Source organism: Enorma massiliensis phI (assembly GCF_000311845.1).
GTDB classification, from domain to species: domain Bacteria; phylum Actinomycetota; class Coriobacteriia; order Coriobacteriales; family Coriobacteriaceae; genus Enorma; species Enorma massiliensis.
In genome coordinates this window covers 939,612-1,020,928 of sequence record NZ_HE978574.1, presented here as the reverse complement: position 1 = coordinate 1,020,928, position 81,317 = coordinate 939,612, and the positions used below count along the sequence as shown (strand labels likewise).

Genomic DNA, 81,317 nt, shown 5'->3' with positions numbered 1-81,317 from the left:
ACGCTCCTGCCTGCCTAGCGGTGCCCTGTGGTTTGACGGAGGCCTTTTGCTTGCCAGCTGTTCGGGTGCGCGGGGCCGCGGCCGACGAGCTCGCCTGGGCACGGGGGCGCGCAACGCCGCCCTTGCCTCCTGCTCCCATGCGGGGAGCGGAGGCCCCACGGGCAAAGCCGCCGCCGGCAGAGCCCGGCCGCTTTGAGACGGGCTGCTTTGACGCGCGGGGGGCGGGGCGCGAAGAAGGCGCGGGGGCCTTCGCGCGCGCCTTCGATGAGCCCGCTGTCGAGGCACGACGGAAGGTCGGCTTCGACGTATTAGAAGCCGAGGAACTTGACTTCCGTTTGGAGCTCAACGCCATACGTCTCTTGAACCTTTCCGCGCACCGTTCGAATCACGTTAAGGACGTCCGACGCCGTAGCCGCGCCCTTGTTCACAATAAAGTTAGCGTGAACGGGAGACACTTCCGCGCCGCCCACGCAAAAACCCTTCAATCCACAATCCTCGATCAGCTTGCCCGCGCTTCCATCGGGAGGGTTGCGGAACACCGAGCCGCATGACGCCGCGGCCATGGGCTGCGTGCGGCGCCGCCGCGAGAGATAGCAATCCATCTTGGTACTGATGTCCTGCTTCAATGCGGGCGTGAGGCCGAGCGTCGCCTCGAGCACGATCTCTCCCGCAGGCAGGCTGCACGAGCGGTACCCCCAGGCAATCTGGTCGTGGTCGTAGCGGCAGATGCCCGTACCAGGTCGGTACGTCATCACGCTCTTCACCACCGAGCCGATCCACTCGTCGCGCGTCCCCGCATCCATGTTGATGGCGCCGCCGAGCGTGCCGGGGATGCCCACCGCGAACTCGAGCCCCGAAAGGCCCCTCGCGTAGGCATCGTTCACCACGCGCATGAGCACGGTCGCGGCACCTACCGTGAGCGTGCAGCCGTCCTCGGCGATGACCGTGCGGCCGAACTCGCGCCCCAGCATGATGACCACCCCGCGATAGCCATCGTCGGAGACGAGAATGTTGGACCCACGCCCCATGACCACCCAGGGCACGCCTTCCGCGTTCACGGTTTCGATGGCGCGCCTCAGCGCATGGTAGCTATGGCACGTCACGAGAAGCGACGCGGGCCCGCCGATGCGGTAGCTCGTATGGCGCGCGAGCTTCTCGTTCTCGAGCACGTCGGTATCGAGCGCCCCGATGAGCGCCATAGAGACGTTGAAGAGCCCCATAGGGCACTCACTACTCCTTGTTGGTGAGGTAGTCGATGAACTCGGGGCCCACCGTCGTCACGTCGCCTGCGCCCATGGTGATGAGCAGGTCGCCCGGTTCCACGATGTCGCTGAGCGCCTCGAGAAGCTGCATGCGACCGGGAACGTAGGACACGCTCTTTCCAGGATGGTGCGCACGCACCGTATCGGCAAGCATCTTGCTCGTCACGCCGGGAATGGGCATCTCCCCCGCGGAGAAGACGTCGATGAGCACGAGCTTGTCGGCATCGGCGAACGCGTCGGCGAAATCGTCGACGAGCGCCTGCAGGCGGGAGTAACGATGCGGCTGGAAGACCACGTCCACGTTCTTGAACCCAAGGCCGCGCGCCGCAGCGAGCGTCGCCTTGATCTCGGTGGGATGATGGCCATAATCATCGACCACGGTGATGCCATCGATGTCGCCCACGCGGGTAAACCGGCGACGCACGCCGGCAAACCCGGAAAGCGCCTCGGCGGCAGCGTGCGCATCGAGCCCGAGTACCCATGCCACCACGAGCGCCGCGGTAGCGTTGAGCAGATTGTGCGTCCCGGGGTTGCTCTTGATAACCACCTCGTGGGTCGTGCCGTCGGGAAGCGCCACCGTGCAAGCACCCTCGAGAGCATGCTCGTGCGCATGCGGGGTGCAGACGACATCATTCGCCGCATCGGTGCCATACGTGACCACACGACGGCCCGTCGAGCGGGCGAGCTCGGCAACATGGGGGTTGTCTCCGCAGACGACGACGGTACCCTCCTCGCCCACGAGCGACATGAACTTCGCAAACGTCTCCTCGATCTCCTCGAGCGACGAATAGTGGTCGAGATGGTCGGCCTCGATGTTCGTCACGACCACGACATCGGGATCAAGATAGAGGAAGGAGCTATCAGACTCGTCGGCCTCGGCAACGAAATACTCGCCCTGGCCGTTCCGCCCGTTTGTATCGTAGCCCTCGACGATGCCTCCGATGAGGAAGCTCGGGTCGAGCTTCATGCGGTCGAGCATCGTGGCGACCATGGACGACGTCGTCGTCTTGCCGTGGGTCCCGGCAACGGCGATCGTCGTGTACCCCTGCCCGAGCTCAGAGAGCATCTTGGCGCGGGGCCACACGGGAATATCGAGCTCTCGCGCACGCATGAGCTCGGGGTTGGTCTCGGGGATGGCGGTGGAGACGACCACGACATCGGGTTTCACGGCATCGATGGTGGCGGCGTCGTGACCGATATGGATATCAACGCCCGCGCGCGTGAGCTGACGAATATAGCGCGAGGTCTTGAGGTCGGAACCGCTCACCGCATAACCGCGCTCGTGAAGCACGAGGGCGATGCCGCTCATGCCCGCCCCGCCTACGCCGATAAAATGGACGCGGAACGAACCGGGGGCTTTCGGGGTGTCTACCATGTGGGGTTACTCCCTCTCTCTGGTCTGTAGTTCGACCCATTGATTGTAGGTGACAATCGCCGCCATGACAAAGGCGACACGCGACGCCCACGCCCAGCGGCGCGATATGCGCCGGCCACGCGCCGCACCGGGGTATCGCTGCGCGAGCTGAATCGATGCAGAGCCGCCAACGCCCGCGTGGAGCGAGAACCTGGCGAGGCCCTATGCGAGCGCCTCGAGGGCGTCGGCGAGGTTCTGGGCGGCACGGTCCTGCCCAAGCCCCTGCGCGGCAGCGCGCATACGGTCGCGGCGGGCAACGTCGGCCAAGAGGCCCAGCAGCGTGTCGGCGAAATCCTGGGAGTCGATCTGGGCATCCGGGCAGAGAAGCGCAGCCCCCGCGTCCACGAGGTAGCGAGCGTTCGTCGTCTGGTGGTCGGCGGTTGCATGCGGATAGGGAACGAGCACCGCGGGCACCGCAAGGGCAGCGATCTCGGCAATCGAGGACGCACCGGCGCGAGAGAGCACGAGGTCGGCCGCGGAGAGCACGTCGCCCATATCGTCGATGTAGGGGCGCACGCGGTAACGGGCGGCCTCCTCGGGCGTGAGCGCAAGCGCGCGCACGGTATCGTCGTAATCGTCTGCACCGGTGGAATGGAGCACGTAAACGTCGTCCCGTGCCAGCAGGTCCCGCTTAAGCGATATCAAGCGCTCGTTGAGGTGGTGCGCGCCGAGCGACCCGCCGAAGGCAACGAGGAGCGTCGCGCCGTCTGGGACATCGAGTGCGGCGCGACCGTGCGCACGATCGCCCGCGAGCACCGATGCACGCACGGGATTGCCTGTGAACTTGATGGCCGAAGCCGGTGCACCATGCTTCTCGAAAACCTCGGACACACTCGGCTGGGCGATGGCGATGAGCGCAGCACCTTTCGCCGACTGCTTGTTGGCAAGTCCGGGAACAGAGTTCTGCTCATGGAGCGCGTAGGGTATGCCGAGCTTGGCGGCGGCACGAACGAGTGGCAGTTCGATATAGGCGCCGAACCCGATGACCACATCGGGGCGAAGCGATGGGTCGCGCTTGAAATCGCGTACGATGCGCCCCTCCGCACGCGCGAGGTGCATAAGCGCGGTGATGAGCGTCCAGGGCCGTTCCCGGTCGAAGCCCGTCACGTGCACGGGCGTGAAGTCGAACCCGGCCTCGGGCACGAGCGTGCCCTCGAGCCTGCGGGACTCGCCATAGAATCGCACCGTGTGCCCGCGGCGCCGGAGCTCCTCTGCAAGAGCGAGGGCGGGGTTCACATGCCCGGCGGTGCCGCCTGCGGCAATCGCTATGTTCAGGTTAGCGGCCATGGGGCCCCCTTCTCTTCGATGGGTCATCGCCACCATCATAGCGCCTCTGGGGGCCGCGCGAGCGCAGGCGGTCGGCGGGATCTGCCCCAAGGTTCACACGTTCATAGGATCCACCGCGCTCAAAGGATTGCGTCCTGCCCGAAGAGGGCCGGGCGTTCCGAGTGGCGCGGTCTGCCGCACCGCCGCCGCGGCTCGCGGAACCCGTGCGGCCAGCGCGCCCCTCCGAGCGCCCCATCGGCCGGGCCCCTTCACCGGGCGCAACGAAGCCGGTACCGTCGACCACGCTGAAGCCATCATGCCGGCGCGCCGAGCGCGGGCGGGCTGCGCCAGCGGTGCTCCCCTCGATGGTTCCGGGATCGCCGCCATCTGACACGGGCGCTCCCTCCCCCATCACGCGGAAGCCTGCGCGGCGGGCGTCGTAGACCGTCTTGGGATTGCTTTCCAAAGAGACGCGCATGATGAGTCCGGCAAGCGCGAGCATGCCGATCATCGCAGAACCGCCATACGAGATGAACGGCAGCGGCTTGCCCGTCATGGGCGTGACGCCCAAGATGCCGAGCATGTTGACGAGGAACTGGATCATGAGCATGACCGAGCAACCGGAGGCGATGAGCCTTCCCTGAACCGTGGGCGACTGGCTTGCGATCTTGAGACCCGCATAGATGAGCAGGGCGAAGACCGCGAAGAAGATGGCGACGCCCACGAACCCGAGCTCCTCGCCGATGATGGCGAGGATGTAGTCGTTGTGAGCCTCGGGGAGGTAGTTGTACTTCATGGTCGAGTTGCCGATGCCGCGGCCGAAGATGCCGCCGGAAGCGAAAGCCATGATGGCCAGGGTCGCCTGGTAGCCGTCTCCATATGGGTCGGCCCAGGGATCGCTCACCGTGAAGACGCGCGCGGCGCGGTAGCTCGACGAGAAGATGAATATGGCGCCGATGAGCGCGCCCACGAGCAGCACGAATCCGATGAGCTTGTAGGAGAACCCAGCGAAGTAGCACATGACGAATACGGTGCCCGCGATGATAAGGCAGGTGCCGAAATCTGGCTCGAGGATGATAGCGATGAGCGGGACGATGACGCATACCGCGAGCATCTTGAACATGACTGCGGCATCAATGGACTGTTCCTCATAGTACTCATGCAAGATCTTCGCCGCGGTGACGATGATCACGCTTTTGGCGAACTCCGAAGGCTGGAGTTGACCGATGAGCGGCAACTCGACCCAACGCGTGGCGCCGCCGACGTTCCGCCCGAACACGAGCACGGCGACGAGCAGAAGCACGATGCCGCCCCAAGCCCACCACGCAAGATGGGAGCGCATGGTGGCGAGCGGGATGCGCGAAAGCACCGCCGCGAGCGTGAGGCCCGCCGCGATGAAGAACGCCTGACGCTCGAGGAAGAAGGTCGAGCTCCCGTATTCGCTGAGCGCCTCGACAGACGAGGCCGAGTACACCATGAGGAGGCCGAAAGCAAGGAGGGCGGCCAGACACGCGATGAAGACGAGCCGGGGGCGCATGATGCGCGCCGGCACGCCGGCGATGAGGCGCTCTCCGATCGCGGAGTGCTCCCCCGCCTCCCGGCGCGCGCGGCCACCCATGCGCCCGTGGCGCCGGGAGCGCTTCTCAGCCGGCGCATCCGCCGATGCACCGGTTTGCTGCCTTGGTTCCTCTGCCATTACCGTCCCTATCGGTCTTGCCGTAAAAACACCTTATGCGGACTCGGCATCCCGCCCGAGTGCCGCCACGAGCTCCTTGAAGGCGCGCCCGCGCTCCTCGAAGCCCGAGAACTCGTCAAACGAGGCGCAGGCGGGAGAAAGCAGGACCACGTCGCCCCGTTCGGCAAGCGAGCGTGCCACGTCCACGGCGTCAGCGAGGTCCTCGGCCTCGGCCACGTCGATATCATGGCGGCCGGCTGCCTCCACGAAGGCGTCGAGGAAACGCTGGCGGGCGTCGCCGAAGCAGACCACGGCCCTCACCGTGGAATGCACGACATCCTCGACGAACTCTTCGAGCGGCGTGCCCTTGTCGCTGCCGCCGAGCAACAGCACCACGGGCTCGTCGGGAAAGGCGGTGAGCGCCTTTTCGACGGCATCGGTATTGGTAGCCTTGGAATCGTTGATGTAGCGCACACCGTCGATCTGCGCGACAGGCTCGATACGATGCTCGAGAGCCGTAAACGAGACGAGCGCCGCGCGGACATCCTCGTCCGAAGCGCCGACCCACAGTGCCGCCGCAGCCGCCGCGAGCGCGTTGAGCTCGTTGTGCGCGCCCCGGATGCGAAGCTCGGCGGTGGGAACCAAGCGGTGCTCCACGCCGTTCAAGCGCACCACAAGCACGCCTTCATCGCAAAACGCCGCGGAGGCGGCCCCGGAATCATCATGCGAAAGCTCGCAGACGGCAGCACCCGTCGAGCGCGCCGCAGAAAGCGCAGCTCGGGCGCCCGCATCTTCCACGCACACAACAGCAAGATCGCCGGGTTCCTGGTTGGCGAAGATCTTGCGCTTGGCGGCGGCATAGGCATCGAGCGTGCCATGCCATGCCAGATGGTCGGGCGTGATGTTCATGAGCACCGCGACGCGCGGATGCAACATGCTCGTCGTTGCCAGCTGGTAGCTCGAAAGCTCTGCAGCGAACCATGAGCCGGGAGCGCGGTCGTCCACGGCAGCGATCGGCGCCAGGCCGATGTTGCCCACCGCGACCGAGGCACGGCCGGACTCATTCAAGATATGGTTGACAAGCGAGGTCGTCGTGGTCTTGCCGTTGGTGCCGGTGACAGCGATCCAGTGCTCGGGCGAGAGGCGCCACGCAAATTCGGGCTCGCCCATGATGGCAAGCGCATGCTCGCGGCCGCGCGCGAAGAACGCGGAGAACTCCGAGATGCCCGGGCTCGCCACGCATACATCGTAGTCACCTTCGACCAACTCTGTGCCGAAGACGAAGCGCACCCCTGCGGCCCCGAGCGCATCCGTTTCGGCGGAGGGGGCAGAAGCCGCCCCGCCGTATACGGTAACCGAGCGCACGCGCTCACCAAGGTGCGCCGCGCCCCAGCGGGCAACGGCCAGGCCCGTAGACCCGAGCCCGAGTACAAGCAGGTCGAAGCTTTCTGGCAGCAGCATGAAGGACCACTATCCCAACTGGAAGAAGACCGCGAGGCCAAGCGCGCCGAAGGCGGCCGCGATGATCCAGAAGCGGATGACCACCTTCGTCTCGGCCCAACCCTTCTTCTCAAAATGATGATGAATGGGTGCCATGAGGAAGACACGCTTGCCCGTGAGCTTGAAGCTCACGACCTGGATCATGACAGAGAGCGTCTCGATGATGAAAAGCCCGCCCACGATGAGCGACACGACCTCGGTGTTGGTCATGACGGCGACGCAGGCGAGCGCCGCGCCGAGCGCGAGCGAGCCGGTGTCGCCCATGAAGATGCTCGCCGGATAGCAGTTGAACCACAAAAAGCCAAGGCAGGCACCCGCGCACGCGGCGCAGAAGATGGTGAGGTTCGAATCGTTGCAGATGAAGCACACTGCAGCCATCACGAGCATCGCGATCATGGACGTTCCGCCCGCAAGACCGTCGAGGCCGTCGGTGAGGTTGACCGCATTGGAGAGCCCCACGATCAACAGCCAGGTAAAGATCATGTAGAGCCACGGGATATGGAAGGGCTCGCCGGCGATATCGACCGTCGTGGTGAGCACGCCGAGGTCGACGGAAAGGCCGCCCGGGAACCGCACGACGGGCTCGACGCCGCACCAGTTGATCGAAAGAAGGCAGAAGAGCACGCAGATGAGGGTGAGGCCGATCATCTTGGCGTGCGGGGTGAGGCCAAGGGAGCGCCCGTGGGTAACGGAGGTGAGGTCGTCGATAAGGCCGAGGACTCCGGTAGCCAGCGTGGCGATGAGCACAAGTGCCAGCTCTGCGGTGAGCCTGCCCATGACGAGGCAGGTGATCGCCAGGGCGACGAGGATGACGACGCCACCCATCGTGGGGGTACCCTGCTTGATGAGGTGCTGCTCGGGGCCGTCGGCGCGCACCTGCTGTCCGAAGTGCTCGATCCTCATGACGCGAATCCACAGCGGCATGATCACCGCAGCGATTACCGCTGCGACGGCGAGCGAGATGAATGCCTGATAGGTTGGATAGGCAGCGTTTCCGAGCATTAGCAGACCTCCTCGACGAGGCGATCGAGCCCCAGGAAGCGGGAGCCCTTCACGAGCAGCGTATCATCGGAGCGGAGCGACTGCCGCACGAGTTCCGTAGCGCGTGCGGTATCGCCGGCAATCGCGACGGAGCGGGCAGGCATGCCCATGAGGCGCGCCGCAGCGGCCATCTCCTCTGCGCAGGCCGTGCCCACGCACACGAGCAGGTCGGGCTTCTTCGCTGCCGCATAGGAGCCTACGAGCGCATGCAGGCGGGGCCCTTCTTCGCCAAGCTCGCCGATCTCGCCGAGAACGGCGATGCGGCGGCCGGAGACGGGAAGCATCTCGAGGAGATCGAGCGCCGCAGCCGTGGACTCGGGGCTCGCGTTATAGGTGTCGTCGATTACGCGGGCACCGCACGCGGCACGACGGAGCTCCTGACGGCGGCCGGTAATCGCCAGGCGCTTGAACGCCGCCTCCATCGTCGCGGCATCGATGCCCAGGCGTTCCGCAAGGGCGGCGGCGAGCACGGCATTGGAGACCGATTGCGCCCCGGTAACCGCCAACGTGATGCGCGCGGACTCACCGGAGGCGAGCAGAAGGTCGAAGCTCGGATGGCCCTCGACGTCCAGCTCGATATTCGACGCGCGAACCTCGTCGTCTGCGCCCGTCCCGGCAAGGACCACCTCGACCGCCGCAGGAAGGGCGAACTCGTCGCGAATGAATGGCGTGAAGTCGTCCTCGCCCGAAAGCACGAGCACGGGAGCGGTACCGGGCACCCCGGCCTCGGAGCCGCTTGGCACGGGCCTCATGCCCGAGACGATCTCTGCTTTAGCGCGCGCGATGTTCTCACGGCTCCCCAGCATGCCGATATGCGAGGTGCCCACCTTGGTGATCACCGCCAGCGAGGGCTCGGCACATGCAGCAAGGCGCTCGATCTCGCCACGGGCGTTCATACCCATCTCGAGCACGAGCACCTGCGTATCGCGCGGAGCACTCAAAATCGAGAGCGGCAAACCGATCAGGTTGTTGTAGTTGCCCTTCGTGGCCCAGACGCGGAAGCGAGCGCCCAGAAGCGCCGCCAAGAAGTCCTTCGTCGTGGTCTTGCCGATCGACCCGGTGACGCCCACGACGGTGCAGGCGAGCTCGGCACGGTAGACATGGGCAAGGCGCAGGAGGAACTCCTGGGCATCGTCCGCTACCAATACGGCGCAACCGGCCGCTTCCGCCTGCTCGAGCAAGGTGTTCTCAGGCGTCCGGGTGAGCACCACGGCAGCCGCGCCCGCACTCACCGCCTGGGGCGCGAAGTCGTTACCGTCAACGCGCTCACCAGAAAATGCCACGAACAGGCCGTCGCGCTCGACAAGGCGCGAATCGATGAAGCAACCCCGGCAGATACGGGCGGGGTCGCCGGCAACAACGCTGGCACCCGTAGCTCCCGCGATAGTCTCTACGGTGAACTCAAACATGAAATCCCCTCAATCAAGTTCCATCAGCTGCGTATTGTACCGTAGCGACCTAGATGCCCGGGCGCGCCGGCGCGGAACGCACAAGGTGTGCAAGCTCGGGCGCGAACCACCTCGCCCCGAGCGCAGCCAAGCTCGTGGCGCCTGGCGGCACCGGCCGCGGCCGCACGCTTGTTATGAACGCGTTCGCTTGACGCCCAGCACCGAAAGCGCTTGCTCCATGATGGTCTTGAATGCCGGCGTGGCGGCCGAGGAGTGGTACGGCGTGCCGTCGAGGGTGATGTAGGCAAGGGCCGCCGGCTCGCTTGCCGGGGCGAACCCGATGAAGGACGACATGTAGTTACCCTTCTGGTAGCCACCGGACGCGTCTGCGCGCTGGGCGGTACCGGTCTTGCCCGCAACGTCATACCCCTCGATCGCAGCCCCTGAACCGGTTCCCTCGTCCACGACGGTGATCATCATCGATTTCACGAGCTCGGCCGTCTCTGCGCTGATGGCGCTCGCCTCCCCGTCGCTCCAATCGAGCTCCTCGCCGTGCTTCGACTTCAAGAAATGCGGGGTCGTCATGACGCCGCCGTTCGCTATGCCGCACACCGCCCGGGTGACCTCGATCGGCGAGACGGAAATGCCCTGCCCGAAAGACATCGATCCCAGGCTCGAGCCGTCATACTCGCTGCGCTCGCGCACGATGCCGGTGGACTCGCCCGGAAAATCGATGCCCGATTTGGTCCCGATGCCATAGGCGTCGAGGTACTCGGCGAAGTTATCCGCTCCGATCTTCTGGCCCACGAGCACCATTCCCGTATTCGAAGACCTCCGCATAATCTCGCGGAGCGTCATGGTCATGGCATAGTCGCGGTCGTCGATGTCGTTCACCCAGTCGTCGCCGACCTTGACCTCGGCCGGAACGTCGAAGGTGGTGTCGGGCGTCATGAGCCCCAGATCGATGCCCATGCCGCTCACCAGCGTCTTGAACACGGAACCCGGCTCATAGGCGTCCGTCACGACGCGCAGGTTCATGTCGGCGGCGTTCGTGTTCGCCAGATCGGTCTGGTCGTACGTGGGGCACGAGCAGCAGGCGAGGATCTCGCCCGTCGCGGGATCGCACACGATGACCGATCCGTAATCCGCGCCCGAGCTCTCGACCGCGTCGGCAAGCGCCTGCTCCGCGGCGCTCTGTATGTTCACATCGAGCGTGAGCACGAGGTCGGTGCCGTCTTTGGCAGACACCTTCTCGTACGCGCCGCCCGCGATATACGAGCCATCGCGGGCCCGCTCGCGGACGATGGAGCCGTTCGTGCCCGTAAGCACATCGTCGTAGTAGCTCTCCAAACCGGAGACGCCCTCGTTGTCGATGTTCACCACGCCAATCACCTGAGAGGCGAGCGTGCCGTACGGGTACACGCGCTTCATGGTCTGCTCAAATTCGATGCCCTTGATGCCGCGCTCCGAGAGCGCATCGGCGATATCCTGGTCGACCTGGCGCTTGATGTAGACGAAGGTTGTGTCGCGCGTGACCTTCTCGCGGCACGTCTCCTCGTCGACGCCCAATAGTTCGACGAGGGCGCTCACCGCCTCGTCGGCATCTTCCACGAGCTTGGGGTTGGCATAGACGTTCTGGCACTCGACGCTCGAGGTGAGCACGTTGCCGTTGCGGTCGTAGATGGTGCCGCGCTTGGCAAAGAGGGTCTGGCGCGAGAGGCGGCGCTCGTCGGCGCGCTTCCGGTACGTTTCGGCGTTCACGATCTGGTAATCCGCGAGATTCCAGAGGCCGAGCGCCATGCCTAAGCCGAGTGCCCCCATCACGACGGCACGTCGCGGGATGCCCTCGTGGTCAAGGTCGCTATGAAGCAGGTCGACCTGCGGGCGCGTGCCGCGGGGAGGCCTTCCGGAACCTCCGCCGCCCCGGGTGCCACCCCGTGCCGGGCCGAGGGTATCGGAACCCAAGCCGCCTCGCATCATCCCGCCTTCATGGCGCGCTGCGCCACGGGGGGAACCGCCACGGGGGGAACCGTAGGGCTGCCCTGAACGACCGACATGGGAACGGGACCCACGCTGCGACGCATCGCGCGGGGCCCCTCCCCGAGACATCGATTCGTATCTTTGATTGAATGCATCACGACGCGGACGCGACGAACCTCTACGGCTGGACCGCCCGTCGTCTCGTCCGCTCCCGGTATACCGGTCGCGCGCCATTGCTACCTCCCGGGACCTATTGGGCTGTGTCGGCGCTCGATGCCCCGGACGACCCTGCATCCGCAGCATCGGCGGCTGCCGCGCCGGCGCCCTGGTCATCGGTTGAACCCGCCTGCGCGGAGGCATCCTGGCTCAGATCGAGCACCGTCGTGTCCTCCGGCTCGACCATGCCGAGCGTTCCGGTTGCAAGATCGCGGATGCGTGTATCGGCTCCATAGACCGAGTTCATGACCTCGAGGTTCGAGCTCTCGTCCTGCGCCGTCTCGAGCGAGCTGTTAAGCGCGGCATTCGTGTTGAGCACCGATGCCGTAACGCCCGCGATAGCGACGCGCGCGATGCCGATAGCGAAGAAGAGCGCGACGAGCGCGCAGAAGACCTTCACCACATGGGTGAAGACAGGGCTCACGACCTGGTTAGCCTCGCGGCCCTCACCCGTATAGACGTCGAAGCGCGGGCGCTCAGCGGGCGCCGCGCCCGTTTCGGGGCGAGCTGCCGGAGCCGGCATCGCCTCGAAGTCGTAGGCATACGCCGCATTGGAATCGTAGTACGCCATGGTACGCATGCCTCCCATCCCGGTGCGTTAGTGGTGCGTTTACGGTACGTTTCTGGTGCGGTGCGGGATGGAACCTAAGATAAGCGGGCGTTGCGCTCACAAGCGCTCGGCCACGCGGATCTTGGCAGATCTCGCTCGCGGGTTGCGCTCGACCTCTTCGGTTGTGGCAACCAGCGGTTTTCTCGTCAATACCTTGAGTGTCGGCACGTTTCCGCACATGCAGACCGGAAGTTCCGGCGGGCAGGTGCAGCCCCGGCTTCGCTCCTGGAAGACGTGCTTCACGATGCGGTCCTCAAGCGAGTGGTACGAGATGACGCAGATGCGCCCTCCCGGATTGAGCCAGCGCACCGCTGCCTCGAGGCCGCGCTCGAGAACATCGAGCTCATGGTTGACCTCGATGCGTATCGCCTGGAAGCTCTTGCGCGCGGGATGATGCCCGTGCCGGCGCGCCGCCGCGGGAATCCCCGCTTTGATGGCCTCGACGAGCTCTCCCGTGGTCTCGATGGGGCTGAGCTGCCGACGCCGCACGATCTCTCGCGCGATCTTGTCGGCGAACTTCTCCTCACCGTATACGCGAAGGATCCGGGCGAGGTCGGCTTCGTTATAGGTGTTGATGACCTCAGCTGCGTTTAAAGGGTTGTTACCCGGGTCCATACGCATATCAAGCGGGGCATCCTCGTGGTATGAGAAGCCCCTTCCAGGGATATCAAGCTGCGGGCTCGAAACGCCCAAGTCGAAGAGGATGCCATCGATGCCGGGCACCTCGGCCCGGCACAGAAGCTCGTCAAGGTCACCGAAGTTCCCCTTCAAGAGCTTCAAGGGCACGCCCGGCGCCTCTGATGCAAGGCGCGTGCGGGCGGCGGCGAGTGCCATGTCATCCTGGTCGATGCCGATGAGGAGCCCCTCCTCGCCCACCTGCGCGGCCATCTTCACAGAATGGCCGGCGCCGCCGAGCGTGCAGTCGCAGACGGTGGAGCCCTCGCTCAGGCGAAGCGCTTCGAGCACTTCCTGGAGCATGACGGGTTCATGCCGATATTCAGGTGTCAACGTAGCCATGTCCGTTTGCTCCCGGTTACTCGTCGAAGAACAGGTCCTCGTCCCCTTCATCATCCGCATCGGCTTCAGCCCACTTCGCGCGATCCCAGATCTCGAGATGGTCCCAGTTTCCGACCACGGTGACCTCGCGATTGAGGCCAGCCTTCTCGCGCAGCGTCTCGCTCAGACCAATACGCGAAGCGGAGTCGATATCCATCGGCGTCGCCCGCGCCATGATCTTGCGCATGAGCGCCTGATCCTCGCGCTTGCGGGAATTGAAGCCTCCGCGCTTTTCGAAGAGGCCCAGTGCCCAATCCTCGAACTTCTCGTTCGAGAACACGTACAAGGCATCGACGTCCGGTGCAGGCAACACGTACACATGCTCGCCGAGCTCAGAGCGAATGGCAGCAGGCAGGGATAAACGGCCTTTGGCATCGAGATTGCGCTCGAACGTCCCGGCAAACATCTCTGCTGCGCCCTCCTCTCGGTTGCTCGGTTAGGGCTCGTACGGGGAACCACCCCGGCTGTCGACGCATTCAATAGTATGGTTTGAAGCGATTTTTAGCAACATTTTTTCCCACTTTCTCCCCCACCGGTTCCCACACCTCCACCAACGGACACCGGCTCCCCAAATGGGGAAACCAACCTGAGCACGACATATTGTGTTTGGATGGCAGTGGGCGCCCTACCGCTTGATGGACGAGCGACAACCCTAACCTTCAACCTCACCTTGAGGCGATTTTTCCGCACGATGGAGCGGGCGTGCGCAAGATATGGAGACCGCAGGTCGGCTGCAAAGCTTGCACTTCCGGCTCTTCTCGCACCGCCCGGGCACCCAGCACCATGAGACAGATTAATGAGACAGATTGACCCGGTACAACTGTCTCACATGAGACAGATTAACCCGGCACAACTGTCTCACGCCGGGCAGCACCCCCGCGCGTGACTGCCTCGCCATACACGAGACAGATTGACCCGGCACAACTGTCTCACATGCCTCGCTAGGCGCGGGGGTGGGCGGCGAGGTAGACCTCTTGCAGCTGGCTCCGGTCCAGGTGCGTGTAAATCTGCGTGGTTGAGATATCGGCATGCCCCAAGATCTCTTGCAGCACGCGCAGGTCGGCGCCGCCGGCGAGCAGGTGCGTCGCGAATGAATGCCGAAGGGTGTGCGGATGCAGCCCCTCGATACCAACGAGGCGCCCGTAGCGCTCGCACGTAGCATGCACCGACTGCCGGGAAATGCGCCCGCCATTCTTGTTGAGGAACACGGCGGCACTGCCGCGCCGCGCGCGGTCATGCGCCGCGAGCTCCGCCCGCGGGCCTGCGAGGTATGCCGCGAGCGCGGAGCGCGCGCTCCCCACGATGGGCACGACCCGCTCTTTAGACCCCTTGCCGAACACGCGCATGAACTCATCGTCGAGATAGAGGTCGCGCAAATCGAGGCCGCAAAGCTCGCTCACCCTCAGTCCGCAGCCGTAGAGGACCTCGAGCTCGGCCCGATCGCGGGCGCCCGCCGGCGTTGCGGGGAACGGTTGGTCGAGCAGGGCGCGGGCATCTTCAACGGAGATGAAGTCCGGCAAGCGCTCCTCTTTTTTGGGCAAACGCACCGACGCCGTGGGATGCGCGGTCGAGAGCCCCTCGCGCGCCATGAAGGCATGGAGCCCCTTGACGGCGGAAAGGGCGCGCACGATCGAGGCATCCGCGTAGCCAGCATCTCGCCGCGCCGCCACGAATGCGTCGATGTCGCGCTTGCTCACGGCGTCGGGCTCGTCTATGCCCCTCTCGCAAAGGAAGGCCAGATACGCCGCAAGGTCGCGCCGATAGGCAGAGAGCGTGTTCTTCGCCAGATTCCGCTCGACCGCCAGCGAGGTGAGGTACTCCCCCGCCGCCTGTTCGAGCGCAGACGGCGCCCGACCCGCCTCGCTGAAGGCGGAACCAGGCGCCGAACCGGCATTTCGCTCGCTATGTCGAAGCGCGACCAAAACCCTACGCCGCGGGCGCGTTCTTGAGCGTGACCTCGAGACGGTCGATGCCCTCGTGATAGCCCACCGCGGCGCGCGTGAACTCGCGGAAGAGCGGCTGTGGGCGGGTGGGACGGCTCTTGAACTCGGGGTGCGCCTGCGTGGCGACGAACCACGGGTGCACGTCGCGCGGCAGCTCGATCATCTCGACCAGGCGCTCATCGGGCGAGATGCCCGAGATGACGAGCCCCGCCTCCTCGAGCTCATCGCGGAAGGCGTTGTTGAACTCATAGCGATGGCGATGGCGCTCGTACACGAGCTCCTCGCCATAGGCCTCGCGCACGAGCGAGCCCTCGGCAAGCTTTGCAGGATAGGCACCCAGGCGCATGGTGCCGCCCTTCTCCGTGACGTCCTCCTGAGAGCTCATGAGGTCGATCACGGGATGCGCGCACTCAGGCTCGAACTCGGTGGAATTGGCGTCGGCGAGACCGGCTACATCGCGCGCGAACTCGCACACCGCCACCTGCATGCCAAGGCAGAGGCCAAGGTAGGGAATCTTGTTCTCGCGCGCGAAGCGGGCCGCGCAGATCTTGCCCTCAAGGCCGCGCACGCCGAAGCCGCCGGGAACCACGATGCCCGACGCATCGCCCAGCACCTCCCGGCACGAATCCCAGGTAAGCTCCTCGCCATCCACAAGCTCAACGTCCACATGGCGGTCGTAGAAGATGCCCGCATGCCGTATGGCCTCGATCACCGAGAGATACGCATCGGGGAGCTGGGTGTACTTGCCCACCACGGCCACCTTTACGGCATCCTCATGATGGTTGGCGTGGTTCTTCTTCTCGAGGAAGGCATCCCATTCGGTCATGTCGCGCTCGCGCGGATCGAGCCCCAGACGCTCGCAGACGCGCAGGTCGAAGTCCTGCTCGGCAAACATGCGCGGCACGTCGTAGATGGAGGCGCAGTCCTCGTTGGTGAACACGCAGTCCACGTCCACATCGCAGAAGCTTGCGATCTTAGCGCGAATGGCATCGTCGATCTCGTGGTCGCTGCGCAGCACGATGATATCGGGCTGAATGCCAAAGCTGCGAAGCTCCTTCACGCTATGCTGCGTGGGCTTGGTCTTGACCTCGTGGGCGGCGGCGATGTAGGGCACGAGGCTCACGTGGATGTAGCAGACGTTCTCCGCGCCGGCGTCTTTCTTGTACTGGCGAATGGCCTCCACGAAGGGCTGGCTCTCGATATCGCCGATCGTGCCGCCGAGCTCGGTGATCACCACATCGGAGCCGGTCTGCTCCTCGATGCGGCGGAACTTGTCCTTGATGGCGTTCGTGACGTGCGGAATCACCTGCACGGTGCCGCCCAGGAAGTCGCCGCGGCGTTCGCGATGGATGAGCGAGCGGTAGATGGCGCCTGTGGTGAAGTTGGAGTCGCGGGTAAGGTTCTCGTCGATGAAGCGCTCGTAGTGACCAAGGTCGAGGTCGCTCTCATAGCCATCTTCGGTCACGAAGACCTCGCCGTGCTGGAACGGGCTCATGGTACCCGGGTCCACGTTGAGGTACGGGTCGGCCTTCTGCATGGTGACCTTGTATCCCCGGCTCTTGAGCAGGCGTCCGAGCGAAGCGGCCGTGATGCCCTTGCCCAACGACGAAACGACGCCACCGGTTACAAAGATGTGCTTTGTCATTATGTTGTACCTGCGCTTCCCGTAGTAGGACCCTCGCCCGCACCTCGCGCGGACGCTCTGTACTTACGGGCTTTCATGGTACCACTCGCGCTTGCGCGGCGCGGCGGCGCCCGGGAATTTTCTCAGTCGTAACCATACCGGGCCGGACCGCCCGGGCGGCCCGGCCGCCCCGAACGCCCTCAAGAAAACGGTCCGGTATAATGGTCTCGTCCCACCACCGTGCGAATGGAGAGATATGCTATCCACCTCCGTCATCCGGCGCGGGCGGCGCCTCGCCGCCGCGGGCCTGCTCGCCGCGGCCATGGCCGCGGGCCCCGCGACCGTCTACGCGGACGACGCCTCGGCCCTCGCCGACAACGTCGAATCCGAACAGGCAACCGCCGACAAGGCCCAGGACGCCGTCGACGCGGCGGAGGCCGACCCCACGACCGCCAACGTCAACGCGGCCATCGCCGTGCTATCGGCCGACGGGCCCGCACCGAGCTATACCTTCGACGGCGTCAGCTCGCAGGCGTCTACCCAGTTTTTGTTCGCCCAGCTCCAGATGCAGCTCTCCCTTCAGGCAAAACAGGAAGCAGCCCAGAAGCTCGAGGAGATCAAAGCGCAGCAGGAACGGGAGCAGGAACTCGCGAGCGTCATCCAGGAGCTGCGGATCCTAAGCAGCAAGGCCTCAACCACGGACACCGTCGACCTCTCGTCCGACCTCGCGGCGCGCATCCAGGCCCTCGGGGTCAGCGCGACCGCCGGAAAGGTCACGAAGAATCAGATCGACACCGTCATCGCCTCGCTCGAAGAAGAGCAGGATCGCATCGAGTCAAGCATCCAGAACCAGATGGTCTACGTGCAGGACTTCTTGGGCCAGTACAACTCCTACCTGCAGGGCTCCCAATCCTCGATCCAATCGGCGAACGAGACGCTCAAGGCCGTCGCACGCGGAACCGTCGATGAGAGCGATGCCGCGTCCAGCACGATCAGTGACCTCACGGCACTCGCCTCCAGCATCAACGACCAGCTCGAGACGAAGCGCGCCGAACTCGAGGAAGCCCTTGCCAACCAGGCGGACGGGGACGGCTCGACGAGCGTGAAGGACCTGTTCGACCAGTACGACAGCCTCGTCGAGCAGCAGTCGCTCGTCAGCGAGCAGCTCGCAAGCGCGCTCGCCTCCACCTCGGCCAGCGGCACCACCGAGGGCGCGTCGGGTGACGCCTTCGGCATGGCGGCGCTCGGGGCGGGTGTCGGCGCCGTCGCGGGCGCGGGCGCGTGCTACGCCGTCATGCGCCGCCGCGCCGGCGCGCGTGACGAGGTCGCCTAGCCCATGCAGGCGTCGGTCATCATCGGGGCGGCGGCGCTGGTCGCCGCCCTCTACGGCGCATGGCACGACAGGACCGCCGGCACGCCGCTCTTCTTTCGCATCGTGACGTTCGGGGTCGCCTGCTATGCGCTGAGCACGTGCTACGACGCGCTCAAGGACCTCATCGTTGCCACGGACTCCCTTCCCGCGCTCGCGCTCCAGCAGGGATCGGTCCTTGCGGGGCCCGCCGAAAGCGCGATGCCCCTCGTGACCGGTGCCGCGGGCTTCTCCATCGGCCTCGTGGGCTACGCGGGCATGTTCTTCTTCATCTTCTCATCCTATTTCGGGGCGCTCGACAGCCTCGCCGACGGAGGCGAACGCAGGCTGCGCGCCTATCGCTGGAGAGCCCTGGCGGCGCCGCTCGCGCTCGCCGCCATCGCCGGCGCGCTGAGCTCGGTCGCGGGCATCGAGCCGTTCGCGCTCGCCGCGCTCATACCGGCCGCGGGCACGTCGTACTTCGCCGCCAAGCACCTGATCATGCCCGACATCGAGATGGGCATCATCCGCGTCATGCGGCCCTACAACGCCTGCATGCTCGCTCTCTGCATGCTCCAACCGGCCGTTCTCCTGCTCTCGGGAGGCATCGGCCACCTTGCCGCCTGCGTGCTCGCCGCCGCGGCGACGCTCGCCGTCCTTCCCCTCGCGGCGATGGGGGTGCGCAAATGGTTTCAATAGCCTTCATCTGCTTCGCCGTGCCGCTCGTGCTCATGCTCCCCGTGCTTCGCGGGCGGGCGCGATGGCTCATCTCGTATCTCCTCATCGGGTCGTACCTCACCGTGTGCGCCGGCATGGTCAACGGCCTCATACGCGCGGCGCTCGGCATCAGCTCGCTCGAGCTCTCGCTCTCCGTCGCCCCCATCACCGAAGAGGCCCTGAAGGCGCTCCCCGTCCTCGTCTACGCGCTGGCCGTCAGCGACCGCCGCGACGACGTGCTCCCCCTCGCCTTCTCGTGCGGCGTGGGCTTCGCCATCACCGAGAACGCCTACCTCATGATGAGCGCCGGTGCCGCGGCCTCGGTCTCGTGGGCGCTCGTGCGCGGGCTCGCCACGAGCCTCATGCACGGCGTCTGCACGCTCGCCGTCGGATTCGGCATCACGTATGTGCGCCGGCAGCGCAAGCTCTTCTATACGGGGATCTTCGGCCTGCTCGCTGCCGCGATCACCTACCACGCGACCTTCAACCTGCTCATCAGCGCATCCGGCGTATGGTGCGCAGCGGGGCTCGCCCTGCCCCTCGCCACCTACGCGCCCGCGGTCCTCTCCTATGCGCTCCGCAAGCGGGCGGGCGAATCGGGCGGGCGTCGGCCCTAGAGCTCCCTAGAGCTCCACGTCCATCCCTAAAGCTCCACGCTCATGAGGGCGTGCACCACGTTGAACCCGCCCTCGCGCCGGTACCAGAGCGCCTCCGTCTTCGACCGCACGAGCAGGATGCCCAGCCCGCCCGGCTCGAGGTCCGCGCCATCGCCCGACACGCGGGGCGCGGGCGGTTCCGTGGGATCGAAGGGAACCCCCGCATCCGCCAGGACGATGTGGAGCGCGCCGCGCGCCTCGTCGAAGGCGAAGCGCGCCCGGACCGGAACGGGGTGATACCGCTACCATAAAAATCGACAGTTAGGCTACCGCATCCCGTCAGTCGCGCTACCGCATTCTCGACATCGGCGCTACCACACTTTCGCCAACCGCGCTACCGGAAATATGCTTGCCCCAACAATGGAACCGTTGGGAGGAGCACGGTTGGAGAGGAATGTTATGGGAGAGCTGAACGTGTACAGGCAGCTCGGCATCAAGCCGAACTTCACGCAGATCGGCAAGAAGTACGGGCTGCACAGGCAGACGGTCGCCAAGTACTGGCGCCGGGGAGAGGAGATCGAGGACCGCAGGCGCGACAAGGAGAGCGCGTTCGACGAGTTCAGAGACGTGATAGAGAGCAAGGCGGCGATGCCGGGGGTCACGAAGAAGGCCATACACGAGTTCCTGCTCGATCGGCACCCCGACGCGGCGCTGCCCAAGTACGGGGCTTTCACGAAGTACTGCCGGGAACGGGGGATCGAGTGCCCGCCCGCCGCCGCGCCGGAGCCCCACCCGCGGTTCGAGACGCCGCCGGGGCGCCAGCTGCAGTTCGATTGGAAGGAGGGCCTGCGGATGGTCGACGCCAACGGCGAGGTCTTCGAGTTCAACGTGTTCAGCGCGGTCCTCGGCTTCTCGCGCTCGCACCGCTTCGTCTACTCCAGGACCCGCACCGAGGACGACCTGCTCGCCTGCCTGCTCTCCACGTTCGTGCGGTTCGGCGGGGTGCCCGACGAGGCCATCACCGACAACATGGCCGCGCTCGTCACGTTCTCGGGCGGCAGGCGCGTCAGGTCCGAGCGCGCGTGGCGCTTCGCCAAGGAGGCCGGCTTCGAGCTGAAGCTCTGCAGGGCGTCGACCCCGCAGACCAAGGGCAAGGACGAGAGCTCGAACCGCTTCGTGAACAGGCTCCTGGCCTACGACCACGACTTCGAGGGCGAGCAGGGCCTGATCGACGCGATCGCGCGCATCGAGGCGAGAAGCAACGCCGAGCCCAACGAGACGACGGGGCTGCCGCCGGCGGTGCTGTTCATGAAGGAGAAGGAGCACCTGCGCCCCATCGGGAACCTGCGCGTGCTGCAGGGCATGATCGGCAGCGTCAGCGTGCAGAAGGTGCCCGCGACCATGCTCGTGCGCGCGGCCGGGAGGCAGTGGTCGGTGCCCCGCTCCTGCATCGGCAAGAAGGTCAACGTCGTCGCGATGCCCTCCGGGCAGGTGCGCGTGACGCTCGACGGGGAGGAGGTCGCCGTGCACGACACGGCGGCGCCCGGTCCTATCGTATACGCGGAGGAGCACTACGTCGAGGCGCTGTCGGGCAAGTCCTGGTTCGGCGACTCCGACATACGCGAGGCGGCCCGCGCGAACCTCGAGCTCCTCGACCGGCTGGGAGGCGAGTAGCATGGGGGCGCTGAGCGAATCGAGCCCCTACATGAGGGCGCGGGCCAACCTCTCCGAGCTCAAGCTCGACCGGATGTGCGCAGCCATGCCCGACTACGTGCGCATGGTCGCCGACGGCGAGCGAGACTTCGCGCAGGCCGTGGCCGAGATGACGCAGGCGGAGGTCGCCGCCAGGCGCGAGCGCATCATGCGCCAGCGCATACGCTCGTCGGGCTTCCCGTACGTGAAGACGCTCGCCGACTTCGACTGGTCCTTCCAGCCGAGCGTGCCCAGAGCCAAGGTCGAGGAGCTGGCGACGCTGCGGTTCATGGACGGGGCGGAGAACGTCCTGCTGGTGGGGAGCCCGGGCGTGGGAAAGACCCACCTTGCGGTGGCGATCGGCATCGAGGCCGTCAAGGCGGGCCGCGAGGTGCGCTTCACCGACTGCGCCAGGCTGGTCGAGGACCTGAAGGACGCCTCGTCGCGCGGGATACTCAAGAACAGGCTGAAGTACTACGCGCACTCTAAGCTCCTCGTGGTCGACGAGCTGGGCTACCTCGACATCGACGAGCAGGGCGCCGACCTCATGTTCCAGCTGGTGTCGACGCGCTACGAGCAGCGCTCGACCATCATAACCACCAACGTCGGCATAGGCGGCTGGTCGAAGGTGTTCGGAGACGAGGTGACCGCGGGCGCCATCGCGGACAGGGTCTGCCACCACTGCACCCTGATAAAGATCACGGGCAGGTCCTACAGGCTCAAGGACCTGCCGGCCGACAAGAGGAGGGAGGGGTGATCGAATGCGGCGAAAGTGCGGTGCCGCCAATGACGGTTATGCAGTCGCGCCAGTGACGAAGGAACGGTGACGCGATCGTCGATTTTTATATTGACTTTATCACGGGGTTCCCGTCGGGGAAGGCATGTCGCACGATGTTGATGAACAGCTCCTCGACGACCAGGTCGATGGCCTGGGCGCTCGCCGCGCTGATCACGCCCGCGCTGCACGACCCCGCCGCGGCGCGCGCCGCCGCCTGAAGGCGGGGGCACTCCTCGTCGCAGGGCTCCGCGACCACGGTACGGGCGCCCGGCAGCCACACGAACGAGCAGGCCGTGATGTCGTCCGCCTGCTCGGCACCCGCGGCGAACCGCTCCACGCCGTCGCGTACCGCGCGGCACACCCGCGCCGCAGGGGCATCGGCCGAGGCCGGCGCACCCTCCGCGCCCGCAGCGGCCGCCGGCGCATCATCGGTTGCGGCGTCTATGAGCACCGCGCCCGCCGGCGCATTCGCCGCGGCGTCTGCGGGCGCCGCCATGTCCGCGGTCACCCCGCGCACGAGCGAGGCGAGGCGGTCGTCGCCGAAGAGCTCCCCCGACGCGTTGCGCGCCTCGGTGACTCCGTCCGTGTACAGCAGCATCCCCTCCCCGGGGACGAGCGCCGCGCGGCGGGATTCGAAGTCGAACCAGTCCATGGCACCCAGGGGCAGCCCCGCGGGCACCTCCTGCCATCCGTCCTCGAAGAGCCCGCAGAAGCGCCACGGGCGCATATGGCCCGCGTTCACATATTCGAGCTCGCCGGTCACCGCGTCGAGCACGCACGCGAACGCCGTGACGAAGAGCATCGAATCGTTCTGCTGGCAGAGGTGGGCGTTCGCGTACGTGAAGGCCTTGCCCAGCGAAACCGAGCCGCGGATGCACTCGCGGATCTCGGCCATGGCCCGCATCATGAAGAGCGCGGCGGGCATGCCCTTGTCGGACACGTCGGCCACGAGCAGGCAGAGCCGGTCGCCCGGCAGCGGGAAGCAGTCGTAGAAGTCTCCCCCGACCTCGCGCGCGGGGCACATGAACGCATCGATCGAGGCCGCGTGCACCCCGCCCAGGTCCGCGAACGCACGCGGCAGCGAGGCGAGCTGGATGGTCGTCGCGACGTCGAGCTCGGCCGAGACGCGCTCGCTCTCGCGCGCCGCCTCCTCGGATGCCAGCACGCTCCGCCCCAAATCGCGCCGCATCGCATTCGAGGCATCCCTGAGCTCTTGGATCTCGGGCAGCGGGCGCTCGTCGGGCAGCGCAATGTCCATGCCTCCCTCGGCCGCAGCGCGCGGCCCCTGCACCTCGAAGCGCTCCGCGAAGGAGCGAGCGTCCTGCGCGAGCAGGTCGATCGGCTGGGCGAGCTTACCCTGCACGAGGTAGAGCAGTGCACTTGCCGTGGTAAAGCAGCAAACGGTGATCGCGGCGAGCGCGATGTACACGATCGCGACCGCCTCGGCAAAATGGTCTTCCGCCATCATGGACCTCATCTGGGGCGCCACGAACGCCGCAAGCACCGACAAGCTCGCCACGACGGCGAACGCGAGCATGATGAGCGACACGCGCTGAGCGAGCGTCGCGGACGTCCGACGGCTGCCCAGATGTCCGAGTGCCAAGAGGAGCGGCGTCCCCACGTACATGAGGCTCAAGAAGTTGTTGAGCAGGCGGACGGCATGGATGTTCAGCGCCTGCATAGCGTCAAACTCGAGCGGCATCAAAAGGAGCGTCACCAGAGCCGCGTCGGCAAGCGAGAGCAGCATGAACGCCATGATGCGCGAGGGGCTCGAGAGGACGGGGCGCTCGTCTTCGGGAAACAGCCGCCTCCACGCGAGGCGCGGCATGGCGTTGTAAGCGAGCTGTACGGCGAAGTAAACGAGCAAGACGATCGGAGCTGATTCATAATGCGCGTCCGAGACGAGGTTGCCGAGTGCGCACCCCAAGATGCCCGGCGCACCGAAGAAGAGGCCGAGCACCGGCCCCACGCCCGAAGCGGGGCGAATCTGCGTGGCCCCGTTAAACGCGGGGACCCTGAGGAAGACCTCGAGAACGATGTAGAAGACGATGGCACACGCCCCGCACACAAGCGCCGCGCGGCCGAGGCGCCGCACCCGGGGCCCAGGCGCGGGCAGGTTAGCCGAGCACATCGAAGATGCCCGAGAAGCCGGTGAGGTCGAGCACGTCGCGCACGGAGGGAACAACGCCGTCGAGCGCCAGGCGAGCACCTTTGGCCATGAGGCGCTTATGGATGAGCAGCAGCGTGCGAAGCCCCGCGCTCGAAAGGTACGAGAGCTCGGAGCAGTCGAGCACGAACGTGGTAGCGTCCGCGACGAGCGAGAGGGCCTGCTCCTGGAACGCGGGGGCAGAAACGGTGTCGAGCCGCCCGGAAAGCGCGATGCGCGCCGTAGGGGCGCCGTCCACAACTCGCACGTCAAGCCCTGCTTCCTCCATATGCCCCTCCCTCATCGAGGCGATTGCTTCTCCTCGCAATGATACCGCTTTGCCTGCCGCACACGTCCCGTCGGCGCACTCTGCGGAAAAAGAGGACAGGGGCCACATGCGTCAGGGACCATATGCGACAGGGGCCGCATGCGCGAACCTGCCGCCGGATGGCCCCGTCCTCGCGCTATGCGAGCGAGAACGCGCGGGTGGCAACACGGTCAACGAGCGCAGGGCTATGGGAGACAAGCACGACCCCCATCGACCGCTCGTTCGCGATGGCGATCACCTCGCGCCAGAGCTCCGCCTGCGTCACCGCGTCGAGCATGGCGGTCATCTCGTCGCATACGAGGTAGCGGGGCTCGGCGATGAGCGCCCGCACGATGCAGAAGCGCATGAGCTCACCGCCCGAGAGCTCGTGCGGGAAGCGGTCGAGCCATGCCTCTCGGATCCCGAAGCGCTCAAGCAGGCCGGTGTCGCGCACGGCTTCGAGGCGCGCGGCGGCGGAATGCGCGGCGGCGGAATGCGTGGCAGAATGCGCGGCGGCGCCAAGGCTCCCCGCCCCGCTGGAACCACCCGCACGGGCAGCTGCTCGCTGGGGCACTCCCTCGACCAGGCTCCTACCTAAACGCAAAAGCGGATCGAAGGCCTGTTCTGGATGCTGCCAGATAAGCTGGACAGGCCGGGGACCGCGAAGACGGGAACCCAGCGAGCCGGGAGCTGCGGGCACACCGTCGCAAGCACCCTGGGCGTGCGCCGCAGGCACGCCGTCGCGAGCAGCACGTGCGCCGCGCGTGCGCACCACAGGCACGCCGCTACGAGCGGCGCGGGCGCGCGACAGCTCAATGCCATCGACGAGGACGGTTCCGGCATCTGGGCGCAGATAGCCGGAAAGCACCCGGCAGAGCGTCGTCTTGCCCCTGCCCGAGGGAGCCGTGAGCGCCACGCGCTCGCCCGGATCGACAACCAAGTTCACGTCATGAAGAATCGGCCGGCCCGGCACGTAGGAAAACGAGATATCGCGCGCCTCGAGGCTCATCACTCTCTCCCCTCTTCGTCTACTGCAGAAAAGCCGTGCTCAGGCATGGCATGCCAAAGCGCGCGCGAGAACGGGTGCGCGAGCAGCTCGGGAGCGGCAAAGCTCGAGCAGGCGGTCTCCTCGACCACCGTTCCGTCGCGAAAGACCGCCACGCGGTCGGCAACGCTGAGCGCAAGCTCTAGGTCATGCGTGATGAGAAGCACGCCGCCTCCCCCGTCGGCAAAGGACCGAAGATCGTCGAGAGCATGGATGGCAAGATCCATGTCGAGGCCCGGCGTGGGCTCGTCCGCCACGATGAGCCGCGGATCGTCCATGATCGCGCAGATGAGCAGCACGCGACGCGCCATGCCACCAGAGAGCTCGTGCGGGTACATGCGCTCGACCTCCGCCGCCAACCCATAGGCGCGGAAGAGCTCGCGCATGCGCTCCACGCGCTGCCTACGGCGCTCCCTGCCCGCTCGGCCCCGGCCGCAGGCACCCACCACCTGCTCGCCCACGCGCATGAGCGGGTCGAGGTTGTTCACACTTTGCGGCACGAGTGAGATGCCGTGCCCGCGCAGACGCGCAAGGTCGGCGGCGTCGCAGCGCTGCCCCTCGAACCACATGGCCCCCGTCACGCGCGCATTGGGCTCGAACAAGCCCATGATGGCATCGGCCAGAAGCGTCTTCCCCGAGCCGCTCGCCCCCACAAGCGCAAGCATCTCCCCCTCATGCACCGACAGGGTAAGGTCCTTGATAACGGGGGCGTCAACCTTCTGCGCTTGAAAATAGGGTGCGGCGGGATCGTACATCTTGAACCCGACCGAGAGATGCTCGACGGAGAGAAGGTGCCGGCCCTGCGGATGACGCGATCCCGAGGCATGACGATGGTGATGATGGAACTCTGCATCGGTATGCATCAGCCCTGCACCCCCTCGGGCGACACCATGCGCCGAAGCAGCGCGCCGGCGCGATCGAACATGAGCACCACGGCGAGGAGGGCCAGACCCGGAAACACTGCGAGCCACCAGGCGCCCGAGGTGAGATAACCCATCGCTTCGGACAAGATCACGCCGATGGCGGGCTGCTCGGGCGACAGTCCGAATCCGAGGAACGTAATCGATGCCTCGTGCAGCACGGCATGGGGAAAGAGCAGCACGAGCCCCACCAGGTACTGCGGAAGCACATGGGGTATGACGTGCGTAAAGGCGATGCGCAAGCGCGATACGCCGAGCGCGCGCGAGCAGGAGATATAGGGCTGCTCACGAAGCTGCAGGATCTCGGCGCGCAGCACGCGGGCAAGGCTCGGCCAATGCGTGACGGAGATGCCAACCATGACCCCGAGCGTCCCGCGGCCGAGCGCATAGCTGATGAGGATGAGAAGCACCATATGGGGGATGCCCATCGTAAGGTCGATGAGCCAGCTCACCACAGCGTCGACCCGGGACCCACCGAGCGCGGCGGCAGAAGCGAGCGCGAGCGCGATGACGGACGAGACCGTCGCGGCGACGAGCCCCACGACAACCGAGGTCGAAAGCCCTGCAAGCGTGCGCGCAAGCATGTCGCGGCCCATCCAATCGGTTCCGAAGGGGTGGCCAAGCGAGGGAGCAAGGTTGCGCGTATCGAAATTCGTCGTCGAGGCGGCGTCGGCAAGCATGATGCCCGCGATAACGACCGCGCAGAGCGCGATTGCAACCCCTGCCGCCATGACGAGCATGGCGCGCCTGCCGCTGAGCACCCCCGTCGCCGCAGGCTCGTGGAAAACGGTGAGCGACGGGTGGTCGTGATCCTGAACGAGGCCGGGGGCATCTGCCTCGACCTGCCGGCAAAGCTGTGCCTCGCCATCTTCTCGCACCGTCATCGCACCTCCTCCCGCACGCGCGAACCCAAGCGCGGGTCCACCGCGCCGTACAGCAGGTTTGCGAGCGCGTTGCCAAGAAAGACAAGCGCGGCCGTGGCGAGTGCGATGCCTACGAGCAGCGGCGCGTCTCCGCCAAGGCCCGCCGTGACAGCCGCCTGCCCGAGCCCGGGATACGAAAAGACTTGCTCCACCAAGATGGAGCCTCCCACGATCTCGCTCACCTGGGAAAACTGCAGTGTAAGTGCCGGAAACACGAGGTTTCGCAAGCCATGGCGAAAGACGATGGACCGAAGCCCCTCGCCGCGTGAACGCGCGAACCGCACATAATCGCTCCCCAGCACGTCAATGGTCTTCTCGCGCGTATGAAGCGCCACGTTGGCTATGCCCGTAAGCGAGAGCACCAGCGCGGGGAGCACCATATGGTAGAGACGCGTTGTGAGCGGCACCGCGCCCGTAGAGCCGATGGGAACCGAGAAGCCCAGGGGAAACCACCCGAGGTAGACGGCGAACACCATGAGCGCGATGAGCGCGAGCCAGAACGTCGGCGTGGCCGAGAGCACATAGCAATACCCTCGCACGAGCCGGTCGAGCCAGCTGTCCCGAAGCGCGCCGGATGCGACCCCCAGTACAAGGCCAACGGCGCCCGCGATGACCCACGACGCCGCCAGAAGCAGCGCGGAGCTCGCGAACCGCTCGCCCACCACCTCGACAACCGGCTCGTTGAAGCGAAGGCTCTCGCCAAGATCCCCCTGCACGGCGTCGCCCAGCCACGAGAGATAGCGCTCAACGACGGGCGTGTCGGCGTCCCACCGCTCCGCCAGCTGCTCCCTGCGGTCCGGGCTCATCGATGCGTATGCCGCCTGTCCCACATTGGCCTGCACGGGATCGATGGGCGAACTTCCCACCAAGAGGAAGGTCAGAAAGCTCACCGCCAACATGAGCAGTGCGAAGCGCGCAACGCCGCGAGCGACCGAGCGCATCACGACCATTCCCAGCGGTCCACGTTGTTCACGAGCGACCATCCGTGCCCGTGGGGATGCGGCTTCTGGTCTGCCACGACGAGCCCTTCGCGCTTGAAGTAGAGATGGTCGACGTTGGCGATCCACGCCCACGTTGCAGCGCCCTTGGGTGCGAAGCCGTTTTCGCCGTCCCAAGCCGCGAGCTGCCAGTACGCGTAGGAATCCTCGATGCTCTGCTGCGCCAGCGCCTCGTCGAGATGGGCGTCGATCGCCGCGTTCTCGTAGCACGCGTAGTTACCCCAGCCCGTAGAGTAGTTGAGCGCATACACCTCGATGGGCGAGTTGGAACCCCACCCCCAGAGGACCGGCTGCTCGTACTGGTGGCTGTAGATCTCGTCCCAGCTGCCACCGCGCGGGCTCGCCTCTATGCCAATCTGGGCAAACTGGTTGGAAAGCTCGTTGGCGATCGCCTGGCGCGCCGAATCATCCGAGGAGTACCAGATGTCGAACGCAGCGCGCACGCCGTCCTTCACGCGCACGCCATCGCTGCCTATAGCCCAGCCGGCATCGTCGAGCAGGCGCGCGGCCAGGTCGCGGTCGAGCTCGACCTTCATGTCGTCGCTCGACCACGGCATATCGTCGCTTACGCTGTAGGCAGGCTTGCCATAGCCCGAAAGCACGTTCTCGATTACCGCATCGCGGTCGATAGCATAGGTGAGCGCTCGGCGAATCGAAAGGTCCGAGGTTACGTCGTTACCCATGGCGTAGCTCGTCCCGCCCTCGGACTTCGTGCCGCCGGCAGGCTGCGTGGGCAGCGAGATGCCGCGTGAGTCGACCGTTGCATAGCTCACAAGCTCATAGCCGTCGAAGCTCTGCTGGGCGTGCGTCGCGTAGGTATACGCGATGTCAACCTCGCCTGCCTGCACCGCCGCAAGCGCTGCGTCCTCCTCCATGAACACGACGACCACGCGCTCCATGAGCGGCGGCTCGCCGTAGTAATCCGGGTTGGCGCTGAAGATTGCCTGCTGCCCGCGATCCCAGCGCTCAAGCATGTAGCGGCCCGACCCTATGGGAGCGGAACCGTATCCATCGCCGTAGGCATGCTCCGGCACGATGCCCAGCACCGCGAGAGTGTACAAGAGCGCGTTGTAGGGCTTGTTGAGATGGAACTCCACCACCGTATCGTTCACGGCAACCGCCTCGTCCACCATGGAGAGGTCGCCCTCGAAGGTGTCGCTTTGGATCGCGGAATTCACCGTGAACGCCACGTCGGAGGCGGTGAGCGGCTCCCCGTCGGTGAACGCGACATCGTCGCGAAGCTCGAAGGTCCAGGTCAGCCCATCGTCAGAGCAGCTGTAGCCCGTCGCAAGGTCGTTAATGAACTCGAGGTTCTCGTCCGTGGTGATGAGCGTCGACTGGATGAGCGGCTCGTGCACGTGCTCGCCGCACCCCCATGCCACAAGCGGGTCAAACCCTGCCGCGGGCTCGCTTCCCGCGTTCATGGCGACGATCACCTGGCTAGAAGCTCCTTCGGAACCAGACCCGGAAGGTGCGGAGCCGCCTTCGCCCGAGCCTGCCGTGCAGCCGCTCAGCAACGTCGCGGCACCCGCAGCACCTGCACCCGCTATAAATCCACGACGCGACAGCATGCCGCTGCCGCGCGCCTCTTCGTTTATCATGAGCATGCTCCTCAGCACCTCTGGGTAGTTCGCGTAGACCGAGTGTTACGAATAGTTCAATTCGTGTTACTCTTGCCTCATCCTACCACATTTGTTGAAGGCATCCCAGCCGCCAGCAACATGCGCGCAGGCGACAACGGAAGCGAAACGGGTTTGCGAGACCCTATACATCGAGATAAGCAAGCAGGTCGTCGCGCTTATTGGGCACCAGGCCATCGACCGTTGCATCGAGCGCGCGCCTAAGCAGGGCGCCGATACGGGGGCCGGGCGCCACGCCGGCGGCAATGAGGTCCGCCCCGCTGAGGGCCAAGGTTCCCACGCTGTACGCCTCGTTGTTGGCAAGCAGCTCGCGCACCATCTCGCGCATGCGCTCGATATCCTTCACGTAGTAGAAGCACGACGGAGCCTTTCCGAGCGTGTCGGCCCGCTTGATGTCGAAGAGCTCGTTCATGAGGCGCGGCGTATCCAAACCCGAACCAGCGAAAAGCCCCATAACGCGTAAAAGGTCGCTGCGCTCGGCGCTCATGGGCCGGTCGTGATAACGAATGAGCAGGCATGCGTCGCGCATCACCTCGCTCGGACACGCAAGGCGGTGCATGATCTCTCGCGCCTGCTCCGCCCCGCGCTCGGGGTGCCCGTAGAAGTGGCCGCACCCCCGGTCGTCGAGCGTGAAACACGCCGGCTTGGCGATATCGTGCAGGAGCGCCGCCCACATGAGCGAAGGCGATGGGGCGGCCTCGGGGCCGGCGCCATCCACGCTCGAGAGCGAGAGCTCGCCCGCCACGGTAAGCACGCGGGCAATATGGTCGTACACATCGAAGGCATGATAGCGGCTATGCTGGTCAAAGCCACGGCAAGGTCCCAGCTCGGGAATGGCCGCGCACATGATGTCGGGATACCGGAGCAGAGCATCTCCCGCACGGCCGGTTGCAAGGATGCCATCGAGCTCCCAGCCCACCCGTTCGCGTGCCACCGCATCGAGGAGGGGCGCGCACGAGGCGAGTGCAGACGCCGTCTGGGGCTCGACCACGAAGTCGAGCCGGCAGGCAAACCGCACGGCGCGGAGCATGCGAAGCGCGTCCTCTTCGAAGCGCCGGCGCGGCTCCCCCACCGCCCGAATCATACGGCGGCGAAGGTCTCCCGCACCGTCGTATACATCGAGCAGGCCGCGCGTTGGATGCCACGCCATCGCGTTGACCGTGAAATCGCGGCGGGCAAGATCGTCCTCAACGCACTGCGCGAGGCGAACAGATTCGGGATGACGCCCATCGGTGTAAAAGCCGTCGAAACGATACGAGGTTACCTCGATACGCTCTTCACCCCGCACCGCCGTGATGCCGCCGAATTTGATGCCCGACCGAGCAACCTTGAAGCCTTCCGCCTTGAGGGCGGCTTCGCTTTGCTGCCAAGTTCCCGAACAGCAAATGTCCACGTCGTGGCATGGAGCGCCTCGCAGCGCGTCGCGAACCCAACCGCCCACAATCCACGCCTCGAGCCCCGCTTCCTCAAGAGCACGAAGCACCTCGAGCGCCGTTGCGGGCGCAGGCGTTCCGTTCAGGGCGGGCTGCTCGACGGTAATGCTAGGCGCCGCGCCGGTATCGATATGCAAGCACTCGTCCATTACACCCCATTCACGTTGACAGGTACAGTATACGGTGCCGTGGCGAAGTGGGCGCTCATCGTTTTGCGCTTCATGTGCCCTGGGGCCGATCCCGTGCGAAGCGGCCGCCTTGGCTCGCCCCGGCTCGTCGCCGACACGCCCGCCGGCTCGCCCCTGGCCCACTCGGTTCGCCCCGGCTCGCCCCCCCGAGCGCCCCCGAGCGCTCCGCCCCCTGAGCGATCGCGAACGCTCCCGAGCGCCCCACACGAGGCCAGCGCAAACCGCAGGCGGGCACGCCAAAAGAAAGCCCCCGAGCTTGAGCACGGGGGCTTTGCATATCCTCAACGAGGCGTTAACGCGCGAAGACGCGTCAGCAGGCACTAGCGCGGGAGCTTGCGGACGGTCACGCGCTTGCTGTACTCGTCCACATGACCGAAGTCGCCCAAACCGACGCTCTCGGCAACGTTCGCGCCCGTAGCCATGGCGAGCTTGAGCGCCTCCTCCACGTTGTCGCGATCCTTGTACCACTTGAGCAGGAAGGCCGCGAGGGTGCAGTCGCCGGCGCAGACGGAAGACACGAGCTTGATGTTGAACTCGCGCTTGGCGTACCAGATGTCCTCGCCGTTCGAGAAGTAGGCGCTGCCGCGGCTACCCATGGTGAGCAGGACGTTCTGCACGCCGGCCTCGTGGGCGAGCGCAAGGGCGCGACGGGCGTCGTCGTCGGTATCGATCTGGACGCCGAAGATCTCGCGCATCTCGTGATGGTTCGGCTTGATGAGCAGCGGGTGCGTGGAGCAGAGCGTCTTAAGCTTGTCGCTCGAAAGGTCGAGCACCACGTCGGCGCCGCGATCCTGAGCATGCGCCACAACCTTGTCCAGGAAGTCCTTGGAGGCCTTCGGGGGCAGCGAGCCGGAAACGATCAGGCAGTCGAGGTCGCCAGTGGAGTCGAGGATGCGGAAGAGCTCCTGCTCGTTCTGCGGGGTGATCGCGGGGCCAGGGTTCAGGATGCCGTGCTCGGACTGACCGTCGTTGAAGTAGGAGTTGATGCGGGTCACGCCATCAATCCAGACGGGGCGGCAGAGGCAGCCCATGTTCATGGTCTCGTCGACCACGTACTTGCCCGTGAAGCCAGCGAAGAAGCCGAGCGCCACGGAGTCGACGCCGAACTTCTTGAGCGCGAAGGACACGTCGAGGCCCTTGCCGTTGGCGGTATAGCTCGCCGAGAAGGAGCGGATGTTCTCGTTCGGAACAAGCGGCGGGCAGGAAACGGTCATGTCGACCGCAGGGTTAGCAGTCAGCGTATAAAACATAAGACAGCTACCATCCTTTCATACTAATGCTGCATGGCGCATAGCTTAGGCGCGCCATGCAGCAAAATCAAGCGTCGCGACCCGGATGCTTACCGAGACTTAACGCAGCCGTGCACGGTGGTAGGTAGGAGCGCGACCGGATGCGAGCAGGCAACAGGCCTAGCGCGCGGCCTCGGTGAGCGCGGCCTTGACCTCTTCGGCGGTCTCGAGCTGCATGACCTTCGCCTCGAGGGCGTCGGCGTCGGCCTTCGTCCACTGAGAGATGACCTTGCGGGTGCGCAGGACGCTCGGCGCGGAAACCGAGAACTCCTCCATGCCCCACGAGATGAGGAGCGGCGTGAGCAGCGGATCGGCAGCAGCCTCGCCGCACATGCCCACCATGATGCCTTCCTTCACGCCAGCCTGGATGATGTTCTTGATGGCGCGCAGGACCGCCGGGTAGTACCAGCTGTAGAGGTAGGCGACCTTGTCGTTGCCACGGTCGGAGGCCATGGTGTAACCGGTGAGGTCGTTCGTGCCGATGGAGAAGAACGCGGACTCCTTGGCGAGCAGGTCGGGGATGTTGGCGGCAGCGGCCGTCTCCATCATGATGCCGACCTCGATGTTCTCGTTGAACTTATAGCCCTCGGCGCGCAGCTCTTCCTTGCACTCCTCGACGAGCGCCTTGACCGAGCGAATCTCCTCGACACAGGTGACGAGCGGCACCATGATCTTGATGTCGCCGAATGCGCTCGCGCGGAGAAGCGCGCGCAGCTGCACCTTGTACTCATCGGGGTTGTCGAGGCAGTAGCGCACGGCGCGATAGCCCATGAACGGGTTATCTTCCTTCTGGAGATTCATGTACGGAATCTCCTTGTCGCCGCCCACATCGAGCGTGCGGATGATGACCGGAGCGCCCTTGAGCGTGACCGCGGCCTTGCGGTAGGCCTCGAACTGCTCGTCCTCGGTGGGAAGCGACGTGGCGTCCATGAACAGGAACTCGGAGCGGAAGAGGCCAATCGCCTCGGCGTCGTGGTCGACGGCGCCCTTGGCGTCCTCGGGGTTGCCGATGTTGCAGGCGAGCACCTTCTTCTCGCCGTCGGCCGTGACCGTGGGCTTGCCGCGGAAGGCCTCGAGCGCGGCCTTCTCGGCCGCGAAGGCGGCGGCGCGCTCCTGGTAGTCGGCAAGCTGCTGCTCATCGGGCTCGCTGATCACGTGGCCGTTGATGCCGTCGACAATGGCGACCATGCCGCCGTGGAGGGCGCCGCAGGCGTTGGAGACCGAGAGCACCGCAGGGATCTCGAGCGCACGGCAGATGATGGCGGAATGCGAGGTGCGGCCGCCGACCTCGGTGACGACGCCGACGACGTTCTCCTTGTCGATGGTGGCCGTCATGGACGGGGTGAGGTCATGCACAACGACGATGCTGCCGGCCGGAAGGACGGAGAGGTCGACGACCTCGCGGCCGAGGAGCTCGGCCAGGATGCCGGTGCGGATGTCGGCGATGTCGGCGGCACGAAGGCGGAACATCTCGTCGTCCATGGAAAGGAACATGTTCTCGAACATCGTGCTCGTCTCGACGAGGGCCTGCTCAGCGCAGGTGCCGCCGTCGATGGCGGTGGTGATGCCGTCGGTCATGCCGGGATCCTGGGCGAGCATGATGTGGCCGCTCATGATCTCGGCCTCGTTCTCGCCCACGGTGATCTTCATGCGGTCGGCCTGGGCCTGGGTCTTGGCGCAGAAGGCATCGAGGGCGGCCTGGTAGCGAGCCTTCTCGGCGGCGGTGTCCTCAACCGCGTGCGGCTCGAAAGACAGGTCGGGCTCGGCGGCGACAACGACGGTACCGATACCGATGCCCTCGGATGCGTTAACTCCCTCGTACATTTTTATCCTCTCTCCATTGCCGCGGGCGTGGCCGCGCGGCATGCGGAAATGTGAAAGCGCAGGCACCGACAGGGCACCTGCGCTCACCATATGAACTCAGTTGTTGTGAGATCCGTTCAACACGAGATGGACGGCAACTGGGCTACTCGCCAAGACCGCTCTTGATGAGCTCGATGGCGGTGGTGAGAGCATCGGCCTCATCGGCGCCGTCGCAGCGGATCTCAACCTCGGTGCCGCAGGGGATGCCAGCGGCCATGAGGGCCATCGGGGACTTGCCGTTGACCTCCTTCTCGGGGGTGACGACGGTCACGTCGCAGGCAAACTTGCCCATGGTAGAGGCGAAGAGGCCCGCGGGACGCATGTGAAGACCCTGGGGGTTGACGAGGGTAACCTTCTCAGAAACCATACTTGTCTCCTTTTTCTGGATGCCCACGGCGGGCCCGCCGCCATGGGGTACATCAACGACTCCCCTAGTGTACCCCATACCGCGCCGGTTGGTATGGAAAAACGGATGAGTGGTTTGGGATGTTGCGGAGTCGGATACGCACCGGAAGCCGACGGCGGGACGGCAGGAAGCGGCTTCCCCTTTGCGGCGGTGCCGTATCCGGCTTATTCCGGACAAGATTTTGCCGAATTAGCGATTTAATACACCCCTATTTCTGCCATTTCTTGCCCGAGTTTGATCTAGGGCGACGACAACGCCACAAGCGCCTCGGTCGCTGGAAAGCCTCCAGAACAAAACTCCCGCCAAAGGATCGAATTTTGAAGGACCAGCCGAGTACTCCCAATCGAAGAGGCATAAAAACCGCAGGTAGATACACCGAGTTAATAGCGGCTACTTCGACCCCGCCCCAAAATTCGATCCTTTGGCGGGAGTTTTGCCCGGTGTCCTAAATTGGAGGCCCATTCAAGTCGTAGGCACGGTGACTATGCAATCAGACGCTCAGGAGCGAGGCTGTCTTTTGGCCAAACGAGAGCGGCCGCGCGGGATGTTATCTCCCGCGCGGCCGCGTTATTCATGGCTGGTGCGCCCAGGGGGATTCGAACCCTCGACCTTGAGATTAGAAGTCTCCTGCTCTATCCAGCTGAGCTATGGGCGCATACGTGCTAACGCATGGATGATTATAGCCCATGGACGAGGCGCGCGACGAAGATGGGCCCGGATCCTATCAAACACAGTGCTGGCCTCGATAGTCTTGCCATCTAATACATCCTCATATCCGCACATCAGGCTTTCACGTATCTCCATCTCTTGCGAACGCGCTTCTTCTTTATGTGATAACGCTTGGTCAGACGAATCGACATCCATCATCACGGTCCCGCTCTCCCCATCACGCGTCAAGCAAAGAGAGATTCACCCCTTCGGCAAGCCAGGCTATCGAGCCAACGGTCTCCGCTGCGCCCCAGGTGCAGCACGGCGGCAAGCGTGACACCCGTTAACTTGGTGAAATATCGCTACAAATCGTCTTACGCAATGTTCGTAGAGCCCGACACCAGGCACCAATATAGCGTTAACGCAAAACAGGAGTCGCTTCACTCCATCTCAACTCCGATGTAATCGCACGTTCTTTTCAGCTCTTCCCTAAAATGCGCATCGCACCTTTTTCCTGCAGTAATTCGCACGGGCTTCAAGTAAACATAACATGTAGCTCGCACTCTCCCGCAGCTTTCGGCAACCAGCCTCCATTTGTGCTTTTGTTGAAACTTTTTCTTTTATTCGAGCGGCATGGTCGCGCGCATCGCGTTCGCCATCGCCACCTTGACGTCGCCGGACATCTTGATTGTGGACGAGACGCTCTCCGTCGGTGATGTGTTCTTCCAGCAGAAGTGCGAGGCCCGCATCCAGCACTTCATCGAGTCCGGCGACGTCACGGCGCTGTTCGTGAGCCACTCCATCGAGCAGGTGGAGCGCATCTGCCAGCGCGCCATCTGGATAGAGAAGGGCGATCTTCGCCTGGACGGCCCCGTCGAGGAAGTCTGCGAGGAGTATAGGAATCAGTTTGCGTAATGAAATGGCCGCCTTTTTTGGAATGGCCATTTCTGCTTCTTGATTTAGGAACACCGTGCATAAAGAGGGTTCAATACATCGCTGGTTCTCCGGACTCATATAGAAATCACTGATATGAATCGTCGAAGTTTAGAGCAATCAAATCGATCGAATTCCTAACATAATTGCACTCTCCAACGAATCTGAATAGAGAATGCGCCAAGTCATTATCGCAGTCGCCATTCAAGATATTCTCGCCCAGTCTCTTTGCTGAGTCCAACTCTTGCGGAATCAGGAAATCAGGTATGGAGCTCCTTGTGGCGCTTGCTCTGTCAAGCTTTTTTATCGCGCCAGCAACAACCGACCGCACATAAGATTCATCAATCTCATCTTCTACGATATGCATCGGCAAGTCATACATCAAATCAGCAAGAGAAATGTAGTAATTTGCCCAAGACTCCTTAAACTTTGGAAAACTCGCGATGAAACACAGGTGCTTCATCGCTTTATCATCGCCGAGCGCATTTGCATTAGGGATGTATATCGTATTCGTCCCTTGGTTTCTCCACCCGGGTTTCTCGTAATTGAGACGAATCCGAATGTACTCCTGCAGCCACACAAAATAGCATGCGCGGGGATCAGAAACAGAGCAGTAGAACAAAAGGAATGGAACAGCAAACATCTCAGCATATAAAAGCGTCTTTGTATCCAGCGAGAAGGGAATTTCCCGCCTCCCGCCAATCGGCTTTTCGGTCGTTTTAATTTGAGCCACTATCAACTCACTGGTTGCGCGTTCATCCTCGAAACGCTCGTAAATCTTGTCGATTCCATAATCTCGCTCGGATAAATCCCTTGCCACCCAACCTTCTTCAATCATCAATTCTGAAACAAAAATGCACCCTTTAGAATCAACCACGTGGCTCGACGGTCTTTGCGGCATATTTGACATTAGTCTTCCTTTTAGCCTAGGTATCAGCTCCAGTGATAGCTACACATTGTCATTGTCAACTATCAAAACGTTCGCTCAGCCATCCTAGGCGCGCAACATCAAAATAGCATTCCGTCTCTCAAGGTCCTTTTAGGAACAGTGCGACGATGCCTTTTCCCAAGTTATACTTTGGCAGCTTTATTCTCCAAGCAGCTGAACGCAAGATGCTCACGCCAGCGCTCAATAACCCGTGATAGGCAAAGAGAACTTCTCGTACCCTGCAACGCGCCCCCATGCGCAGCAAATTCACACCTTGACTCGAAGCAAAACAGTAAGACTGATAATGCGCTATCCTTTAGATTGCTTGAGATTATTCAGCGGAGCTATTCTCCTCAGGACCTAGAGCTCCAAAAAGCAAAGCGAGGTTGCATGTCTGAAAACCCGGCCGTCTCGGTTGTGATGCCCATATACAACGCAGAGAAGTATCTTCGCCAAGCTATGGACAGCGTGCTTGCCCAGACGCTCGAAAGCCTGCAAGTCATATGCGTTAATGACGGCTCAACCGACCATTCGCTTGATATGCTCAAGGAATACGCAGAACGCGACTCTCGAATAACGATCGTCGATCGCCCCAATGGCGGCTATGGACGCGCCATGAATATCGGAATCGATGCCGCAATCGGCGACTACATCGGCATCCTCGAACCCGATGACTATCTCAAACCAACTATGTATGAAAAGTTGTACACAACGGCGCTGGAGGACGACCTCGATTTCATCCGCTCCGACTACTATCGGCTTACCACTAATGCGAATGGCGAGGAAAAACTCCAACGTGAACGTTTATGTAATAAAGAAGACTACTACGGCTCGATTTTGAACCCGCAAGACAACCTCGACCTGTTCAATATTCGCATGGAAAACTGGACGGGCATCTACAAACGTTCTTGGCTGAATGAGCACAACATACGATTCAATGAAAGCCCTGGAGCGAGCTTTCAGGACAACAGCTTTTGGTTCCAAACATATTGCTGGGCTACGCGTATAGCCGTGTATGACGAGGCGTTTTATTGCTATCGAGTGGACAATTCCGCATCTTCAATCAATCAGCCAAATAAAGTGTTCACCATGCTCGACGAATATCAATGGATCGAAAACTGGTTACGGAGCCAGCCTCGGCTCGCCGAACGTTTCCTAGGCATCTTCCTGTACAAGAAGACCCATAATTGCGAATTCGCATTCAGCCGACTGGCCAAGGAATTTCAGCTTCCGTTCCTCGAGCGCTACGCCAGCGAATACCGAAAGTGCATCGCAGCGGACGAACTCGATGAAAGCTTCTTCTGGCCAGATGAACTCAGCAGGCTTAAGAGCATCGTTGCCGACCCGACAGCCTATCTTGATGCATATCGGCAAGGGTCAGACCCAACCTCACGGCTCGAGGAAGCTCGCCAGCAGGGAAAGCTCGCGCTCTTCAACTACTATCGTCGAAGCGAGGGGTTAGGCGCAGCGTGCAAGCATGTCCTCGGGTATCTTTCCGGCAACAACGCCCGCACAAATTAGCTGTCGCCATCTCACAGTCATCCCCATAAGTATTTGAAAGGACCCCCGTGCCCTCAATTTCAATCATACTCCCCGTGTTCAACGGAGAGAGCTATGTTCGGGATACTATTGACTCCATACTTGGCCAAACGTTTTCCGACTTCGAGCTCATTTGCGTAGATGATGGCTCCACAGATGGCAGCCTCAAAATTCTCGAAAGCATTTCCGCGAGCGACCCTCGTGTGACTGTGCTCACGCAGAAAAACCAGGGTCCCGGCGCTGCTCGCAACAAGGGGCTTGATGCCGCCACGGGATCTTATGTAGCCATGCTTGATGCGGACGATTTATATTCTGAAACCTTGCTAGAAAAGCTCTATTCAAAGGCAACGAAAATTGATGCCGACATTGTCGTAACCCGCTCCTCTGAATTTGAAGATGGCACTGGGAGAAACGTTGATGCATGGTGGACGCTCAATGTGTGTCAAATACCAAACAAAGAGATATTCTCCTCGCTGGAAATGCGCGATTTTATTTTTACCGCATTCATCGGCTGGCCGTGGGACAAGCTCTTCAGAAGGTCTTTCATTGAGGAGCATGGCATTCGATATCCTGTGCTTCCAAACAGCGAAGACCTGTATTTCGTATTTCTAGCCTTGGCGAAGGCTGATAGGATTGGCATAGTCGATGAGCCACTCATTCGCCATCGTATCGGACGTAGCGGCTCCGTATCAAGCTCCCGCGCAAAAGCCCCGCTCGCATTCTATGAAAGCATCTGCCTTCTAAAAAATAAGCTCAGGGAGGATGAAGCTTTCTATTCATCCATATCATGGGGCTTTTTAAATTGGGCATTTGAATACACTATCTGGAATATTGAGACCATGACCGATAAGCATGCTCAAAAAAACAGCTTGATGCCCTGCTTCATGATCAATTGCCCGAGCTGGAGGTCGCGTCGCATTCGCCCGCCTTTTATTCGTTAATCCCTGGTTCATACGATCGATATCTAGGCTTACTCGAAGAGGCAAGCGATGCATTTGTCTCGCATAGGAGAGCTCATCCGAAGATCATTCTACCCCGCCTTATTCGACTGCTCTGTCTTATTAACGACAACGGATTCCTGTACACGCTTAAATACTCATTCAGTTGGTTTATTGGCAAGCTGTCGCCAAGTTCCTCTACTGTCGGCGAGGTACCGAAGCTTGTCAGAGGAAAAGATTTTGCAATAACCGGCGCAGACGCACGCAGAGGCATACTTAATCGCGAAACCGAGTAAATCGAGCACATTAAGGAACATTGATGACGGCGAAAAAACGTGTACTGTATTTTGATCTCTTGAATATCGTGGCGTGCATCTGCGTAGTCGCGCTTCACTGCAACCAGATGGTGCACACATGGATGCCGGGTAAAAACTGGGCGGCAGGGCTAATCATTGAAGTTGTTTGTTATTGGGCAGTTCCCGTGTTCTTCATGCTAACCGGCGCCACGCTTATTAGGTATCGAGAGCGGTATGATACAAAGACGTTTCTGATCAAGCGTTTTCAGCGAACCGTCATTCCGTTTCTATTTTGGAGCGCCGTCCTCTACTTCTATATTGTCATCTATAGAGACGGTAACGCTTTCGGTCCTCGCCGCATGATCAACGCTATTCTTAACAATGAAATTGAGCAGGTTTACTGGTTCTTCTTCCCTCTCTTCTCCGTTTATCTGGCCTTACCTGCCCTCTCCCTACTCTCAGATAATAAAAAAGCCCTTACCTATATGGCGGGCGTTTCTTTCCTGCTCGTCTCCGTCCTCCCATTTGCATGCAGTGCTATTGGCATCTCTTGGCCCGGGTCAATTAGCATCCCTATTTGTGGCGGAATGCTTATGTTTGTTATCATCGGATACCTTCTCTCCGAAACCAACATCCCGAAACGGACGAGAATGATCATCTATGCTCTAGGCATCGCTTCTATGCTATTCCGTTATACATACACCTATATAAGCTCAAACGCTCTTGGCTATGTTGATCGAACATATTTTGATTACATTGCATTCCCTTCAGTTTTTCTCGGAGTCGCTGTCTTTGTATTCTTCAAACACTTAGACACAACGCGCCTAGAGCCCCTCTCAAAACAACTTGCAAAACTATCAGGCTGCTCATTTGGCGTCTACTTAATCCATAAACCCATACTTGATTATGTGATTATGGATGCGCTGGGAGTTCCCATGACCTCCGTCCTTCTTCGAACCATCGGGGTCATCGTCCTCTACTTGGCTTGCGTTTTGTTGGTATTGCTTCTGAAAAAGATCCCGGTTCTGCGAGAAATTGTACCCTAGGCGTTCGACTTACTGTCTGACTAATCTTATGGTTGTCCAGCAGCGAATCACGCCTGATTATCGGATCGGATAATACTATGTGGCTATCGTTCTTCATAGCGTGCTTGTTTGTAATCTGCGCACTATATCTCCCAGGCACGATTGTGACTGCATCATTTACTAATAATCTATTGCATGCTATATGCTTTGCGCCTGCAGTTGGCATCTGCCTGTACTCAGTTATAGAACTTGCATATTGTGCCTTTGGCATCCCCTGTTCAGCCGTCTCAGTGGGAACCGCGACCGCAGCGATCTGCCTTGCCTGTTTCCTGGCATCTAAAACGATCAAACATAGGCTCCGCAAGCATCATGCGATCAAGGGGGTCGGCAACACTCCGAACGACAAGCGAGACTATGCCTTGTTCCTCCTGTATATCGCGGTTGGAATTGCTGCCGTTGGACTGTTCTACATCAAACAACTCGATGGTCCTGAATCGTTTTTCCAAGGATGGGACAACGTCCACCATCTTCCCGCCATCCAAACCTATGCTCAGTCAGGCGTTTGGAATCCTCTTTTTTCGAGCAGCTACGCACCTTCCGAAGTTACGCCATACGTGTCGTCGACATATGCCTTCTATCCCTCTGCCTGGCATATTCTATGCGCATCCGTGATGTCAGCCTTGGGTGTGTCGGCTCCCCTTAGCATCAATTGTGTCAATGCCGTACTCATCGGCATCATATTTCCCTCCTCAATGTATAGCGCTCTTCGCGTTATTTCAAACAATGATCGTCTCGTTGTTATATTTGGCTCTCTCCTTGCCTCTGGAATTCCAGCTTGTCCGTGGGACTACGTTATATACGGGCCCCTCTACCCCAACCTGCTCTCCATGGTGCTTGTGCCCATCGTGATGGCAGAATTCATTACCGCCTTAAAATCGATTTCCGATCGAAATGATATGCAGGCCACTTCCTATGGCATGTTGACCATCCTTTCTGCAGCTGCGGTAGCCCTCGCACATCCGAATGGAATATTTACGCTTATCGTGTTTCTTGCTCCATATCTTACATACTGGTTGTTCCAAGAACTTGGTGGGCGTAAGGTCCGGAATTCTGCGAGGGCCGCAGCTATCATCGGATTATGGATAGCAATCATTGGATTCTGGATTGTCTGCTATCATCATCCAGCCTTTAGCGAAATTGTAAACACAACTTGGGCGTCAATAAGCAGTACAGCGCAATCAATCGTTGATGCTTTGTTATTGAGCGTCGTGAATCATCCTGCGCAAATTGCAGTATTCTTTCTGCTAATCCCTGGAGTTCTTTACCTACTGACTCATCAGACTTGTCGCTGGATAATCGCTACATACATTGCGTGCTCCTCCATGTACATATTGGACGCAGGTACAGACAGTCAAATTAAGAACTGGCTAACTGGCTTTTGGTACACCGACTATCATCGTACTGGCGCTATGCTGGGATTAATTGCGATTGTTGTTGCATCGTTCGGCGCTGCGGGGCTCATTCGAGCTTTCATAAGGCTTACCGCTATGAACCAACACGATTCGGAATCTTCTCCATTAAAGAGAGAGCTGGCTCCTGGAATCTTATATCTAATACTCGGAATCGGAATTTATATCGGTTCTTTTACCCTCAAAGGAATTGATGGTATCCAAACTCCCTTTGGATACCAAGCTCAGGAATTTGCCTATCAAAACAATTATGAACTCATCTATTATGACATCCTCACCGTTGAAGAACAGGAATTCGCTAAAAGGGCCCTCAGCTTGATTCCGGATGACGCAACTATCATCAACAATCCAAATGATGGAAGTCTTTTCCTGTACCCACTCTATGGGACCAGGCTCTATTATCGAAACTGCTTTGCACCCGACATTAGCTCCGAAAGCACATCAAGCCAAAATATCAGGCTACATTTATCCAGCGTAGCCACCTCAAACGAAGTTCAAGTGGCGATTCGGGATGTAGGTGCCCTATACGTACTTCAGCTCGACGCTGGCGAGCGTCAAGATGAGTTTCGAATTAACTACCAAATATACGAACCAAGCGACTGGGCAGGCATTAACAATATAGATGACGACACCCCGGGCTTTACTGTAATTTATAAGGAAAAGGACATGTGTTTATATCGAATAGATATCGATGAATAATGGTGCGATTTAGGCAGCAAGCCCTTTATATTGATAAATCCAAGAGCATTGGCTGTTCGCTCCTTCCCCTGGAACATTCTTTCATCCTGCCGTACATACAAATCGTTGAGTAAATTTCTATCTCAATGGCATGCCACAGAAACTGTTGGAACCAATCCGCAGCGAGTAAATAGATAGCACTCTATTTCACGATAAACAGCGAGCTTCTATCATCATTTAAGGAATCATATAATTGAACTCCGCATCGAGAGGGGCTCATATGTCGCTTAGGGATAAAATTCGAGCATTAATGCCGCCTACAAACCGTTTCTTTGAGCAGCGAATTCAAGACCTCGAACTTGAACTCCAAAAGCTTCGCACCGAAGCTGTTGAGCTAACTGCGACGAGAGAAAAGCAGGATGAGCTCATATTGATGCTTTCTCGGCTTATGACCAGCCATTATTACGATAAAGCATGGAACTACTCAACCCTCACTTACCAGGACGGCGCCGGAAGAATTTTGCTTACAGGCTGGTATGGCGAGGAAAACTACGGCGATGAATTAATGCTTAGAACCGTGCTTGAACATATGCCTAAAGAAGCGCTATCGCGCATTACGGTTATGCTTTGGGATAACTTTCAGTATCCGCGCTTCTCGCTCGATTTGCGCGTCAATGTAATCCACTACCCAACTTCCACTTGGGAGTTGGACGCACTGGCACAGTCGTTCGACACTCTTGTGTGGGGGGGCGGAGCAATCATCGATGACACTCAGGTAGATAACAATCCTTGGAACGTTAATGTTGGAAACTTATTTGTCAAACTATCCCAATTGATGATTGCTAAAGGCAAGCGTGTTTATACTCTTGGCTTGAGTACCAACAGCAACTTCATGGACATGCAGTATTTGAAATCTCTTGTTGAAATATCAAACCGCTGCGAGCTCTTCTCTGTTCGAGACCCCCTTTCCGCACAGCTATTAATCAACAACGGCGTTTCCAAAGACTCCATTGTTGAGTGCGAGGACCTAGTATTCGGAAATAAGGAACTGAATCAGGCATTATGCAGCTTACGAAACCCGCATAATGCAATCAAGCTGATTGCAATCTCTCCACTCTGCGACAAACGAAAGCCTGAAGAGTATCTTCCCTTAGTCGATGCAATAAGCGAGCTTCCTGATTTTCAAGATCACTCATGCAGAATCGCGCTTATTCCAATGCGAAATATCGGTAACAAGGATTCTGACTTTTGCGCAGCAATAAAAACAAGGCAGCCCATCCCGAAAAGATATACATCGCGAACTATCCATATGATTTAACTCACTCCGAACTCGCAACATGTGATTTCCACATCAGCTACAAATACCATTCAGCACTCATTTCATACATGCTTGGCATCCCAGGCATTGTTGTCATAGATGAAAACAACCCCCACTATGCGAACAAAATGAAGCATCTTGTCGATTTATTCGCATGCAGAGAAAATGCGATATCTGCGAACAGTATTGAGGAACTCACATCCAAGCAGTTGGGTAAGCTTATTTCTCAAGCAAAAGCACCGAAAGATAGAGCTGATATCTCGGCGGAACAATCCATATGGCTCGATCGCATCTGTAAATTAATTTCCCATGATGCACAGAAGGGCCTCGAATTATAAAAAAACGGGTCGACAGCCTAATGACCTGTCGACCCAAACCATCTTGCTCAGCCCCTAAACTCCAAACATGTCATGCCAACGATGTAAAAATGCCGCCATGTCAAGACGAAGGATATTCCGGAACGGACCGTAAATCCCTCCTTCGTCTTTATAGCCCGAAGAAAGCCCCTGGGCACCCATCCACCATATTTCCTTTGCATGAGGAGTGGCTTCATTAACATCTGGGAAGCGAGCTGCATCTTCTGTCGACGGCTCATAGTCGGGGAAACCCGCCAGACGGTATAAAAACGCCGCCATCTGCTCTCGTGTAATCGGATCGTACGGACCGTAGGAGCCATCGCCGTAGCCTTCGGCAATTTTTGTCGAGCCAAGCCACCAAATCTCTTTGGCATGCGGAGTCGAAGAAGTTACATCAGGAAATCTTGCCATATCCTCGCCTGTCGGGCTATAGGAAGGGCTCCCTACCACTCGATACATAAATGCAGCCATCTGTTCACGTTGGACTTCATCGTATGTTCCAAAATATCCATTACCGTAACCGTGGGCAATACCATTCTCTTTGAGCCACAAGATGTCTTCAGCGTGGGGCGTCCATGAATACACATCGGGGAAGCCGTAAGGATAGCCTCCGCCCGTCCAGCGAATCGAAAGGTTAAAGGCACTGATATCAGCATGCCCAGAAATGCCAGGCACGCTTCCAGTACTCGTATACTGCCAGCCTTTAACTCCCGAAGCAGCGCTAATTGAATACTTCAGCGTCGGATTATATTCGGCGACCCAAGAAACGTGGGAATGTATTTTTGCGCTGGCAAGTGGTCCAGTGGTCAAATAAGATCTGTATGAGTATACGTGCAGGCTAGAGAAACCATTGGCAGATAGCACGCTAAAAAACCCATCGACAATGCTCTCATACGCAGAAACGGACGTAGGCGGGTAATGCCCGCTCCAAGGTTCAAATTGTTCAAGATCATAAAAAACCGGAGTATTACGGTCGATCGAATAACGCGAAAACAAGGTAGAAAGCCACTGGGCTTCTCTACGTGCGAAAGACGCATCATATGCATAGCTATAAAAATAGACACCGTACGGTACGCCCAGCCTTCTGCATTCGGAAAGGTTTCTCTCAAATTTTCTATCGGTATTACCCACCCCGTAACCGATTCTTAAAACCGCTCCATCAACAGCTTGGGAAGTAGCGTTCCAATTAATATCCTCTTGCCAACTCGAAACATCTACAATTTTGTGCGCAGACGAGAGCCAGATATTGCCGTTTCCATCATAAAAGGTTTTTGCACCCTTGTTCGAGGAGCTCCAATATGGATTCGAGCCGGCATATGTCGAGGGCTCATTGTTTGCGCCCAATGACATATGCTGAGGATCATCCATGTCGGTCAAATACCTCTCCGCATAATCAACGAATTCTTCGTAAGAGGGATTTGAGCCAAGTGCATTCAATGCATCGGCGGGATCAATTGCCTGCGTCTCTTCGGCAAATGCAATCGCAGGAGTAGATGCGATTGCCGTAGCGCATGCCGCTAAAAAAGTGCGCCTCTTCATGTACAAACCTCCTAGAGAAAGCAATCTTAGTCTTACGCAGCGTAAAGATATGTTCACGAAATATTGTAGGATAGGTTAGTCAGCTAGAACATATTATATTTTGATGCCGGAAATTGATTAAAAGCCTGTCCTCGCTGTAGTTGCTTGAATCTTGTTTCACAACCGGAGGGTGCATTCATATAGAAGACAACAACCACCCAATTCGTGCGGTATGCCTGCAAGACGCATGGCAAGTCAAGCATTTATTTAGACGGTAACACAGCAACAAAGCAGGCGCTTTTTATCTGAAAGCATCAGCAAGTCTTGCCGGGGATTCAATTTAACTTTCTGAAAGCTCGACAATTAATATTAGGGAACACCGCCTTGACCCTGCACATGAACGACAGTCCGCGGTGGTTCCCGAGCATGTCCCTGATCTGGCCGTTGGCCCCTCCCTCGATCGGGCTGTTCATCCTGCGCAGCGAGCCATTCACGCCAGGGCATGGCCTAAGTAGGTGAACAACGCAATGGCATCAACTTGCTTTCACCAAATACGAAAACCAGTCGAATCGGCAGCACCAACGCAGCTCCCCCGTTTCCGGCCGTCCAGTATCTATGCTCTCCCCAGGCAAGCGCTTCTTGCTATACATATTCACAAAGCCAGGATATTGGTTTCTGTCGAATTGCTCGCTTGTCACTTCGCTTCTTTGGCGGGAAAAACTTATCACCCATTATGATCCCGACTCGCGCTCGTCCATCCATTTTATGCGCTGTCGCTATGTTCAGCCCTTATCTGTCAATTGCGCTAAAATCTCATTCATGTTAATTCGACGCATGAGGGAAATCAATGAAGATATCAGTCGTTGTTCCTGTTTATAACGTAGAGCACTATCTCGAGCGTTGTCTTGATAGCCTTCTCAATCAAACGTTTAATGATTATGAAATAATTTGCGTTAACGATTGCAGTCCCGACAATAGCATTGGAATACTTCGCTCTTATGAAGCCCGATATCCCGAACGTATCGTCGTGCTTGAAAATGAGCGAAATCTTGGTCTCGGTAGAACACGCGAACATGCCCTTGAATATGCCCGCGGTGAATACGTTATGTTTGTAGACAGCGATGACTACGTTAAAAATGACTATCTAGAAACTTATTTCCGAGCAGCCTCGGCATCCAATGCAGACATTATCGTAGGCGGATATATTAGGGATGTAGAGGGCAAGCTCTCTCAACACATCATGTCCAATTCAGTTTGGAGCACAGTTACCTATGCCCTTGCCTGCACCAAGCTATTCAAAATGAGCTTTCTCCGCTCAAACCATCTGAACTTCTCAGACATCGCTTGTGGCGAAGATATTTTCTTCAGCCTTTCCGCCTACTGCTGCAATGCAACATATGAAGTCATACCATATGCGGGCTATTTCTATTACTTCAATTCAAACTCGATCACCGGGACAATGACATACAAGAAGAATCACGAGAGAATGATGTCACAAATCTTCTCCATGCTGCATGAACGCTATGACTTGGCTTCCCTCTCAGAGGAAAAGCAGCGTGTTATCGAATACGCGTATATCGCCAATATGGTCAACGCTCTCGCAGTGTTCAATCGCGGCTGCGGCGTCAAGCTCATGGAGGAAAAACTCGCATTCGTAAAAAATGATGCTGAAAAGCAATTCCCTAACTGGAAATCCAATCCCTATATTGGCTTTCTAATCCCGAAAGGACAAACGCTAAAAATTCGACTTGGAGTTGGAGGGACCGCGCTGGCGTGCAAACTACATCTAATTAAGCCTCTATTCTATCTTTTTGCAATCACCAAATAGAAAACTGATGCAGATGAGAATCGGTATTTTCTCCGCGTATTATCTACCACATCTTGGTGGTGTTGAGCGTTATACAAGCAATCTTGCACGCGGGCTTGCCTCCGCCAACCATTCGGTAACAGTAATAACTTCTTCTCATGGAGGCCGCCGCCCTCAATTTCATGGAATAGAGGTCATAGAAGTTCCCTCTGTTTCAATCATGAATGACCGCTTTCCACTCATTATTCCTGGACCAGCCTTCTGGCATGCGCTTCGCAAGCTTTACAATTATCATTTTGACGCAATTGTTATCAATACACGCTATTATCCGTTGTGTCTTCTTGGAAAAAAGATCGCAGAAAATCAGAGGCTAAATCCGATTGTTATCGACCATAGCTCTGGATACATTTCTGACGACACAGGATTCATGGGCAAAATCATGCGCCTCTATGAACGCGCAGCCACTCGATTGATTCGACGTGGATCAACTCGTTTTTCTCTGTCTCTCAACGCGGAGTCATTTGGCTTCGGACTTTTGGCATTCAAGCTGAGGGTACCCTTACGAACTGTATCGACGCTGGTGAGTATCGTGGTCTTTCCAGCGAACATGACTGGAGAGAAGAGTTCGCCATATCTGATGCGCCGCTTGTCGTTTTCGCTGGGCGTCTGATTAAAGAGAAGGGCGTTCTTAAAATAATTCAGGCGTGCAAAGCTCTAGTTAAGCAAGATTACAAGCTCCATCTAATTATTGCTGGCTCTGGCCCTCTCGAATCAATAATTAACGATTTTGCTAATGAGCAGATACATTTTGTCGGATCACTTACCCAATCAGACTTATCTGCATTGTTTAAACAGGCTGACATTTTCTGCCTTCCGACAGACTATCCCGAAGGCCTCCCCACCGTGCTTCTCGAAGCTGCGGCATACGGATGCGCAATAATCGTTTCGGACACAGGGGGCGCAGAAGAGGTTATTCCGGATCCAAGCCATGGAATCATACTTAAAGATACGGACCCTCGAACCATTTCCGAAGCGATTGCCGCCTATCTTGACCATCCAGCTGCATTAAAGGAAGCGGGTTCAAGAGTACGATCTCATGTCGAAGATACTCTTACATGGAAAAAGACTACGGAAAACCTCATTCAAGCACTGGAAGATGGGCATTGATACTAGTTGTCCGACATAGCCTTTAATACGACATGGTACGCGAGACGCGAGGGTAGCACCAGCAAGCAGGCAGCAGAACGAAGATTCTGTGGAGTCTTCCCGAGAGATTCTTTCACAGTTTTACCGGCTATCCTCATCCAAACAAGGTAGAGGATCAGTTCCTTGGTTCTTGTCAGCGCATCATTCGAAAATTCAGAACACTGAAGCTTATAACGAGCATAACTTAATGGGCTCGACAGAAGTAGTTTTCCATAGTTCCTCGAGTATCCATCTTCGAGGTATTCGCCGTGGCACAGTTCACTTCCAATGCAGTAGTGATAAAAATCACGATCGATTTGATCGAAGACATATACCTCAGGAATAAATTTTTCCCCACACTCCACTACAAATAGATACTGCTTGGCAATTTCCGTTCGCTCCATAATTATTGTCTCGCCACGATAATTATACTTATGATAGATATCAGCAAGCTTACATCGAACTTGTTCGGGAAACATGTCATTCAAGGCGGTCCGAGGAACCGCTATGCCGGCAATGCGCTGATCGTCAGAGACCTTTTCCCATTCAGAAAGAAGAACTTGAACCGCATTTGGAGTTAGAACATCATCAGAGTCAACACACATGAAAAGAGGGTTTTCGCATTTTTCAACGGCATAGTTGTAAGCTCGCTGCTTACCACCGTTTTCAATCCTGTAATACTGAATCTCGATTCTTCCTTCAGAAACAAAGTGATTAACCAGCTCCTCGGTGGAATCCGTAGAACCATCGTCCACAATCATCCAGACGAAGTCTGCGCAATCCTGGCCTATCAAACTTTCATACAGCTTAGGTAATGTGTAGGATCGATTATACGTAGGTGTAAAAATGCAAAGATTCCGAATCACGTTATCCTCCTCAAACGGGTAGAGTTTCTCCTATATAGTTATCGTTGCAGAATTCAGTGTAAAGGAAAGGGCCTATGCGGGCAGTCTCCAATCGTCAAGCCGGCGTACTTATGTCCTATGCATATTCAATCACTCAGATTGTAGTGCAATTAATATATGTCCCACTTCTTCTGGCGGGAATAGGCAAAGCAGAATACGGAGTCTACCAGCTCGTCGGTTCAATCATGGCATATCTTACTGTCATCAATACAGTACTTGCCGCTGGAATCACAAAGTTCTACAGCAAGGCATATCTCGAAGGCGACCGCGAGAAGATGGAAAATACTCTCGCGATAGCGAAACGTATCCACTGGGTCATTTCTGCAATAGCAGTAGCAGTAATCACAATTGTCGGATTCATCTCGGTTCGAGTTTACGCAAACTCCTTCACATCTCCCCAACTCCACGAGATGGGGATGATGTTTGTCGTGCTGGCAATCGATATGGTCGTCATCATGAACAATACGATCAACATCGCCGTAATTACCGCCCACGAACGCTTTGTATTCCTTAAAGGTACTCAACTGTTTACAGCCTTGCTTCAGCCATGTCTCGTCTTAATTTGCATGAGAATATGGCCGTCTGCGTTCATGGTTGCGTGTTGCACGCTCGGCGCAAACTTGCTTTGCGCAATTCTTCAACGTGTTTTTGCTCAAAGCGTATTGAAAACCCGATATACATACCATGGCATGGATAAGCAGCTCGTTAAAGAGATGCTCCGGTTTTCGTCTGCCGCCGTTCTCGTTGCACTCTCTGATCAAGTGTTCTGGAAGTCAGGCCAACTTGTACTCGGATATTTCCGTGGTGCTGAAGATGTTGCCGTCTTCGCCATCGGTGCCCAGATTTACTCGGTTTACATTGTTATCGGCACTACGGTTGCCACAGTTTTTTTACCAAAAATTACAGATCTATATCTTCATTCAAAGCATCCTGAGAAAGAAGCTTCCAGCCTGTTTATCACGGTTGGGAGAATTTCTTTATATGTCTCATTATTCATCTTGCTGGCATTCGCCATTCTTGGCCCCGAGTTCATCCGTCTTTGGGCTGGAGAAGGTTACCAAGAAGCCTACCTGGTCGCGCTCATTGTCATGATTCCCTATACCGTTGATATCATTCAAAACCTTGGACTCACGATTCTTCAAGTTGTTAACCGCTATCAGTTCCGTGGCTATCTCAACTCCGGGCTTGCTATCCTGAACATCGCTATCACGATACCCCTTGTTAATGTAATTGGAATCGTGGGTGCAAGCATAGCTTCTGCCATTTCCGTCATTATTGGAAACTGCATAATCATGAATCTATACTATTGGAAAAGAATTGGTTTAGATATCCCAGCTTTCTGGAAGAATATAGCGAGAATAATTCTGCCTTTGATTTTCATGGGATTAATTGGATTGTTTATTTGGAATAGCCTGAACATCCAAGGGTGGGGAGCGCTCATCTGCTTTGGTATAGGCTTCTTTATTCTGTACCTACTCGTAGCCCAGCGTTTCTGTTTTAACGAATACGAGCGAGAAATCGTAAGAAAAGTATTAGTTCGTTTCCACCATTAACATATGTTGAAAAAGCGGGCCCTTTTGTTCCGGAGGGATATTCAGGGCCCGCAATTACACGTGTTAACCAGCAATCACAAAGCGAGGTATCCCCTCAGCACGTCAGCAATGCGTTCGGAGGCGTGACCATCGCCATAGGGATTAGAAGCCGAACTCATCGCTTCATACATAGCCTCGTTATCAAGCAAGTCCGTAAATGCCCGATAGATCGATTCCTCACTCGTTCCAGCAAGCTTAAGCGTTCCAGCGTCAATCCCTTCGGGGCGTTCAGTAGTATCTCTCATCACAAGTACAGGCTTTCCGAGTCCAGGAGCCTCCTCCTGGATACCGCCGCTATCAGTGAGTACAGAGTGGCAACGGGCTAGAAAATTATGAAACGCAAATACATCCAACGGATCAATAAGGCGAATGCGGTCACAGCCTTCGAACATCTCAGAGGCTACATCTCGTACCGCCGGATTCAGATGAACAGGAAAAACGGCTTTAACATCATCATGTTCGTCGAGCACGCGACGAATCGCGCGAAACATATTATGCATTGGCGCACCAAGGTTTTCCCGGCGATGAGCAGTAAGAAGAATTAACCTTGAGCCAGAGGCCCAGTCAAGAATGGGATGGTAGTAATCAGTTTTCACGGTAGTGCGTAGCGCATCAATGCCTGTATTCCCCGTGACAAATACGCGGGAGCTATCTTTGCCCTCGCTGCAAAGGTTCTTACGAGAAACTTCCGTTGGAGCAAAATAGAGGTCGGACAAGCTGTCAACAGCCTGGCGATTGAATTCCTCCGGCCATGGAGAATGAGTATCGTACGTCCGCAAGCCAGCCTCAACATGACCAACGGGAATATGGAGGTAAAAGGCAGCCAAAGCCGCAGCAAACGACGTAGAGGTGTCTCCGTGCACGAGCACTATATCCGGCCGTACATCCTCGAAAACCGCCTTGCAACGCACCATTACATCAGATGTAATGTCGAACAAAGTCTGGCCAGGCTTCATTATCTCGAGATTAAAGTCAGGAACCACTTGGAATACATCAAGGACCTGTTTGAGCATTTCTCTATGCTGACCAGTGTCACATACTAAAACCTCGAACTCGGGATGAGCCTTAAGCTCATTCACGAGTGGACACATTTTTATGCCTTCTGGCCGTGTACCAAAGACAAGAAGAACTCGTTTTGTCATAGATTACCCCTACTGTCCAATACTCATTTTCAACATCTTAATGAAGGGGGCGAAGTCGCCGGTCTTGCATCCATGAACAAGCCTAATCCAAGCCCCAGCCAAGCGAGGAGGGCAACTAGGATGTCTAAGAAGAAAAACTTGACGCCGTTCGATTAATTCATGCTCTATGGAGTCGAGCCATGATCCATTGAAATGATGAATTGCATGGGTGTTCTTCGTAAGATTAATCTCTCCCGTATCATGGCTTTTTGGACAGAACCAGTCATTCGGATACAAAGCAAGGCCGCAAGGTTCTTGAAACTTATTATTTAATACCAGACCGTGCTTGAGACAGGTGTTTGTGATGGCAACGACATTTGTTGTGGTATCAAAAGATCCATCAGGCTTGATGAACTTACGATCGTCATAATCATGAAGTAACTCGCAGAAAAGTGGAAACCCCTTCTCACATGCCATTAACCCGGTCGGAATAGAAGTGTTCGACTCGAAGCCAGAAAAAGCTCGATGAATAAGGAACTCATCGAGTGGAGCTGTGAGCTCAACATCGGTATCCATATATATACCGCCGTGGTTTACCAGGACCCAAAGACGAACATAATCACTTACAAAAGCCCATTTCTTAGACTCAAATGCCTCTCGAACATAATCATTAACCGTCACGTCAAAGTTCGCTTCGTCCCAACGCATGATCGTATAATCAGGACAAAACTTCTTCCAAGTTTCAATATAACCTTGAGCACTCTTGGGAAGCTCTTTTCCACCAAACCATATGTAGTGAATAGTTTTAGGAATCACGACATAGCCCCCTACTCTTTCTCCCTGAGCGCAATTTCCTGAATCAATGAATTCACTTTTGTACGCAGGCGGGCGAGTCTTGCGTTAAGAGTAAAAATGCGCATTGTAAGCGCAGCGATTACTAGCAAGAACACGCAATTAGACGGAGACTCGAATCCAAGCAGCTCGGAGAGCGCGTAAACCCATTGTGGGAACAGAGCCATCACGGCAAGCAGCACTACAGCAACGAGCCAAAACAGAGAGTCTGTTACTTCAAATTCCGCCTTTTTTAGCTTCAAAACAACGAATGCAAGTACCAGCACGGCACCGACGAGCAAAAAATACGAAGAGCAGCAGTCATCTCAATCACCTAAACCATTGTACAAATAGGATAGACACACAAGTACGGAGCATATACTCAATGGAGCGAGCAAAGTTCAAATAGCTTTCACCGGCTCGTCGCTCACGCATTTCAACCTGCACTTCCACAACCTTGGCACCATGATGCATAAGGTAAGCAATCGAATCTGGCTCGGGGCCGAAATCGTTTTTCGATGCAAAAGCCTCAATCATCTTGCGGTTGAACAGCCGCATTCCCGAGGTGGGATCGGTTAGCACCTTCCCCGTGGTTAGTCGCACCATGCCGCAAATCAGACGCGAGCCAATCATTCGCGGCGAATGGGACTTCTTCTCGGATACAAATCGAGAGCCTATCACGATATCCGCATCGCACTCGACCATAGCTTTAACCATAGAGCCAATAAACTCGGGGCGATGCTGGCCGTCGGCATCAAATTGAATGGCAGTATCGTATCCGTGCCGAAAAGCGTATTTCATCCCTGCCTGAAAACCACCGGTTAAACCAATATTACAAGGAAGGTCAAGCATACTGTAACCGCGCTCCACACATATCGCGCGTGTTCTATCGCTCGACCCATCATTTACGATTAGGTAATCAAAGTCAGGTGCCTCGCGCAGAAGCTCTTCAATAGTGGAAATAATCGATTCTTGTTCGTTATATGCTGGCACAATGACAAGCGTCTTCATAAGTCTTGAGACCCCCTGTGAAATAATCAAACGGTTTTATGGTAACTCATGAACTCTATGCAGTTCTCACCGAGCTACCCGACCCATCAATGTACACAGTCTACAGATATCGACATTCTGTCATATAGATAAAAACTGATAGCTGGATGCAGCAGTGCCCGCTTGAGCGCGTCCGCTTGAAAATCCAATACGCATACAGAATATGAGTTAACTAGACCGATACATAAGTCATGGCTTCGCGGCTCCGATTAATTGCCTCACATCTTCTGCCAGCGAGTAAAGCGTACCAGGTCGATATACAATCTCAGAATCGCAGCAAGCGCGCTATGCGCCATATACCTTCGAATCGGCCGACTGATTCAAGGTAGATTGTTCTAATAGATTGTGTATATCACAGCGCTTGTACACCATGCCGATTCCGCCAATAAGTTTGCGGACTTTGCCATCTCGTCCGTGCCCTAATGCAGGCGGGAAGTTTTCCCTACTGGCCCTGGGCGGCGTACCTCGCCTCGGTCGCCGCCTTTGCGGGGCGCCACCAGGCCTCGTTCTCACGGTACCACCGGATGGTCTCGGCGAGGCCCTCGGCGAAGTCCGTGTGGGCCGGCTCCCAGCCCAGCTCGCGGCGGAGCTTGGCTGAGTCGATCGCGTAGCGGCGGTCGTGGCCGGGGCGGTCGCGCACCCAGTCGAAGTCGTCCTCGTCACGGCCGAACGCCTTAAGGATCTCGCGAAGGACGGTGATGTTGTTCTTCTCGCCGTCGGCGCCGATCAGGTAGGTCTCGCCGGCGCGGCCGCGGGTCAGGACGGCCCAGACGGCCGAGGAGTGGTCGTCGGTGTGGATCCAGTCGCGCACGTTCAGGCCGTCGCCGTAGAGCTTCGGGCGCACGCCGCCGATCAGGTTGGTGATCTGGCGCGGGATGAACTTCTCCACGTGCTGGTAGGGGCCGTAGTTGTTGGAGCAGTTGGAGATCGTGGCGCGGACCCCGAAGGTGCGGTGCCAGGCGCGGACCAGGAGGTCCGAGGACGCCTTCGTGGAGCTGTAGGGGCTGCTGGGACGGTAGGGCGTCTCCTCGGTGAAGCGGGCCGGGTCGTCGAGCGCCAGGTCCCCGTAGACCTCGTCGGTCGAGATGTGGTGGTAGCGGACGCCGTGCTTGCGCGCCGCCTCGAGGAGCGCGTAGGTGCCCTCGACGTTGGTGCGCAGGAAGGGCTCGGGGTCCGCGATGGAGTTGTCGTTGTGGCTCTCCGCCGCGTAGTGCACGATCGCGTCGTGCCCGGGGACGATGCGGTCGAGAAGCTCGCGGTCGCAGACGTCGCCCACCACGAGCTCGGCTCGGTCCTCGGGCAGCCCCGCGATGTTCTCCGGGTTGCCGGCGTAGGTGAGCTTGTCGAGCACGGTCACGTGCACGCCGGGGTGCTCGCGCACCACGTAATGGACGAAGTTCGACCCGATGAAGCCGCAGCCGCCGGTGACGATGATGTTGGTGGGCTCGAACAATGCCGTACCTTTCTCGTAGCTTCGTGCTTTTCTATACCAGCTGAATGAAGCAGCATTGTATGCACGCGCCGACTTCTTTATTTAGATACGCCCTTCAGTTTAGGCTTTCGCACCATACGACGCCCTTCATCCAGGCAAAGCATTCCCAACCAGCCGCTTATGGCCCCACTTCTCATCGATTTACCGTGACTAAGCGCCACGTACCGTTATTTCGATTTTGGCTTTTCAAATGCATACCACTCGTTAGGATCTAAATCCAATCCGCTAAACAAACGACCGTTGTATGTAATTTTGCAGAACACCCCGTCGACGACCTGGATTGAATCAATTGTAATGGAATTCGTCTTTCTCAGGTAATCAACGATATTGCTCATATCTGTGCTTAACTTGCTATGCCAACCCAACGACCAAAGCACTCCCTGCCCAGGCTCCAGCTCATGATACCCGTAGAAATTAAGTTTTCCAGAAGCTATCGTTAAGACGGAATCAGGGTTTGCCTTGGCCAAGTCCTCAAATAGCCCAGAGGCTACGGTTATCCTGGAGGGGATCATCTGGTTGTTCTCTCTTTTGACAAAATCAAGGACCTCGGCAAACAGCTTGTTACAGTTCAATGCCTTTGACCCTCGATATTGCCCATAAATCAAAGAAAAGCGACGCCTTATCATCCTTTCCAACTCTTCCGCATTAATCGAATACCAGTTTTGGGTGAACCAGATTGAGCCTGCACTCGAATCATCAGTACCGCTCATTGAGACAGAGCGAATAAAAACCCGCCAGCACTTCTCAAGCCTAGGCAGGGAAACTCGTACACTCTGCTCATCCGTATAGTATGGCTTCGAAGCATCTTTATCGCTTGCTGCCTTGCACTGCATGATGCCAGTGGTTTTGCATATACCGAGATAGGACAGCACGTTCTCTATTTTGCGAATCGTCCTAGGCCTATTCGTATCCTCAATGTACATGACAGCGAGAACTATTGACTTAAATAGATAATCCGACTCAAATAGTTTTTCATACCCACAATCATGTATTATCTGCTTGTAGCTCCTAAGATAGCCGTAAAGCCTCTTTTCGAGTCTCTCCGTCAAGGCAACAGAGGCATCTTCTCCGAATTCGCTCGAACCGATGATTAAGGATGTAATCCAATAGACAACCATGAAACCGATAGCAATTAGAATCTGAAAACCAACGTTCGTCTCATCAAAAACAGAAAATCCTTCTTGGGGAATACGACTTATTACCGCCACATCAAATATTATGCAAAGGCAAATCGATGCCACCGCCTCGAATGCGAACCCTTTCGGCGAAAGAAAAAGCCTCTTTACCAGCTTCGCGACAAACATGAAAACCCAGTAGAATGCCACAGAAAGCCAGCGCCAGTCCACTGCACATAATCTGTGACATGAAAGATATAGCAGACACGCAAGACCTAAATGTATCGCCTCGCAAACGACCACCGGGGCAAATATCCTGTATAGCACGTTTGCCATCGCGGCACTTCTAGAGACATTACTGTAGGGTTCGATGTAGTAACGATCAATTGCATAAGGCCCTATCTTACGAACTGCCCAGAATGCGAACATTGCAATGAATGCGTTTACGATAAAAATATCTGGCCCGATTTCGTTAAGTGGTAATTCCGCAGCAAATAGATACTGGATTTCCTTTTGAACCGGAAGAGGCAGACCATCCATATTCAAACTCACAGAAAACCTCCGGCACTAGCTTGAACGATAACGTCTAGCAAAATTATATGTTTTTCCCGGCATGCCCGAAGGCGTCATCGCAATCGGAGCGATCCGGTGCCTTTGGGCTCTCTTCTGGGGCAAGATTCCCTTGGCATCGATAAACGAGACCAAATGGCCTGGCATCCTCGCCATTGTTCTATATATCGTGAGCGTCCAAACCAAGAACATAATCTGGCTCCCCTTAAGCATTCAGCCGGCGCTCTGCGCGGTGCTGTTTATGCTTGCAGGGCAGAAAGCGCAGGAAGTAGGCCTGTTCGATAAAGGGGCACTGCCTCCTGCGCTGTGGGTCTGCACGCTCATGACGTGGCTGTACTGCGGCGCGTTTTATGGGCAGCTGTATATGGTGAGCAACACGTACCAGCACGGCGCGATCGACGTCATCGGCGGGATATGCGGCGCCGCGGTTTTGATCAAGCTGAGCGGGCTCACTTCCGAGCGGCTGCCCGCCGCCACGCGCCTCCTCGCCTGGATCGGAAGGAACGCGCTTCCGTTATTCCGCATACACCTCGTCGTGCTCAATGCTGCCCCGTGGAGCGTTCTTTTTACTTGGTGCGACGCGCATTCGATTGCGGTCTGGCCGATCATGCTGGCGGCTCATGTCGTGGGCTCGAGCGTATTGACGGGGGTGCTGTATGTACTGCCGAGGGGGGGGTGAGGAGGTGGTTCTTTGCGAGGGCGAAGGGCAAATCTTGATGAACCATGCAACTTCCGCTTAATCTCGCAAAAGACCCATCGTGGGAGTCGGCCCATCGACCACGTTCAAAAAGAATAACTCGATCGACTAGAACACCCCAATCGGCTGAATCGCCTTGAAAATCTTTGTCTTGGTCATGTTGCACTGGCCGTCAACACTCAAGCAAAGATCCTCGGGGTCGGTGCCCTCCACGATTGCACTGCAAAGCGAATCTCGCAGGAACCTGCCCGAGTAGATATACTCGTCCGCTTCTTCTCCCGCTTTATTCTCCCGGACAGCATGCGCCGAAATAATAATCTGTTCAATAGCGGGGCTGACGTCGAACACCTTGGCGGCAAAATAGGCAACAAGGCTAAACATGTAGCAGGCGTATTCTTCACGCATGCGTTTCTGCGTCTTCGGCTTTGTCTTTGTTGTTCCGCTTTTCAGCGAGACAAGCTCTTCAGACGGAAACAACCCAGTGGGTGGAAGCTGCACGTCGATGAGCACTGCATTGGCAGAGCAACGCACCTTGCAAGATATATGTTTCCTTAAGGGTATATTTGATTCGGTCAGAATGCGCTCGATTTCACCTGATAGAAGTTCCGTCTTTCCTTCTAGCCGAGCCACGAGAATATCTCGCTTTTCCGTATAGACCTTCTCATATGCTTCGTTTTGAAACCGCTCTTGCTTCGCCTCGCCTTCTTCAAAGGCCCTGCGCTGCGATTCCCATTCGTCGTATTTCTGCTGATACTTCTCGACGATATGCTCTTTTACATACGCGTCCTTCATCCGATACGATTTCCAAAACGCAAGCGTATGGATATGCTCATCCGCCTCGCGGGATAGCTCTTCCTCTAGGTCAACGAGCCGCGGCGCGGGAACATGATAAACCGCCTTCGTGTATCGCTCGGGTTTCAAAGCCTGCAATTGCTTTTCCAATGCCTCACTGCTTGAGGGGGTAGGTGCAGACCGCCAAATCTCAAGCATCTGAGCAGAAGGATCAAATGGTTGACGCTCTCCTTTGCTCGGCTGGACATCCATTTGAGTGTTTCCGTATAAACGAACTTGTTGTCTGGACACAGAAACCTCCTGCTTAGCAATGGTCGAATTTGCCGGTTGCCGTGTTTTCGCCTTTCGCTGCGCCGGTGCACCACCCGAGATTTTGTCCCTACGATACAGCCCAGTCCCCGGAATCGAAAGGTTTCGGTAAACGCCCCTTTTCCCTATATTGACCGATGCCCCACGCGAGCCAATAGTCGTGCTCACGCCAGACTTTGAAACATTCAGTCGAATCCCTGACGCGACCTTGATCGTTCTCCTGAATCGCCAACCCATCTGATACCCCACATGCAACAATCTGCTTGGTTTTGAACTAGTATAGTATTTGGGCCTTTACGACCGCATTAGAACATCGGAGATACTGGTGGGGCAGCATGAAAGAAGTTAAGAACGAGCAGGGCGGGCAACCTGATGCGCAGCCAGAGGGCATGATTCCCGAAGAAAGGCTAAAGGATGCCTCATACCACTACCCGAAGGGAAAGGGTTTTCTTGCTCCCCTGATTCTCGCCATCGCCGCGCTCGTCCTCGGGCTCTGTGGGCAAACCCTGCCGATTATCGGTGCCATAATCGGCGTGCTCGCGCTTGCGATGCAGCGCTTCTCGGGCGTACCCAGCAACCAGCAGAAAGCTCCCAAAGTAGCAACTACTCTTGCCGCTGGCGGAATAATCCTTTCCCTAGCACTATCTTTCTATCACCCGCAACCGGGAGCAATTACCCTAACCATTGACGCGCCCGAATGGAAAGACTCCTACGGTGAGATAACCGTCTTCGTCTCAGGCGAAACAACGCGTGGAGAAAACGTCAACGACACCCTTGAGGTGGAACCAAATACCCCGCTCACGCTATCCGACTATGAGACGGGCACATACACGTTTACCGTTGATGCCGACGACCTCGAATTCGAAGAGATGCTCTTTGAACCGGAAGAAGATAGCTTCGAGTGTCAGCTTGGACTTGAATGCGACTCCGAGATAGAGATTCCTCTTGAATACATCCCCTTGGATGGCGAACTTACCTTCTCACTGGGCAATGCGATTGTCCCAACCGAAACGACTACGGCAACGATTACCGTCAGCGGTACTACCGACGAAGGCAATCCTTTTACCGACTCCTTCGAGATGGCTTTTGGGGAGACGCGCGTTCTGAGCAACTATCCGCGTGGCAGCTATGTCTTCTCAATAAGCCCCTCCTCATTCACAATCGGGGATACGGTCTATTCGATTTCCGCACGGCGCGGTACGTTTTCCAAACGTGATGATGTTTCCGTCCAGCTCTCCGCATCCGTAGACACGCAAGCAACTCAAGAGCTCGCTGAACAGCGTGCTGCAGAGAAAGCAGCTGCAGAAGCCCAAGCCGCAGCAGAAGAAGCTGCACGGCAGCAAGAAGCCGCTCGACAAGAAGCGCAGAGACAACAGAATTCGAGCTCAGAGCCAACGGGACAGACTGTCTATATAACTGATACGGGCTCTAAATACCATAGGTATGGATGCCGGTATCTGAGGCAGTCGTGTCATTCCATCTCTCTGTCCAGCGCAAAGAGCAGAGGATACACCGCTTGCAAGGTATGCGATCCCCCGCAGTAACATCCGATACGGCGAGGCACCGGCCGTAGCCCCGCAATTCTCACACACGCAAGAGGTCCATATTTCAAACAAATGCAAAAATCCTCTTGCGCGTGGGAACAAGCTGCCGTAATATATTTGGTCGCACGCGGGTTGCCGCGTGATGCCACTGGGATGTCGTCTAATGGCAGGACAGCGGATTCTGGTTCCGTCAATGGGGGTTCGACTCCCTCCATCCCAGCCATAATGGCCCGTTCGTCTAGCGGTTTAGGACGCCGCCCTCTCAAGGCGGAGATCACCAGTTCGAATCTGGTACGGGCTACCAACGAATGCAAGGCCCCAACTTCGGTTGGGGCTTTTTCGTATGCCCCGCCTCCTGCAAGCTCAATCGCCTTTCACCACGCCCGCGCACAGCCCGGCAGGCTCAACCGCCGCCCCGTTGGCCAGAACGCAACCATCCGCGCCGTCACGACGAAATGCGCTGCACGAGCACTATCGTCCATTCGCTTAGCGGGTGGGTTTTGGCGCGACACGTTGCGCGCGGCGCACAGGCTAAAGCCCTGCTTACGCAAAAGCGGGTACGCGCGAAACTCGCACGCACCCGCTCAACCCTCTTGCAAGCGTCCGCTATCCCCTGGCTCAGATAGCCATAGCAGCAAGCAACCGGAGCTCGATCGCGCTACTCGGCGTCGTCGTCCTTGCGCCGCTTCAAGCCAAGCTTACCGGCAGCGATGAACGTGGCTCCGAACGTCGCCGCGCTCGCTCCCGCAAAGCCAGCGAACATAACGAGGTCCGAAGTCTGCGGCATGCGGCCGCCCGCATCCTCAGCAGCCCCATCGGTAGCCTCATCGGAGCTCTTCTTCGCATCCGGGCCCGCGTCCCTTGCATCACCGGAAGCATTCTCGTCCCCGTTGGAAGACGTCGTCGAAGGCCCCTTCTTCGAAGCGGCCCCATCGTCCTGCTTCGCCGTATCCGTTGTTGCACCGTTCGCACTCGACTCGTCTTGGCCGGTGCCGTCGGACGATGCACCTTCCTTCGTATCCTCATCCGATCCAGTATCGTCGGATGAAGCGTCACCCGCCGCACCGTCGCTCTTATCTGCGGAATCGTCGGCATCAGCCCCATTGGACGCGCCGTTCGAAGCGCCGCCTGAGATACCGTTGTTAGAAGCATCGTTGGAACCGGAGCCGCCCGCAACCGAATCATCTGCGGCCCCGTTCGTGGAACTGCCCCCATTCGAAGCGCCGTTGTTCGCCGACCCGCTGTTCGAAGAGCTGCCGCCGCTTCCGCCCGCGGAATCGCCGCCAGCAGTAGCTCCATTGCTCGGCGCATCGTCTGCAGAGCCCGAGCCGGAACCAGCCGAATCACCGGCAGACCCAGCGCCATTCGAACCGGAGCCGGATGCCCCGTTATTCGAGCCGCCAGCCGTGCCGTTATTCGAACCGGATCCCGTGCTATCCCCGGCGCCCTCGTCCGAACCGGAATCCGAACCAGAGCCCGCGCCGGCATCGCCCGCCGAGCCGCCCGCATCTCCCGCAGAATCGCCGGCCGCTCCATTGGTCGCATCGTCGGTCGAACCTGCCGCGCCGCCCGCCGCCTCGTCTTCCGCTTCATGCAGCGAGATAAATGCCAGGCAGTCGTTCAGCTCGTTCTTGTAACGGTCCTTCCAGCCCTTGTAATACTGGGTCTGCGAGCTGTACTTCTCGATGTTGTCGGTCATCTGCGCGGAAAGCGCCGCCACGAACTCGCGATCGGTCATGTCGTTCGAGAGGTTCGCGCCACGCAGCACCTTCTTCACGCCGCGGGTGCCCCACATATTGGACAGACCCCACACCATGCCCTTCACGCAGTCCGCGCGGCCAGACATGTCGATCCCCAGCTCGCTCTTCAGCCAGCGCTCGGTCGGCACATAGTAGCTATTGTATGCATACGCATCCTGGAAGGCAGAGAACTCCGCCGGGTCGGCGTCGTATGCGGCATACCAGGCACTCTGCACGAGCTGGCCGAGCTCGGTCAACGTCTTGCTGCCGCTATCGTACATAGACGAGGCGCTTTTGACCTCGCTCCCCCGGTCGATCACGGCCTTGAGCATCGAGTACTTCGTGGGGTTGGCGTTGTACACCTGGGTGAGGAACGGGATGAGCGAGTAACGGCGGTCGAACTGGTAGTAGCCGAGCGCGTTGTAGCCATCGCCATAGCTGAAGCCCTGGCGATAGTTGCTGTGGCTCTCGTACTTGGTAAAGTACTTCATTTCGCTCGAGACAGAGACCGAAGAGAGGCTCGAGCTGCTCGCCGAGCGCGCGGAACGCGCCGAGACGGCAGGGGCGCTCTCGTAGAAATCGGCCTTATCGTAGTCCGCCGGTGCGGGAAGCTGCTCCTCCGTATCGTCTGCGGCGGAGTCGGCACTGCCGGCCGCGGCGGAACCGGTTGCAGCGGCATCCGCGTCTGCGGAAGCGCTCGGTTCGGCAAATGCGGCGGTGGTTGCCTGCACGGCGCCGAAGGTCAACGTGAGCGCAAGGCCCGATGCTATAGCGATGTGGCGAGGCTTCATGAAGCTCTCCAATCTGCGGCTCCGAGGAGCTGGTGCGGTTAAGGTTTCATTCGCAGCACGCGAGAGGTTCCCAGTATGCCAAGGGCCCAAAATGCGGGTCAAGGCATTCACACGAAGCTTAAGGAAGTCAATTAAGGTTGAAGTAGAGCTTGAAAGTGTCGGGCCCCCTATTTTGGAGGCGCCGTTGCGGCAAACTCAGCCAGCGCGCACAGGAACCGTGAGGCCCGGACGAAAGGCCCCCAGGATACTCTGAAATGAGACAGTTGTACCCGGCACAAGTGTCTCTGTTCCCTGAAATGAGACAGTTTCACCCGGCACAAGTGTCTCTTGAAGCACGACCGGCGCCAATCGGCACGCGAGCGAGAGCCGCCTAATCGATGCTCAGATCGATCTCGGGCACGCGCGCAAGGTCCGCAAGGGTTACTCCGTCCACATACGCCTCGATCGCCTCGTCGAGCCCGGTCCAGAATTTGACTGTGGAGCAGAGATCGGCTCGATGGCACGCCCCCTCGAGCCCTTCGCAGGCGACGGGGGCCGTGGTGCCCTCGGCGGCGCGCAGGATGTCGCCGGCGCGAATCTCGTCCGCCGGGCGCGCGAGCGCATAGCCGCCGCCCTTGCCGCGCACGCTCGTGAGGAGCCCCGCATGCATGAGCGGGCGCACGAGCTGCTCTAGGTACTTCAGCGAGATGTCCTCGCGATCGGCCACCTCGCGCAGGGCGATCTTGCCCTCGGCATCACCGAACGCCGCGATGTAGATCATGAGGCGGAGAGCGTACCGCCCCTTGGAAGAAATGAGCATGCCGCCTCCTTCGAAACAATGAGACAAACGTGCCGGGGCAAATTGTCTCACCCCGCCATCCCGTGACACCGGAAGACCCGAAGCCGGGGGCTCACCCAGACCTCGCACCCCGCTCAACCCGCGTGAAACATAATCACCCGGTGTTTTTGTTTCACCGGCCCTGAGCTCCGAAATCCTAGTGGATTAGTGGGAATTAACCTTGACTTCGAGCGCAATCATTTTATCGTTAATCCGAGATAATTCCTAGGATTAACATCCGAGTTCACAGCAAGGAGAAACCATGTCCCAGACCCCGCTCCTCTCCATTCAGGGGCTTGCCGCCGCCGTGGACGAGAAGACCATTCTCCACGGCATCGACCTTACCATTCCCGCTGGCGAGACCCATGTGCTCATGGGCCCCAACGGCGCCGGCAAGTCCACGCTCGGCCACGTGATCATGGGCGACCCCGCCTACACGCAAACCGCCGGCACCATCGCCTTCGATGGTGAAGACATGACCGAGCTCAGCCCGGACAAGCGCTCCCGCGCCGGCGTCTTCCTCTCCTTCCAAGCACCGGTCGAGATCCCGGGCGTGCCGCTCTCGAGCTTCCTGCGCGCCACCATCGCCGACCGCCCCGGCCTGGAGATGCGCGGCAAGGAGTTCCGCCGCCGCATGAAGGAGCTCTGCGCGGAGCTCGACATGCCGCCCGCCTACCTCAACCGCGAGCTGGGCGTGGGCTTCTCCGGTGGCGAGAAGAAGAAGGTCGAGATGCTCCAGCTGCTGCTCCTGCAACCCAAGCTCGCCATCTTGGACGAGACCGACTCGGGCCTCGACGTAGACGCGCTCGGCGTGGTGAGCCGCGGCATGGAGCTCTACCGCAAGAGCTGCGACGGAACGCTCCTCATCATCACGCACAACACGCGCATCCTCGAGCACCTCGACGTCGACCGCGTGCACGTGATGGTGAACGGCCGCGTGGTGCATGAGGGCGACGCTTCGCTCATCGACTGGATCGACGAGCACGGCTTCGAGCGCTTCGAGCAGGAGGCAGCGGGCGACAGCTCCGGCGCCGAGCTCTCCCCAGCCGATCTCTCCGCGGTCATCGAGCGCTAGGAGGCGGCCGTGGCAAAGCAACGCACCGAGGTCGCGGACATCGACCGCACCCTCTACGACATCGTTGATAGCGAGGAGGGCTTCGAGCGCCTGGACAGCGGCCTCACGCCGAATATCGTGCGCGAGATCTCCGAGCGCAAGGACGAGCCCGAGTGGATGCTCGACTTCCGCCTGAAGTCGCTCGAGACCTACCACAAGATGCCCAACCCCACCTGGGGCCCCAGCATCGCCGGCCTCGACATGGACCACATCGTCACCTACGTGAAGCCCAACACCGACCAGCAAGCCACGTGGGACGAGGTGCCCGACGACATCAAGAACACCTTCGAGCGCCTGGGCATCCCCGAGGCCGAGCGCAGCTACCTGGCCGGCGTGGGCGCGCAGTACGACTCCGAGCTCGTGTACCACAACATGCAGGACACGGCCTCGAAGATGGGCATCGTCTACTCCGGCATCGAAGAGGCACTCCACGAACCCAAGTGGGAGGCGCTCATTCGCGAAAAGTTCATGACGCTCATCCCGCCCACGGACCACAAGTTCGCCGCGCTCCACGGCGCGGTGTGGAGCGGCGGCTCGTTCGTCTACGTGCCCGCCGGCGTGAAGCTGGACTTTCCCCTCCAGAGCTACTTCCGCCTGAACGCCAAGGGCGCGGGCCAGTTCGAGCACACGCTCATCATCGTGGAGGACGACGCCGACCTGCACTTCATCGAGGGCTGCTCGGCGCCGAAGTACAACGTGGCCAACCTGCACGCGGGCGCCGTGGAGCTCTTCGTGGGCAAGCGCGCGCACCTGCGGTACTCGACCATCGAAAACTGGTCGAAGAACATGTACAACCTGAACACCAAGCGCGCCCGCGTGGACGACGAGGGCGAGATCGAGTGGATCAGCGGCAGCTTCGGCAGCCATGTGGGCTACCTCTACCCCATGAGCGTGCTGAACGGCCGCAGGAGCCGCTCGAGCTTCACGGGCATCACCTTCGCCGGCGCGGGGCAAAACCTCGACACCGGCTGCAAGGTGGTGCTGAACGCGCCCGAGACGAGCGCGACCGTTGAGACCAAGGGCATCTCCAAGGGCGGCGGCATCCAGACCTTCCGCAGCTCCGTGGTGGTGACGGAGCGAGCCGAGAACTCCGCGGTGAGCGTGAGCTGCCAGTCGCTCATGCTCGACGACCAGAGCCGCTCGGATACCATCCCCGCCATGGACATCCGCGCCAAGCACGTGGACGTAGGCCACGAGGCCACCATCGGGCGCATCGGCGACGACAAGGTGTTCTACCTCATGAGCCGTGGCATCTCCGAGGAGGAGGCGCGCGCGATGATCGTGAACGGCTTCGCTGAGCCGGTGGCCAAGGAGCTGCCGCTCGAGTACGCCGTCGAGATGAATAACCTCATCAAGCTGGAGATGGAAGGGGCTATTGGATGACGTATCCCGCCGGCCGGCCGCAGCACCCCGCCTTGCCGTTCAATCGTCGCTCGCGTACCCAAGTACGCGCCACTCCTCTTTCACGGCAATCTGCGGCACTGCGAACGCCCGAATGCCCTGCCCGCGATACGATCGAAAGGGGTCTTCTTTGGACGCTCTGAAGATACGACACGCCAACGCCATGCCCGCCCCCACCTGGGGCTGGCTGCGCATGAACGATACGCAAATCGAGATTCCGATGAGCCTGGCACCCGGCGGCTCGATGGAGGTTGACGCAGAAGACCGCCTGTTCGACCACGCCATGAGCTTCGAGGGCGCGGTGGCCGAACTGCAGGCGCGCCTCGACGCGGCACGCGCGACGGCGAACGAGGGCAGCGCGGGTGATGACCGTGCCTGCGTGCGCGCTGCACTGGCCGAGAATGCTGCCCGCAACGTCGCGGCAGACGGTGCAGCCGAGATGCCCGGCACGGCCGAGACGGCTGAAAGCGGCTCTGCCAACGCCCCCGCAGCCGACCTCGAGCTCCCCGCGCTCTCGCGCTACCAGAAGCGCGCCGCGTTGGAGGAGGCCGCGCTCGACGTTGCCACCGCCTTCGAAACCGGCATCGGCGCAGACGCCCGCGCCTACCTGAACTTCCTCGCCCGCGAGACCATGGTGCTCGCGGCGGCGAAAGACACCCAGGAGCGGGCAACCGTCCGCGTTGAGGCCGAGGCTGGCGAGGCCGCGGCGGTGAGTATCGACGTCGTTGCCGCACCGGGTTCCACCTTCGACCTCGTCATCGCGCTCGACGCGACGGCCGCCATGGGCGCCGAGGACAACGCTACCGCGGCACTTGCCGGTACCACGCTCCGCGTCTTCGCCGGTTCACATGCCCGCGTGAACGTGACCGTCTACGCCCTGGGAACGCCTACGGCCATGCTGCTGGACGACGAAGGCTACGTCCTCGACGAGGGCGCGCGCGTGAATGTGCGCCACGTGGTGCTCGGCGGAGAGCTCACCGTCACCGGCCTTGCCGCCGACGTGCGCGGTGACACCGCTCGCCTGGATATCGACACCCGCTACCTCGCTTCCGGCTCCGAGCAGCGCGACTTCAACTACGTCGTTCGCCAGCGCGGCCGCAAGACCGTGAGCAACATGAACGCCAACGGCGTGCTTGCCGGCACCAGCAAGAAGGTGCTGCGCGGCACAATCGACCTCGTGCACGGCTGCAAGGGCAGCGAGGGCTCCGAGCAGGAGACCGTCCTTCTGGCGAGCGAGGGCGTGGACAACAAGACCGTGCCCACGATCCTTTGCGACGAAGACGACGTCGCGGGCAACCATGGCGCCACGATCGGGCACGTTCGCCCTGAGCAGCTCTTCTACCTTGAGAGCCGCGGCGTGTCCGCGGAGGCTGCCGAGGCGCTGTTCATCCGTGCCAAGCTCGAGGACGCCGCGCTCTCCGCGCCGGACGAGCGCATCCGCGCCTCCGTCCTTCGCCTGGGCGAGGCCCTCATCCCCGGCTTTACCGACGACATCGACGCACCCAAGGAGGATGCCGCATGATTGACACCGAGTCCGTAGCCTGCGAGTCCTGCACCGCGCCCACACCGGGCGTGCTGGATGCCTCCGACGCCGCCTCGCGCGCCTGGCCGCGCATCGACATCGAGACCAACCCCTTCAAGGCAGCGTTCCCGCTATTCACCCAGCATCCGGACATCGCCTTTTTGGACAGCGCCGCCACCGCGCAGCGCCCCGCCTGCGTGCTGGAAGCGCAGAAGCATTTCAACGAGACCATGAACGCCAACCCGCTGCGCGGACTGTACTCGCTTTCGGTGGAGGCGACCGAGGCCATCGCCAAGGTGCGCGCGCAGATCGCGGGCCTCATCGGCGCCGTTGACGAGGCGGGCAAGCCGCGCGCAAACGAGGTCGTTTTCACGCGCAACACGAGCGAGTCGCTGAACATCGTGGCGAGCTCCTTCGCGCCCACGGTCCTTGAACCGGGCGACGAGGTAGCCATCACCATCATGGAGCACCACTCCAACCTGATTCCGTGGCAGCGGGCATGCCGCGCGGCGGGCGCCAAGCTCGTCTACCTCTACCCCACCAAGACCGGTGAGCTCACCGATGCCGAGATTGCCGAGAAGATCGGCCCGCGCACGAAAATCGTGGCGTGCACGCAGGTGTCGAACGTGCTCGGCTGCCGCGTGCCGGTCGAGAAGCTCGCCGCGGCCGCGCACGCCCACGGTGGCTACCTGGTGGTCGATGCCGCCCAGTCCGTGCCGCATATGCCGGTCGACGTGCGCGAGCTGGGCGCGGACTTCCTCGCCTTCTCCGCCCACAAGGCCCTGGGCCCCATGGGCGTGGGCGTGCTCTGGGGCCGCTTGGAGCTTTTGGAGGCCATGCCGCCCTTCCTCACAGGCGGCGAGATGATCGACTCCGTGACCGAGCAGGATGCCGTCTGGGCTCCCGTGCCCGAGAAGTTCGAGGCGGGCACTCAGGATGCGGCCGGGATTTACGCCACGGGCGCAGCGCTCGACTACCTCGTGAACCAGGTGGGCTATGACACCGTGCAAGCGCGCGAGCAGGCGCTCGTTCACTACGCGATGAGCCGCATGGTAGAGCTGCCCTATGTGGATATCATCGGCTCGATCTATTGGGATCGCCACCACGGCGTCATCAGCTTCAACGTGCGCGGCGTGCATCCGCACGACGTGGCGAGCATCCTCGATATGCAGGGCGTGTGCATCAGGGCGGGCCACCATTGCGCCCAGCCGCTGCTCACCTGGCTCGGCGTGGAGAACCTCGCCTGCTGCCGCGCGAGCCTCGCGTTCTACAACGACAAGCACGACGTGGACGCCTTCATCGACGGCCTCGAAACCGTCTACCGCACCTTCAACTAGGCAAAATGAGTCAAAATGGGACGGGGTTGTTTTGAATCAAAATGGGACGGAGCTGTTTGGAGCAGTAGCTTTTTCATCCCCGCCCCGATGAGTCATTTTAACCCCGTCCCAAAATGACCAGAATGGCTCGTTCCAGCACGCACGAAAGGACCCTCCATGGGCAATATCTATACTTCGACCACCTTCATGGAGCACAACTCGCACCCGGACTACAAGTACGAGATGGATTCCCCCACCCATAGCCACGACGGCATCAACCCCAGCTGCGGAGACGAGCTGACGCTCATGCTGCGTGTGGAGAACGGCGTGATCGAGGAAGCAAGCTTCACCGGCCACGGATGCGCCATCAGCCAGGCTTCGGCCGACATCATGGCCGACCTTATCACCGGCGAGACCGTAGAGGAAGCCAAGCGTCTCTCTGGGCTGTTCTTCGCGATGATTCGCGGTGAGGAGCTCTCCGAAGACGATTTCGAAGACCTCGATGAGGCTGCACAGCTCAAGGACATCTCGCACATGCCTGCCCGCGTGAAGTGCGCCGAGCTCGCCTGGCGCACCCTCGACGGCATCCTCTCCTAGCTTGCAAAATCAGGACAGAGGGGATTTTGCATTCGACCGCTAATGGACGCGCGCGACGATGCTCCTTCCGACGCCGGTCACGCGTTCCACTTGGTTGATAGTCATGCCGTTACCGCGCAGCTGGCGAATCACGGCGTCGCGCTCGGCACGCGGCAGCTTGCGAACTTCCATCAGGCGCGCGAACCCGCGCGCCCGCGCAATCTCATCTGCCAAACGAATCGCTTCCGCATCAGAAAGGTGCAGCGAGCCCTCAAAACCTGCCTCATGGAGCTCTGCGCCCCCACAGAGTTCAACAAAGCCCTGTGGGCCGTCCAATACATCAAGCACGGGCTTCGTCGTGCAGAGCGGCTCCTTAGTTGCAAGTGCGCCGCCCGTGTACTCGGCATAGCTGCTCCATCGATACGTTGATGCAGCCTCAATGCCGTCCTTTTCCGGGTTGATGTGGACGTAGCGCACGGCCGCCATGAGGTATCGCTCCGATTCGATAGGCTCGCTAAAGAACCGCTGTTGAAAGACGTGGCCGACATGCCCCGTCTTATCGTTGATATACCGAGCATAGCCCGTGAGCAGCATCTGCATAGCGTGGCTTAGCTCGTTTCGTTGATCCTCAAGAAGCATGTGAACGTGGTTGCTCATGAGGCACCACGCCCAGATGCTCATGCCGGCATCAGATGTCCGCCGAGCAAGCATGGCCAAGAAGGCCTGACGGTCCGCATCGTCGTAGAAAAGGACCTGTCGCCCGTTCCCGCGAACGACCACATGGTACACGCCTGTTTCAGAACGTCGCCGAGGTGCATTTGCCATACGCACCCACCTCCCCCGATTAGAGTCCTTATTCCCCAACGAGTCGAGAAGGGACAGGGCAGGCGCATGCAAAAATCCCTCTGTCCTGGTTTTGCAAGGGACAGGCGCAGGCATGCAAAAATCCCTCTGTCCTGGTTTTGCACTGGTTTTGCATGAAAAAAGCTCCCTGAGGAGCTCGAAAATCAAATGGTGGACCGGCAGGGGTTCGAACCCTGGACCTTGGGATTAAGAGTCCCCTGCTCTACCAGCTGAGCTACCGGTCCACATATCAAGAAACAGTGGGGTGGGTACAGGGACTCGAACCCTGGACCTCCGGGACCACAACCCGGCGCTCTAGCCAACTGGGCTACACCCACCGTGTTTCCTCGCGCCAAAGCGCTTGATTATTATTGCAGGCCTCGCCCACGGATGCAAGTACTTTCTTCAAATTATTTTGGAGCATCCGTCGCGCCGCAGCGAGCCTGCTCCAGGGCCGCATGCACTGCGGTATGATAGATGCGCCGTGTTGGGCACAAGGATCATCACCGGGAGACCGAATGGATACGAACATGAACAACCTCATCGTCAATGACGAGAAGAACAAGGTGCGCGTTGTCGACGGCGTGAGCTATGAGCGCTATGGCGTGCAGACGCACGTGCTCGACAAGAGCGATGACATCTGCGAGGTTGCCCAGCGCTACGTTGGCCCCAACTGCGAGCCCAACGACGTGATCGTGCTTTCTGAGAAGGCACTCGGCTGCACCCAGGGCCGCGCCGTCAAGCTCACGGACATCCACCCGCGCCCGCTCGCGCGCTTCCTCACCAAGTTCGTCACGAAGACCCCGGCCGGCATCGGCCTCGGCATGCCCGAGACGATGGAGATGGCCCTTCAGGAGGTCGGAACGCCGCGCATCCTGCTTGCTGCGGCCGTAGGCGCCCTTGGCAAGCTCGTGGGCAAACGGGGCTGGTTCTACATGGTTGCAGGGCGCAAGGCAGCGTCTATCGATGGACCGTGCTCCTACACCATCCCTCCCTACAACGAATATGTCTCTCTAGCCCCTGCCGAACCCGCTGAATCCGCGAAGAAGATCGCCGAGGCGCTCGGCAAGAACGTCGGCGTTGCCATCATCGACCAGAACGACCTTGGTGGCGAGATCCTCGGCGCCTACAACCTCCCCTACTCCAACGAAACGCTCATCGACATCCTGCACGACAATCCCTTGGGCCAGGCCTCTCAGCGCACGCCCTTCGGCATCGTTCGCAAGGTTCAGTAGCCGAGAAACGCGCACACGGGCGCTCACACACTCCGTCGCGTCCGTTCGTCCTTGTTTCCATACGCAGTCCTGCACGCCACCGCTTGAAACATCCAGGCGGTGGCGTTTTTGCTACCGCCGCTATGCGATGCGATGCAAAATTCCCTCTGTCCTATTTTTGCATGAAAAGGCCGCCGCTCGGACGAACCCGAACGGCGGCCTTTCGTAAAATTACCTCTGTCCTAATTTCACATTAGGCGTTGAGGGCGGCGTTCACGGCCACGGCGCAGGCGACGGTCGCACCGACCATGGGGTTGTTGCCCATGCCGATGAGGCCCATCATGTCCACGTGCGCAGGCACCGAGGAGGAGCCGGCGAACTGGGCATCGGAGTGCATGCGGCCCATGGTGTCGGTCATGCCATAGGAGGCAGGGCCGGCGGCCATGTTGTCCGGGTGCAGGGTACGGCCGGTGCCGCCACCAGAGGCCACGGAGAAGTACTTCTTGCCGGCCTCGAGGCGCTCCTTCTTGTAGGTGCCCGCGACGGGGTGCTGGAAGCGCGTGGGGTTGGTGGAGTTACCGGTAATCGAGATGTCGACGTTCTCGTGCCACATGATGGCAACGCCCTCGCGGACGTCGTCGGCGCCGTAGCAGTTGACCTCGGCGCGCGGGCCATCGCTGTACGGAATGGTCTCGACGACCTTGAGCTCGCCCGTATAGTAGTCGAACTGGGTCTTCACATAGGTGAAGCCGTTGATGCGGGCGATGATCTGGGCGGCGTCCTTGCCCAGACCGTTGAGGATGACGCGCAGGGGCTTCTTGCGAGCCTTGTTGGCGTTCATCGCGATGCCGATGGCGCCCTCGGCAGCAGCGAAGGACTCGTGGCCGGCCAGGAACGCGAAGCACTCGGTGTCGTCACCGAGGAGCATGGCGCCCAGGTTGCCGTGGCCCAGACCGACCTTGCGGTCCTCGGCAACGGAGCCGGGGACGGTGAAGGCCTGGATGCCCTCGCCGATCATGGAAGCGGCCTCGGAAGCGGTCTTGGCACCCTTCTTGATGGCAACTGCGCAGCCAAGGGTGTAGGCCCATTTGGCGTTCTCAAACGCGATGGACTGAACGCCCTCGACGATCTCGCGGGGGTTCACGCCCTTGTCGAGGCAGATCTGCTCGGCTTCCTCGAGGGAGGAGATGCCGTTCTCAGCGAGGCACGCATTGATCTTCTCGATGCGGCGCTCGTAACCTTCGAAATTCACAGCCATGGTACTTTCCCTCCCTTTCTTCTACTCGTGAACCGGGAACACGTTCTCGACGGTATGGGTCTCTTCGTCGGTACGCGGATCGATGTACTTCGCCGCGGCCTCCCACTGACCATAGTGGCCCATGGCACCGGCGACGGCCTCCTCGGGGGACTTGCCGTTCTTGAGGGCATCGGTGAACTTGCCGAGGTTCAGGAACTCGAACGCGATGACTTCGTTCTTGTCGTTGAGCGCCATGCGGGTCACATAGCCCTGAGCGAGCTCGAGGTAACGAGCGCCCTTGGCCTTGGTGCCGAACATGGTGCCGACCTGGGAGCGCAGACCCTTGCCGAGGTCGTCGAGGGAAGCGCCCACGGGCAGGCCGCCCTCGGAGAACGCGGTCTGGCTGCGGCCGTACACGATCTGGAGGAAGATCTCGCGCATGGCAACGTTGATGGCGTCGCAAACGAGGTCGGTGTTCAGGGCCTCAAGGATGGTCTTGCCGGGAAGGATCTCGGAGGCCATGGCCGCGGAATGGGTCATACCCGAGCAGCCGAGGGTCTCAACGAGGCACTCCTCGATGATGCCGTCCTTGACGTTGAGGGTGAGCTTGCACGCACCCTGCTGCGGGGCGCACCAGCCCACACCGTGCGTGAGGCCCGAGATGTCGGAGATCTCCTTGGCCTGAACCCACTTGCCCTCCTCGGGGATGGGCGCGGGGCCGTGGTATGCGCCCTTGGCGACGGGGCACATGTTCTCCACTTCTGCTGTGTACTGCATGCCTCTCCTCTCTGTTGTGCTTGAACTCGGCTGACCATGGCGAAATGGCCAACCGAAGCTGACATGCACATCTATTTTAGCGCGTCTTGTCCAGAGTGAAATCGGCGAGCGGTGCATTTTTCTGTTGAGTTGCCTACGTGGCAGGTTGCCCGATGGGCCAAGCAAGTGAATGAATCAGAATCACCCGGTGTTGGCGATTCACTCAGGATGAATCGGAATCACCCGGTGTTGGCATTTCACGGCGGCGAAGGCGCCAGACGAGATAGGTGAGCAGAACCCCCGTAGCGGCACCGCAGCAATCAAGGAGCACGTCCGTTACCTGACCAGAGCGCCCGGCCACGAAGAGCTGAATGGTCTCGTCTATCGAGGGAACGAGCACCAGTGCGAGGCAGATGGCGGCGAGGCGCATGTGCTCGGCGGTGCGCTCCGGATCGAATGCATGCGCCACGAGAACGCCCAGGACGGCGTACTCAGTAAAATGAGCGGTCTTGCGCACGAGGAAGTTCGTCACCCAATCGCTTGGCAGGCGCAAGGCATCGAGCGCACCGCGCACCGCCTCTACCACCGACAGACTCAGCGAGCCGCTGCCAGAACCAGGCACGAGCGAATTTCCCCAGATGATGAGGACCATGATGATTGCAGCGAATAGCCACGGCTTAGAGAGGCGCAAAGCCTATGCCTCCGCCTGGAGACGCGGCATGGAAGCCGTTCCGCCCTGGATAACGCGCAGGTACTCGCGGCTCGAGCGCCGCACGCTCGAGGAGGGAACCTGGCCGAGCTCCTCTTCGATGAGGCTGTTCACATGCTGGTGCATCTGGTTGGCGCGACGGCCCTCGGCCACGGCCGCGGCGCGGGCCGCATCTGCCGGCGCGGCTGCCGGACGCATGTGACGGCCCACATACGGAACCGCCTGGGGCTCGGCGCCCTTGCTACCGGATGTGCCCTCGGCAAGGATGTCGAGCGCAGACGCCCAGATATCCTCGCGCCCTGCATAGCCCGCAGCTGCATTATCCGTTGCAACGGCTGCGTTCCCCGTAGCCGCGGCAGTGCGCGAAACGGCACCGGCCGGCTGCGCGCCTGCGGAGATGACCGGGTAGGCAAACTGGCCCGCGCCCGCGGAGCGCACCGCCCGTTCGCTTGCCGTGCGAAGGCTCTCCCCGTCGATTTCGTCGAGGGAGGCAAGCGCCGCGCGCTGGGCAGCCTCGGTATCGAGTTCGTCCCTATCCCCCACCGACGCTGTCTGAGACGCAGGCACCGGGCTCTCGAGCACGGTTGTCGCGCTGCGAGCAGCGGGTTGAGACACTGCGGTGGCAGGCTGCTGGTGCATCGAGGCGACGGCACTCGCAGCCGCCCATGCCGGCGCCTGGCCGGTGGGTTGAGCCGACGATGCCGATGCATCCTGGGCCGCCCTCGTCTCGCGCTGAAGCTCCTCGAAGGCGATTTGGTAAATATCCTTGGAGGTAGCGGCATCGCAGCTGATGGGCGAGTCCTCGGACAGTATGGAATCGATATCTGCCCAGGCATCAGCCTCGGACATGGCATCCTGGGCGCGAGCGATCACCGGAACATCCTTGGGCACGCGCCGGGTGCCGAAGAAACGCTCAAGATCATCTTGCTCGCGCTGCTCGAACGCTGTGGAGGAGAAGGAGGAGGCGCTGGGCGACGAGTCCTCGGCGTCACCCTCCTCCGTAATGGCATGACGACGCCCCACGGCGGACACGGCAGAGAGGATTCCGACGCCCGCGAGCGCGCCCATCGTGAAGGGAAGGGCGAGCGAGGTCACCGAGCTGTTCGCATCCGGAAACGGCATGGTCGCAACATAGGCGGCAACCGGAACGGCGAACACGAACCCGCAGGAAAGACCTGCGTAGACCGCACGTGAAGTTGAACCAGAAGCTGCCATGGCCACTCCTTCATCTCTCGCTAGCTCGATTGCCAGCACCTACCAGCTATGGCTCGCTTGCGAAAAAATGATGACGGGGTTGCCGGGACACGAACTGGGTCCCAAAAACAACGGAAGGTGGTACGGTTCATCTGCATTTTTCCGTCGCGATAGCTACTCGCTATTATGCGAGAACCCCCCATAGAATGCAAGGGAAGCCGCCAGGGGCGTGTATGTTTCGCGTTAACGGCAGGATTCGACCGGCAGACGCGCGCGGGCTCAACGGCAGGATGAAGAGACGCGCGATGCAAAGGACCCGTGAAGCGGCAGCTGCATCCTGCAAGCACCGCTTGAGAAGCCTCGCTTTGGGGAACAAGCAAGGAAAACGCAACCCGTGGATTGGAGCCGCCATGTCTCGCATCGCCATCGTCACCGGAGCATCGTCTGGCCTCGGCCGAGAATTCGTGAAGCTCATCGATGGCGGGGCGGCCGGTTCGATCGACGAGATCTGGGCCATTGCCCGCCGCGCCGACCGCCTCGACGCCCTCGTGCGCACCTGCAAAACCGCCGTGCGGCCCTTCTGCCTCGACCTCACCGATCCCGTTTCGTACGACGTGGTCGAGGCCTCGCTCGCCGAGACGCCCGACACGCAGGTGGCCCTGCTCATCAACAACGCGGGCGCGGGCACCTTCGGACCGTTCGCCAAGCTCTCGCGCGACGAGGTCGCCGACCAGGTCAACCTGCTCATGCGCGCGCCGGTAGAGCTCACCTACCGCGCGCTCCCCTCTATGGGGCGCGGGGCGCGCATCATCAACGTGGCGAGCGTGGCTGCGTTCATCCCCCAGCCCGACCTTACGCTCTACAGCTCGGCCAAGCGCTTCATGCTCGACTTCACGCGCGCCCTCGATGCCGAACTCGGCCCGGTCGACATCCACGCGACGGCGGTCTGCCCCAAGTACATGCGGACCGAATTCTTCAACGAACCAGGCGACGTGCGCGCCATGCAGCAGATGAGTATCGTCGGTTACGAACGGGTAACGGATGTCGCACGCTCGGCACTCGCCGCGGCGCGCGCAGGCAAGAGCCTCTGCATTCCCTCGATCGACATGAAGGCACTCTACGCGCTCACCCGCGTTCTCCCCTACAAGGCAGTCATCGCCGCGGAGCGCGCACTCGGCGTCATCTAGCGCCCGACCCCAGAGTGATAAAACGAACCCGGTTCGTTTTATCACTTCCGCGAAAATGAGAAAATGAACCGGGTTCGTTTTATCAGCCTGGGTAGCGACCGCCCGTGCCGGCCACCCTAGTGCCACATGCCCTTGCGCTTGAAGATCCACGCCGCGATAAGGCAAGCGACAGCGGCCAACAGCGTCGGAAATGCCCAGTTATCGAGCAGCGGCACGCCCTCGAAAGGCAGGCCTACATTCATGCCGTAGAAGCCGAACACGATGTTGGGGATAGCCATCACGATCGTGATAACCGAGAGCACCTTCATCACGATGTTCAGATTGTTGGAGATGATGCTCGCAAACGCGTCCATCGTTCCCGACAGCGTGTTGGAATAGATGTTGCACATCTCGATTGCCTGATGGATCTCGACGAGCACGTCTTCGAGTAGGTCCTGGTCGTCCTCGTACAGCGGGATGATGCGCCCGTGCATGATCTTGTTGAGCGTCACCTCGTCCGATTTGAGCGAAGTCGAGAAATAGACGAGAGACTTCTCGAGGTCGAGCATCTGGATGAGCTCCTCGTTCCGCACCGAAGCATGGAGCTTCTCTTCCGTGGCAGACGAAAGGCGGTCGATGCGCCGCAGGTAAACGAGGTAGAGCTGGCTGATGCGCAGAAGGATCTGCAGCAGGAAGCGCGTGCGGAACCGCGTGTCGACGCCGCGCACGCGGCCGGCGGCCATGTCGCGCGTGATGGGATTGTCGTAAAGGCCCAGAGTCACGAACAGGCTCTTCTCCGGGATGAACACCATCGAGAGGGGCATCGTGTCGTATTGGCGCGCATCGGGAGCTCCCTCTTCACCCGGAGCGACCGGGTAGTCGACGATGACGAAGGTCTGGTTCACGTCTTCGTCGTAATCGATGCGCGAGGTCTCCTCGTCGTCGAGGGCCGAGCGAACGAACTCCGGCAGCACGCCGAGCTCCTCCTCCAACCAGGTGCGTTCTTCTGGCGTGGGGGCGATCGCATTGACCCAGCAGCCCGATTCGGGCGCCTCGATTCTTTCGATGGAACCGGCCGTTGCCGTCTTGTAGCACTCGATCATCGCATACCGCCTTTCACACGCAGGTGGATTGGGGTGGGGCTGCGCCGCCGAATAGCAATGCGCGGCAGGCCCCCGGTGCACGATACCTCATGACGAGGCGCCCGCAGCACGAAAGCTGCAGACGCCTCGCAAAAACTTGAAAACCCTTACTCTCGCTTTACCACCCGAACATGATAAAACGAACCGAGTTCGTTTTATCACTTTTAGAACTCGCCGTGGTCCTGGGCGCGCTTGGCGGAGCGGATGAGGAACTCCTCGTTCGTGTTCGTCTGCTTAAGGCCCTTGATGAAGGCCGAGGCGCAGCGCTCGGTGTTGGACATGTTGGCAAGCACGCGGCGGATGCCCCACACGAAGGGCCGCATCTGCGGATCGATGAGCAGGTCCTCGTTGCGCGTACCCGAAGCGACCGGGTCGATAGCCGGGAAGATGCGGCGGTCGGCAAGATCGCGATCGAGCTTGAGCTCCATATTGCCCGTACCCTTGAACTCCTCGAAAATCACCTCGTCCATCTTGGAGCCGGTGTCGATGAGGGCGGAGGCGAGAATGGTGAGTGAGCCACCGTTCTCGATGTTCCGCGCAGCGCCCAAGAAGCGCTTGGGCGGGTAGAGCGCCGCGGAATCGACGCCGCCCGAGAGAATGCGGCCCGAAGCCGGCGCTGCCAGATTGTAAGCGCGTGCGAGACGTGTGATGGAGTCGAGCACCACCACGACGTCTCCGCCCATCTCCACGATGCGCTTGGCTCGCTCGATCACGAGCTCAGATACGCGGGTGTGGTTGTCGGCGGGCATATCGAAGGTAGAGGCCACCACATCGCCCTTGATGGAGCGCTGCATATCGGTAACTTCCTCGGGGCGCTCGTCCACCAAAAGGCAGATCAGGTGCACCTCGGGATTGTTCGCCGCGATAGATTGGCAGATCTTCTTCAGGATGGTGGTCTTGCCCGCCTTGGGCGGCGAGACGATGAGGCCGCGCTGGCCCTTGCCGATGGGGCTCACGATGTCGATGGCGCGACCGGTGATGGAATCCTTACCGTGCTCCATCTTGAGCTGCTCATTGGGGTAGATGGGCGTAAGGTCGCTGAACTTGGGGCGCTTGCGCGCTTCCTCGGGATCGAGCCCGTTCACCGACTTGATCTTCGACAGGCCGGGGAACTTATCGCCGGGGCGCGAGGGGCGAAGCGTTCCCTCGATAAGGTCGCCGGCGCGCAGGCGGGCAGCTCGGATGAGGTTCGCCGGAACGAATGCGTCGTCGCGGCTGGGCATGTAGCCGTGGGCGCGGATATGGCCGAAGCCCTCGTGCGAGATATCGAGAATGCCGGTAATCTCGCGGAAGCCTTCTGCACGGGCATTGGCCACGTAGACTTCCTCAACAAGCTCGGCCTTCTTCTTGCCCGTGATGTCGAGATCCAGTTCGCGCGCTTTCTCGCGGAGCTCGGCGACCTTCATGGCCGCAAGGTCTTCGCGCGAGAGGCTTGGCTCGACGGGCGCGTTGCGGTTATTGCGTGCTTTGCGATTCTGCTGACGGTTGCGTCGATCGTTGCGCTGGTCGTTTCGCTGGTCAGCGGCGCGGTCGTTTCGCTGGGCGTGTGTGCGATGCGCGCCTTGGTCGCGCTTTCCACGCGCTGCCTTGCCCTCCTCGGCGGCATCCGGAGCATCGGAGCTTTGGGGCGCGCGCTCATCCGCGGCCGCCTCGCGGGCATCGGCAGCCTGCGCCTCGGGGCCGGCAGAGGGAGCTTCCCCAGACGAGGCGGCGTCCTGAGCTGCTCCGGCGGCCTCGGCCGCGGCCTCGTCAGACGCGGTCCGGCGCTTTCGCGGCGCACGCTTCGCACCGTCGGCTGCAGCGCGGCGGGCACGGCCGGGGCGATGGTCTTCCACGGGCGCCGCGCCTTCAGCGGTATCG

The 81,317-nt window shown here is 59.6% G+C and carries 66 protein-coding genes, 5 tRNA genes and 3 pseudogenes; 26 read left to right on the top strand and 48 right to left on the bottom strand.

The genetic code is table 11. From position 1 onward, the window contains the following. Positions 1-308: 308 nt before the first annotated feature. From murB to HGEM_RS04165, 13 genes are all read right to left on the bottom strand, one after another. Positions 309-1,220 carry a UDP-N-acetylmuramate dehydrogenase gene (gene murB / locus HGEM_RS04225; protein WP_019128168.1) on the bottom strand — a complete coding sequence of 304 codons (912 nt, stop codon included), beginning with the start codon at positions 1,218-1,220 and terminating at the stop codon, positions 309-311. Positions 1,221-1,230: 10 nt separating this feature from the next. Continuing rightward, positions 1,231-2,637, bottom strand: coding sequence for a UDP-N-acetylmuramate--L-alanine ligase (gene murC, locus HGEM_RS04220; protein ID WP_019128167.1), 1,407 nt, complete (start codon positions 2,635-2,637; stop codon positions 1,231-1,233). Between the two features lie 201 nt (positions 2,638-2,838). After that, a complete protein-coding gene (gene murG / locus HGEM_RS04215; protein WP_019128166.1) occupies positions 2,839-3,963 on the bottom strand; it encodes an undecaprenyldiphospho-muramoylpentapeptide beta-N-acetylglucosaminyltransferase in 1,125 nt (374 codons plus the stop codon). After that, positions 3,953-5,638 (bottom strand): putative lipid II flippase FtsW, encoded by a 1,686-nt coding sequence (gene ftsW / locus HGEM_RS04210; protein WP_019128165.1) that lies wholly within the window; start codon positions 5,636-5,638, stop codon positions 3,953-3,955. Before ftsW ends, murG begins: the two co-directional genes overlap by 11 nt. Before the next feature lie 33 nt (positions 5,639-5,671). Further along, positions 5,672-7,078: a UDP-N-acetylmuramoyl-L-alanine--D-glutamate ligase gene (gene murD, locus HGEM_RS04205; protein WP_019128164.1), complete on the bottom strand. Its 1,407-nt coding sequence runs from the start codon at positions 7,076-7,078 to the stop codon at positions 5,672-5,674. Between the two features lie 9 nt (positions 7,079-7,087). Next, on the bottom strand, positions 7,088-8,119 hold the full coding sequence (gene mraY, locus HGEM_RS04200; RefSeq protein WP_019128163.1) for a phospho-N-acetylmuramoyl-pentapeptide-transferase: 1,032 nt from the start codon (positions 8,117-8,119) through the stop codon (positions 7,088-7,090). Continuing rightward, entirely contained in the window at positions 8,119-9,567 is a 1,449-nt protein-coding gene (locus tag HGEM_RS04195) for a UDP-N-acetylmuramoyl-tripeptide--D-alanyl-D-alanine ligase (RefSeq protein ID WP_019128162.1), read from the bottom strand. Before HGEM_RS04195 ends, mraY begins: the two co-directional genes overlap by 1 nt. A gap of 171 nt (positions 9,568-9,738) precedes the next feature. Next, entirely contained in the window at positions 9,739-11,511 is a 1,773-nt protein-coding gene (locus HGEM_RS04190; protein WP_338081885.1) for a peptidoglycan D,D-transpeptidase FtsI family protein, read from the bottom strand. Between the two features lie 265 nt (positions 11,512-11,776). Then, a complete protein-coding gene (locus tag HGEM_RS04185) occupies positions 11,777-12,322 on the bottom strand; it encodes a cell division protein FtsL (protein WP_230197219.1) in 546 nt (181 codons plus the stop codon). An 87-nt stretch (positions 12,323-12,409) separates the two neighbouring features. Further along, positions 12,410-13,369: a 16S rRNA (cytosine(1402)-N(4))-methyltransferase RsmH gene (gene rsmH / locus HGEM_RS04180; RefSeq protein ID WP_019128158.1), complete on the bottom strand. Its 960-nt coding sequence runs from the start codon at positions 13,367-13,369 to the stop codon at positions 12,410-12,412. 16 nt (positions 13,370-13,385) lie between these two features. Then, positions 13,386-13,814, bottom strand: a complete 429-nt coding sequence (locus HGEM_RS04175; protein ID WP_019128157.1) for a division/cell wall cluster transcriptional repressor MraZ — start codon at positions 13,812-13,814, stop codon at positions 13,386-13,388. Between the two features lie 535 nt (positions 13,815-14,349). After that, positions 14,350-15,330 carry a tyrosine recombinase gene (locus HGEM_RS04170; protein WP_019128156.1) on the bottom strand — a complete coding sequence of 327 codons (981 nt, stop codon included), beginning with the start codon at positions 15,328-15,330 and terminating at the stop codon, positions 14,350-14,352. A 4-nt stretch (positions 15,331-15,334) separates the two neighbouring features. Beyond that, positions 15,335-16,996, bottom strand: coding sequence for a CTP synthase (locus tag HGEM_RS04165; protein WP_019128155.1), 1,662 nt, complete (start codon positions 16,994-16,996; stop codon positions 15,335-15,337). A 235-nt stretch (positions 16,997-17,231) separates the two neighbouring features. On the opposite strand from HGEM_RS04165, the gene HGEM_RS09710 reads away from it, so the two are divergent. The 3 genes from HGEM_RS09710 to HGEM_RS10340 are packed head-to-tail and all read left to right on the top strand — an operon-like array spanning position 17,232 to position 19,657. Beyond that, positions 17,232-18,308: a hypothetical protein gene (locus HGEM_RS09710; RefSeq protein ID WP_019128154.1), complete on the top strand. Its 1,077-nt coding sequence runs from the start codon at positions 17,232-17,234 to the stop codon at positions 18,306-18,308. Positions 18,309-18,311: 3 nt separating this feature from the next. Beyond that, complete coding sequence (locus HGEM_RS10345; RefSeq protein WP_019128153.1) at positions 18,312-19,022, top strand: hypothetical protein; 711 nt, start codon at positions 18,312-18,314, stop codon at positions 19,020-19,022. After that, complete coding sequence (locus HGEM_RS10340) at positions 19,010-19,657, top strand: PrsW family glutamic-type intramembrane protease (protein ID WP_019128152.1); 648 nt, start codon at positions 19,010-19,012, stop codon at positions 19,655-19,657. The genes HGEM_RS10345 and HGEM_RS10340 overlap by 13 nt, the downstream gene beginning before the upstream one ends. 26 nt (positions 19,658-19,683) lie before the next feature. Here the strand turns inward: HGEM_RS10340 and HGEM_RS09970 are convergent. Then, positions 19,684-19,911, bottom strand: a pseudogene (locus HGEM_RS09970) (ATP-binding protein); the annotation flags it as partial. A gap of 184 nt (positions 19,912-20,095) precedes the next feature. On the opposite strand from HGEM_RS09970, the gene istA reads away from it, so the two are divergent. Together istA and istB are read left to right on the top strand one after the other, a co-directional pair. Next, positions 20,096-21,310 carry an IS21 family transposase gene (gene istA / locus HGEM_RS04145; protein ID WP_019128150.1) on the top strand — a complete coding sequence of 405 codons (1,215 nt, stop codon included), beginning with the start codon at positions 20,096-20,098 and terminating at the stop codon, positions 21,308-21,310. Between the two features lie 31 nt (positions 21,311-21,341). Next, positions 21,342-22,085, top strand: coding sequence for an IS21-like element helper ATPase IstB (istB, locus tag HGEM_RS04140; protein WP_230197218.1), 744 nt, complete (start codon positions 21,342-21,344; stop codon positions 22,083-22,085). An 85-nt stretch (positions 22,086-22,170) separates the two neighbouring features. Here istB and HGEM_RS09705 read toward each other — a convergent pair whose 3' ends face one another. The 12 genes from HGEM_RS09705 to HGEM_RS04080 form a co-directional block, all read right to left on the bottom strand. Further along, positions 22,171-24,201 (bottom strand): PP2C family protein-serine/threonine phosphatase, encoded by a 2,031-nt coding sequence (locus tag HGEM_RS09705; protein WP_051008436.1) that lies wholly within the window; start codon positions 24,199-24,201, stop codon positions 22,171-22,173. Positions 24,202-24,223: 22 nt separating this feature from the next. Beyond that, positions 24,224-24,541: an STAS domain-containing protein gene (locus HGEM_RS04130; RefSeq protein ID WP_019128147.1), complete on the bottom strand. Its 318-nt coding sequence runs from the start codon at positions 24,539-24,541 to the stop codon at positions 24,224-24,226. 175 nt (positions 24,542-24,716) lie between these two features. Further along, complete coding sequence (locus tag HGEM_RS04125) at positions 24,717-25,568, bottom strand: ABC transporter ATP-binding protein (protein ID WP_019128146.1); 852 nt, start codon at positions 25,566-25,568, stop codon at positions 24,717-24,719. Next, the gene (locus tag HGEM_RS04120; RefSeq protein WP_019128145.1) at positions 25,568-26,467 is read right to left on the bottom strand and encodes an ATP-binding cassette domain-containing protein; all 900 of its coding nucleotides are present in this window, start codon (positions 26,465-26,467) and stop codon (positions 25,568-25,570) included. Before HGEM_RS04120 ends, HGEM_RS04125 begins: the two co-directional genes overlap by 1 nt. After that, positions 26,467-27,408, bottom strand: a complete 942-nt coding sequence (locus HGEM_RS04115) for an ABC transporter permease (protein ID WP_019128144.1) — start codon at positions 27,406-27,408, stop codon at positions 26,467-26,469. Before HGEM_RS04115 ends, HGEM_RS04120 begins: the two co-directional genes overlap by 1 nt. Further along, the gene (locus HGEM_RS04110; protein WP_019128143.1) at positions 27,405-28,388 is read right to left on the bottom strand and encodes an ABC transporter permease; all 984 of its coding nucleotides are present in this window, start codon (positions 28,386-28,388) and stop codon (positions 27,405-27,407) included. The genes HGEM_RS04115 and HGEM_RS04110 overlap by 4 nt, the downstream gene beginning before the upstream one ends. Beyond that, complete coding sequence (locus HGEM_RS04105; protein ID WP_035100672.1) at positions 28,388-30,046, bottom strand: ABC transporter substrate-binding protein; 1,659 nt, start codon at positions 30,044-30,046, stop codon at positions 28,388-28,390. Before HGEM_RS04105 ends, HGEM_RS04110 begins: the two co-directional genes overlap by 1 nt. Before the next feature lie 163 nt (positions 30,047-30,209). Beyond that, positions 30,210-31,667: a CCA tRNA nucleotidyltransferase gene (locus HGEM_RS04100; RefSeq protein WP_019128141.1), complete on the bottom strand. Its 1,458-nt coding sequence runs from the start codon at positions 31,665-31,667 to the stop codon at positions 30,210-30,212. 359 nt (positions 31,668-32,026) lie between these two features. Next, a complete protein-coding gene (locus tag HGEM_RS04095; RefSeq protein WP_019128140.1) occupies positions 32,027-32,956 on the bottom strand; it encodes a 1-phosphofructokinase family hexose kinase in 930 nt (309 codons plus the stop codon). A gap of 159 nt (positions 32,957-33,115) precedes the next feature. Further along, the gene (ptsP, locus tag HGEM_RS04090) at positions 33,116-34,819 is read right to left on the bottom strand and encodes a phosphoenolpyruvate--protein phosphotransferase (RefSeq protein WP_019128139.1); all 1,704 of its coding nucleotides are present in this window, start codon (positions 34,817-34,819) and stop codon (positions 33,116-33,118) included. A 142-nt stretch (positions 34,820-34,961) separates the two neighbouring features. Next, positions 34,962-35,225, bottom strand: coding sequence for an HPr family phosphocarrier protein (locus tag HGEM_RS04085; protein ID WP_019128138.1), 264 nt, complete (start codon positions 35,223-35,225; stop codon positions 34,962-34,964). Between the two features lie 617 nt (positions 35,226-35,842). After that, positions 35,843-35,919: transfer RNA gene (locus tag HGEM_RS04080), tRNA-Arg, on the bottom strand. 614 nt (positions 35,920-36,533) lie between these two features. On the opposite strand from HGEM_RS04080, the pseudogene HGEM_RS04075 reads away from it, so the two are divergent. After that, positions 36,534-36,827 (top strand): annotated as a pseudogene (locus HGEM_RS04075) (ABC transporter ATP-binding protein); the annotation flags it as partial. Positions 36,828-36,933: 106 nt separating this feature from the next. Here the strand turns inward: HGEM_RS04075 and HGEM_RS04070 are convergent. After that, positions 36,934-37,755, bottom strand: a complete 822-nt coding sequence (locus tag HGEM_RS04070) for a DUF4365 domain-containing protein (RefSeq protein WP_019128136.1) — start codon at positions 37,753-37,755, stop codon at positions 36,934-36,936. Positions 37,756-38,163: 408 nt separating this feature from the next. Here HGEM_RS04070 and HGEM_RS04065 point away from each other — a divergent pair, with 408 nt between their 5' ends. The 5 genes from HGEM_RS04065 (at position 38,164) to HGEM_RS09700 (ending at position 45,036) form a co-directional block, all read left to right on the top strand. After that, positions 38,164-39,294 carry a glycosyltransferase gene (locus tag HGEM_RS04065; protein WP_019128135.1) on the top strand — a complete coding sequence of 377 codons (1,131 nt, stop codon included), beginning with the start codon at positions 38,164-38,166 and terminating at the stop codon, positions 39,292-39,294. 47 nt (positions 39,295-39,341) lie between these two features. Next, on the top strand, positions 39,342-40,253 hold the full coding sequence (locus HGEM_RS04060) for a glycosyltransferase family 2 protein (protein WP_019128134.1): 912 nt from the start codon (positions 39,342-39,344) through the stop codon (positions 40,251-40,253). A gap of 316 nt (positions 40,254-40,569) precedes the next feature. Next, the gene (locus tag HGEM_RS04055; RefSeq protein WP_019128133.1) at positions 40,570-41,592 is read left to right on the top strand and encodes an acyltransferase; all 1,023 of its coding nucleotides are present in this window, start codon (positions 40,570-40,572) and stop codon (positions 41,590-41,592) included. A gap of 77 nt (positions 41,593-41,669) precedes the next feature. Then, entirely contained in the window at positions 41,670-43,739 is a 2,070-nt protein-coding gene (locus HGEM_RS10230) for a DUF6541 family protein (RefSeq protein ID WP_338081884.1), read from the top strand. A gap of 259 nt (positions 43,740-43,998) precedes the next feature. Beyond that, on the top strand, positions 43,999-45,036 hold the full coding sequence (locus HGEM_RS09700) for a polysaccharide pyruvyl transferase family protein (protein ID WP_019128129.1): 1,038 nt from the start codon (positions 43,999-44,001) through the stop codon (positions 45,034-45,036). 392 nt (positions 45,037-45,428) lie between these two features. On the opposite strand, the gene HGEM_RS09965 is transcribed toward HGEM_RS09700, so the two are convergent. Further along, complete coding sequence (locus HGEM_RS09965; protein WP_081580802.1) at positions 45,429-46,931, bottom strand: GH25 family lysozyme; 1,503 nt, start codon at positions 46,929-46,931, stop codon at positions 45,429-45,431. Between the two features lie 826 nt (positions 46,932-47,757). On the opposite strand from HGEM_RS09965, the gene HGEM_RS04030 reads away from it, so the two are divergent. From HGEM_RS04030 to HGEM_RS10665, 3 genes are read left to right on the top strand one after another with little or no spacing between them, the layout of a single operon-like run. Next, positions 47,758-48,738, top strand: coding sequence for a glycosyltransferase family 2 protein (locus tag HGEM_RS04030; RefSeq protein WP_081580801.1), 981 nt, complete (start codon positions 47,758-47,760; stop codon positions 48,736-48,738). 7 nt (positions 48,739-48,745) lie between these two features. Next, positions 48,746-49,387 (top strand): glycosyltransferase family 4 protein, encoded by a 642-nt coding sequence (locus HGEM_RS10460; RefSeq protein WP_081580800.1) that lies wholly within the window; start codon positions 48,746-48,748, stop codon positions 49,385-49,387. Further along, entirely contained in the window at positions 49,288-49,884 is a 597-nt protein-coding gene (locus HGEM_RS10665) for a glycosyltransferase family 4 protein (RefSeq protein ID WP_420834429.1), read from the top strand. Before HGEM_RS10460 ends, HGEM_RS10665 begins: the two co-directional genes overlap by 100 nt. Before the next feature lie 2 nt (positions 49,885-49,886). Here HGEM_RS10665 and HGEM_RS04025 read toward each other — a convergent pair whose 3' ends face one another. Next, positions 49,887-50,768: a glycosyltransferase family 2 protein gene (locus tag HGEM_RS04025; RefSeq protein WP_019128125.1), complete on the bottom strand. Its 882-nt coding sequence runs from the start codon at positions 50,766-50,768 to the stop codon at positions 49,887-49,889. A gap of 74 nt (positions 50,769-50,842) precedes the next feature. Here HGEM_RS04025 and HGEM_RS04020 point away from each other — a divergent pair, with 74 nt between their 5' ends. Beyond that, a complete protein-coding gene (locus HGEM_RS04020) occupies positions 50,843-52,360 on the top strand; it encodes an oligosaccharide flippase family protein (protein ID WP_019128124.1) in 1,518 nt (505 codons plus the stop codon). Positions 52,361-52,434: 74 nt separating this feature from the next. Here HGEM_RS04020 and wecB read toward each other — a convergent pair whose 3' ends face one another. The 6 genes from wecB to HGEM_RS03995 form a co-directional block, all read right to left on the bottom strand. After that, the gene (gene wecB / locus HGEM_RS04015; RefSeq protein WP_081580798.1) at positions 52,435-53,541 is read right to left on the bottom strand and encodes a non-hydrolyzing UDP-N-acetylglucosamine 2-epimerase; all 1,107 of its coding nucleotides are present in this window, start codon (positions 53,539-53,541) and stop codon (positions 52,435-52,437) included. Between the two features lie 9 nt (positions 53,542-53,550). Further along, positions 53,551-54,336, bottom strand: coding sequence for a glycosyltransferase family 32 protein (locus tag HGEM_RS09950; protein WP_081580797.1), 786 nt, complete (start codon positions 54,334-54,336; stop codon positions 53,551-53,553). Positions 54,337-54,347: 11 nt separating this feature from the next. Beyond that, positions 54,348-54,653, bottom strand: a complete 306-nt coding sequence (locus HGEM_RS04010) for a DUF2304 domain-containing protein (protein WP_035100665.1) — start codon at positions 54,651-54,653, stop codon at positions 54,348-54,350. Between the two features lie 28 nt (positions 54,654-54,681). Continuing rightward, on the bottom strand, positions 54,682-55,362 hold the full coding sequence (locus tag HGEM_RS04005; protein WP_019128121.1) for a glycosyltransferase family 2 protein: 681 nt from the start codon (positions 55,360-55,362) through the stop codon (positions 54,682-54,684). A gap of 481 nt (positions 55,363-55,843) precedes the next feature. Beyond that, entirely contained in the window at positions 55,844-56,854 is a 1,011-nt protein-coding gene (gene rfbB, locus HGEM_RS04000) for a dTDP-glucose 4,6-dehydratase (protein WP_019128120.1), read from the bottom strand. Positions 56,855-57,060: 206 nt separating this feature from the next. Next, entirely contained in the window at positions 57,061-58,560 is a 1,500-nt protein-coding gene (locus HGEM_RS03995; RefSeq protein WP_019128119.1) for a hypothetical protein, read from the bottom strand. A gap of 130 nt (positions 58,561-58,690) precedes the next feature. Between HGEM_RS03995 and HGEM_RS03990 the strand changes: the two genes are divergently transcribed. Further along, the gene (locus tag HGEM_RS03990) at positions 58,691-59,257 is read left to right on the top strand and encodes a hypothetical protein (RefSeq protein ID WP_154646801.1); all 567 of its coding nucleotides are present in this window, start codon (positions 58,691-58,693) and stop codon (positions 59,255-59,257) included. Between the two features lie 126 nt (positions 59,258-59,383). Here the strand turns inward: HGEM_RS03990 and HGEM_RS03985 are convergent, their stop codons facing one another. Further along, complete coding sequence (locus HGEM_RS03985; protein ID WP_230197216.1) at positions 59,384-60,358, bottom strand: hypothetical protein; 975 nt, start codon at positions 60,356-60,358, stop codon at positions 59,384-59,386. 102 nt (positions 60,359-60,460) lie between these two features. Then, positions 60,461-60,613 (bottom strand): annotated as a pseudogene (locus HGEM_RS10660) (DUF4236 domain-containing protein); the annotation flags it as partial. 98 nt (positions 60,614-60,711) lie between these two features. On the opposite strand from HGEM_RS10660, the gene HGEM_RS03980 reads away from it, so the two are divergent. The 3 genes from HGEM_RS03980 (at position 60,712) to HGEM_RS03970 (ending at position 62,224) form a co-directional block, all read left to right on the top strand. Beyond that, entirely contained in the window at positions 60,712-61,920 is a 1,209-nt protein-coding gene (locus tag HGEM_RS03980) for a DUF4190 domain-containing protein (protein ID WP_019128116.1), read from the top strand. Between the two features lie 149 nt (positions 61,921-62,069). Further along, positions 62,070-62,143: transfer RNA gene (locus HGEM_RS03975), tRNA-Gln, on the top strand. 4 nt (positions 62,144-62,147) lie between these two features. Then, a tRNA-Glu gene (locus HGEM_RS03970) sits at positions 62,148-62,224 on the top strand. A 354-nt stretch (positions 62,225-62,578) separates the two neighbouring features. Here HGEM_RS03970 and HGEM_RS03965 read toward each other — a convergent pair. Together HGEM_RS03965 and HGEM_RS03960 are read right to left on the bottom strand one after the other, a co-directional pair. After that, the gene (locus HGEM_RS03965; RefSeq protein ID WP_035100657.1) at positions 62,579-64,450 is read right to left on the bottom strand and encodes a hypothetical protein; all 1,872 of its coding nucleotides are present in this window, start codon (positions 64,448-64,450) and stop codon (positions 62,579-62,581) included. 370 nt (positions 64,451-64,820) lie between these two features. Beyond that, positions 64,821-65,249, bottom strand: coding sequence for an RrF2 family transcriptional regulator (locus HGEM_RS03960; protein ID WP_019128114.1), 429 nt, complete (start codon positions 65,247-65,249; stop codon positions 64,821-64,823). A gap of 280 nt (positions 65,250-65,529) precedes the next feature. Here HGEM_RS03960 and sufC point away from each other — a divergent pair, with 280 nt between their 5' ends. From sufC to sufU, 5 genes are all read left to right on the top strand, one after another. Continuing rightward, the gene (sufC, locus tag HGEM_RS03955) at positions 65,530-66,342 is read left to right on the top strand and encodes a Fe-S cluster assembly ATPase SufC (protein ID WP_019128113.1); all 813 of its coding nucleotides are present in this window, start codon (positions 65,530-65,532) and stop codon (positions 66,340-66,342) included. Between the two features lie 9 nt (positions 66,343-66,351). Next, a complete protein-coding gene (gene sufB, locus HGEM_RS03950; protein ID WP_019128112.1) occupies positions 66,352-67,764 on the top strand; it encodes a Fe-S cluster assembly protein SufB in 1,413 nt (470 codons plus the stop codon). A gap of 148 nt (positions 67,765-67,912) precedes the next feature. Then, positions 67,913-69,304, top strand: coding sequence for a SufB/SufD family protein (locus HGEM_RS03945; protein WP_019128111.1), 1,392 nt, complete (start codon positions 67,913-67,915; stop codon positions 69,302-69,304). Beyond that, positions 69,301-70,641 (top strand): aminotransferase class V-fold PLP-dependent enzyme, encoded by a 1,341-nt coding sequence (locus tag HGEM_RS03940; protein ID WP_019128110.1) that lies wholly within the window; start codon positions 69,301-69,303, stop codon positions 70,639-70,641. The genes HGEM_RS03945 and HGEM_RS03940 overlap by 4 nt, the downstream gene beginning before the upstream one ends. A gap of 156 nt (positions 70,642-70,797) precedes the next feature. Next, positions 70,798-71,217, top strand: a complete 420-nt coding sequence (gene sufU / locus HGEM_RS03935; RefSeq protein ID WP_019128109.1) for a Fe-S cluster assembly sulfur transfer protein SufU — start codon at positions 70,798-70,800, stop codon at positions 71,215-71,217. Positions 71,218-71,256: 39 nt separating this feature from the next. Here sufU and HGEM_RS03930 read toward each other — a convergent pair whose 3' ends face one another. The 3 genes from HGEM_RS03930 to HGEM_RS03920 all read right to left on the bottom strand — a co-directional run bounded on the left by HGEM_RS03930 (position 71,257) and on the right by HGEM_RS03920 (position 72,377). Continuing rightward, the gene (locus HGEM_RS03930) at positions 71,257-72,021 is read right to left on the bottom strand and encodes a transposase (RefSeq protein WP_019128108.1); all 765 of its coding nucleotides are present in this window, start codon (positions 72,019-72,021) and stop codon (positions 71,257-71,259) included. Between the two features lie 187 nt (positions 72,022-72,208). After that, positions 72,209-72,284 (bottom strand) — tRNA-Lys (locus tag HGEM_RS03925). Between the two features lie 16 nt (positions 72,285-72,300). Then, positions 72,301-72,377, bottom strand: a tRNA-His gene (locus HGEM_RS03920). 180 nt (positions 72,378-72,557) lie between these two features. Between HGEM_RS03920 and HGEM_RS03915 the strand changes: the two genes are divergently transcribed. Further along, positions 72,558-73,274: a coenzyme F420-0:L-glutamate ligase gene (locus tag HGEM_RS03915; RefSeq protein ID WP_019128107.1), complete on the top strand. Its 717-nt coding sequence runs from the start codon at positions 72,558-72,560 to the stop codon at positions 73,272-73,274. A 232-nt stretch (positions 73,275-73,506) separates the two neighbouring features. Here HGEM_RS03915 and HGEM_RS03910 read toward each other — a convergent pair whose 3' ends face one another. The 4 genes from HGEM_RS03910 to HGEM_RS10455 all read right to left on the bottom strand — a co-directional run bounded on the left by HGEM_RS03910 (position 73,507) and on the right by HGEM_RS10455 (position 77,170). Further along, positions 73,507-74,511: a GGGtGRT protein gene (locus tag HGEM_RS03910; protein WP_019128106.1), complete on the bottom strand. Its 1,005-nt coding sequence runs from the start codon at positions 74,509-74,511 to the stop codon at positions 73,507-73,509. Positions 74,512-74,532: 21 nt separating this feature from the next. After that, positions 74,533-75,267: an iron-sulfur cluster assembly scaffold protein gene (locus HGEM_RS03905; RefSeq protein ID WP_019128105.1), complete on the bottom strand. Its 735-nt coding sequence runs from the start codon at positions 75,265-75,267 to the stop codon at positions 74,533-74,535. A gap of 202 nt (positions 75,268-75,469) precedes the next feature. Beyond that, positions 75,470-75,937 carry a VanZ family protein gene (locus HGEM_RS03900; protein WP_019128104.1) on the bottom strand — a complete coding sequence of 156 codons (468 nt, stop codon included), beginning with the start codon at positions 75,935-75,937 and terminating at the stop codon, positions 75,470-75,472. A 3-nt stretch (positions 75,938-75,940) separates the two neighbouring features. Next, entirely contained in the window at positions 75,941-77,170 is a 1,230-nt protein-coding gene (locus tag HGEM_RS10455) for a hypothetical protein (RefSeq protein WP_019128103.1), read from the bottom strand. Positions 77,171-77,559: 389 nt separating this feature from the next. Here HGEM_RS10455 and HGEM_RS03890 point away from each other — a divergent pair, with 389 nt between their 5' ends. Then, positions 77,560-78,336 carry an SDR family NAD(P)-dependent oxidoreductase gene (locus HGEM_RS03890; RefSeq protein WP_019128102.1) on the top strand — a complete coding sequence of 259 codons (777 nt, stop codon included), beginning with the start codon at positions 77,560-77,562 and terminating at the stop codon, positions 78,334-78,336. A gap of 116 nt (positions 78,337-78,452) precedes the next feature. Here HGEM_RS03890 and HGEM_RS03885 read toward each other — a convergent pair whose 3' ends face one another. Then, positions 78,453-79,418 carry a magnesium transporter CorA family protein gene (locus tag HGEM_RS03885; RefSeq protein ID WP_022348630.1) on the bottom strand — a complete coding sequence of 322 codons (966 nt, stop codon included), beginning with the start codon at positions 79,416-79,418 and terminating at the stop codon, positions 78,453-78,455. A gap of 203 nt (positions 79,419-79,621) precedes the next feature. After that, on the bottom strand, positions 79,622-81,317 hold a 1,696-nt coding region (rho, locus tag HGEM_RS09695), incomplete at its 5' end, for a transcription termination factor Rho (RefSeq protein ID WP_230197215.1).

Excerpts from the sequence above, each read along its gene's own strand:
- murB (WP_019128168.1), bottom strand. The coding sequence starts at position 1,220 with ATGGGGCTCTTCAACGTCTCTATGGCGCTCATCGGGGCGCTCGATACC.
- murC (WP_019128167.1), bottom strand. The coding sequence starts at position 2,637 with ATGGTAGACACCCCGAAAGCCCCCGGTTCGTTCCGCGTCCATTTTATC.
- murG (WP_019128166.1), bottom strand. The coding sequence starts at position 3,963 with ATGGCCGCTAACCTGAACATAGCGATTGCCGCAGGCGGCACCGCCGGG.
- ftsW (WP_019128165.1), bottom strand. The coding sequence starts at position 5,638 with ATGGCAGAGGAACCAAGGCAGCAAACCGGTGCATCGGCGGATGCGCCG.
- murD (WP_019128164.1), bottom strand. The coding sequence starts at position 7,078 with ATGCTGCTGCCAGAAAGCTTCGACCTGCTTGTACTCGGGCTCGGGTCT.
- mraY (WP_019128163.1), bottom strand. The coding sequence starts at position 8,119 with ATGCTCGGAAACGCTGCCTATCCAACCTATCAGGCATTCATCTCGCTC.
- HGEM_RS04195 (WP_019128162.1), bottom strand. The coding sequence starts at position 9,567 with ATGTTTGAGTTCACCGTAGAGACTATCGCGGGAGCTACGGGTGCCAGC.
- HGEM_RS04185 (WP_230197219.1), bottom strand. The coding sequence starts at position 12,322 with ATGCGTACCATGGCGTACTACGATTCCAATGCGGCGTATGCCTACGAC.
- rsmH (WP_019128158.1), bottom strand. The coding sequence starts at position 13,369 with ATGGCTACGTTGACACCTGAATATCGGCATGAACCCGTCATGCTCCAG.
- HGEM_RS04175 (WP_019128157.1), bottom strand. The coding sequence starts at position 13,814 with ATGTTTGCCGGGACGTTCGAGCGCAATCTCGATGCCAAAGGCCGTTTA.
- HGEM_RS04165 (WP_019128155.1), bottom strand. The coding sequence starts at position 16,996 with ATGACAAAGCACATCTTTGTAACCGGTGGCGTCGTTTCGTCGTTGGGC.
- HGEM_RS09710 (WP_019128154.1), top strand. The coding sequence starts at position 17,232 with ATGCTATCCACCTCCGTCATCCGGCGCGGGCGGCGCCTCGCCGCCGCG.
- HGEM_RS10345 (WP_019128153.1), top strand. The coding sequence starts at position 18,312 with ATGCAGGCGTCGGTCATCATCGGGGCGGCGGCGCTGGTCGCCGCCCTC.
- HGEM_RS10340 (WP_019128152.1), top strand. The coding sequence starts at position 19,010 with ATGGTTTCAATAGCCTTCATCTGCTTCGCCGTGCCGCTCGTGCTCATG.
- istA (WP_019128150.1), top strand. The coding sequence starts at position 20,096 with ATGGGAGAGCTGAACGTGTACAGGCAGCTCGGCATCAAGCCGAACTTC.
- istB (WP_230197218.1), top strand. The coding sequence starts at position 21,342 with ATGAGGGCGCGGGCCAACCTCTCCGAGCTCAAGCTCGACCGGATGTGC.
- HGEM_RS04130 (WP_019128147.1), bottom strand. The coding sequence starts at position 24,541 with ATGGAGGAAGCAGGGCTTGACGTGCGAGTTGTGGACGGCGCCCCTACG.
- HGEM_RS04125 (WP_019128146.1), bottom strand. The coding sequence starts at position 25,568 with ATGAGCCTCGAGGCGCGCGATATCTCGTTTTCCTACGTGCCGGGCCGG.
- HGEM_RS04120 (WP_019128145.1), bottom strand. The coding sequence starts at position 26,467 with ATGCATACCGATGCAGAGTTCCATCATCACCATCGTCATGCCTCGGGA.
- HGEM_RS04115 (WP_019128144.1), bottom strand. The coding sequence starts at position 27,408 with ATGACGGTGCGAGAAGATGGCGAGGCACAGCTTTGCCGGCAGGTCGAG.
- HGEM_RS04110 (WP_019128143.1), bottom strand. The coding sequence starts at position 28,388 with ATGCGCTCGGTCGCTCGCGGCGTTGCGCGCTTCGCACTGCTCATGTTG.
- HGEM_RS04105 (WP_035100672.1), bottom strand. The coding sequence starts at position 30,046 with ATGATAAACGAAGAGGCGCGCGGCAGCGGCATGCTGTCGCGTCGTGGA.
- HGEM_RS04100 (WP_019128141.1), bottom strand. The coding sequence starts at position 31,667 with ATGGACGAGTGCTTGCATATCGATACCGGCGCGGCGCCTAGCATTACC.
- HGEM_RS04095 (WP_019128140.1), bottom strand. The coding sequence starts at position 32,956 with ATGTTTTATACGCTGACTGCTAACCCTGCGGTCGACATGACCGTTTCC.
- ptsP (WP_019128139.1), bottom strand. The coding sequence starts at position 34,819 with ATGTACGAGGGAGTTAACGCATCCGAGGGCATCGGTATCGGTACCGTC.
- HGEM_RS04085 (WP_019128138.1), bottom strand. The coding sequence starts at position 35,225 with ATGGTTTCTGAGAAGGTTACCCTCGTCAACCCCCAGGGTCTTCACATG.
- HGEM_RS04070 (WP_019128136.1), bottom strand. The coding sequence starts at position 37,755 with ATGTCAAATATGCCGCAAAGACCGTCGAGCCACGTGGTTGATTCTAAA.
- HGEM_RS04065 (WP_019128135.1), top strand. The coding sequence starts at position 38,164 with ATGTCTGAAAACCCGGCCGTCTCGGTTGTGATGCCCATATACAACGCA.
- HGEM_RS04055 (WP_019128133.1), top strand. The coding sequence starts at position 40,570 with ATGACGGCGAAAAAACGTGTACTGTATTTTGATCTCTTGAATATCGTG.
- HGEM_RS10230 (WP_338081884.1), top strand. The coding sequence starts at position 41,670 with ATGTGGCTATCGTTCTTCATAGCGTGCTTGTTTGTAATCTGCGCACTA.
- HGEM_RS09700 (WP_019128129.1), top strand. The coding sequence starts at position 43,999 with ATGTCGCTTAGGGATAAAATTCGAGCATTAATGCCGCCTACAAACCGT.
- HGEM_RS09965 (WP_081580802.1), bottom strand. The coding sequence starts at position 46,931 with ATGAAGAGGCGCACTTTTTTAGCGGCATGCGCTACGGCAATCGCATCT.
- HGEM_RS04030 (WP_081580801.1), top strand. The coding sequence starts at position 47,758 with ATGAAGATATCAGTCGTTGTTCCTGTTTATAACGTAGAGCACTATCTC.
- HGEM_RS10460 (WP_081580800.1), top strand. The coding sequence starts at position 48,746 with ATGCAGATGAGAATCGGTATTTTCTCCGCGTATTATCTACCACATCTT.
- HGEM_RS04020 (WP_019128124.1), top strand. The coding sequence starts at position 50,843 with ATGCGGGCAGTCTCCAATCGTCAAGCCGGCGTACTTATGTCCTATGCA.
- wecB (WP_081580798.1), bottom strand. The coding sequence starts at position 53,541 with ATGACAAAACGAGTTCTTCTTGTCTTTGGTACACGGCCAGAAGGCATA.
- HGEM_RS04005 (WP_019128121.1), bottom strand. The coding sequence starts at position 55,362 with ATGAAGACGCTTGTCATTGTGCCAGCATATAACGAACAAGAATCGATT.
- HGEM_RS03980 (WP_019128116.1), top strand. The coding sequence starts at position 60,712 with ATGAAAGAAGTTAAGAACGAGCAGGGCGGGCAACCTGATGCGCAGCCA.
- HGEM_RS03965 (WP_035100657.1), bottom strand. The coding sequence starts at position 64,450 with ATGAAGCCTCGCCACATCGCTATAGCATCGGGCCTTGCGCTCACGTTG.
- HGEM_RS03960 (WP_019128114.1), bottom strand. The coding sequence starts at position 65,249 with ATGCTCATTTCTTCCAAGGGGCGGTACGCTCTCCGCCTCATGATCTAC.
- sufC (WP_019128113.1), top strand. The coding sequence starts at position 65,530 with ATGTCCCAGACCCCGCTCCTCTCCATTCAGGGGCTTGCCGCCGCCGTG.
- HGEM_RS03940 (WP_019128110.1), top strand. The coding sequence starts at position 69,301 with ATGATTGACACCGAGTCCGTAGCCTGCGAGTCCTGCACCGCGCCCACA.
- sufU (WP_019128109.1), top strand. The coding sequence starts at position 70,798 with ATGGGCAATATCTATACTTCGACCACCTTCATGGAGCACAACTCGCAC.
- HGEM_RS03930 (WP_019128108.1), bottom strand. The coding sequence starts at position 72,021 with ATGGCAAATGCACCTCGGCGACGTTCTGAAACAGGCGTGTACCATGTG.
- HGEM_RS03915 (WP_019128107.1), top strand. The coding sequence starts at position 72,558 with ATGGATACGAACATGAACAACCTCATCGTCAATGACGAGAAGAACAAG.
- HGEM_RS03910 (WP_019128106.1), bottom strand. The coding sequence starts at position 74,511 with ATGGCTGTGAATTTCGAAGGTTACGAGCGCCGCATCGAGAAGATCAAT.
- HGEM_RS03905 (WP_019128105.1), bottom strand. The coding sequence starts at position 75,267 with ATGCAGTACACAGCAGAAGTGGAGAACATGTGCCCCGTCGCCAAGGGC.
- HGEM_RS10455 (WP_019128103.1), bottom strand. The coding sequence starts at position 77,170 with ATGGCAGCTTCTGGTTCAACTTCACGTGCGGTCTACGCAGGTCTTTCC.
- HGEM_RS03890 (WP_019128102.1), top strand. The coding sequence starts at position 77,560 with ATGTCTCGCATCGCCATCGTCACCGGAGCATCGTCTGGCCTCGGCCGA.
- HGEM_RS03885 (WP_022348630.1), bottom strand. The coding sequence starts at position 79,418 with ATGATCGAGTGCTACAAGACGGCAACGGCCGGTTCCATCGAAAGAATC.